This is a genomic window from Pontibacter diazotrophicus, from assembly GCF_003367245.1.
Lineage (GTDB): Bacteria > Bacteroidota > Bacteroidia > Cytophagales > Hymenobacteraceae > Pontibacter > Pontibacter diazotrophicus.
In genome coordinates, this window is sequence record NZ_QRGR01000018.1 from 1 (window position 1) to 115,343 (window position 115,343).

104 protein-coding genes, 1 tRNA gene and 1 rRNA gene (1 of these 106 running past the window's edge) are annotated in these 115,343 nt (G+C 48.0%); 47 read left to right on the forward strand and 59 right to left on the reverse strand.

Annotation, left to right across the window (positions count from 1 at the left end):
• Positions 1 to 218: ribosomal RNA gene (locus tag DXT99_RS15810) — 16S ribosomal RNA — on the reverse strand; the annotation flags it as partial.
• A 294-nt stretch (positions 219 to 512) separates the two neighbouring features.
• Here DXT99_RS15810 and DXT99_RS26850 point away from each other — a divergent pair.
• On the forward strand, positions 513 to 740 hold the full coding sequence (locus DXT99_RS26850; protein WP_147294238.1) for a hypothetical protein: 228 nt from the start codon (positions 513 to 515) through the stop codon (positions 738 to 740).
• Positions 741 to 1,289: 549 nt separating this feature from the next.
• Here DXT99_RS26850 and DXT99_RS15825 read toward each other — a convergent pair.
• The 5 genes from DXT99_RS15825 to rpmH all read right to left on the reverse strand — a co-directional run bounded on the left by DXT99_RS15825 (position 1,290) and on the right by rpmH (position 4,921).
• The gene (locus tag DXT99_RS15825; protein ID WP_115566557.1) at positions 1,290 to 1,802 is read right to left on the reverse strand and encodes a DUF2480 family protein; all 513 of its coding nucleotides are present in this window, start codon (positions 1,800 to 1,802) and stop codon (positions 1,290 to 1,292) included.
• A gap of 9 nt (positions 1,803 to 1,811) precedes the next feature.
• Positions 1,812 to 2,507, reverse strand: coding sequence for a tRNA (adenosine(37)-N6)-threonylcarbamoyltransferase complex dimerization subunit type 1 TsaB (gene tsaB, locus DXT99_RS15830; RefSeq protein WP_115566558.1), 696 nt, complete (start codon positions 2,505 to 2,507; stop codon positions 1,812 to 1,814).
• A gap of 127 nt (positions 2,508 to 2,634) precedes the next feature.
• Entirely contained in the window at positions 2,635 to 4,284 is a 1,650-nt protein-coding gene (locus tag DXT99_RS15835; protein ID WP_115566559.1) for a S41 family peptidase, read from the reverse strand.
• 27 nt (positions 4,285 to 4,311) lie between these two features.
• Positions 4,312 to 4,722: a ribonuclease P protein component gene (locus DXT99_RS15840; protein ID WP_115566560.1), complete on the reverse strand. Its 411-nt coding sequence runs from the start codon at positions 4,720 to 4,722 to the stop codon at positions 4,312 to 4,314.
• Between the two features lie 37 nt (positions 4,723 to 4,759).
• A complete protein-coding gene (gene rpmH / locus DXT99_RS15845; RefSeq protein WP_115566561.1) occupies positions 4,760 to 4,921 on the reverse strand; it encodes a 50S ribosomal protein L34 in 162 nt (53 codons plus the stop codon).
• Positions 4,922 to 5,082: 161 nt separating this feature from the next.
• Between rpmH and DXT99_RS15850 the strand changes: the two genes are divergently transcribed.
• Positions 5,083 to 6,798, forward strand: a complete 1,716-nt coding sequence (locus DXT99_RS15850) for a M61 family metallopeptidase (protein WP_115566562.1) — start codon at positions 5,083 to 5,085, stop codon at positions 6,796 to 6,798.
• A gap of 213 nt (positions 6,799 to 7,011) precedes the next feature.
• Here the strand turns inward: DXT99_RS15850 and DXT99_RS15855 are convergent, their stop codons facing one another.
• The 5 genes from DXT99_RS15855 to DXT99_RS15875 all read right to left on the reverse strand — a co-directional run bounded on the left by DXT99_RS15855 (position 7,012) and on the right by DXT99_RS15875 (position 11,413).
• On the reverse strand, positions 7,012 to 8,250 hold the full coding sequence (locus tag DXT99_RS15855; protein WP_115566679.1) for an NAD(P)/FAD-dependent oxidoreductase: 1,239 nt from the start codon (positions 8,248 to 8,250) through the stop codon (positions 7,012 to 7,014).
• A gap of 135 nt (positions 8,251 to 8,385) precedes the next feature.
• Positions 8,386 to 8,607 (reverse strand): hypothetical protein, encoded by a 222-nt coding sequence (locus tag DXT99_RS15860; protein WP_115566563.1) that lies wholly within the window; start codon positions 8,605 to 8,607, stop codon positions 8,386 to 8,388.
• A 173-nt stretch (positions 8,608 to 8,780) separates the two neighbouring features.
• On the reverse strand, positions 8,781 to 9,704 hold the full coding sequence (locus tag DXT99_RS15865) for a PfkB family carbohydrate kinase (protein ID WP_115566564.1): 924 nt from the start codon (positions 9,702 to 9,704) through the stop codon (positions 8,781 to 8,783).
• Positions 9,705 to 9,846: 142 nt separating this feature from the next.
• Positions 9,847 to 9,923, reverse strand: a tRNA-His gene (locus DXT99_RS15870).
• 155 nt (positions 9,924 to 10,078) lie between these two features.
• Complete coding sequence (locus DXT99_RS15875) at positions 10,079 to 11,413, reverse strand: dihydroorotase (protein ID WP_115566565.1); 1,335 nt, start codon at positions 11,411 to 11,413, stop codon at positions 10,079 to 10,081.
• Positions 11,414 to 11,577: 164 nt separating this feature from the next.
• Between DXT99_RS15875 and DXT99_RS15880 the strand changes: the two genes are divergently transcribed.
• Both DXT99_RS15880 and DXT99_RS15885 read left to right on the forward strand, forming a co-directional pair.
• Positions 11,578 to 12,633: an AI-2E family transporter gene (locus DXT99_RS15880; RefSeq protein WP_115566566.1), complete on the forward strand. Its 1,056-nt coding sequence runs from the start codon at positions 11,578 to 11,580 to the stop codon at positions 12,631 to 12,633.
• A gap of 79 nt (positions 12,634 to 12,712) precedes the next feature.
• Positions 12,713 to 14,068 carry a DEAD/DEAH box helicase gene (locus tag DXT99_RS15885; protein WP_115566567.1) on the forward strand — a complete coding sequence of 452 codons (1,356 nt, stop codon included), beginning with the start codon at positions 12,713 to 12,715 and terminating at the stop codon, positions 14,066 to 14,068.
• Between the two features lie 173 nt (positions 14,069 to 14,241).
• Here DXT99_RS15885 and DXT99_RS15890 read toward each other — a convergent pair whose 3' ends face one another.
• Both DXT99_RS15890 and upp read right to left on the reverse strand, forming a co-directional pair.
• Entirely contained in the window at positions 14,242 to 14,688 is a 447-nt protein-coding gene (locus DXT99_RS15890; protein ID WP_246000767.1) for a hypothetical protein, read from the reverse strand.
• Between the two features lie 178 nt (positions 14,689 to 14,866).
• On the reverse strand, positions 14,867 to 15,523 hold the full coding sequence (gene upp, locus DXT99_RS15895) for a uracil phosphoribosyltransferase (protein ID WP_115566569.1): 657 nt from the start codon (positions 15,521 to 15,523) through the stop codon (positions 14,867 to 14,869).
• Positions 15,524 to 15,789: 266 nt separating this feature from the next.
• Here upp and DXT99_RS15900 point away from each other — a divergent pair, with 266 nt between their 5' ends.
• The 7 genes from DXT99_RS15900 (at position 15,790) to DXT99_RS15930 (ending at position 24,790) form a co-directional block, all read left to right on the forward strand.
• Positions 15,790 to 17,460, forward strand: coding sequence for a hypothetical protein (locus DXT99_RS15900; protein WP_115566680.1), 1,671 nt, complete (start codon positions 15,790 to 15,792; stop codon positions 17,458 to 17,460).
• A gap of 243 nt (positions 17,461 to 17,703) precedes the next feature.
• A complete protein-coding gene (locus tag DXT99_RS15905; protein ID WP_115566570.1) occupies positions 17,704 to 19,542 on the forward strand; it encodes an ABC transporter ATP-binding protein in 1,839 nt (612 codons plus the stop codon).
• Positions 19,543 to 19,712: 170 nt separating this feature from the next.
• Positions 19,713 to 20,288: a D-sedoheptulose 7-phosphate isomerase gene (gene lpcA, locus DXT99_RS15910; protein ID WP_115566571.1), complete on the forward strand. Its 576-nt coding sequence runs from the start codon at positions 19,713 to 19,715 to the stop codon at positions 20,286 to 20,288.
• A gap of 259 nt (positions 20,289 to 20,547) precedes the next feature.
• Positions 20,548 to 22,086, forward strand: a complete 1,539-nt coding sequence (locus DXT99_RS15915) for a YifB family Mg chelatase-like AAA ATPase (protein ID WP_115566572.1) — start codon at positions 20,548 to 20,550, stop codon at positions 22,084 to 22,086.
• 251 nt (positions 22,087 to 22,337) lie between these two features.
• On the forward strand, positions 22,338 to 22,997 hold the full coding sequence (locus tag DXT99_RS15920; protein ID WP_246000768.1) for a porin family protein: 660 nt from the start codon (positions 22,338 to 22,340) through the stop codon (positions 22,995 to 22,997).
• 331 nt (positions 22,998 to 23,328) lie between these two features.
• The gene (locus DXT99_RS15925; RefSeq protein WP_115566682.1) at positions 23,329 to 23,991 is read left to right on the forward strand and encodes a porin family protein; all 663 of its coding nucleotides are present in this window, start codon (positions 23,329 to 23,331) and stop codon (positions 23,989 to 23,991) included.
• 148 nt (positions 23,992 to 24,139) lie between these two features.
• A complete protein-coding gene (locus DXT99_RS15930; RefSeq protein WP_115566683.1) occupies positions 24,140 to 24,790 on the forward strand; it encodes a porin family protein in 651 nt (216 codons plus the stop codon).
• 164 nt (positions 24,791 to 24,954) lie between these two features.
• Here the strand turns inward: DXT99_RS15930 and DXT99_RS15935 are convergent, their stop codons facing one another.
• The 7 genes from DXT99_RS15935 to uvrA all read right to left on the reverse strand — a co-directional run bounded on the left by DXT99_RS15935 (position 24,955) and on the right by uvrA (position 37,482).
• Positions 24,955 to 26,316, reverse strand: a complete 1,362-nt coding sequence (locus DXT99_RS15935; protein ID WP_115566573.1) for a dipeptidase — start codon at positions 26,314 to 26,316, stop codon at positions 24,955 to 24,957.
• Positions 26,317 to 26,418: 102 nt separating this feature from the next.
• Complete coding sequence (plsY, locus tag DXT99_RS15940; protein ID WP_115566574.1) at positions 26,419 to 27,063, reverse strand: glycerol-3-phosphate 1-O-acyltransferase PlsY; 645 nt, start codon at positions 27,061 to 27,063, stop codon at positions 26,419 to 26,421.
• A 185-nt stretch (positions 27,064 to 27,248) separates the two neighbouring features.
• Positions 27,249 to 32,039 carry a hypothetical protein gene (locus DXT99_RS15945; protein WP_115566575.1) on the reverse strand — a complete coding sequence of 1,597 codons (4,791 nt, stop codon included), beginning with the start codon at positions 32,037 to 32,039 and terminating at the stop codon, positions 27,249 to 27,251.
• Between the two features lie 23 nt (positions 32,040 to 32,062).
• Positions 32,063 to 32,893 carry a 50S ribosomal protein L11 methyltransferase gene (gene prmA / locus DXT99_RS15950; protein WP_115566576.1) on the reverse strand — a complete coding sequence of 277 codons (831 nt, stop codon included), beginning with the start codon at positions 32,891 to 32,893 and terminating at the stop codon, positions 32,063 to 32,065.
• A 9-nt stretch (positions 32,894 to 32,902) separates the two neighbouring features.
• The gene (locus tag DXT99_RS15955; protein ID WP_115566577.1) at positions 32,903 to 33,277 is read right to left on the reverse strand and encodes a DUF6150 family protein; all 375 of its coding nucleotides are present in this window, start codon (positions 33,275 to 33,277) and stop codon (positions 32,903 to 32,905) included.
• A 99-nt stretch (positions 33,278 to 33,376) separates the two neighbouring features.
• Positions 33,377 to 34,138, reverse strand: coding sequence for a triose-phosphate isomerase (gene tpiA, locus DXT99_RS15960; protein WP_115566578.1), 762 nt, complete (start codon positions 34,136 to 34,138; stop codon positions 33,377 to 33,379).
• A gap of 539 nt (positions 34,139 to 34,677) precedes the next feature.
• Positions 34,678 to 37,482: an excinuclease ABC subunit UvrA gene (gene uvrA, locus DXT99_RS15965; RefSeq protein WP_115566579.1), complete on the reverse strand. Its 2,805-nt coding sequence runs from the start codon at positions 37,480 to 37,482 to the stop codon at positions 34,678 to 34,680.
• Positions 37,483 to 37,853: 371 nt separating this feature from the next.
• Between uvrA and DXT99_RS15970 the strand changes: the two genes are divergently transcribed.
• Complete coding sequence (locus DXT99_RS15970; RefSeq protein ID WP_115566580.1) at positions 37,854 to 37,985, forward strand: 30S ribosomal protein THX; 132 nt, start codon at positions 37,854 to 37,856, stop codon at positions 37,983 to 37,985.
• An 86-nt stretch (positions 37,986 to 38,071) separates the two neighbouring features.
• Here DXT99_RS15970 and DXT99_RS15975 read toward each other — a convergent pair whose 3' ends face one another.
• Positions 38,072 to 39,346, reverse strand: coding sequence for an MFS transporter (locus tag DXT99_RS15975; protein ID WP_115566684.1), 1,275 nt, complete (start codon positions 39,344 to 39,346; stop codon positions 38,072 to 38,074).
• A gap of 319 nt (positions 39,347 to 39,665) precedes the next feature.
• On the opposite strand from DXT99_RS15975, the gene DXT99_RS15980 reads away from it, so the two are divergent.
• From DXT99_RS15980 to DXT99_RS16015, 8 genes are all read left to right on the forward strand, one after another.
• Positions 39,666 to 40,100 (forward strand): hypothetical protein, encoded by a 435-nt coding sequence (locus DXT99_RS15980; RefSeq protein WP_115566581.1) that lies wholly within the window; start codon positions 39,666 to 39,668, stop codon positions 40,098 to 40,100.
• A gap of 334 nt (positions 40,101 to 40,434) precedes the next feature.
• On the forward strand, positions 40,435 to 40,773 hold the full coding sequence (locus DXT99_RS15985; RefSeq protein WP_115566582.1) for a hypothetical protein: 339 nt from the start codon (positions 40,435 to 40,437) through the stop codon (positions 40,771 to 40,773).
• A 265-nt stretch (positions 40,774 to 41,038) separates the two neighbouring features.
• Complete coding sequence (locus DXT99_RS15990; protein ID WP_115566583.1) at positions 41,039 to 41,413, forward strand: group III truncated hemoglobin; 375 nt, start codon at positions 41,039 to 41,041, stop codon at positions 41,411 to 41,413.
• 290 nt (positions 41,414 to 41,703) lie between these two features.
• The gene (locus DXT99_RS15995; RefSeq protein ID WP_115566584.1) at positions 41,704 to 42,306 is read left to right on the forward strand and encodes an RNA polymerase sigma factor; all 603 of its coding nucleotides are present in this window, start codon (positions 41,704 to 41,706) and stop codon (positions 42,304 to 42,306) included.
• A complete protein-coding gene (locus DXT99_RS16000) occupies positions 42,281 to 42,511 on the forward strand; it encodes a hypothetical protein (RefSeq protein ID WP_115566585.1) in 231 nt (76 codons plus the stop codon). Before DXT99_RS15995 ends, DXT99_RS16000 begins: the two co-directional genes overlap by 26 nt.
• Before the next feature lie 19 nt (positions 42,512 to 42,530).
• Positions 42,531 to 43,211, forward strand: coding sequence for an endonuclease III (gene nth / locus DXT99_RS16005; RefSeq protein WP_115566586.1), 681 nt, complete (start codon positions 42,531 to 42,533; stop codon positions 43,209 to 43,211).
• A gap of 255 nt (positions 43,212 to 43,466) precedes the next feature.
• Complete coding sequence (locus DXT99_RS16010) at positions 43,467 to 44,360, forward strand: M28 family peptidase (RefSeq protein WP_115566587.1); 894 nt, start codon at positions 43,467 to 43,469, stop codon at positions 44,358 to 44,360.
• A gap of 100 nt (positions 44,361 to 44,460) precedes the next feature.
• Complete coding sequence (locus DXT99_RS16015) at positions 44,461 to 45,522, forward strand: oxidoreductase (protein WP_115566588.1); 1,062 nt, start codon at positions 44,461 to 44,463, stop codon at positions 45,520 to 45,522.
• A gap of 104 nt (positions 45,523 to 45,626) precedes the next feature.
• On the opposite strand, the gene DXT99_RS16020 is transcribed toward DXT99_RS16015, so the two are convergent.
• The 3 genes from DXT99_RS16020 to gldB form a co-directional block, all read right to left on the reverse strand.
• Positions 45,627 to 46,124: a DUF4890 domain-containing protein gene (locus DXT99_RS16020; RefSeq protein ID WP_181885148.1), complete on the reverse strand. Its 498-nt coding sequence runs from the start codon at positions 46,122 to 46,124 to the stop codon at positions 45,627 to 45,629.
• A 288-nt stretch (positions 46,125 to 46,412) separates the two neighbouring features.
• Complete coding sequence (locus tag DXT99_RS16025) at positions 46,413 to 47,609, reverse strand: glycosyltransferase family 4 protein (protein WP_115566590.1); 1,197 nt, start codon at positions 47,607 to 47,609, stop codon at positions 46,413 to 46,415.
• Positions 47,610 to 47,738: 129 nt separating this feature from the next.
• Positions 47,739 to 48,743, reverse strand: a complete 1,005-nt coding sequence (gene gldB, locus DXT99_RS16030) for a gliding motility lipoprotein GldB (RefSeq protein WP_115566591.1) — start codon at positions 48,741 to 48,743, stop codon at positions 47,739 to 47,741.
• Positions 48,744 to 48,817: 74 nt separating this feature from the next.
• Between gldB and DXT99_RS16035 the strand changes: the two genes are divergently transcribed.
• A complete protein-coding gene (locus tag DXT99_RS16035; protein WP_115566592.1) occupies positions 48,818 to 49,489 on the forward strand; it encodes a porin family protein in 672 nt (223 codons plus the stop codon).
• Between the two features lie 80 nt (positions 49,490 to 49,569).
• On the opposite strand, the gene DXT99_RS16040 is transcribed toward DXT99_RS16035, so the two are convergent.
• The 3 genes from DXT99_RS16040 to DXT99_RS16050 form a co-directional block, all read right to left on the reverse strand.
• Complete coding sequence (locus DXT99_RS16040; RefSeq protein WP_115566593.1) at positions 49,570 to 51,162, reverse strand: Rne/Rng family ribonuclease; 1,593 nt, start codon at positions 51,160 to 51,162, stop codon at positions 49,570 to 49,572.
• Between the two features lie 213 nt (positions 51,163 to 51,375).
• On the reverse strand, positions 51,376 to 52,242 hold the full coding sequence (locus tag DXT99_RS16045; protein WP_246000770.1) for a tetratricopeptide repeat protein: 867 nt from the start codon (positions 52,240 to 52,242) through the stop codon (positions 51,376 to 51,378).
• Positions 52,243 to 52,304: 62 nt separating this feature from the next.
• Entirely contained in the window at positions 52,305 to 52,610 is a 306-nt protein-coding gene (locus tag DXT99_RS16050) for an HU family DNA-binding protein (protein WP_115566595.1), read from the reverse strand.
• Positions 52,611 to 52,933: 323 nt separating this feature from the next.
• On the opposite strand from DXT99_RS16050, the gene mutY reads away from it, so the two are divergent.
• From mutY to DXT99_RS16080, 6 genes are all read left to right on the forward strand, one after another.
• On the forward strand, positions 52,934 to 54,025 hold the full coding sequence (gene mutY, locus DXT99_RS16055; protein WP_115566596.1) for an A/G-specific adenine glycosylase: 1,092 nt from the start codon (positions 52,934 to 52,936) through the stop codon (positions 54,023 to 54,025).
• A 109-nt stretch (positions 54,026 to 54,134) separates the two neighbouring features.
• Positions 54,135 to 54,623 carry a single-stranded DNA-binding protein gene (locus DXT99_RS16060; protein WP_115566597.1) on the forward strand — a complete coding sequence of 163 codons (489 nt, stop codon included), beginning with the start codon at positions 54,135 to 54,137 and terminating at the stop codon, positions 54,621 to 54,623.
• A 26-nt stretch (positions 54,624 to 54,649) separates the two neighbouring features.
• Positions 54,650 to 56,020 (forward strand): gliding motility-associated protein GldE, encoded by a 1,371-nt coding sequence (gldE, locus tag DXT99_RS16065; protein WP_246000771.1) that lies wholly within the window; start codon positions 54,650 to 54,652, stop codon positions 56,018 to 56,020.
• Positions 56,021 to 56,027: 7 nt separating this feature from the next.
• On the forward strand, positions 56,028 to 56,600 hold the full coding sequence (gene gldD, locus DXT99_RS16070) for a gliding motility lipoprotein GldD (RefSeq protein WP_115566598.1): 573 nt from the start codon (positions 56,028 to 56,030) through the stop codon (positions 56,598 to 56,600).
• A 176-nt stretch (positions 56,601 to 56,776) separates the two neighbouring features.
• Positions 56,777 to 58,876, forward strand: coding sequence for an ATP-dependent DNA helicase RecG (recG, locus tag DXT99_RS16075; RefSeq protein ID WP_115566599.1), 2,100 nt, complete (start codon positions 56,777 to 56,779; stop codon positions 58,874 to 58,876).
• Between the two features lie 222 nt (positions 58,877 to 59,098).
• Positions 59,099 to 60,565, forward strand: coding sequence for a hypothetical protein (locus DXT99_RS16080; protein WP_115566600.1), 1,467 nt, complete (start codon positions 59,099 to 59,101; stop codon positions 60,563 to 60,565).
• On the opposite strand, the gene DXT99_RS16085 is transcribed toward DXT99_RS16080, so the two are convergent.
• The 6 genes from DXT99_RS16085 to DXT99_RS16110 form a co-directional block, all read right to left on the reverse strand.
• Positions 60,553 to 61,311 (reverse strand): glycosyltransferase, encoded by a 759-nt coding sequence (locus DXT99_RS16085; protein WP_115566601.1) that lies wholly within the window; start codon positions 61,309 to 61,311, stop codon positions 60,553 to 60,555. The two genes, DXT99_RS16080 and DXT99_RS16085, sit on opposite strands and share 13 nt — an antisense overlap.
• 173 nt (positions 61,312 to 61,484) lie before the next feature.
• Positions 61,485 to 63,284 (reverse strand): acyl-CoA dehydrogenase family protein, encoded by a 1,800-nt coding sequence (locus DXT99_RS16090; RefSeq protein WP_115566602.1) that lies wholly within the window; start codon positions 63,282 to 63,284, stop codon positions 61,485 to 61,487.
• Positions 63,285 to 63,343: 59 nt separating this feature from the next.
• Positions 63,344 to 64,522, reverse strand: a complete 1,179-nt coding sequence (locus tag DXT99_RS16095) for an acetyl-CoA C-acyltransferase (protein ID WP_115566603.1) — start codon at positions 64,520 to 64,522, stop codon at positions 63,344 to 63,346.
• A gap of 31 nt (positions 64,523 to 64,553) precedes the next feature.
• Entirely contained in the window at positions 64,554 to 66,956 is a 2,403-nt protein-coding gene (locus DXT99_RS16100) for a 3-hydroxyacyl-CoA dehydrogenase/enoyl-CoA hydratase family protein (RefSeq protein ID WP_115566604.1), read from the reverse strand.
• Between the two features lie 24 nt (positions 66,957 to 66,980).
• On the reverse strand, positions 66,981 to 67,415 hold the full coding sequence (locus DXT99_RS16105; RefSeq protein ID WP_115566605.1) for a MarR family winged helix-turn-helix transcriptional regulator: 435 nt from the start codon (positions 67,413 to 67,415) through the stop codon (positions 66,981 to 66,983).
• A 231-nt stretch (positions 67,416 to 67,646) separates the two neighbouring features.
• On the reverse strand, positions 67,647 to 69,407 hold the full coding sequence (locus DXT99_RS16110; protein WP_115566606.1) for an AMP-dependent synthetase/ligase: 1,761 nt from the start codon (positions 69,405 to 69,407) through the stop codon (positions 67,647 to 67,649).
• A 242-nt stretch (positions 69,408 to 69,649) separates the two neighbouring features.
• On the opposite strand from DXT99_RS16110, the gene DXT99_RS16115 reads away from it, so the two are divergent.
• The 4 genes from DXT99_RS16115 (at position 69,650) to murQ (ending at position 72,943) form a co-directional block, all read left to right on the forward strand.
• Entirely contained in the window at positions 69,650 to 70,804 is a 1,155-nt protein-coding gene (locus tag DXT99_RS16115; RefSeq protein WP_115566686.1) for a formimidoylglutamase, read from the forward strand.
• Positions 70,805 to 70,809: 5 nt separating this feature from the next.
• The gene (locus tag DXT99_RS16120) at positions 70,810 to 71,070 is read left to right on the forward strand and encodes a cytochrome b5 domain-containing protein (protein WP_115566607.1); all 261 of its coding nucleotides are present in this window, start codon (positions 70,810 to 70,812) and stop codon (positions 71,068 to 71,070) included.
• A gap of 68 nt (positions 71,071 to 71,138) precedes the next feature.
• Positions 71,139 to 71,996 (forward strand): hypothetical protein, encoded by an 858-nt coding sequence (locus tag DXT99_RS16125; RefSeq protein ID WP_115566608.1) that lies wholly within the window; start codon positions 71,139 to 71,141, stop codon positions 71,994 to 71,996.
• Positions 71,997 to 72,124: 128 nt separating this feature from the next.
• On the forward strand, positions 72,125 to 72,943 hold the full coding sequence (gene murQ / locus DXT99_RS16130; RefSeq protein WP_115566609.1) for an N-acetylmuramic acid 6-phosphate etherase: 819 nt from the start codon (positions 72,125 to 72,127) through the stop codon (positions 72,941 to 72,943).
• 81 nt (positions 72,944 to 73,024) lie between these two features.
• Here the strand turns inward: murQ and DXT99_RS16135 are convergent, their stop codons facing one another.
• A complete protein-coding gene (locus tag DXT99_RS16135; protein ID WP_147294239.1) occupies positions 73,025 to 74,137 on the reverse strand; it encodes a cbb3-type cytochrome oxidase subunit 3 in 1,113 nt (370 codons plus the stop codon).
• 253 nt (positions 74,138 to 74,390) lie between these two features.
• Here DXT99_RS16135 and DXT99_RS16140 point away from each other — a divergent pair, with 253 nt between their 5' ends.
• Positions 74,391 to 74,960 carry a hypothetical protein gene (locus tag DXT99_RS16140; RefSeq protein WP_115566611.1) on the forward strand — a complete coding sequence of 190 codons (570 nt, stop codon included), beginning with the start codon at positions 74,391 to 74,393 and terminating at the stop codon, positions 74,958 to 74,960.
• Positions 74,961 to 75,042: 82 nt separating this feature from the next.
• Here DXT99_RS16140 and DXT99_RS27075 read toward each other — a convergent pair whose 3' ends face one another.
• The 6 genes from DXT99_RS27075 to era all read right to left on the reverse strand — a co-directional run bounded on the left by DXT99_RS27075 (position 75,043) and on the right by era (position 78,782).
• Positions 75,043 to 75,204 carry a hypothetical protein gene (locus tag DXT99_RS27075; RefSeq protein WP_181885149.1) on the reverse strand — a complete coding sequence of 54 codons (162 nt, stop codon included), beginning with the start codon at positions 75,202 to 75,204 and terminating at the stop codon, positions 75,043 to 75,045.
• Between the two features lie 42 nt (positions 75,205 to 75,246).
• Positions 75,247 to 75,480 carry a hypothetical protein gene (locus tag DXT99_RS16145; protein WP_115566612.1) on the reverse strand — a complete coding sequence of 78 codons (234 nt, stop codon included), beginning with the start codon at positions 75,478 to 75,480 and terminating at the stop codon, positions 75,247 to 75,249.
• Positions 75,481 to 75,690: 210 nt separating this feature from the next.
• Positions 75,691 to 75,882, reverse strand: coding sequence for a hypothetical protein (locus DXT99_RS16150; RefSeq protein WP_115566613.1), 192 nt, complete (start codon positions 75,880 to 75,882; stop codon positions 75,691 to 75,693).
• A gap of 71 nt (positions 75,883 to 75,953) precedes the next feature.
• Complete coding sequence (locus DXT99_RS16155) at positions 75,954 to 76,145, reverse strand: hypothetical protein (protein ID WP_115566614.1); 192 nt, start codon at positions 76,143 to 76,145, stop codon at positions 75,954 to 75,956.
• A gap of 334 nt (positions 76,146 to 76,479) precedes the next feature.
• A complete protein-coding gene (der, locus tag DXT99_RS16160) occupies positions 76,480 to 77,793 on the reverse strand; it encodes a ribosome biogenesis GTPase Der (RefSeq protein ID WP_115566615.1) in 1,314 nt (437 codons plus the stop codon).
• A gap of 101 nt (positions 77,794 to 77,894) precedes the next feature.
• Positions 77,895 to 78,782 carry a GTPase Era gene (gene era / locus DXT99_RS16165; protein ID WP_115566616.1) on the reverse strand — a complete coding sequence of 296 codons (888 nt, stop codon included), beginning with the start codon at positions 78,780 to 78,782 and terminating at the stop codon, positions 77,895 to 77,897.
• A gap of 348 nt (positions 78,783 to 79,130) precedes the next feature.
• Between era and hemH the strand changes: the two genes are divergently transcribed.
• Entirely contained in the window at positions 79,131 to 80,159 is a 1,029-nt protein-coding gene (hemH, locus tag DXT99_RS16170; protein WP_115566617.1) for a ferrochelatase, read from the forward strand.
• A gap of 109 nt (positions 80,160 to 80,268) precedes the next feature.
• On the opposite strand, the gene DXT99_RS16175 is transcribed toward hemH, so the two are convergent.
• The 3 genes from DXT99_RS16175 to glmM all read right to left on the reverse strand — a co-directional run bounded on the left by DXT99_RS16175 (position 80,269) and on the right by glmM (position 83,610).
• Entirely contained in the window at positions 80,269 to 80,850 is a 582-nt protein-coding gene (locus DXT99_RS16175) for an LOG family protein (protein WP_115566618.1), read from the reverse strand.
• 86 nt (positions 80,851 to 80,936) lie between these two features.
• The gene (locus DXT99_RS16180; RefSeq protein WP_115566619.1) at positions 80,937 to 82,076 is read right to left on the reverse strand and encodes a cysteine desulfurase family protein; all 1,140 of its coding nucleotides are present in this window, start codon (positions 82,074 to 82,076) and stop codon (positions 80,937 to 80,939) included.
• A gap of 142 nt (positions 82,077 to 82,218) precedes the next feature.
• The gene (gene glmM, locus DXT99_RS16185; protein WP_115566620.1) at positions 82,219 to 83,610 is read right to left on the reverse strand and encodes a phosphoglucosamine mutase; all 1,392 of its coding nucleotides are present in this window, start codon (positions 83,608 to 83,610) and stop codon (positions 82,219 to 82,221) included.
• Positions 83,611 to 83,745: 135 nt separating this feature from the next.
• On the opposite strand from glmM, the gene mazG reads away from it, so the two are divergent.
• The 9 genes from mazG (at position 83,746) to DXT99_RS16230 (ending at position 92,008) form a co-directional block, all read left to right on the forward strand.
• Positions 83,746 to 84,555 carry a nucleoside triphosphate pyrophosphohydrolase gene (gene mazG / locus DXT99_RS16190; protein ID WP_115566621.1) on the forward strand — a complete coding sequence of 270 codons (810 nt, stop codon included), beginning with the start codon at positions 83,746 to 83,748 and terminating at the stop codon, positions 84,553 to 84,555.
• Positions 84,556 to 85,079: 524 nt separating this feature from the next.
• The gene (locus tag DXT99_RS16195) at positions 85,080 to 85,946 is read left to right on the forward strand and encodes a MotA/TolQ/ExbB proton channel family protein (protein WP_115566622.1); all 867 of its coding nucleotides are present in this window, start codon (positions 85,080 to 85,082) and stop codon (positions 85,944 to 85,946) included.
• A 28-nt stretch (positions 85,947 to 85,974) separates the two neighbouring features.
• A complete protein-coding gene (locus tag DXT99_RS16200; protein WP_115566623.1) occupies positions 85,975 to 86,580 on the forward strand; it encodes an ExbD/TolR family protein in 606 nt (201 codons plus the stop codon).
• A gap of 18 nt (positions 86,581 to 86,598) precedes the next feature.
• Entirely contained in the window at positions 86,599 to 87,123 is a 525-nt protein-coding gene (locus DXT99_RS16205) for an ExbD/TolR family protein (protein WP_115566624.1), read from the forward strand.
• A 3-nt stretch (positions 87,124 to 87,126) separates the two neighbouring features.
• Positions 87,127 to 87,954, forward strand: a complete 828-nt coding sequence (locus DXT99_RS16210) for an energy transducer TonB (RefSeq protein WP_115566625.1) — start codon at positions 87,127 to 87,129, stop codon at positions 87,952 to 87,954.
• Positions 87,955 to 88,147: 193 nt separating this feature from the next.
• The gene (locus DXT99_RS16215) at positions 88,148 to 88,990 is read left to right on the forward strand and encodes an energy transducer TonB (RefSeq protein WP_115566626.1); all 843 of its coding nucleotides are present in this window, start codon (positions 88,148 to 88,150) and stop codon (positions 88,988 to 88,990) included.
• 124 nt (positions 88,991 to 89,114) lie between these two features.
• Entirely contained in the window at positions 89,115 to 89,375 is a 261-nt protein-coding gene (locus DXT99_RS16220) for a hypothetical protein (RefSeq protein ID WP_115566627.1), read from the forward strand.
• On the forward strand, positions 89,365 to 90,306 hold the full coding sequence (locus DXT99_RS16225; RefSeq protein WP_115566628.1) for a PstS family phosphate ABC transporter substrate-binding protein: 942 nt from the start codon (positions 89,365 to 89,367) through the stop codon (positions 90,304 to 90,306). The genes DXT99_RS16220 and DXT99_RS16225 overlap by 11 nt, the downstream gene beginning before the upstream one ends.
• 58 nt (positions 90,307 to 90,364) lie before the next feature.
• Positions 90,365 to 92,008: a tetratricopeptide repeat protein gene (locus DXT99_RS16230; protein ID WP_115566629.1), complete on the forward strand. Its 1,644-nt coding sequence runs from the start codon at positions 90,365 to 90,367 to the stop codon at positions 92,006 to 92,008.
• A gap of 617 nt (positions 92,009 to 92,625) precedes the next feature.
• Here the strand turns inward: DXT99_RS16230 and DXT99_RS16235 are convergent.
• From DXT99_RS16235 to DXT99_RS16300, 14 genes are all read right to left on the reverse strand, one after another.
• Complete coding sequence (locus DXT99_RS16235; protein WP_115566687.1) at positions 92,626 to 93,660, reverse strand: RluA family pseudouridine synthase; 1,035 nt, start codon at positions 93,658 to 93,660, stop codon at positions 92,626 to 92,628.
• 88 nt (positions 93,661 to 93,748) lie between these two features.
• Positions 93,749 to 94,345, reverse strand: coding sequence for an OmpH family outer membrane protein (locus DXT99_RS16240; RefSeq protein ID WP_115566630.1), 597 nt, complete (start codon positions 94,343 to 94,345; stop codon positions 93,749 to 93,751).
• 33 nt (positions 94,346 to 94,378) lie between these two features.
• A complete protein-coding gene (locus DXT99_RS16245) occupies positions 94,379 to 95,029 on the reverse strand; it encodes an OmpH family outer membrane protein (protein ID WP_115566631.1) in 651 nt (216 codons plus the stop codon).
• A 15-nt stretch (positions 95,030 to 95,044) separates the two neighbouring features.
• Entirely contained in the window at positions 95,045 to 97,528 is a 2,484-nt protein-coding gene (gene bamA / locus DXT99_RS16250; protein ID WP_115566632.1) for an outer membrane protein assembly factor BamA, read from the reverse strand.
• An 11-nt stretch (positions 97,529 to 97,539) separates the two neighbouring features.
• Complete coding sequence (locus tag DXT99_RS16255) at positions 97,540 to 98,283, reverse strand: isoprenyl transferase (protein ID WP_115566633.1); 744 nt, start codon at positions 98,281 to 98,283, stop codon at positions 97,540 to 97,542.
• A 58-nt stretch (positions 98,284 to 98,341) separates the two neighbouring features.
• On the reverse strand, positions 98,342 to 99,139 hold the full coding sequence (gene porG, locus DXT99_RS16260) for a type IX secretion system protein PorG (protein ID WP_115566634.1): 798 nt from the start codon (positions 99,137 to 99,139) through the stop codon (positions 98,342 to 98,344).
• 49 nt (positions 99,140 to 99,188) lie between these two features.
• Entirely contained in the window at positions 99,189 to 100,187 is a 999-nt protein-coding gene (locus DXT99_RS16265; RefSeq protein ID WP_115566635.1) for a DUF6089 family protein, read from the reverse strand.
• A gap of 128 nt (positions 100,188 to 100,315) precedes the next feature.
• Positions 100,316 to 101,203 (reverse strand): NAD kinase, encoded by an 888-nt coding sequence (locus DXT99_RS16270; protein ID WP_115566636.1) that lies wholly within the window; start codon positions 101,201 to 101,203, stop codon positions 100,316 to 100,318.
• Positions 101,204 to 101,213: 10 nt separating this feature from the next.
• Entirely contained in the window at positions 101,214 to 102,557 is a 1,344-nt protein-coding gene (locus DXT99_RS16275) for a BamA/TamA family outer membrane protein (protein ID WP_246000772.1), read from the reverse strand.
• Between the two features lie 57 nt (positions 102,558 to 102,614).
• Positions 102,615 to 103,283 (reverse strand): CBS domain-containing protein, encoded by a 669-nt coding sequence (locus tag DXT99_RS16280; protein ID WP_115566638.1) that lies wholly within the window; start codon positions 103,281 to 103,283, stop codon positions 102,615 to 102,617.
• The gene (locus DXT99_RS16285; RefSeq protein WP_115566639.1) at positions 103,280 to 104,056 is read right to left on the reverse strand and encodes an alpha/beta fold hydrolase; all 777 of its coding nucleotides are present in this window, start codon (positions 104,054 to 104,056) and stop codon (positions 103,280 to 103,282) included. Before DXT99_RS16285 ends, DXT99_RS16280 begins: the two co-directional genes overlap by 4 nt.
• A 51-nt stretch (positions 104,057 to 104,107) precedes the next feature.
• The gene (locus tag DXT99_RS16290; protein ID WP_115566640.1) at positions 104,108 to 104,677 is read right to left on the reverse strand and encodes an anthranilate synthase component II; all 570 of its coding nucleotides are present in this window, start codon (positions 104,675 to 104,677) and stop codon (positions 104,108 to 104,110) included.
• Between the two features lie 332 nt (positions 104,678 to 105,009).
• Complete coding sequence (locus DXT99_RS16295; RefSeq protein ID WP_115566641.1) at positions 105,010 to 105,528, reverse strand: CvpA family protein; 519 nt, start codon at positions 105,526 to 105,528, stop codon at positions 105,010 to 105,012.
• Between the two features lie 131 nt (positions 105,529 to 105,659).
• The gene (locus DXT99_RS16300; RefSeq protein ID WP_115566642.1) at positions 105,660 to 106,121 is read right to left on the reverse strand and encodes a GatB/YqeY domain-containing protein; all 462 of its coding nucleotides are present in this window, start codon (positions 106,119 to 106,121) and stop codon (positions 105,660 to 105,662) included.
• Between the two features lie 169 nt (positions 106,122 to 106,290).
• Between DXT99_RS16300 and DXT99_RS16305 the strand changes: the two genes are divergently transcribed.
• From DXT99_RS16305 to DXT99_RS16325, 5 genes are all read left to right on the forward strand, one after another.
• Positions 106,291 to 107,004: a pyridoxine 5'-phosphate synthase gene (locus tag DXT99_RS16305; protein WP_115566643.1), complete on the forward strand. Its 714-nt coding sequence runs from the start codon at positions 106,291 to 106,293 to the stop codon at positions 107,002 to 107,004.
• Positions 107,005 to 107,007: 3 nt separating this feature from the next.
• Positions 107,008 to 108,036, forward strand: a complete 1,029-nt coding sequence (mnmH, locus tag DXT99_RS16310) for a tRNA 2-selenouridine(34) synthase MnmH (protein ID WP_115566644.1) — start codon at positions 107,008 to 107,010, stop codon at positions 108,034 to 108,036.
• A gap of 2 nt (positions 108,037 to 108,038) precedes the next feature.
• Positions 108,039 to 109,091: a selenide, water dikinase SelD gene (gene selD, locus DXT99_RS16315; protein WP_115566645.1), complete on the forward strand. Its 1,053-nt coding sequence runs from the start codon at positions 108,039 to 108,041 to the stop codon at positions 109,089 to 109,091.
• A 119-nt stretch (positions 109,092 to 109,210) separates the two neighbouring features.
• The gene (locus DXT99_RS16320) at positions 109,211 to 109,981 is read left to right on the forward strand and encodes an alpha/beta fold hydrolase (RefSeq protein ID WP_115566646.1); all 771 of its coding nucleotides are present in this window, start codon (positions 109,211 to 109,213) and stop codon (positions 109,979 to 109,981) included.
• A gap of 144 nt (positions 109,982 to 110,125) precedes the next feature.
• Positions 110,126 to 110,842, forward strand: coding sequence for an SAM-dependent methyltransferase (locus DXT99_RS16325; RefSeq protein WP_115566647.1), 717 nt, complete (start codon positions 110,126 to 110,128; stop codon positions 110,840 to 110,842).
• A gap of 137 nt (positions 110,843 to 110,979) precedes the next feature.
• Here the strand turns inward: DXT99_RS16325 and DXT99_RS16330 are convergent, their stop codons facing one another.
• Together DXT99_RS16330 and DXT99_RS16335 are read right to left on the reverse strand one after the other, a co-directional pair.
• The gene (locus DXT99_RS16330) at positions 110,980 to 112,431 is read right to left on the reverse strand and encodes a SusD/RagB family nutrient-binding outer membrane lipoprotein (protein ID WP_181885150.1); all 1,452 of its coding nucleotides are present in this window, start codon (positions 112,429 to 112,431) and stop codon (positions 110,980 to 110,982) included.
• Between the two features lie 20 nt (positions 112,432 to 112,451).
• Positions 112,452 to 115,343, reverse strand: partial view of a SusC/RagA family TonB-linked outer membrane protein gene (locus DXT99_RS16335; protein WP_115566649.1) — the 3' portion only. The gene runs 357 nt beyond the window's last position; 2,892 of the gene's 3,249 nt are visible here — the last part of the coding sequence; the start codon falls outside the window, past its right edge; it ends in the stop codon at positions 112,452 to 112,454.

Here is a 115,343-nt window from a genome sequence, read left to right on the forward strand (position 1 = left end):
TCGCCGAAACTTTAACCGTAACATGATGCCATGTCATGGTGTTATGCGGTATTAATCCACCTTTCGGTGGGCTATCCCCCAATAGAAGGTAGGTTGCATACGCGTTACGCACCCGTGCGCCACTAACTGGAAACCCGAAGGTCTCCAGTCCGTTCGACTTGCATGTATTAGGCCTGCCGCTAGCGTTCATCCTGAGCCAGGATCAAACTCTCCATTGTAATAGTTACTTCAGGCAGCCTAAGCTACCCATGTGTTCGTCCGACCCCGGCTTCCCTAATTTTTCTCACTCCCTCAATGAAGAGGAAGGAATTGACGCAGTTGATTTCTCAATCACCCGCGCGGATTACCTTAAATTTCTGTCTCAATCAATCTCTCAAAGAACGTAGTGAAAAGAACATCTTTCTTTTCCTTGTGGCAGTACAACTGCCGGTGTTTTTCTCTTGTTTCCGCAAGGCCTGTCGCCTTGTTTTGAGGAAGCGGATGCAAAGGTAAGAATATTTTCCCAATCCGCAATGGAAAAGAAGATTTATTTCCCTGCCTCTTTTTTTCTTTCAGTCTCCCGGCCTCCTTCCGAAGCGGGTTGCAAAGGTACGAAATTCTTTCTTTTCCGCAATGCCCGAAGAGAAGTTTTTCTTTCTTTTTCTCTGTCCGTAAAACCTGTGTTAGCAGCCTCTACCTTGCCGCCTCCTGCCGAAACGGGATGCAAAGGTAAGAAGCTTTTGCCGCTTTGCAAGCAGTGAGGAAACATTTTTTTTCACTGCCCCTTCACCCTCAATCTCTCTTTCCCGTCCCTGCTGAACGGGGATGCAAAGGTAGGAAATCAATCCGCATCCGCAAGCGTCCCGGGCGCAATTACCTGCTGCCCCTTGCCTGATTCCACGCAAGTAACTGGTACTGCGCGGGAAAGATTTCCGGAAAACTTTGCTCTTTTTTTTGCTGCGGCCTGCCCGAGGCCCCTTTGATTAGCGCAAGAAGGCAGAACTGGTACCCTTTCCTATAGCTTGCGCTGCTTTGCTGTTCCCGGCCCCCTTTCAGTGCCGGTCGCTGGGGATTAACATGCACAAAGTAGCCTGAAGTTCCACCGGGGAAATAAATTTTCTTCAGTCTTCTTACATTTGCTACCTGCGTCTCAGGCACGGGATAATAACAGTATAAAAAGCCTTGGGAGTTCCCATATATCCGAAGTTTTCTAATACCGTTTAGTGTAGGTTCAACTCTTTGACAGCAAGAGGCATAAAAAAAGGCAGGAAGTAATCTCCCTGCCTCTCTTATCCTGTTGAGATTTAACTTTAAGCGTTCTTTGGCTTTTTATACAACGGCACTGTGCTGCACGGCTCTCCATACATGAGGCTACTGGTTACGGGTAGCAGCTTTCTCATTACCTCTACATAAGCATATGTAGGTACTGGTATGCTTCCGCAGCCTTTTATCACCACTTTCGCATCTCTGTATTCCTCCGGGTCAATTTTGGCGATGGCCTCCTGCATCATGGCCTGCTCCAGCGCCTCCAGGTCTCCGAATACATAATAATTGGCGTGGTTCTGCAGCTTAGAAGCCAGCAGCATATATGCCCAGGTTGGAACGATGGCATCTGCACTACATATAATAGCCACGTTTTTCCCGGCATATTGAGACCAGTCATTTTCCTTTACAAATGCCCGGAAATCTTTCTCCTTCAGAATAAGCCCATGGAACAGGTTATCTTTTATATCATAAACCACGCGTTCCCCTGGGTGCAACAGCTCCTCAAGGTTTAATGTTACCAGTGCGCTTTGCGCTACTTTATTTATTAACTCTGACATAGTTCAGTTTTATTTTGTGCCTTTACCTGCACTTGTTATATAAACATCCTTTAGATAGAAGGGTTCATAATACGCCACATCTTCAAATACTTTTTGCTCATACTTCTTTAGCGCCAGCTGCCCTATTGTTTTAGCTGATGGCAGTACGCCATCTATAAATAAAGCATTCCCTGCATCGGTTACCAAATTTTTAAACTTCTGAGCGCCACTTCCTAAGAAGATAATGGGTTGCGCCTTCAGCTTATCCTCAAAAGTATGCTCATCCAGCACCACCGGTTCGATTGGGCTTAGCTCCTGTAGGTCACTGTTCAGCAGACAGGTATAAACTTCCATACGCCGGGCATCCAGCATGGGGCAGAACAGATAACGTTCCGGATCAGGAGTGGCTGCCATTACCTGCGCCGCCAGCCCATAGAGTGTTGACACCTCTAACAGCGGAATATCCAGAGAATAACATAAGCCCTTTGCCGTGGAAGAGCCAATCCGAAGCCCTGTATAAGAGCCAGGACCACCTGATACAGCCACTGCACTTAACTCCTTCAGGGTCGCTCCGCAATTCTCTACGAGTTGCGAAACCATAACGGTGATGTGGGATGAATGCGATTTTTCTATCTGCAATTCTGAAGCGCCTAACAACTGCTGGTCCTTGAACAAGGCAATGGAACATACAGTGGTAGAGGTTTCTAGTGCTAGTAATAGTGGCATGTTTAAAATATTGTTTTGCTGCAAAATTAGCGGAAAGCAACAAGGAACACAAAAGCCCCACTGACCATATATAAAGCAAAAGAGGGTGGCACATAACGAACCACCCTCTTTTGCTTTATAGCTGAGCTTATTTTCCTTTCAGATAGGAGTTGTATTTCTGCTGATCATCCAGCACTTGCTTCGCCATCAGAATATTAGGATCATCGTCGAAAGTTGACTCAATGTATCCTTTTTGCAGGTAGTAACGAGAAGCAATCTCAGCCTCAAGCACCTCCTTTATTTCTGATTTAAAACGCATCAGATCGTTCGCTTTGTTGTGCGATACTTTCTTTTTGATAGCATCCAACTCAGCTTTTATATCATCGTAATGCTTGCCTTCTTTCGCTTCCTTTGCCACGTCTTCCAGTTCGCTTTCGATACCTGTGCGATACGACACGTCTTTATCTGCTAAGTAAGCTACAAAATCCTCGTAATCTTTATCAGTCAGCTTAAACTTAGTAGCGGCCGGAATGGTAGCATGCTCGGCTTTATACTTGTTGGCATACTCAAAATAATGACCTTTAGAAGCAATGGCTTTTGTAATATCAGAAAATGCCTGCTGCTCTACCTCCACATCAGGGCTAACTCCTCCTCCATCATATACCACTCTTCCGTTCGCGGTTTTAAAAGCAACACGTAGCGAATCTGCAATTTTGCCAACGCTGCCGTCTTCGTTGCGATGCGCATAGTCAATTGCCTGTATACAGCGGCCGCTCGGAATATAGTACTTAGCTGTTGTTACCTTCAATTGAGAATTGTAAGAAAGCGGACGTGTAGCCTGCACCAGCCCTTTACCAAAGGTGCGCTCTCCCACCAATACAGCCCGATCGTAATCCTGCATCACGCCTGCCACAATTTCAGAGGCTGAAGCACTTCTGGAAGAGGTCAATATTACAAGCGGCACTTCCTTATCCAACGGCTCATCCAGCGACTTATAGGTCTTGTTCCAATCTGTCACCTTGCCTTTGGTGCTCACAATATCCCGGCCTTTGTCCACAAACACGTTCGAGATGTTTACCGCTTCGTGCAGCAAGCCGCCCGGGTTGTCGCGCAAATCAAAGATAATCTTCTTCGCCCCCTGCTCTTTCAGTTTCTGCACCGCCATTCTCACCTCTTTCGAAGCATCCACGGTGAAGCCAGAGAGTTGGAAGTAGCCTGTTTCCTCGTCGATCATGCCCGCGTACGACACATTCTCCACCATAATGTTAGAGCGGGTAAGTTCCACTGTTCTCCCCTTTGTCTGTCCGTAGCTTCGCACCTCCAGTTTGATAGTGGTGTTTGCCTGCCCCTTCAGCATTTTGCTCACATCACCAGTAGACTTACCTGTTACAGATACGCCATTGATTTTCAGGATTTCATCGCCGATAACCAATCCTGCTTTATGAGCCGGGGAGTTTTCGTAAGGCATTTGCACGACCACTTTTCCATCGCGGCTACCAATAATAGCCCCAATGCCTCCATACTGACCAGTGGTCATAGTGCGGAAATCTTCAATATCGTCTTCGGGAATATAGTTGGTATAGGGGTCCAACGACTTAAGCATCGCGTCTATACCGGTACGCATCATGTGTGCGGGGGGCACATCGTCTACATAGTAGGTATTTACCTCTTTGAACAAGGTAGCAAAGACATCAAGATTTTTGGCGATCTCGAAATAACGGTCAGATTCGGATTTAAAAGAGAACAGACCAAGGCCCAGCGTGCCGATAAGGAGGCCAGTTATATATTTCTTGTACATAATTTCAATGTTAAGGACGTGGAGAGACTACTTAATCAAACAACGTTCCAAACCTGAAATTAGTTTTTTCTGAATAGAATCAAAGGACTTTTTTTCTTTACCAATATAGAGGATACCCAGAAGCTGCGGAGCCTGCTCTGGGTTCTGGTAAAGGATATGCTTGTTCAGGCGGTACGCCTCCCGTATCTGCCGCTTCAGGCGGTTGCGATCGGTAGCGCGCTTGAAGTAGCGTTTAGAAACGGAAATAAGCACCTGCGGCTGGCCCGGAGGCGCATCTTGCGGAGAGTAGTACACAAACCGCAGCGGGTATACATTAAAAGAAGAACCCTTGCTAAACAGCAGCGCGATGAGGCGCTTACTACACAAGCGTTCTTCTTTTGAAAATGTATAGGGAGTTGGCCGCTCTGCTTTATGTTCGCCTGCTGGCTCTATGTGCATCAGCGGAAACGACTAAGCGAAGCTATCCCGTCAGGGATTAAGCCGCCTTATGTCTTTTTTCGTCAGAAACAGAAATTCTCTTTCTGCCTTTGGCTCTTCTGCTGGCCAATACTCTTCTACCGTTTGCGGTTTCCATTCTTGATCTGAAACCGTGCTTGTTTCTTCTTTTTCTCTGAGAAGGCTGGAATGTTCTTTTCATCGTATGCCAATGTTTTTATTATGGCCTGCAAAATTAGGCAACCTTTTGTAAATTAGCAATGTCACTGGCCAACATTCGTTAAAAACTCTATCAAAAAACGCCAAACATGCGCTAAAACAGCAATAGAGGATGTTTTTTTTAATGCACGACTACTTTAAAGTATGATAAACTACCACATTTCGTACACTAATCCGCTCACTCACTTCGTCGACATCACCCTGACCATACCGCAAAACCAGCAGCAGGACCTGTATCTGCAGCTGCCTGCCTGGCGCCCCGGCCGGTATGAGCTACAGCATTTTGCTCAAAAACTACAGGGTATCAGCGCCACCGCCACCGGAGAACCTGTCCCTATCAGTAAAACAACAAAAGACCGCTGGCTGGTAAAAACTTCCGGAGCCGAAACAGTAGAAATAAAGTACAGCTTCTTTGCGCGCCAGATGGACGCCGGCGGCTCGTGGCTGGACGAGGAGCAGCTGTACCTCAACCCTATCAACTGCCTGATGGCGGTGGAGGGGCGCGAGCAGGAGCCTTGCCAGATGCAGCTCAACATACCCGGCGAGTGGCAAATTGCCTGCGGCCTGCAGGAGAAAGAGAAGCATGTGTTAGAAGCAGCTAGCTTCGACGCACTTGTTGACAGCCCCTTTATCGCCAGCGGCAGCCTGCAGAAGGAAACGTTTGAGGTAGATGGCATCCCGTTCCACATCTGGATACAAGGTGATTGCCAGCCGGACTGGAAAAAGATAAAGCAGGACTTTGCCGCCTTCACAAAAGAGCAACTGGAAGTGTTCGGCGATTTTCCGGTGCCAGAATATCATTACCTGAACGAGATAATGCCGTACCGCTTCTACCATGGTGTGGAGCACAGCCACTCCACCGTTATCACGCTGGGCCCGGGTGAGCTATTGATGCAGCCGAGCCTGTACAAAGAGTTTATCGGTGTGAGTTCACATGAGCTGTTTCATACCTGGAACATCAAGAAAATACGTCCGAAAGAAATGCTGCCTTATAACTTTGCGCAGGAGAACTACTTCCGGACTGGCTATGTGGCGGAGGGCATCACCACCTACTACGGCGACTACATGCTGGCGAGGTCGGGGGTATTTACGGCAGCACAGTATTTTGAGGAACTGAACACCACACTGCAGCGCTACTTCGCCGATTACAGCCGCCACAACCTCTCCGTCGCCGACTCCTCCTTCGATCTGTGGCTGGATGGCTATAAACCCGGCATCCCTGACCGCAAGGTGTCCATCTATATAAAAGGCGCCCTCACCGCCCTGCTGCTTGACCTGCAGTTGCGGCAGGTAACAGGCAACACGGCCTCTCTCGACACGGTGATGCGCAAAATGTGGGATAACTTCGGGAAGAGGAACATAGGCTATACAGAAAAGGATTATGCCCAACTAGTAAATGAGGTGGCTGGGCAGTCTCTCCAATCTTACTTTGACAAGTATATAGATGGCACCGAATCGCTTGAGCCTGCTTTAGATGAGGCGCTCCGGTTGGTTGGTTGCACGCTGAAGGAAAAGGAGAACCCGCTGCTGCACGAAGGCAGATACGGCTTTAAAGTTTCATCTGACCAGGAGGTGAAGGTAACTGCCATTGCCCCGGATGCTCCTGCCAGCCAACTGCTTAGTATAGAGGATGAACTGATAGCACTGAACGGTCGCAAACTGGAAAACAACCTGCAGCAACTGCTCTCGCTACAACCCGATGTGGTGGAGCTAACGCTATTCCGGGAGAAGCAGCTACGTACGGTTACACTACAACAAGATGGCAAAAGTTACTTCAGCAAATTCACTATTGAAAAGCGCTCAGACGCCACAGCAGAACAGAAGCAGAACTTTAAGCTATGGCTGAAGCAGGCATTTTAAGAGAGAGCTGGGATACCGGATTATAGAGTGTTCTTTTTGATGTTAAATATAAAGCTGTGACAGGCTATTTTATTCTGTCATTCTGGAAGGATCTTGTGAGTTACTTGCAGGTAATCCACAAGATCCTTCCAGGATGACAGGTACGACAGACCGCCTCCTTATTTCAAAAACCGGTAAGGCGATACAGTATTGAAGTAAAACGTCTCCGTCCAATCAATTAAACAGCAGCTTCAGGTAAAACGATGGTTGCTTGAGGCGCTCGCGCAGGTCCAGATCGTTGAACATGCAGGAGATGGTTTCTGCTAAGGCTTTGTTTTTGGAAGCTTTGGCCGCTACCTGGTTAAAGAGCCAGGGGTAATTTAGCAACTGCTGCATTTTCCGGCTTAGCTTCAGCTCTTTCCAGAGGCGGTTATATACGGCTGCGTCATACCCTTTCATGAAGGCGGCAGAGAAGTTTTGTTCCTGCAGGCATTGTGCCGCCTGCTCAGCTGCCCAGCGCCCGCTGATCATGGCGTTGCTGATGCCCTCGCCTGTAAACGGGTCAATCAAAGCGCCTGCATCACCTATCAGCATATAATTATCGCCGGAGATGCTTCTTTTCTTAGACCCCAGCGGCAGGCCGTATCCTTTGATATCGCCTATAAGTTGGGCATTGGCAAAACGCCTTTGTAGCTCCGGGTGCGTCTCAATCATCCGGAGCATTTCTTTTTTCAGGTTCACTTTCTTCTTACTCACGGCACTGCTCAGCATGCCCACGCCTACGTTAGCGTGTCCGTTTGGCAGCGGGAAAATCCAGAAGTAACCTGGCAGGAAGTCTTTAAAAAAGTGCAGTTCAATAAAATTATCCTTGTCCAGCGCCGCCACATTTTGATAGTAAGCACGCAAACCGGCGCAGTAGTGCTCCGGCTCCTGCTGCAGTTGGGCCACATGCCGCGCAAACCCCGACTGCGCCCCATTGGCAGCAATCAGCAGCTTTGCCTGTACCAGCGGTTGCCCGTCTTTGCCAGAAAGGATAAAGCTGCTATCCTGCTGCCGTTCATATTGCGTCAGTTCCACGCCCTCCCAGAGTTGCACCTCCGGGCGCTGCCTTACCTGCTCTATCAGAAAATTATCGAAATGAATACGTTTGGAGATATAACCTGCAGGAGAGTCCTGCGCCTTATTATAGTTATACTTGAATGGCACGCTCAGTTGCTGCCCCCCCGGTGAGATAAAATGTATTCCCCAGGATGGTAACTGCTCCTGCTGCTGACTGAACAAAGCCGGCAGCTCCGGAGAAATGCGTCGCAGTTCGTTTACTACTTTGCCACTCAGGGCATCGCCGCAGATTTTATCTCGCGGGAAGGTGGCCTTGTCGACCAGTAGAGATGGGATGCCTTTGTTAGCCAGGTGCAGGGCTGCCGTTGCGCCGCCCGGGCCTGCCCCCAGAATACAGATATCGGTTTGGTACATGCAATAAGGTATGAACAAAACGAAAGATAGGGATTTAAGGCCTCAGCTGCACACCCGGAAGCACAAAAAAAGAGGATAACCACTTGGGCCATCCTCCTTCTATATTTTCATAGTTGTTACTTTGCGCTTAATGCCTTACTTTTTATCGTAACGCATGTTGTTACCGCCTTGTGCTAAGTTGCGGTCTGGATTCTGTACTTTAGAATCATCTGTTTGATGAAATCTCTTCGCAGGGTCTACCGATACATCCTCGGTATATCCTTCCTGCTGTCGTTTGTTTTCAATTTTGGAAGTAGCATTTTCTTCTGACTGCTTCTGTAATCTCTCTTTATTGTTATTTTTATCTTTATCGCTCATAGTTCTATCTCCTCGTTAATTTCCGTTCTCCATGTTTGCTTTCTAGTTAGTTTTACCCCTTCTTCCCACATTTTGTTACATTTCAACAAAAACAGATCTGCTCTACCAACCACTGCTAAATGCAAAAAGGGAAGCTTCAGCTTCCCTTTCACTTGATTGTATGTACCGTTAAACTACTGCTCTATTGTGGTGAATTTCACCAGGTTCACAAACTGTTGCACACGGGCATCAATCTCCTCCTGTATCAGGTTTTTCAGGCGCTCTGTACCAAACTTTTCCACACAGAACGAAGCCAGTGCCGAACCATAGATAACAGCCCGCTTCATGTTCTCGAAGCTGGTGTCGTTGGTGCTGGCAATATAACCGATGAAGCCACCTGCAAAGGTATCACCGGCGCCGGTTGGGTCAAACACTTCCTCTAAAGGCAGGGCTGGCGCAAAGAACACTTTGTCCTCGTTGAACAACAGCGCACCGTGCTCCCCTTTTTTGATGATAAGGAACTTCGGCCCCATCGCCATGATTACTTTAGCTGCTTTCACTAAAGAGTACTCTCCGCTTAACTGGCGCGCCTCTTCATCATTGATAGAAAGCACGTCCACCAGTGCTATTGTCTCTTTCAGCGCATCCAGGGCAATGTCCATCCAGAAGTTCATAGTGTCCATCACCACCAGCTTCGGGCGCACGTTCAGTCGCTCGATTACAGTGCGCTGCACCTGCGGCGCCAGGTTGCCCAGCATCAGGTATTCGCAGCCCTGGTAACTCTCCGGAATAATCGGGTCGAAGTCGCCCAGCACGTTCAGCTCTGTCACCAGTGTTTCGCGGCTGTTCATATCATTAAAATAGCGGCCAGACCAGAAGAAAGACTTCTCATTCTCCTTTACCTGCACCCCTTCGGTGCTGATGTTGCGCTGGTGCATCAGTTTGATGTGGTCCTGGTCAAAGTCACCGCCCACTACGGATACCACATTCACGGGCTCCACGAAATAAGAAGCCGACAAAGAGATATACGTGGCCGCACCACCTACAATTTTATCTGTTTTTCCGAAGGGTGTCTCCAGCGCATCAAACGCCATCGAACCGACTACTGTTAAGCTCATATTTTTTAATTGTTGATTTGTTGATTGCCTAATTGTCTAATTGTTGAATGGCTTGTTGATTCATACTTGAAACCAACAATTTAACCATAAAGCAATTTAACCATTAAAATAAAAAAAGCCCTTGAAGCTGGCTTCAAGGGCTTGGGGTGGAAGATGGGGCTCGAACCCACGACCCCCAGAATCACAATCTGGTGCTCTAACCGACTGAGCTACAACCACCGTGTCTCGTTTGAGTGTGCAAATATACAGAGGAAATGACATTATGCAATAATCTGCCGCATTTTTTTACCTCTAAAATCAGCACAAAAAGCTAAGCCACTACAAATCAGAAATATATTTAAAATGAATATTTATCTGCTTACCTGCTCCGATTTCTACCTGTCGAATAACAAACGCTCCCCTCTCCTGCTCTCATCAAAGGCACCGTTGGCAAAGGCCAGGTGCCCTGACACAAAGGTATGGGTAATGGTGCTATGGAAGGTATGGTTCTCGAATGGGGACCAGTTGCACTGATAATGTATGTTGTCTTTGCTAACGGTATAGGGTTTGTTTAAGCCGACAAGCACCAGGTCGGCCCAGTAGCCTTCTCTTATATAACCGCGCTCCCGCACATTAAACAGTATGGCCGGGGCATGGCACATTTTCTCCACTACTTTCTCCAGCGTCAGCTTGCCCTCCCGCACAAACTCCAGCATCATCTGCAGCGAGTGCTGCACCAAAGGCACGCCTGAGGGTGCTTTCTTGTAGGTGCCCTGCTTCTCCTCCCAGGTATGCGGTGCATGGTCTGTGGCAATAATGTCCAGCTTATTGTCCAGCAGCCCCTGGAGCAGCGTTTTTTTGTGCCGTGCCTCTTTTATAGCGGGGTTACATTTTATCTGTGCCCCTAAGGTATCATAGTCTTCTTTGTCGAACCACATGTGGTGCACGCATAGCTCTGCCGTAATGCGCTTCTGCTCCAGCGGAATATCATTGCGGAACAGCTTCAGTTCTTCTTCGGTGGAAATATGCAGGATGTGCAGGCGTGTATTGTGCTTCTCGGCAAGCTTCACGGCCATAAAAGAAGATTTAAAGCAGGCCGCTTCATTTCTGATTTCGGGATGGCACTTTACAGGTATATCGTCCCCATACTTCTCTTCATAAAGCGCCATGTTATCGCGGATGATCTGCTCGTCTTCGCAATGTACCGCTATAGGCAGTTTGGCTTTAGAAAAAATCTGCTCCAGCGTCTCCACATTATCTACCAGCATGTTGCCTGTAGAGGATCCCATAAATATCTTGATGCCGCACACCGTGTTCGGGTTTGTCAGCAGCACCTCAGACAGGTTATCGTTGGTGGCACCCATAAAGAAGGAGTAATTCGCCAGTGAGGTTTCAGCGGCTATGTTGTACTTATCCTCCAGCAGTTCCTGCGTTACGGCATTGGGAACAGTATTGGGCATCTCCATAAACGAGGTAACACCGCCTGCCACAGCCGCTCTTGCCTCAGAGCCTATAGTTGCCTTATGGGTCAGGCCTGGTTCCCGGAAGTGCACCTGATCATCGATAATGCCTGGCAGCAAATGTAGCCCGGTGGCATCAATGGTTTCATCGGCTTCGGCTGTTATGTTCTGGCCTATCTGCGCAATGCGTCCGTCTATAATTAATACATCGGAAGTGATTGTACTTCCCTCGTTTACAAGCTGTGCGTTCTTTATAAGCGTACTTTTCATGAAGCTAAGATACGGGATGCTGCCCTTAATCAACAAAATAAAAGCAAATAAACAGAACGCTAGCTCCACTGGAGGGCTATAACAGCCGCAACCAACATACGCTCCGAAACAGATAAGCCAAAGCTATAGTAAACAAGCGGAAGCTTATTTGTATAAAATCAAAAATGGACCGACACTTTTCCCTCCGGCAATTTAACCAGGTGCTACTGGCGCTGCTACTGTTTTTTGGAATTCTCTACTTAGCCAGGGATTTTATGGTGCCGGTTGCGATAGGTGGATTGTTCGCCATGCTGCTCGCCCCCGCCTGCCGGAAGCTTGAGCAGTGGGGCATTCCCCGTATAGTGGCAGCCATCATCTGCGTGTTGGCCGTAGTTGTCCTGCTCGTCTTGTTGCTAATCGTGCTTATTGACCAATTAACTGCACTGGCATACGACCTGCCACGGCTTGACTACAAGCTCACAGAATTACTCGACGAGGCGCACAGATATATAAAAGAGACCTTTGATGTTTCGCGGGAAAAACAAAACGAATATATACAGCAAAGCTTTAGGAGCACACTGCAGTACGCTGGCGTCTACCTCAGAAGCTTATTTCTTTTTGCAAGTTCCCTGGTGGTAAGCTTTATCATTGTGATGAGTTATACATTGCTGTTTTTGCTTTATAGGGGAAGGTTAAAAAGCTTTATCTCGCGCCTTACCGCCAACTACGATGCAAACGCACGTGAAATTGTAAGTAAAATCACAACTGTCGCCAGCTCCTATATATCGGGGGTTTTCCTTGTCGTTCTCATCCTAACAGCCATCAACACAGCCGGGCTGATGGTGATTGGCATAGACCACGCCCTGCTGTTTGGGCTGGTGGCTGGTCTCCTGAACATCATCCCGTACCTCGGCTCTCTTGTGGGCAGCCTTATACCTGTTCTGTTTGCACTGCTAACCAAAGACTCGCTCTGGACGCCGCTGGTTGTAGCCATTTTCTTTCTGGTAGTGCAGCAAATAGAAAGTTATATTCTCACACCCAACATAACGGGTGCTAAGGTAAAGCTTAACCCGATGGCAACACTCATGGTCCTGCTGCTCGGAAGTGCCATATGGGGTATAGTGGGTATGATTTTGTTTGTCCCTTACCTGGGCATTGCGAAAGTTATTTTTGACAACATAAACCGGCTAAGGCCTTTTGGTTTTGTGCTCGGAAAGGATGAAGAAGAGGAACACAGCTGACCGATTCTGAACCTTCCTTGCCTCTCAGCCATTTAATTACCGTACCTTTGTAGATAAATAGAAAGTAATTAGCACAACCATGGCAGAAGAAGAAGCAGAAAAAGAAATAACCACATTTGAAGATTTTAAGCTAAACAAACAACTGCTGAATGCCATTGAGGATGCTGGTTACGAAAAGCCAACTCCCATACAGCAACAGGCAATTCCGTTTATTATGGCGGGTCAGGATATTCTGGGCATTGCCCAGACAGGCACAGGTAAAACCGCTGCCTACCTCCTGCCCCTCCTCATGAAGGTGAAATATGCGCAGGGTATGAACCCAAGGGCGGTTATTATAGCCCCCACCCGCGAACTTGCCATGCAGATAGAAGAAAGTATCGGGTTACTAGCCAAGTACACTGACCTGCGCTACACTGCCATCTATGGTGGGTTGGGTCCTAAAACGCAGATTGAGATCATCAATCAGGGACTCGACATTGTTGTAGCCACACCAAAGCGCCTGATGGAGCTTTACCTGAGAGGAGAGCTGATTCTGAAAGAGATGAAGACGCTGATACTGGATGAGGCTGACAAAATGATGGACATGGGCTTTATGCCGCAGATCCGCCAGATACTGGAGGTGATCCCGCGCAAGCGCCAGAATCTTTTGTTCTCGGCCACCATGCCAGATAAAGTAGTAGAGCTCTCAGAAGAGTTTCTGGAGTACCCGACACGTGTGGAGGTGACGCCGCAGGCTACCCCGGTAGAAACAGTGACCCAGGTGATGTACCAGGTCCCGAACCTGCGTACTAAAATCGCTTTGCTCGAGCACCTGATTCAGGACACAGAAAAGCTGAACCGCGTCATCATTTTTACCAGGAGTAAGAAGAATGCAGAAAGCGTATCCAGATTTATAGAGCACCGGAACTATGGCGAGGTGCGGGCTATACACGGTAACAAGGGGCAGAACACCCGCATTAACTCCATGGAGGCATTTAAAGGAGGTGATGTACGCTTTTTAGTAGCTACCGATGTGGCAGCCCGGGGCATTGATGTGACCATGGTGAGCCACGTGATTAATTTCGACGTGCCGTTTGTGTACGAGGATTATGTGCACCGCATTGGCCGCACGGGCCGCGCAGAAAATGCAGGCGCCGCGATTACGTTTGCCAACGAAGCAGAGATGTACCACATCCGTAAGATTGAGAAACTGATACGGATGCAGATTCCAGAGCTTCCTGTACCAGAAAAAGTAGAAGTGTTTGAAACGCCTTTTGAAGAGCAGCAGGAAATAGCAAAATCCATTGACCACCTGAAGCGCCAGGAGAACCCTGACTTTAAAGGTGCTTTCCATGAGAAAAAAGGCATTCCGAAGGGCAAGCCTAAACCTAGCAAGGGAGATCCAAAGGCTTCTTTTTGGAAAAAGACGAAGAAGAAAGGGAGTAAGAAGCGGTAATGAGAGTAGCATTAGCTCGCGAACGAAGTGAAGAAAATCCCCCTCCTTGGACAAGGAGGGGCTAGGGGTGGTTGGACCCGGTACATAAAGATTGGGCACGAATTTGCTCCAGACGTCAACAATAAAGGAGGCATAACAGCCTCCTTTTCTTTTTCTAAACTAATTTATCAACATCAAAGATACTCGGCCACCACATCACCGAATTCAAAAACCATCAAAGTTAGCGTGGCACTCCAGAACACAGCGCTCCAGAGCATATGAATGAAAATAAGTTTTCGTGGAGCCCCCAGTAAAGCAGCCACAATGGTCCCGAAAATAGGTGTGAACAGAAGTGGTGTAAGAAAAGCAACGCCAGACACTCCGAAACGCGTCCATACCTGCACAATGCGACGGTTCTTCTTAGTGAAGCGGGGCTTCTGCTTTGCCCGTTGGCGCCTGGAATACCATTCAGACACTGCTTTGCCAACAACAGAGAAAACCACGACACTCGTCATCATACCTGCCACAGTCAATAGCACCGTCTCGAAGTAAGACAGCCCCAGGGATATGCCTGTTAGTGGCCCCCAAAGGAACTTTACCATACTAACCAGGTACACAGAGAGGTATTTTAACAGGTTCACTAACACGTTTTGAAACTAAAATTGTTTTCTGAATTAACGCTCGCTCTACAATATTGTTTACATGCTTTTTACATATAAAATTCGCATACCGATTCTATCGAATTTTTAAGATAATCTCCTAAAGCATAATGTTTTATGCGGGTTATAAATAACAGCTGGGTACTGGCAAAGGTTCAGGTTATATTTTAGGTCCGAAAGCCAGGTCACCCGCATCACCGAGGCCGGGTACGATATAGGAACGTTCGTTCAGGTGATCGTCCAGGGCGCCTAACCAAAGTATGGCCTCCGGCATTTCCTGTTGTACATAAGCCACTCCCTCCGGCGAGGCAATGGCTGCGGCAATATGCACCTGCTTCGGTTTGCCATGGCGTAGCATTCCTTTATAAGCCTTCACCAAAGAACGGCCTGTCGCCAGCATGGGGTCTGCCAGAATCAGGATCTTATCGTGCAGGTTGGTGGAGGCCAGGTACTCCATCATAATCTGCAATTCAGTATTCTCTTCCTCTACACGGTAAGCGCCTACAAATGTACTGTATGCCCTGTCGAAGTAGTTCAGCATGCCGTTATACAGCGGCAGGCCAGCCCGGAGAATTGTAGCCAGCACGGGTTGCTCCGCCAGCAGCATGGTTTGGGTATCCGCCAGCGGTGTGGTAAGCGTTGCAGGTTTATACAGCATCTTTTTGGAGATTTCATAAGCCAGCAACTCTCCTAAACGTTCCAGGTTGCGCCGAAAGCGCATGCTGTCTCCATGCACTTTTACATCGCGCAACTCGGCTATAAAATGATTTGCTAACGAAGGTGTTTGCGTCAGAATATGAATGTTGCTTTCTTCCATAAGAGGTACCGGAGCGTGTGTTGTTTGTTTAAAGATACGGAAGGCACGGGCATTCCACCAATATTGCAGTAAAGTTTCGCTATGCCAGTGCTCTAAACTGGGGCTGCCTCTTTACCTGCGAATGCACAGGAAAAGCAGCACAAGGCAATTCCTGGAGGTGAATATAGTCGCCACGGCATAAAGTCAAGTTGTTATCTAACAAATTAGAGTACAAAACAGTACATTCGCTTTTCATTTAAAAAATTTCCCGAATAAGCTTTATGTTCATGAAACGTGTACTTTGTGCTTTAGGCCTGACACTTGCCGCTGGGTCTGCAGCACAGGCGCAGGATGTGTATGTGCCATATAATCAGGATGTGTACCATTGGATAGACCGTTACCAGATAAAGTACGGCGATCAGGTACCGCAGCTACAAACAGCCGTGCGGCCATACGGTCGCCAGGACGTAGCTGCCCTGGCGGAGGTTAGCGCCCGCAATGCCACCACAGCCGTAGACCAGTTTAACACCCAATACCTGCTGAACGACAACTGGAACTATACGGATCAGGATGACAATGTCAGCAGGCGGCCAATCCTGAAATACTTCTACCAGAACAAAACGGACTTGTACCATTTCCAGAACGAGCATTTTACGGTGCGCGTAAATCCTGTACTGCACCTGGAGGCAGGCCTCGACAACCAAACCGACGGCATGCGCTATATTAACACGCGTGGGGTGCAAATAGAAGGTACTATAGACGAGAAGTTCGGCTTTTACACCTTTATCGGAGAAAACCAGGCCCGCTTCCCCGGCTACGTCATGGACCGTATTCAACGCGACGGCGTAGTGCCGCATGAAGGGTTGTGGAAAAGATTCAAAGGTGATGGGTATGACTTTATTACGGCAAGAGGCTATCTGAACTACGCCCTTTCCAGGCATGTGGAAATACAACTGGGGCACGACCGCCATGTGATAGGAGACGGCTACCGCTCTTTGATATATTCTGACTACGCTCCTCCTGCCTTTTTCCTGAAGCTGAACACTAGTGTATGGAAGCTGCATTATATGAACCTGTTCCAGGAGCTCACGGCAGACTACACCCGTGGGAGAGGAGATATACTTTTTCCTAAAAAATACATGGCACTGCACCGCCTGGGCCTTAACGTAACCGACAATTTTAATGTCGGGCTGTTTGAGCAGGTCATATTTGCACGCGGCAAAGGCAGGTTTGAACTACAGTACCTGAACCCTGTCATCTTTTACAGAAGTGTAGAACAAAGCATCGGAAGCGAGGACAATGCCATGCTCGGTGCCGACTTCCGTTGGAATATCAGAAACCGCGTACAGGTGTACGGCCAGTTAATGCTGGATGAGTTCCTGCTAAGTGAAGTTAGGGCAGGAAATGGCTGGTGGGCGAACAAACAGGCGGGCCAGATTGGCGCTAAATACATTGATGCTTTCGGCCTGAGCAACCTCGACCTGCAGGGAGAGGTAAATATCATCCGCCCCTACACTTATCAGCACATGGACGAGTTCAGGAATTACCAGCATTACAAGCAGCCACTGGCACATCCGATCGGGGCTAACCTTTACGAGCTGATAGGAATTGTACGCTACCAGCCTATTCCGCGCCTGAACCTGACGGGCAAGGCCATTGCCACCCGCTACGGGCAGGATATTGTAACACCCTCTGACACGCTAAACTATGGCGGTAATGTAAACCTGTCTTACCTTGACCGCGTTTCCGGCTTCGGCAATGAGATTGGCCAGGGCATTACGACTGACCAATTGTATCTTGATATGACGGCTACCTATCAGCTAAAGCACAACTTATTTCTGGACCTGAAACAGGTTATCCGCCGCTCTGATGCGGAAGTAGATGCTTTGGACCAGAATACCTTCTTCACCTCGTTCGCTCTCCGTTGGAATATTGCCCAACGGCTGCATGAGTTTTAGGAGCATAGTGATACCTATATACATACAAAAGGCAGAGAGGAGACTTTCTGCCTTTTGTATGTATACTCTTTCTATCTATTAATAAGTATCTTTGCGGCGGCGAGGGAAGCATACGACAGCCTTTTGCCAATGTATAGTTATCTTAAAACCAAAGTTTAACACCAGCAGGTGTTGCTACAGAGGTTGCCCGTCTGCAGGAAAGACATTGCGCAGAAGCCGCGACAGGCAACACCCCATACCAGCATGAAGACTTACCTTCGCATACTTGAGTTCGCCAAACCCTATAGCCGGTTTGTGCCGCTTTACTCTCTTTATACCATTTTAGGCATCATCTTCGGCATCTTCAACTTTGTGCTGATCATCCCCTTGCTGAACGTTTTGTTTGCACAGGTAGGCACTGAAGATGCGGCAACTATGGTGACGCAAAGGCCGGAGTTCAGGTTAGACATCGACTTCTTTTCTGAATTCTTTAACTACTATTTCGGGCAGGTGATTCTGGAGGAAGGGCGCGAGGGGGCCTTGCTGTTCGTGTGTGTGGTGGTCGTGATTTCCATCTTTCTGGCAAACCTGTTCCGCTACCTCGCCTTCCGAATTGTGGGAGCATTGCGGGCACATGTCGTAAGGAAAATGCGCCACGCGATATACCAGCGTGTGACAGAGCTGCACCTTGGTTATTTCTCAAACGAGCGCAAAGGCGACCTGATGACCCGCCTGACGGTGGATATACAGGAAGTGGAAAACTCAGTAGTGAACACCTTAACAGTCGTCATCAGAGAGCCTATCTCTATCATCGCTTACTTTGCCGTGCTCTTTACCATGTCGGTAGAACTAACGCTGTTCACGCTGATTCTGCTGCCTTTGTCAGGTGGCGTGATTGCCGGTATCTCTAAACGGCTGAGGCGGAAAGCACAGGAAGGCCAGAGTTCCCTCAGCTTTATCCTGACCATTATAGACGAAACGCTGAGCGGCATGCGCGTAATAAAAGCCTTCAATGCAGAGCCGTTTATACTGGACAAGTTCCATGACCAGAACAACCGCTATGCCCACATTCAGCGCTCCATCGCTAATAAACGCGACCTTGCTTCGCCGCTTTCTGAGTTCCTGGGTGTAACGGTGGTGGCGGGGCTGTTGTACTATGGCGGAAACCTGGTATTGAACCAGCAATCTGAACTACAGCCGGCAGAGTTTATCACGTACATCATCCTTTTCTCGCAGGTGCTGGTGCCGGCAAAAGCTATGTCAGCGGCATTCAGCAACATACAGCGTGGCCTGGTTTCAGGTGAACGGGTGCTGCAGGTGATAGACACCAAACCGCAAATTGTGAACAAGCCCAATGCAAAGGTACTGCCAGAGTTTGAGCACCAGATTGAGTTTGAACGGGTAAGCTTCGGCTATGGCGACAAGCACGTGCTGCAGGATATTAGCTTCACCATTGAAAAGGGGAAAACAGTGGCGCTGGTAGGTCCTTCAGGTGGCGGCAAGTCAACTCTCGCCGACCTCATACCGCGCTTCTACGACCCCACAGCAGGGGCCATTTACATTGATGGCCACGACATCCGGGACTATACCATGGAATCGGTAAGGGATAAAATCGGGGTAGTCACACAGGAGTCTATTCTCTTTAACGATACCATTTTCAACAACATCGCTTTTAATAAAGTAGATGCCACAGAGGAAGAGGTAATAGCCGCTGCTAAAATTGCCAATGCCCATGAGTTTATCATCAACGCGGAGCATGGTTACAACACTGTGATCGGAGACCGTGGCGGCAAACTTTCAGGCGGGCAGCGGCAGCGCCTGAGCATTGCAAGGGCTATTCTTAAAAACCCGCCTATCCTAATCTTAGATGAGGCTACCTCCGCCCTGGACACTGAATCGGAGAAGCTGGTGCAGGAGGCGCTCACGAACCTGATGCGAAACAGGACCTCCATTGTAATTGCGCACCGCCTGAGCACGATACAGCACGCAGACGAAATACTGGTGCTGCAGCAAGGTCGGATAGTAGAGCGGGGGACTCATAGTGAGCTTCAGCAGCACAGGGGGTTATACTCAAAACTGACACAGATGCAGCTAACAGCGTAAGGTTACCAATCTCCTTCATTAACCAATATGAAAGAGAAACGCCTCCGTGCAATTTTAAAACAACCGCGCTGTGCTCCACCCCTATGAAGGGTGCAAGGAATTCAACACCAACAGGAACAAAAGGTCTGAGGCGAAAAAAAAAGGCTTAACTATAGAACCGATACACGAAAATGACATCCAATACCATACTGGCAGAGTTGACGCAGGCACAGGAAGTGCTCACCGCTTTTCTGGCTGATACCAAAAACATTGCTTCCATTGAACAGGCAGCAAATGTTATGGCCGAAGGCATAAGCAACGGCGGCAAAATACTCAGCTGCGGCAACGGCGGTTCTATGTGCGATGCCATGCACTTTGCTGAGGAACTCACGGGCCGCTACCGCAACGACCGCCGTGCCTTGCCCGCCATCGCCATCGCAGACCAGAGCCACATGAGCTGCGTAAGTAACGACTACGGCTATAATGCTGTGTTCTCCCGCTATCTTGAGGCATTAGGAAACACCGGAGACGTGTTACTGGCTATCAGCACCAGCGGAAACTCCGGCAACATAATTAAGGCAGCAGAGGTAGCCAAAGCAAAAGGTATGAAGGTAGTTGGCCTGACAGGCAAAGACGGCGGTAAGCTAGCACCTCTCTGCGATGTGGAGGTGCGCGTACCGCATTCCGGCTATGCTGATCGGGTGCAGGAAATCCATATTAAAGTGATTCATATCCTGATACTGCTGCTGGAGCAGAAACTGACATAGTTTATACCTGCTCAACAGCTTTATAACTACATACAGTTTTAAGCACCAAAGGCCACAGGCAATTATAGCCGTGGCCTTTTTACATTCCCCTGCATCCTTTATTGTTTGTGCTGTTATATACTATGCTTAAAGTATCTTCTGACTGCGAGAAGGCAGTGTGCTGTTTTCACTCTTTTAAGGCTGATTCGGAATCTATTGAACCTACCTGATGTTCCGCCCCGTAGTATTCATAAAGTTATATACAATAAAGCGGAAATACATGCTCATCAAGACCTTCGGAAGCGCCGTTCAGGGTGTTAATGCCTATACCATCACCATAGAAGTAAATGTTAGCGCCGGCACAAAATATTTTCTGGTAGGGCTACCTGATAACGCAGTAAAAGAAGGCGAGCAACGTATTGAGTCCGCGCTCAAGCAGTTTAACTATAAAATTCCCCGGCAGAAGGTGGTGATTAACATGGCCCCTGCTGATATCCGCAAAGAAGGCGCTGCCTATGACCTGACCATTGCCATGGGCATGATGGCTGCCTCCGGTCAGATATCCTCCGAAAAAGTATCGCAGTACATGATCATGGGAGAGCTTTCGTTGGATGGTTCGCTGCGCCCGATCAAGGGCGTACTGCCTATTGCCATACAAGCCCGGAAAGAAGGCTTCAAAGGCATCATACTCCCGGCCCAGAACACCACAGAAGCCGCTATTGTCAATAATCTTGATGTCATCGGGGTGAATAACATACAAGAGGCTGTTGAATTCCTGGATGGGAAACGTGAGATAACTCCGGTGGTCATCAACACAAGAGATATTTTCCAAAGTGTTGCAGACCAATACGCTGCTGATTTTGCCGATGTGCAGGGGCAGGAGAATATTAAGCGCGCGCTGGAGATTGCCGCAGCGGGCGGCCATAACGTGATTATGATCGGTCCGCCGGGTGCCGGTAAGACGATGCTGGCCAAGCGCCTGCCCTCTATCCTACCGCCCCTCTCGATGCACGAGGCGCTGGAGACAACAAAGATACATTCTGTCGCGGGCAAGCTGGGCGAGGCAGCTTCTTTACTGACAACACGCCCTTACCGTTCGCCGCACCATACCATATCGGATGTAGCCCTGGTGGGCGGAGGCAGTAATCCGCAGCCCGGAGAAATATCGCTGGCACATAATGGCGTACTTTTTCTGGATGAGCTGCCCGAGTTCAAGCGCACGGTGCTGGAAGTAATGCGCCAGCCATTGGAGGAGCGCCGTGTTACCATTGCACGGGCTAAAACTTCCCTGGATTTCCCAGCTAACTTTATGCTGGTGGCCAGCATGAATCCTTGCCCCTGTGGCTATTACAATCACCCTGACAAAGAATGTGTGTGCGGACCAGGTGTAGTGCAGCGCTACCTGAACAAGGTAAGTGGCCCGCTCTTAGACCGTATCGACCTGCACGTGGAGGTAACACCCGTAACCTTCGACGAGATGACGGCCACACGTAAAGCAGAGGACAGCGCCTCTGTGCGGGAGCGGGTAGAGCAGGCACGTAAACTGCAGATTGAGCGCTTCAAAGATATGCCGCAGGTGCACTCCAATTCCATGATGCCCTCCCAAATGGTGAAGGAAGTATGCCAGATAAACGAGGCAGGCCGCACCTTGCTCAAAACAGCCATGGAGCGCCTTGGTCTCTCCGCCCGCGCCTATGACCGCATCCTGAAAGTGAGCAGGACCATCGCAGACCTCGCCGGAACCGACAACATTAAAATTGAACATTTGGCGGAGGCAATCCAGTACCGCAGCCTCGACCGGGAAGGCTGGGCTGGCTAGGTTATACACCTTCCACACTTCCAGAATAGCACTGAACAGGAGCGACAGGTTACTACGTACCCGCGCTTTTTGTTCACTAAAGCTTTCCTAAGGTTACCTTGTTTTCAATTGTATATCACCAAAAATAGAGGTGAGGTTCAGACTTTTATAAACTTGCTGCGTAATAGCTTTACATCAGGCAAGAGCTTTAGTACTCTGGCAGGATTTTTTGTTTTTAGTGTTTTTCACGAACGAGTTAAACGAGTAAGTGAATGAAGAAGATTATTACATTTTTTGCTTTTATGGTAATCACGGTGATTGCTGCACAGGCGCAGGCACCGCGATTTGGATTCCGGGGAGGACTTAACTACGCTGGTATTTCAGGTAGTAACGTTGATAACCTGGATAGAACATATGGATTTCACGCAGGCCTTACATCGCGGTTTATTGTTACGCCAGACAGCTTCCTGACGATACACCCGGAAATACTTTATTCTCAAAAAGGAGCCGAGTATGAAGAAACAGGCTTTGAGCTAAAACTGGATTACATTGATGTACCTGTTTTAGCCCGCATAGATGCTGGTCCTATTTACTTTGAGGGTGGCCCGCAGGTATCTGTCAGAATAAATGACACAGTGAATTCCGATAAAGATGATCCTGTACACCTCTACAACCCTGACCAACTACTAAGGCGCGCTAGTTTTAGCTACGTTGCCGGTGTAGGCCTTGCAGCTACCAGGCTCGGGTTGGATATAGGTGTTCGGTATAACGGTGAAGTTTCCAACATAAACAACAGCGACGACATACCTAATATCCGTAGTAACGTATTCATGCTGACAGTAAGCTACCTGTTCCCGGCCAAAAAACGACCACCAGTCGAAACAGAATACGAGACAGAAACAGAATACGAAACGGAAACAGAAATAGAATAAGACTTGCCTTAGTACAACATGAAACTATGAAATCGAAAGCCCGCCTTACCGCGGGCTTTTTTCATTCTTACTCTTAACGGCTGTTTACCCTCTTAAATAGCCCTCCTACATATTCTTCATCAATATATATACTCAGACTATACTCTGGCCTGTTTGTTGTAATGTTCCCGTTAGCATGCATGCGAGGGCCTGCAGGCAATAACCAGAGGTGTTCATCTATGATGTAACTTCAGCAGTTGTGGCCTGTTTGGTAAGTATTTCACAAAAACTACTTTTTTTATTAACCCGTATATTGCTCGCATTGAGCGTATATAACTAACCAATTATGATTATGAAAAAGCTATTATCCCTTTTTGTTTTTGCGCTGGTGTCACTTACGGCAGCTCAGGCTCAATCTGGTTTTGGTATCAGAGGTGGAGCAAACCTTTCTAACCTTGAAGGCGATTTAAGAAACGAATCACTTTACGAGAATAAATTCGGCTTTCATGCAGGTGTTACGTTGAACATTCCTGTACTTGACAACTTTTTCTCGATTCAGCCGGAGCTCCTTTATTCTAACAAAGGATTTAAGAACAGCGATGAGGAGTATACAAACAACTTAAACCAAACACTCCGCCGGACAGGAAAAGTGAATTATGACTATATCGACTTGCCAATATTCGCTAAGATTAAGGCAGGCCCCATTTACTTTGAGGCTGGACCGCAGGCATCTTACCTGCTAAGTGTAAAAGATGAAACCAGCTTATACATCGACAATGAACTTGCCTCTTCTAACACTACTGTAATAGACAGAGACAACATGAGAAAGTTTGAGCTAGGGTATGCTGCAGGTGTTGGGCTGGCAGCAGGCAAACGTTTCACCATTGGCCTGCGTTACAATGGCAGCTTTAACGATTTTGTAGACGATACTCCTGCTAATTATTTTGACGAAGATATCAGGAACGCCCGTAATTCAGTGATCATGCTGACTGTCGGCCTCTCGTTAACCAGATAACTGCAGCATACCTTTTCTGCTGTATTTCGCCAGCCTCACCTATTGGGTGAGGCTGGCTTTTTTTATGGTATCTTCTGTCCTTATAAACCCTTTTCTATCAGCCATAGTAAACAAGCTTAAGCTATACCCAAACTTTACAGGCCCTAACATGAAAAAATTAATCCTTCTTATATGTATCACCCTTGTTCCTATTTTGATGGCGCAGGCTCAGTATGTCCGCTATGGCGGAAAGGCGGGCGGCGGCTTTACACGAGCCTATGGCGACGACGGCTCAAATGATTACATGAACTATTTTACCGGTTTCCATGCGGGTCCGGTTGTAAGCTATGAGTTTGTGTCGCGGCTGGCCGTGCAGGCAGAGTTGCTTTACGACCAGAAAGGATTTACTTATGATGCCTATACCGTTAACCCCAGCGTAACGGCGAACGGAGATTTGCGGCTGCATTACGTAAAACTCCCCCTGCTGCTCAAGATCCAGAAAGGAGGCTTATTTGCAGAGGCCGGACCATACGCAGGTTACCTGGTGGCCACCAGTTCTGACATTAACTTCAGTACAACAGGCGTAAACCCTGACGTGGGGCAGCCTATTACGTATAATTCAGACAACATAAACCGCTTCGACTATGGTTATACAGCTGGCATAGGCATTATGCTGGATAACGGGTTTTTCATGAGCTTCCGGAACACAGGCGGCTTACGGTCCTTCTCCAAAGATTTAGACCAGAAGAACTTCGGTTTTAACCTTAGCTTCGGCTACCTGATACAACCACCCAGCGCCGTAGAAATGATGCGGCGTTAGCAAAAGAGGCCCGGCTGCAAAACAGCCGGGCCTCTTTATATATATACGAAAAAGAACGTAAGACAAAGGACTTTCACACAGAGCCAACATGCAGCCAACTGCTTTCGGCTGACTTTTACAGAAGGCTTCCTTAGTCTCTTATCCAACATCCCGCATTATGTTTTTTACTTCTTCAACTCCGCAAAGTGTTTGTAGAACAGCGGAATTGTTTCGATGCCTTTCATAAAGTTAAACACGCCGAAGTGCTCGTTCGGGGAGTGAATGGCATCTGTGTCAAGGCCAAAACCCATCAACACAGAATCCAAACCCAGTTCGGATTTAAACATTGCCACGATCGGAATAGAACCACCGCTGCGTACCGGAATCGGCTTCACGCCAAACGTCTCTTCGTAGGCTCTTGAAGCAGCCTGATACGCAACAGAGTCTGTTGGTGTCACTACTGGTTCTCCGCCATGGTGCGGCTTCACCACCACTTTTATACTCTTAGGAGCGATGCTTTCGAAATGCCTCTTAAACTTCTCCGTAATTTCCTCAGATGACTGGTTGGGCACGAGGCGCATTGATATTTTGGCATAGGCTTTAGAGGCAATTACTGTTTTAGCGCCCTCACCGGTATAGCCACCCCAAATACCATTCACATCCAGGGCGGGGCGAATGGAGTTACGCTCCATGGTCACGTATCCTGCCTCACCGTGAATATCGCTAAGTTCCAACGCCTGCTTATACTTCTCCAGGCTAAAGGGAGCACGCGCCATTTCTGCACGTTCCTCCTGGCTCAGCTCCTGCACATTATCATAAAAGCCCGGTATGGTGATGTGGTTGTTCTCGTCGTGCAGCGAAGCTATCATCTGGCACAGGATATTGATGGGATTTGCTACCGCCCCGCCATAAAGGCCAGAGTGCAGGTCGCGGTTAGGGCCTGTTACCTCTACCTCTACATAGCTCAGGCCCCGCAGGCCGGTGGTAATGGAAGGCGTGTCGTTACCCAGCATGCCTGTGTCCGAAATAAGAATGACATCCCCCGTTAGTCTGTCTTTGTTCTCTTTCACAAAGGTGGCCAGGTTGGTGGAGCCTACTTCTTCTTCGCCTTCAATCATGAACTTCACGTTGCAGGCCAAGTTACCAGTTTGCACCATTGTCTCAAAGGCTTTCACGTGCATGTACATCTGCCCTTTATCGTCGCAGGCGCCACGGGCGTAGATCTTTCCGTCTTTTATGACTGGTTCAAAGGGCGGAGAACTCCACAACTCATAAGGGTCTGCCGGCTGCACATCATAATGGCCATATACTACTACTGTTGGCAGGTTCGGGTCCACTATTTTCTCGCCATACACAACCGGGTTACCGGCAGTTTCATATAGTTCCACATGATCCGCGCCGGCTTCTGTCAGGCGCTGTTTTACAAACTCTGCCGTGCGCAGCACATCCTCTTTAAACTTCGGGTCGGCACTTACCGATGGGATCCGCAGCATGTCCAGCAGTTCGTTTACAAAGCGGTCTTTGTTGTCGTTGATGTATTTGTTCATAGTTTATAAGGTACTTTGATTTGATTCAAGTTGCAAAAAAGCCATCCGTGCGAGGCAGGATGGCTTTTGTTTTATTTATTTTCTGATAGCTAACAGCTCTGTTTAGCGCTTGCGTCCCAGTTTGATGTTTGCCTTACTCTCCTCCCCTGCAATCAGGCGATTGATATTTTTACGGTGCGTGAGCGCCACAACGGCAAACAATATGAACCCGAACACAATAAGGATTGGATTTTCGGGGTGAAACCGTGGTAAGAGCAGCAATATCGGAAAAGCCAGTGCCGCGATCATAGATCCAAGGGAAACATACTTAGAGGTGAACAGCACGATAACGAAGATAGCGATACACATCAGCGCTACTATAGGCTCTATCGCCAGCATCATACCCAACAAGGTAGCTACGCCCTTACCGCCTTTAAAGCGTTCGTAGATCGGGAAAATATGCCCAACTACACCCAGGGCTCCCATAATGAGCTGATAGATCACCAGGTTCTCTGGTGCCACAACATCATAAATAATCAGGAAGCCGGCGAGCGAGGTGGCGGTCCACCCTTTGAAAATATCAATCAGCATGACAATGGCACCCGGCTTCTTGCCCAGCACCCGGAAAGTGTTCGTGGCTCCTGAATTGCCACTGCCGTGCTTCCGGATATCGATGCCATAGTAAGCTTTACCGATCCAGACTGCTGATGAGATGGAGCCAATCAGGTATGCAGCTACAAACAGTCCAGCTATTAAAAGTATATCCATGAATTATCTGTTTTGTCCCAGGACTTGCTCTTACAGGATACCAGCCTGCCTGAGGCACCAGCCTGCCTGAGGCAAAAGCACGGTAAAATAAGAGCGAAAAGAGGCCCAAATATAGGCAAATCTTGTTCTACAGTCCAAAATTTAAGTTTCCCTCTAACTCTATACGGTAGGCTTATAGTTCCTGGTTATTGCATGTCTATTTCTGGCTCTTCCTCGCTCGGGTCGTTTCGGTTCTTTTTCTTACTCTTTTTGGGCTCTTCCTCCAGGTAGTCAAAGTTCCCGGTTGGTTCTATTATCACTTGCTCTGTGGCCACTTTAAAACCTTCCTCCCCGTTCAGGTAGTTGTCGCGGAAGTATTGTACAAACTCATTCTTCTCGATAGGAGCGCCAGCATATATGCCATAGCTACTGGTAGATCCCCGGCTACCTCTTGCCTTAGACTCTACAGCCTTGTTGAACTTATCATCAGAAGAAGCCATGGTCATGCCGTTTTCAAAAAAGCTGAAGTAGTACCAGGTGTAAGGGTCCGACTGAAGGTATAAGTTTACAGCCGGCAAACCGTTCATGTCTTCACGCATTTCTATGTAGCCGTTCATGCGCGTGTTCACATCCTCTTTCAGGATGCTGGCCAGGCCAATGCTGCCTGCGCTGTACCATGCCCTGTGGTCGTTCGACCACTGTAGCTTTACATCGCTTAGTATCAGGCTGCGCATTAATTTTTTCGACAACTTCGGCAGTGGCACATGGGAAGTGGCGCTTTGCTGCACATAACGGCGAACTTCTTTATCACCAACAAATTCTCCTAACTTATACAGTAAAGCATCGCTGTTTTCTATTGCTGGTGCGGCGCCGGCAGCACCAGCCCGCAGGTTAGCAGCCATTGCAGCAAGTGCTTTTTCCGGCACGTCCATATCGAATACAAGGAACGCATCCAGATCATATTCACTACTGTCCATTCGGGCATTGCCGCTACCGGATGCTTCTACAGCAAAATTCTTTACTGGCTTCAGCAGGTTCAACTTACCTTCGAAGTGCACCGCGTTGGCCTCTTCATTATAAATCAGCATACTACCTTCATAAGCATCGCCATAAGCACGCTTCTCATGCCCGATCTTAAACTCCTTCCGGTCGTTGTTGTAAGAGAGCAGTCCATCTACTGTAAACAGATCAAGGTCATCCTCCGCCTGCTTTCTGGATACAAATGTGTTATAGATCTTACCTGATCCGGCTCCTATGTGCAATCCGGTATGCAGCATTGTACCATCGGCAGCTTTCGGCTCAATAATGGGTATGCGCACATTCATAGGGTCCAGGCTGTCTTTCTTGTAAGGGAACCACTCCGAGTCATCCGGGTTGCCGGTAAAATTCATTTTCAGTTCGCCATCAAAATCCAGGTGTTGGATTGGGGCACGCATCATTACCTTGCCGCGGTAAAGGATGCGTGGGAAAACGTAAAAAGGTTTATCCTCCTCCATACTCGCCGAAGCAAACGTGTAGGCTATCTTCTCTTTTTTCGCCTTTTTCCCTTCCACGTTCTCCGTCGGGTCGCCATATACAAAGTCAGAGAACTGCAGCTGAAATGAGTCGGCGGCAGCATTGTAGTAGTCAAGCACTGCACTTCCCCTCAAAGCTGTGCGCGAGAGCACATCAATGTTCCCTTTGTAGAACCGGTGGTATTGCTGGGTAGAGTCAGCCAGCACAAGTGCATTGCGCAGTGTCTGTATAGTAGCATCGGCGGCCACAGCCACTCTGCCACTGTCTGGTACCATATGGGCATCGCCAACGGCAATGTAAGGCACACCGCCCGCTAATAAATTATTGCTCTTCAAATCATACTCTCCGCTGGCAGCTATAAAACGCAATCCCTCCTGGGCAGGATGCAGCGAATAGAACCAGTTTTTACCACCGTTCTCATCGGCTTTTAAGGCTACCTTCTGCTCCTTCATATCCCAGCGGGCACTGCTCATCGATGTTTTGTACTGCGCTTTCGGGAACTCCATATTGGCAACGCCCTTCTGCTCACTTGCAAAATCAACTACCCCCCCAACCATATCGTAAGCAAAGGCAACATCCTGCGCCTTTACCGCCGGTCTTCCCTCTACATCAGATTTAACGAGCATCTGGGCATGGTTGCCGCTGAAGCTACGCTGCTTAAAGGTCAGTTCCTGAGAGGTAACGTTGGCTACCGGGTTATCTACCACTCCACTGCCTTGTAACCCTCCGGGCGTAAGCTTGGCTACTCCTGTAAGAGCGAAGCCCTCTTCGTAGAGCTTCATCGGTTCATTCACCGTCTGCAGGTACATGGTGTCGGCCTGTGTTTGCCAATTCATGCTGAAGCCCTGAAGAGTTGCTACCGGGTATTCTGCCCCATTGTGCTGGCCTTCTGTCATGGTTACGGATGTTCCTCCTTCTGCTGTAACTCCGTTTTTATAATATGTGTATGCCGGAGCCTCCAGCGTAGCGTTCAGGTAAGTTAGCGTTCCTTTACTCTGGATACCGCCTGAGTTCATCATAATAGTGTCATACACCATCCCTTTGCCACCGTAAGCCGGTAAACCTTTCTCCCCCGGCTGATAATAGAAGCCAAGGGTTTCGTCCGGCATCATCACCATCTTTGTTTTGATAGGCGGGAAAATACCCCCTGAATTGAATGTGCCATCAAACCCAATCGCATTTTTGGTTGAGCTCAGACTATCTAATTTAAAAGGCGGCATCTCGAAGTATATGGTGCTGTCATAAGCACCGCCCGCCACATCTGGTCTGGCAAAAGCAACCCTCGCCCCCGACACAGCATCAAACTTAGGGTACTCTGCGAAATACTGCTTACCTGATTTGTTGCCGGGTTTGTTGATATACAGCGTACCCGACATACCTCCTTTGTTACTCGTTAGCACCTGGTCGGTGACGTTGCCGTTACGACCGCGCCGCTTACCTGTAACCAGTGCCACGGTGTCTATATTGGCAAGCTCTATTGTAAAGTCTTTGTAGTTGAATTTAAAGTCAGATCCTTTAATAGCAAGGCTGCTGGCGTATACCTGGCCGTTGAATTCAATATCGCGGTTTTGCAGGATGCGTATTTCGTTTCCGCGCGGCAGCATGTATACGCTGGCCGTGTCGTTGTTGAAGACGATCCGATCCACTCCCCGAACTGTCAGTTTGTTATCGTCCAGGTTAAGGGTGGCATTACGGCCTGAGGGCACCACAGACTTGATGATGATATGGTCATAGTCTTTTGCATCGCGGGAGGAACCCACATAATGCAAGGCTTTGGGTTTTAGCTCAATGTAACCTGAAGCCGGATCGTAACTTACATAATCCTGGTACGACATGGCTTGGGCAGCCTCTTTTATAGCTGCTTCACCTATTTTTGTTGTTTTCGCTACATCGGAGGCATAAAATGTCTTTGTTTTAGCCTTTAGCCCGTAACCAACCAATATCTGCAAGGGGTGAAACTGCGCGACCCCCACCAGCCGCTGGTAACGGCTATTGGAAAAGTATTCCATAGACTCCAGTTGCACCGGCACCAGTGTCTTCGAATTTAAAACTGAAAACTCGACATTGGGCTCATTCAGTTTCCATTGCAGGCGCTCGGCCATAATTTCCATTTGATGAAAATTATCGATGAAAGGCGCATCAGCATAAGCCCCTTTATCCTTTGTTAGCGTCAGCTCCTGATTTACGCGGGAATAGCGCAGTTGCATGGCAGGGTGCACAAGCGAGTCCTTCTGCTGGTAGATAGCAACAGCCGCACGGTTCGCCAGCAACAGTGAATCCTCAAAAGAATAGCTTCTGGCTAAGGAACGGAATTTGCGCTCTCCATTATGTGACACTACGATTTCGGAAGGGCTGCCATCCATTGGTTTGCTCCCGATAGCGTTACCTACCAACGAGAAACCGCCTTTGTAGGCAACTTGAGGGCCTAAGTTGTTTATTTTCGCATCGCTGGTGAAGGAATTAAATTTAGGATAAGGATAGCTACTGGTTTTGCGCTTGCTGCTAATCCACTCAAAGGCACCATCGACAGGCGCAGCCAACACAGCCGGGTAAGCTACCGTAACATCCGGCGCCTTGAAACCGGCAAAGGATATATTGAAGTTATACTTGCGAATTTCCGCCGAAGCAGGCTCCTCTTTTAGCTTCCACTCGAACTTACCGCCTTCCCCTACAAAAAGGTTGTTTACCAGCATCAACTGTCCTTGCGTGTTGTTGATAGAAGCAGAATCCCAGGGGGTGACAAAGGTGAGGTCTGTCTTCTCTAACTTCAGCACCGGGCCTGACACTTTGGGCTGCGCAGGTAAAAACTGTCGCTTCAGGCTCTCTTTGCGTGCCTGGGCTGTTTTTTTCTTGTCCTCTTTTTTAGGAGTGGCCGTTACAATACCCCAGTCATCATCCTCCACTGCCTCTTCCTGTGTTTTCCCCTCATCGTCCCAGGACACACTGTCCCAGCCATTGCTCTCTTCAGCTTCTTCGGGTGTTGCTTTGCTGGCGCCCTCATAGGCAAAGCTGAAACTGCCGCCTGAGGAAAGCAACTTATAATAGGAATTCTGATAAAGGAGGTTATTGCTCAGGTATGAACTGGAAGTAGTCAGGAACTGACCCAGGCGCTTTGCATCCTCCTGCTGTACGGCTTTTTCGGTTACCTCCAGCATTTTGTCTACCTGGTCGGCGCGCATACTCTTGTTATTGACACCTGCCGTAACCATGGTATAGAACTGCCCAAACTGTGCGCTGCCTATGCGTTTGCGGTACATGAGTTGGCTGATGTCCATAATCTGCTGCTGCTGTTTGGAGGAAAGCTTTCCGCTGTTCCATACCCCTTCCATGTCAGCAGAGAGCTTTTCAGCATCAGCCACCTTCCCCGCTGTTAACAGGGTTTTTACATCTCCTATAAAATCAGCAGGCTTGTTAGAGAGCTTTGTCTGCGCCTGCGCCGTAAAAGCTACCAATAGAAAAATAAGGGGTAAAAGTCGTTTCATAAGGGTACGGCTTAGGGTATAGGTTATTTAGCTTTGAACAGGGCGGATACCCAGTTATTCTTTTCCCGGTGCGATTTATACTGCAGCCCCAGCTCCTCAGTTCGCTGCTGGAGCACGGGTAGGTCCTCGGTGTAAAAGCCGCTCAGGAGCAGCCAGCCTTCCGGCTTCAGCACGGCCTTGTAGGCCGGCATGTCTTCCAGTAAAACGTTGCGGTTTATGTTGGCCAGTATAACATCGAAAGGTTTCTCCCCTTCAATTGTTTCGGCACCACCTAAACGCACATCAATGTGGCCGTAGTTGTTGAGTTCCGCATTCTCCCGGGCATTCTCTACGGTCCAGTCTTCAATTTCCACCGCCACAATCTCTGAAGCGCCCAGTTCTCCGGCCATAATGGCCAGTATACCTGTGCCGCAGCCCATGTCCAGTACACGCTTGCCCTGGTGGTCCAGCGTTAGCTGGTTCTCAATCATGAGCGTGGTGGTTTCATGGTGGCCCGTGCCAAACGACATCTTCGGGTTAATGACGATATCGTACTTTGCCTGCTCCGGCTTTGGGTGGAAAGAAGCCCGGACAGACACCAGCCCGCCAATGAACAGGGGCTCGAAATTACGCTCCCACTCCTCGTTCCAGTTCTGGCGTTCAATTTTTTGTACGTTATACGTAACTACCACAAATTCAGCGTAATGCTGCAGCGTTTCCTGCAGTGCCTCTTCGCTGAATTGGTCTTCTTCTATGTAGGCGTTAAAGCCATCTTCTGTCTCCACAAAAGCATCAAAGCCGAGCTCCCCGAGCTCGGCAGTTAGTATGTCCGCGAAATCCGCGTTCACTTTTAAAGCAACTTCTATAAAATCCATCTTTAAATATTAATCACGACAAGTGGCAGAAGAACGCATGTCGGTAAAATACACAGTAAAATCAGCCTGGTGGCGTTGTTCCGTCACGTAAAGGATGTGATTGGCAAACGCCTTGCTGGGAGTAATAAACCAGATGCCTGTGCCATCGGCAAAGAGCTTGTTATTCTCGCGGTACACCACCAGGTTTGCAAAAGCCTCTTCCTCATTTAGATAAACGATTTTGGACGCATCATTCTTGTATCTTGGGTCCCGCTCCAGGTATACTGCTCCGTAAATGTCACAATAATCCCTTTCAACAATTGCTTCCCTGGCTGGTGCAGGAGCTGTTGCCGGCGAATTAAAAAGGGGCAGCAAGGCCATCCAGAAAATAAAATATATCCGCATTGTAATATATGAATATTTGCTCAAATATAACTATTAGTTACACAAAAAAGGCTGCCGATTGATTCAATCGGCAGCCTTTTTTGCACTTTATTTTACAATTTAGAAGGATTTGATGATGTCGGTAAAGTCCCTGGACTTCAGAGAGGCTCCTCCTATCAGGCCACCATCTATGTCTTCCTGCGCAAACAGTTCTTGTGCGTTGCCTGGGTTGCAGCTGCCACCGTACAAAATAGTGCAATTAAAAGCAGCCTCCGCATCGAACATGCGCGACAACTGCTCGCGGATATAGGCGTGCATTTCCTGCGCCTGCTGTGAGCTGGCTGTTTTACCGGTGCCTATCGCCCAAATCGGCTCGTAGGCCACCACAATCTGGTTGAATTCCTCGTTGCTCAGATAAGAAACGCTGTCCTTTAGCTGCTGGCCCACATACTCGAAGTGGCGGTCTGCGTCACGCTCTTCCAGCGGCTCACCGCAGCAGAAAATCGGCTTCAGGCCCTGGGCAATGGCCAGTTTCATTTTCTTGTAAAGCGTTTGGGCATCTTCGTGGTGGTATAGGCGGCGTTCGCTGTGGCCTATAATCACATACTCCACGCCCACAGACTTCAGCATGCTCGCCGACACCTCACCGGTATAGGCACCGCTTTCGTACTCGCTTACGTTCTGTGCTGCCAAGTGCATCTTATCGTTGCCCTGCACCAGCTTGCCTACGCTCTGCAGGTAAGGGAAAGGTGGCGTCACGATCACGGTCACATCGCCGTTCACTTCGTCTTTCACCATATTATCGATTTCCGATACCAGCGAAAGCGCCTCCTCATAGGTTTTATTCATTTTCCAGTTACCTGCAACAATTTTCTTTCTCATGTTCTATCTGTTTGTTGATGATGTTCTTATATACTTGTGTATACTCCTTTTTGGAATTTTAGCTTCCAATGTGGCAATTTAACAATTTCTGGTTTAACCCCACCCCAGCCCTCCCCTAAAAACAGGGGAGGGAGTTTGCCTGATGAGCAGAATTGACACTGTTAGACCGGAGTGGAAGTTGAAGTAGTTATATTTAAAGGCAGACGTATCTAACCACCCCTGCCCCTCCTTGTCTAAGGAGGGGAGTTTGCAGCCTCTAACGGTATTGATGCTAGGTTGGCAGTTTAAATGGTGCCACTGCAAAGGAAGTTATGTAAGTAAGGATTTAGGAAACCCATGTGCAGAGTTGCCTAACTTTGATAGTTAAGAAAATATTAAGCAGACAAAAGAGATATCGGAAGCTCTAAGTTAAGCTGTCAAACTCCCCTCCTTGGACAAGGAGGGGTAGGGGTGGTTTGACCCGGTTCTGCCATTCAGAAAAACAAAAGCCGCAGACACTACTGTCTCTGCGGCTTCACTAAATCTATATTTCAAACCCTCTACACCTTCCCCTTCAAGAATCTCGCTGTATCATTATCCTCCAGTTTCACCATTTCTTCCGGAGTACCTTCAAACAGCAAATGTCCACCGTTAGTACCACCCTCCGGACCTAAATCTATGATCCAATCAGCGCACTTGATGATGTCCATGTTGTGCTCGATGATAACGACGGTGTTGCCGTTTTCGATGAGCGCGTTCATGGAGGTAAGCAGCTTGCTGATGTCGTGGAAGTGCAGGCCAGTGCTGGGCTCATCGAAGATAAACAGGATGTTCTCGTGGTGCGAGGTTGCGCCTTTGGTTAAAAAGGATGCCAGTTTCACGCGTTGCGCCTCGCCACCTGATAAGGTGTTGCTCGACTGTCCCAGGCGGATATAACCCAAGCCCACATCATCCAGCGGTTTCAGGCGCTCAGAAATCTTAACCTGATCAGCAAAGAAATCAATGCTGTCGGCAAGCGTCATGTTCAGCACTTCTGATATGCTTTTCTCTTTGTACTTGATATCGAGCACATCCTGCTTAAAGCGATGGCCGTGGCAGCTCTCGCAGGTCAGGTAGATGTCGGCCATAAACTGCATCTCAATCTTCACCTGCCCTTCGCCCTGGCATACCTCACAGCGGCCGCCCTCAATGTTAAATGAGAAGTGCGACGGCTTAAATCCACGCGACTTCGCCAATGGCTGATCCGCATACAAGGTTCGGATAGCATCGTAAGCCTTTACATAAGTAACCGGGTTAGAGCGCGACGATTTGCCGATCGGGTTCTGATCCACAAACTCCACATGGTCAATTTTGCCATAATCGCCGCCCAGCTTGTCAAATTTACCGGTTGCCTCGGCGGTGGAGCCGTGCAGCTTCTGCATGGCCGGGTACAGTATCTTCTTAATCAGCGTTGATTTACCGGAGCCACTCACGCCTGTTATCACCGTCATCACGCCCAGCGGGAACTTCACGTTCAGGTTTTTCAGGTTGTTCTCGCGGGCGCCCGTTATCTCAATGGCATTGCGCCACTTGCGGCGCTGCAACGGCACAGGTACCTCCATTCTGCCGCTCAGGTATTTGGCAGTATAGGTATCTGTACTCCTGGTCATTTCCTCGAAAGTACCCTGGAACATCAGATTACCGCCACCGGAGCCAGCCTCAGGCCCGATGTCTATGAGCTGATCTGCAGCCTTCATCATCTCCTCCTCGTGCTCTACTACAATCACGGTGTTGCCCAACTGCTGCAGCGTGCGCAACACCCCAATCAATTGCTCTGAGTCTTTTGGGTGCAGACCAATGCTGGGCTCATCCAAGATATACATAGACCCCACCAAGGCACTGCCCAACGAAGTAGCTAAGTTAATGCGCTGGCTCTCGCCACCCGACAGGGTATTGGAAAGACGGTTGAGGGTAAGGTAGCCGAGCCCCACCCGCTCCAGATAACTCAGGCGGTTAGCAACTTCCGTCACCAGTCGTTCGGCCACATTGCGCTCGTGCTGCGTTAACTCTATGTTCCTAAAGAATGGCAGCACCTGCGTCAGTGGCATCAGTACCAGGTCGGTAATGCTTTTGCCATTCACTTTCACGTAGCTGGCGTCTTTGCGCAGGCGCGAGCCGCGGCACTCCGGGCAAGTGGTGCGGCCACGGTAGCGCGACAGCATTACGCGGTACTGTATCTTGTGCGTCTGCCCCTGTATGTGTTTAAAGAAGTCGTTGAGGCCTTCGAAAAATTTATTGCCCGTCCAGAGCAACTCCTGCTCTGCCTCTGTCAGCTCGTTGTAAGGCCGGTGAATCGGGAAGTCAAAGCGGATACCGTTTTTCACCAACGGCTGCAGCCACTCATTCATCTTGTCGGAACGCCAGGGCGCTATGGCTCCCTCGTACACTGTCAGGCTCTTGTCCGGTATTACTAGGTCAGGGTCTATGCCTAACACGCTGCCAAAGCCCTCGCAGGTCTGGCAGGCACCATAGGGGTTGTTAAAGCTGAAGAAGTTAACAGACGGCTCTTCAAACACAACACCATCCAGTTCAAAGCGGTCAGAGAACACGCGCTCCTCTTCGCCAAAGATGACACGGCACTCCCCATGGCCTTCGAAGAAAGCTGTCTGTATGGAGTCTGCTATACGAAACTGAAGGTCCTCATCTGATTTATAAATCACTGCCCGGTCCACCAGAATATACACCTCCTTGCCCAGCTTCGGCTTTTTCTCCTCCAGCAGCTCCTCAATAAAGTACACCTGGCCATTGGCGTAGATGCGGGAATACCCTTTCTGCAGCAGCAGGTCCAGCTCTTTTGCCAGGGAACGATCCGTGTGCTGGTGCAACGGCGCCAGAATCATCACGCGCGCCTCGTCCTCCAGGGAAAAGATAAAATCCACCACATCGGCCACTGAATCTTTCTGCACCACCTCCCCGGACACCGGCGAGTAGGTCTTGCCAATGCGGGCATAGAGCAGCTTCAGGTAATCATATATTTCGGTGCTGGTGCCCACGGTGGAGCGGTTGTTCTTGATGCTTACCTTCTGCTCAATGGCAATGGCCGGGCTGATGCCCTTGATATAGTCTACATCAGGTTTATCCATACGGCCCAGAAACTGGCGTGCGTAAGAACTCAAACTCTCCACATACATGCGCTGCCCTTCGGCATACAAGGTATCAAAAGCGAGTGAAGACTTGCCAGAGCCGGACAAGCCCGTGATAACGATAAACTGATTGCGGGGCAGCGCGACGCTCAGGTTCTTGAGGTTATGCACTCTGGCCCCTTTGATGATAATGTTCTGGCGGGCGTCAAGCTCGTCGATATTATAGTCAGGTATGTTTGCCATATAAAAAGCGGCCAGAAAAAAGGTTTAGCAAATCTTTGCAAACCTTTTAGAAGCCATTTTCTCTTAAAAAGTTAATTTGTAAAGATACGAATAGATAACCTCAATCTGAAGGGCTTTGTTACACCACTCTCAGCAGGTAAATCCGTGGTGTATAACAATCGCCGCGGCCTTTTAGTTACCTACTTCAGCAGCACAATTAGTTTTGCGTCGCCGCCTCTTTGCTTTCGCTGTTGTTCATTAAAATAGCCAGGGACTCCGGGCACAGCGGCTTATGTTAACAACTTTACCGGATTAATGAACAAACCTGAACCTGTGGTGGCGTGCTACTCGTATGCAGAAGGTATCAACTATTATCTAAACAAATCTATTTTATGGGAAAAGGAGATAAAAAATCAAGAAAAGGGAAAATAACAAAAGGAACGTATGGCAACAGACGTCCTCGAAAAGCCAACAAAACCACCGGCCAGTCTGCGCCTAAAGAAACTGCTGCTGCTTCTAAGTAGAAAACAGCTTAAACCCAAAAACAAAAAAGCACCGCTATCCTTTTAAAGAGGAGGGCGGTGCTTTCTTATTTTAGGAGAGTTCCTGCTCAGGCAGGCTCCATCTCCGGTTCAGGGCTGAGATCAAGTGTGCGTAGCTTATCCGCTTTTAAACCGGTAACACCCACTACCACCAGCGTCATGATACCGCCAAACAACACAGCAGGTACCACCCCCATCAGCTTCGCCGTAAAACCAGACTCAAAAGCTCCAATTTCGTTAGAAGAACCCACAAAAATATTATTCACCGACGATACCCGGCCCTTCATATATTCGGGCGTAAGGGTATGGATGAGCGTGGAGCGGATAATAACGCTGATGCTATCGAAGGCACCACTCAGAGCCAGCAGCACAAGAGAGAACCAGAAGCTGGTAGAAAGGCCAAAAAGGATAATACACATACCAAAACCCGCCACGGACCACAGCATCTTTTTACCGGCATCCGCCCTGATAGGGTAATAGGCCATCAGCACCGCCATCAGCACAGAGCCTACGGCCGGAGCAGCCCGCAGGAAGCCAAGCCCCTGCGGCCCCGTTTCCAGAATATCAGACGCAAAGATGGGCAGCAGGGCCACCGCTCCGCCAAACAGCACCGCAAACAAATCCAGCGAAATGGCGCTCAGAATCACCTGGTTCCCGAATACGAACTTAATGCCGGAGCGCAGGCTGTCTTTCAAATTCTGCGGGTTGATGTTCTCCGGCAATGGCTTGGCACCAATAAAAGCAAAAGCTAACAGGGAGAGCAGCACCAGGGCCGCATCAGTTGTATAGGCGGCCGTAATACCGGCAAAGCCATAGATAAGGCCACCGGCAGCCGGCCCTGCCAGCGATGCTGCCTGCCAGGTAGTGCTACTCCAGGTAATGGCATTGCCGTACAGCTGCTTGTTTGCTACCAACTGCGGCATGAAAGAGAATATCGCCGGCCCCATAAATCCGCGGGCAATGCCACTGATAAAAATAACAAGGTAGATGGGCAGCGTACCGTACTGCGCCAGCACGTTGCTTATGTCCAGCGTAAAATACAGCAGTGCCGCAGAGCAAAACAGCAGCGCCGTTACCACCACCATAATAATTTTTTTGCGCGATACCGTGTCTGCTATGTAGCCCGCATACAACGACACCACAATAGACGGAATAGCCTCTGCCAGCCCAATCAGCCCCAGCGAGAGCGGGTCCTGGGCAATATCATAGATCTGCCAGCCCACTATCACCGCCTGAATCTGCATGGCCAGCGTAATACACAAGCGAGCTACAATGTACAAACGAAACTCCGGTAGGCGGAGCACAGCATACGGATCATGCTTGCTGCGTGCCTCTTCTTTCATGCTGCCTTTCATTATAAAAGACAAAACTACAGCAAAGGCTCCACAAAACAGCAAACGAATTAATTATAAAATATCTGGTTAATTTTCTATAAATTATTATACCATGTTGTTTTTATGACGTATACTATAGTTAGGCGTAAGTTGCATATAACCTGTTCGTTAAGGCTGTTCTAAAGCTTTGAATCCTTCGGCTTGAGGAAGCTGAAAAAGTGAGTTCTATTTTTTATAGCATATTTTCATGCGTTATAGACGGTTCTGTTTACACGTAAGAACTCCCGCATTATTACGCAATGCTTAACGACGCTAAAAATGTCAGCATATGGCCTTTATTGAGAAATCAGAGCTCCCTTTCCTGCACCTGAGTTATCAGCAGGATATGCGAGTACTTTTCTGCAGGTGGCGTATGCCTGTGGAGTTACCTCAGTTCTCAGAGGGTTATATGGCTGCCCTGCAGTTTGCCGCTCAACAGGATGCTCATTTCTGGCTCCACGACCTGCGTCTGCGCAATAGATCCACCGAAGAGGAGCAGGACTGGTTTACCCATGTTTTTGTGCCTGCCGCAAATGAGCAATTAGGCGGCAGCAATTTTATAGCATACCTGATGACGCCTTTACAGCGTGAGAGCCTGGTGCAAATAACAGTGCCTGCAGCGGAACTTGTGAGGCACTCACTTTTTCTGACAGTACGCTATTTTACAAATGAACACGACGCACTGGAGTGGTTGAATGACTGCCGCGTTCGGGTAGTGGCTTAGAAGAGCGCCTCATGCCTTTTTGCCGTCCGGGCACTTTTACCTTCCGCATCGGGTTAAAAGAGAGCGGATTAATAAAAAGCTCATTACCGTAACATAACGGCTAAAACAGAAGTATAAAAATTCCCCGATAATGGCGCCCCAGGAAAAGGTGCCGCAGAGGCTTCTGCCCGCTTTGAATTAAGAGAATATAACCTATATTATATCTTAAAGTTATGAAAAAGGCTCCTGCATGCTCTCTCTGTAAACAATACTTTTCCAAGGGAACTCACATGTTTCCGATGCGTACCTTTATCGGACACAGTAATTAATTTTTTAACATAAATGATTTGACTACATGGAAGTACTTGACATTCGAAACCTGTTGGAGAACATCGAAAGAAAGGTGTCTCAACAGGAGATTACAACTGACGTAGCTGTAACAAAACTTATCAATACGGAAATCGCAAAGGCTATTAATCTTAAGTATAAAAAGGAGAATAAGCCGGAGGAAGATGTTTACAAGAACATTTCCTGCTCTACTGTGGAGTGCTACTTAGAGCACCTGAAAAACGTAGAGGCTAAACTTCAAAAGCCGACGCACATTTCAGCCCAGTGCTCACTTGTAGAGGAGCGTGACATTAACCGTCGCCTGTTGTTGATTCTAAACCGCATTAAAGGTTACAGCAGAAGATAAAAAACTATTCATTATTTTTTTCAACCATCCTTCGGCAAGATTCCTCAGCTCTTTCGAAGGATTTTTTATGCCCCTCCAGTTCCTTTCATCGGTCGCATGAAGTACAGGGCTTCTCTTCTCTTTCGCCTAATCTCCTTTTGCTGTTACACAACTTCTTCACTGATTTGCCTAAGGTGATGCATGTCATTTTTTTAAAGCACAGATGTGAGTAAAATTGCACTTTAAAGTCCTGAACCCATGACACATAATAAGCAGAGGATCTGAGATGAAGCGAGACATAGAAACCGAGGCAGACATCATACTGCTGGTAGACACATTTTACGATAAAGTAAACCAGGACGAGCTTCTGTCGCCTGTGTTCAACAACTTTGCCCAGGTGAACTGGCAAACCCACCTGCCTGTAATGTATAACTTCTGGAACACTGTACTGCTGGGGAAAATGGCTTACAGAGGGCAGCCTTTCCCAAAGCACCTGCGCCTCCCTATAGAAGTAAAGCACTTCGACCGCTGGATTAGCCTCTTTAGCCATACTATAGATACTCTTTTTGAAGGTGACAAGGCGATCGAAGCCAAACAAAAAGCCACCAGCATCGCAAGAGTTTTCCAGATAAAGATGAAGCTTTTCAATGCAGTAGCATAGCAATTATATTCCGTTCAGTAGTCCTTCCATACAGCGCCAATAAAAGGTTTAACTTTTGTTGGCGCTGTTTTTGTTGCAAGTACAAGTATAGGTACAGGCATTCGGCACAACGACAGGAGCACAGGTGACTGTATAATTTTCCGATTTTTTTTTCATAATAGCAGTACAAGCTATTGCACATGAAAAACGCATTATCTATATTTGATCTACACTTCAGAATAAAATTTGTTCTAACTAGTAAACGCAACAATATGATATAAAGCTTTACGTTAACCTAATGTAGCTTTAAGATGAATACAAATACCCAGCTGAGTGATTCTGCTTTGATTTCGCTCTATATCGCAGGTAAGGAGAGTGCGTTTGAACAACTAGTTAACAGGCACAAGAACAAAGTATACACAACAATTTATTTAATAGTAAAAGACTCTTATACAGCCGAAGATCTGCTTCAGGATGCTTTTATCAAAGCGATCCATACCATGAAAAGCGGCCGTTATAACGAAGAAGGTAAATTTTCTTCCTGGATTTGCCGCATTGCCCATAACCTGGCAATCGACCATTTCCGTAAAGAGAAAAGGAGCCCGATGATCACGCTGGAAGATGGCAGCAATGTGTTCAACAATATGTCTTTTTCGGAGGATTCTGCGGAGTCTCTCCAGATAAAAGAGGACACGCATGCCCGCTTGCGCGAGCTTATCCAAACGTTGCCCCAAACGCAACGGGAGGTGCTTATGATGCGGCATTACGCAGAAATGAGTTTCCAGGAGATAGCAGACGCTACCGGTGTGAGCATCAACACTGCCTTGGGTCGTATGCGCTATGCGCTCATCAACCTGAGGAAGAAGATGCTAAACAACAACATAGCGTATGATAAAAACCTCTACTCAGAATGAGCTAATCCAGTATGTGTATAACGAGTTGGCAGACGATGCCTGCGAGCAGCTGGAGTTAGCCTTAACGCAAGACTTAGAGCTAGCTGAGAGCTGCTCCGATTTGCTGATGATGCAACAGCTGTTAGATGGTGCTGCCAAAGCACCCCATCAGCGTGCCATTGATAACATATTAAATTACTCAAAAAGCTTAAGTTTGCAGTCTTAACTGATTGCAAACTTTTTTTATGCAGAAAAAGGAACGCTACAAGCTCCTGATAGAATATTTCACGCAGCATTTCCCGGAGCCGGAAACAGAGCTGGCTTATAACAACCCTTATGAGCTGATTCTGGCTGTGGTGCTGAGCGCCCAGTGCACAGACAAGCGTGTGAACATGGTAACGCCTGCGCTTTTCGAGGCTTATCCTACACCGGAACATCTGGCCACCGCCACTCCTGAAGAGGTGCTGCCGTACATCAAGAGCATTTCTTACCCCAACAACAAAGCCAAGCACCTGGCAGGGCTGGGCAAAATGCTGGTAGAGCAGTTTAACTCAGAAGTACCCAGCACGGTGGAAGAACTGGTGAAGCTGCCGGGTGTAGGCCGTAAAACAGCCAACGTTATTGTTTCCGTTATCTGGAACCAGCCTGCCATGGCTGTGGATACACACGTGTTCCGTGTAAGTAAGCGCCTGGGCCTGGTAACAAAAGCTTCAAAAACGCCTGTGGAAGTAGAGAAGCAATTAGTGGCTAACCTGCCCCGGGAACTTGTTTCCAAGGCGCATCACTGGCTTATCCTGCATGGCCGCTACATCTGTGTTGCCCGCAGGCCTAAATGCGAGGAATGCCCCCTCACCCACTTCTGTGCCTTCTTCCTGAAAAACTTCCCCAATATTCCGGACGACCCGGAGAACAAACTGGGAGGATAGATTTATTGTATGACGATAAGCAGCCTGTTTTGGAATAAAATCCACAACAGGCTGTTTGTTTTTATAACAGCTTGAAGTATTAAATCCTGAAGGAGGGCTGATACTCCTGCTACTTCACTCTGATTATGCTTTCTTCCTGCTCCTGATGCTTGCATCTGACAACGAAACAGCAAAAATAAAAGCAGAATCAGACAGTGCGGCCAAATTAACCGTAGTTTCTATAGGCACCCATCCATCTATAAGCGAAGAACTACTATGACCCTACAAGCAGACAAACAGAGACTTTATCAGGATGTGGAATTTTTAACCTCCCTCCAGCCAGCCCGAAACTACCGGAACAAGCAATCCTTAGAAGCCGCTTCGCGCTATATATATGACGAATTGCACAAGCTATCCTTCGACAAAACAGAGTACCAGGAGTTCATTGTGGGGAGTGGGGAAAAGTACAGAAATGTGTCTGCCCTCTATAAAGGTGTGCGTGAAGAACGCATCATCATAGGAGCGCATTACGACGTGAGCGGAGACCAACCCGGAGCAGACGACAATGCAAGCGCTGTGGCCGGTATGCTGGAAACGGCAAGGCTCATAGATGCATACCAACAAAAAGAAAAGCTGAACTACACACTGGAGTTTGTTGGCTATTGCCTGGAGGAGCCGCCTTTTTTCGGAACAGATGAAATGGGAAGCGCGGTGCATGCACGCCAGATGTTAAGCGAAAAGGTGCCGGTTAAATACATGATTGCGTACGAGATGATTGGCTACTTCAGCGATGCCCCCAACTCTCAGAATTTTCCTGACCCTTCTCTGAAGAGCATGTTTCCCAACACCGGCAACTTCATTGTGATAGCAGGTCACAGCTCACAGAAAGAAGTAGCTGAAACCCTGGCCAGCCGGATGCAGAAGCATTGTACCATACCCGTATACCCTGTCGCCTTTCCGGTGACAAATGGCCTGGCAAACTTATCAGATCATCGCAGTTACATCAAGCATGGCTACAATGCGGTGATGGTAAATGATACCTCCTTCCTGAGAAATCCGCATTATCATATGCCGACAGACACCATTGACACTTTGGATTTTGAAAGAATGGGAGACGTGGTAAACGGCGTTACAGGTATGCTTATCTCCATGAACGAAGAAATTAAATAGAATTTTTTTTAGAACCGGAATTCTGCATTAATATAAATTTCTGCTTAACTTAACAGCCGCATACTTCTCTACAACCTATTCGTTACACCCTATTCGTATTATGAGCAAACTTGTTAATGTAGGCCTTATCGGCTTTGGCATGGCTGGCAGCGTGTTCCATGCACCCTTCATCACCAATGTACCGGGGCTTCACCTCTCCAAAATCAGGGAAACCCGCCCGGAAAACATCGCAGTAGCGAATAAAAGGTACCCAGAAGCTACGATTGTAGGTAGTGCAAAAGCTATTTTTGAAGATGCTGCCATTGACCTGGTAGTGCTGGCCACCCCCAACAGTTCGCATCTAAGCCTGGCGAAAGAAGCTTTGCAGGCAGGAAAGCACGTGGTGGTGGAAAAGCCCTTTACCGTTACCTCTGCAGAAGCCGACGAATTAATTGCGCTGGCTGAGAGTAAGGGCAAACTTTTAACCGTATTCCAGAACCGACGCTGGGACAGCGACTTCAAAACTATCCTGAAGATAGTATCAGAAAACCTGCTGGGAGAGGTGGTGGAGTATGAAGCGCATTTCGACAGGTTCCGTAATTTTCTAAAACCCGATACCTGGAAGGAAGAAGACGCTCCCGGATCAGGCTTGTTATATGACCTCGGTTCGCACCTGATAGACCAGGCGCTGTGCCTCTTTGGTTTACCTTCTGAGGTTTCTGCAGATCTCCGCACACAGCGGGAAGACAGCCAGATAGTAGACAACTTCCACCTGATGCTCTACTACCCTAACCTGCGGGTAATTCTGAGAGCCGGCATGCTGGTTCGGGAGCAGGGCCCCCGCTACAAAATATACGGAGACAGAGGTTCCTTCCTGAAATATGGTTTAGATGTGCAGGAAGCTGCCTTAAAAGAAGGCCAGTCTCCGAAGGGCAATGCCGATTGGGGTATAGAACCGGAGGCAATCTGGGGAAAGCTGAACACAGATTTTGAAGGCCTGCACATCATTGGCAAAATAGAAAGCGAAGCTGGTGATTATAGTGCATTCTATCAAAATGTGTACAGCGCTATTTTAGGTGATGAGGAACTTGAGGTAAAGCCGGATCAGGCACGTGACACCATCAGAGTGATAGAGCTAGCCATGCAAAGCCACAAAGAAAAAAGGACTATAGCATTTTCATAAATTTCTTCCGCCGTATTCAAATACCACATTCACCAAAAACAAAGCGAGCAGGTAAACCATAAGAGGCTTGCCTGCTCGCTAACTCTTGAGGTATATTATTTATATTAACTTCTCTGCGAATGGTGGCGGTTAGTTCTGTCCTTGTACCCGTCACGGTTTCTTTCTTTGTGCTGGGCGCGCATTTCTTCACGCTGCTCCTGGTACTGGGCATATTGCTTTTTGGTGAGGATGTCTTTCAACTCAGCATCCCATTTTTCTCTGGAAGCTTGCATCTTCTCTCTGGATGCTTTCATCTCCTCCCTATTCTGATTTTTGTTGCGCTTGCCTGTATGCTTGTACTGCGCGCGCATCTCTTTAAGTTCATTTGCCTGCTTCAGATGGAGCGCCTGCAGCTTTTTAGTCTGGGATTTGTTAAGCCCCAGTTCCTCGCTCATTTTCGCTGTTCTGAGGGCAGCACGCTCTTCCGGGCTCTTACGCTCTCTCTTATCTTTTCCGTCACGTTGCTCTGTGCGGTTATTTCTTTCCTTTTGCGGTGCCTGCTGTGCAATAGAACTACCAGCAACCAACACACCTAACGATAACATCAGAATTACCTTCTTCATCTTCTTTGCATTTAAAACTGTGGGTGATAGAGTATACAGTGCAAAGGACCCGGGCCCGGAGATTTGCTTTGTCTTTAGCATATATCCAAAGCCTGTGCCAGAAATATTAAAGAAGATGAAGTGAGTGTGAAATTATTTTCTTCGCACCGGCCTCCACAGGCTTTAGTTGCTCTATGTCAGAACTGTAAGATGAAACTTTTTTATAGACTCAGGAAATGAGTAAAGCCCTTGCTAAAGAAACATAGCAGGTGCAGTTCTCTATAGATATCAAGAATGCTAAAATAAAAATTACCTGGCTACCTGCTCCAGCACCTTTTCTACCTGCCGTACCAGTTGTTGCCGATCAAATAATTTTCTGGCGATGGCTGCACCACGTGTACCTGCTGCCTCTAGCTCCTGCGGCTGCGCTAACAGCTCCTTTATCTTCTGCGCTATAGCCGCGGGCTGTTCCGCTGGTGCAAACCAGCCACAGCTATGCTCTTCAAGAAACGTTTTTGTCCAGCCGGGATTTGTTACCAGCACCGGGGTAGCACTGGCCAGGCTATCGTACATTTTAGCCGGAGAGTTGGTAGCCAACACCGGCAGATCATTGAAGGAAACGACAGAAAGGTCGGACAGTTTAAATAGTTTGAATATTTCAGTGCGGGGCTGTGGTGGTAAAAGCAACAAATTAGGCACCCGCTTCGCCAGTTCCTGCAATTGCGGCTCGTAGTAGCCGGCACCAGCAAACACAAAACGAATTTGCTGCTCCCCGGCTAAGCTTTCTATAACCTGTAGCATGGTGGGCATGTCATTTGCCCGGCCGTATGTGCCGGCGTACAACACCACCTGCTTGTCCTGTAGCTGATACTTCTGGCGCAATGCCTCCACGTCCTCCGGCTGCACAGCTTCCACCATTTCCAAGTTCGTGCCGTTGTAGTTGGTGGTAATCTTCTCCCGGCTAATGCCCAGCCCAACCACATACTCTGTCATGTCCGGGGAGAGCGTAATAATATGGCTGGCACTGCGATAGAGGCTTTTCTCCAGCTTGTACAACCTCCGTTGCATCCATTTATTTTTTACAGCGCCCATCGCAATCGGGAAGCTGGGCCAAAGGTCCTGCACCTCAAATACCCAGGGCACCCCGCGTAATCTTGCCACCTGCGCTGCTACCCAGGGTGTAGTGAGTGGCGTAGAAACAGCCCAGATGACATCAGGCTTCTGCAGCTGCATCGTCATTTTAAACGCACTGCCGGCAAAACCAACAAAAGACTTTAGGCGCTGCGTGATACCCATCTTATTTTCATAAGGCACATGGCTCTCATGTAGCTCCACTCCCGCTGGCACCCAGGTATGATTTTCTGCAATACATGTTCTCCGCCACGCGTCACTTGCCACCAGGCTAACCCGATGCTTTTGGGCCAGGTACTCTAAATAGGTATAATGGCGGGCGGTAGCGGGGCAATCAGGGGTGTTGTGGTGCTGGTTTAGTACGGCAATGTGCATTATAAATTGTTGTATTGCTTAATTGTTATATTGTTGTTCTGATGCATTTTTGAGCTAAAATCTTATTTCTACATAACCCAACTATTTAACAATTCAACAATTAAGCTATTTAGCAATCAAGAACCAAGCTTATCGCCGTCTCTCCGGCTTATACCTCGATTGATTGAATATTTTACGATAGTCAGTATCGGCCATTAATTCTGGCAGCGTTACTTCCGGGTTTCGCTCCATGTATTTGCGCACAATCTGCCAGCCCACCCATGCCCCGATACGCCCCGGAGCAGTTGGATCTATTTCAGGCGTGTTAGGGCGCTCCCCAATGTACTTATTCACCACGAAAGGGCTCTTCTCATACAGCAGGCCCTTTTCAATGAAGTGCGCCCAGATGCGGCCTTCGTTGCGGTTCACGTCTGCTATCTGCTGACTTGTATAGCTGATGATAGCTGAATCAGCCGTACAGGGTAATACCGTTTCTACAAAATAATATGCCTTTCCGATGTTCAGCATTTCAGCGAGGAGTGTTCTGTCAGAGGCATCTGTTCTGTTGTAGCGGTCCGAGAGCAGGAGCATCGCCGCCGGCACCATTTTTTCCCGCTCGTAGCGGCTCAGAATATAGTCATATACCTGCGGGCGGTAGCTGGCAGATTTACCGATAAAATAGTCCAATCCAAAAACCAGCAGGCTATCCGACACAAATAAATCGTTGCCCATGGTACCAAGCCCTGTTACAAAGGTCTTTACCTGCGGCACATAAAACTCCGGGTAATGGTATTTCACCACTTTAAATGCTCTTTCCAGTTGCTGCTGTTCCTCCTCCATATCCCCGAAGCGCTGGGAAGCCTGTTGGGCCAGGGAGTCGAGGGCCGGGTTCGTGGCCATATCGTACAAGGAAGTGAGCAACGGGGAATCAGGTGGCTGATTGCCTGCCTGTAAATACTTATCGGCAAACATCGGGTTGGCTTGCAAAAAAGCTGCAACGTCCTGCGGGGAATTTGCGTCGAAAAATGACTTCTCCAGCCGCTCAATTTGCACCGTTACAGGCACACTGGCTATTTCATCAGGTAGTTCACAGCCTTCGTCTTTGCAGCCAAAAGCAAGCAGAAGTGTTGCTAATAATAGAAATCTGTAATACATTGTTGCGTATCTTTGTACAAAAATAGGGTGTTCCTTCGTATTAGAGTAACACATAGAATAATTTAACTACACTTATGAAAAAACTTACACTCCTCATGCTGTTTTTCATCGCAGGCTTTTCAGCGATGGCACAGATTGAGATAGGCTTACAGGTATCGCCAACTATAGCTGGCAACCGTTTTATTGCAGAAGACAGGTACAATTTTGAAAAGGAAAGCAATAGCTTACGGCTTGGTGTAGGTGTAATAGCGGACTACTTCTTCGCTCAGAACTATGCCTTCAGCACCGGACTGATGTACCGCAGCAAAGGCGCTGAGATCTCTTACAACTATACCCGACAAGACGCGGGCGGCGCAACTGTTACCACCTCGGGTACAGACGACATTACGCTGCAATATATTGAATTACCGGTTTCCCTGAAGCTATTTACTAACGAAGTAGCACCCGGTACTATTGCTTATTTCCAGGTTGGTGGCTCGCTTAACACCAAAGTAGCTGCCCAGGTAAATGACCAGAAAGTTATCAACGGAGAGAGAGCGACAAAGCGGTTCAATATTTTTGAAGCGGACGTCTTACTTGGTGGAGGTGCCGAATTCCAGATTGGCCAAAGCACAAAGCTTTTCGGCGGTATTACCTATCACCGCGGGCTTACTGACATCGACGACTATTATGAAGACCTGCTTGGTGACCGAAACGTGTCGGTTAAGAACAATGGCGTTTCCATCGATTTTGGGGTAAAGTTCTAAGCAGCTACACCACTTTACTAAAAGAAGAAGCCGCTCCGATAGCTATCGGAGCGGCTTCTTCTTTTAACTGTATATCTATTTTATACTTCATCTGCTACCACACTCACTTCTGCCAGTGCAGCCCGCAGTTCAATCTCCTCGCCCCGGTCGTCCATCACTTTAAAATCCATGATGCCCAGCGAGGTGTCTTTTACCAGTGTTACCCACTTAAAGTACTTAAAGAACCACTTCATCTGCCGTGACATCAGTCCTTTTGTATAGTAGGTATACAGGAAAGGATGCAGGTACAGCGTCAGGCTTTTGTGGTTGTGGCTGGTCAGCAGGTCGTCTACCGCTGCCTCAATTTCATCTGTCACCAGTATGCTGGCTGTTATTTTACCGGTGCCGTTGCAGGTAGGGCAAACTTCCCCGGTTACAATGTTTTGTTCAGGCCTTACACGCTGTCTTGTAATCTGCATCAGGCCGAATTTAGAGATGGGGAGTACAGTAGACCTGGATCGATCTTTCTTCATTTCCTCCTTCACCACCTCATATACTTTCTGGCGGTTTTCCGGTGACTTCATGTCAATGAAGTCAACTACAATGATACCACCTATATCCCGGAGGCGCATCTGGCGGGCCACTTCTTTGGCTGCCGTCATGTTCACGTTCAGTGCGGTTGCCTCCTGATCGGTTTCGGTATTGGATTTGTTCCCACTATTCACATCGACTACATGCAGTGCTTCGGTGTGCTCTATCACCAGGTATCCGCCGCCTGGTATCGTCACTGTTTTGCCGAAAGCAGACTTTAGCTGTTTCTCAATGTTAAAGTGTTCAAAGGTCTTGGTTTTACCAGTATAATGCTTCAGGATGTTTAATTTATCCGGGGCAATGCTACTGATGTATGCTTTGATGTCGTCATAGAGCGTCGTATCGTCTACTACTATGCTGTCAAAGCTCTCGTTTAATAAATCCCTCAAGATGGATGAAGAACGGTTCAGCTCACCAATAATTTTATCATTTGGTTTTGCTATCCGAAGCGTTTTAAAGCCTTCCTCCCAGTTTGCCACCATGTTGCGCAGGTCTCTGTCGAGTTCTGCCACATCACGTCCTTCTGCCACTGTCCTGATTATTACGCCAAAATTCTCTGGCTTAATAGAGGTGATCAGTCGCTTCAGGCGCGTGCGCTCTTCCTTGCTGACGATTTTCTTGGACACACTTACCGTATTTGAAAACGGCACGAGTACCAGGTATCGGCCAGCCAGCGATATCTCGCAGGAAAGGCGTGGGCCTTTGGTTGAAATTGGCTCTTTTACGATTTGCACCAAAAGCTGCTGCCCTTTTTTCAGGACATCAGATATCTTTCCGAGTTTGTCTATCTCGGGCTCAAACTTTATCTGGTTGAGCTTTGGTGATGCGTTCTTCTGTGTTTGCGCTGCTTTAACATATTTGTTCAGTGTTCTCACATTCGCTCCCAGATCATGGTAATGCAGGAATGCATCCTTCTGGTAGCCAATGTCAATAAAAGCAGCGTTTAGGCCAGGCATTACTTTTTTTACAGTACCCAGAAAAATATCACCAACCGTATAGTCTGTGTCTTTCGACTCGAAGTGATACTCTACCAGGCGTTTGTCCTGTAAAAGCGCAATACGTTCCCCATCTTGAGTAGAATTGATAATCAGTTCGTTACTCAATTTTTCTCAAATGGTTATTTAGGATGTATAAGACCAAAGCCCACATTTGCAAAGCAAAGTGGGCCTTAAAACACTAGAAGAAATTACTTCTTCTTATGTCTGTTCTTTCTTAAGCGCTTCTTTCTCTTGTGAGTAGCTATTTTATGTCTTTTTCTTTTTTTTCCGCAAGGCATAGTCTTGTAGTTTTCGTTATATAAATATTTTTTAAATTCTTTAATTCAGTTTTGCCAGGTACTCATCCACGGAGGCTGCCAGTGCCGGGTCAGTGCTCATGCTCTTTACTTTGTTAAACAAGGCCTTGGCTTCTTCGTTTTCCCCTGTCTCTGCCAACGACACGGCCAGATAGAAGGTTCCCTCTAAGTGTGACGGGTTAACAGACACAAGTTTCCGGAAGCGTTCTACAGCCCTGTCGTACTGCCGGGACTGGATAGACAGAATGCCCAGGTTAAACAGCGCCTTCTCGTTATTAGGGTCTGATGCAAGTACCTCCCGCAGCAGCGTAATTCCCTGCATAGGGTTGGTGCTCGCAATATACGTCATCGCCACGTTTGTTTTTGCATCAAGCTCCGAAGGGTTATTCTTCAGCACCTGCTCATACATTTCGCGTGCTTTGGCGCCCAACTGATTGGCACGGTCCTGCGTTGCTGCAAAAGTAAATGCCTCATAGTACGCGTCACCGGCTTTCTTGTAGCTTTTCTCGCCTCCGCGAGCTTCTGCTGCAACTTCATAGTAATATCCGGCACTGTCGTACTTGTTAGCAGTAGCATAAGCCTCGGCCAACTCTGCAGCTATTCGCATACGTGCCTGTGCGTCGGTAGTCTTGTTAAACCTGGCACGTGCTGTAGCCAGTTCCATCAGTTGTTCCGGAGAAGCGGCTACGTGTACATCTGCTGTACCTCCCTCCGCTGTTCCGTGGTCATGGCCATCATCTTCTGAGTGGCCTTCCGGTACTGCTGCCGCGGTTTCGCCTGTGGCAAAGTTACCTTTGTCTTCTTCGTTTACAACTACTTTAGGCAAAAAGAACATAACCGCCACCAACACAATGGCTGCAACAACTATTAATATTTGTGACCGTGACATTCTTTTTACCTAAAGGTTGTATGCTGATGTAAAGTGTTTTAGATCAGCAAAGATACGAAAAATTAAGAATGAGCTAACTCCTGGATTTTCTTGCTGTTTTTGATCTTCTGGATGAAGGTCTTCGATGGCTTGAAGCTTGGGATAAAATGCTCGTCGATGATGATAGATGTGTTTTTAGAAATGTTACGAGCTACTTTTTTCGCACGCTTCTTGTTCACAAAGCTACCAAAACCTCGCACATAGATGTTGTTACCATCAGCCATAGAGTCTTTGATTACTTTGAAAAAAGCCTCTACTGTAGCCTGTACATCTGCCTTATCAATCCCTGTTTTATCAGCAACCTCTGATATTACTTCTGCTTTAGTCACTTTCTTAGATTTATATAATTAATAATAAGTTAACTTTCAATACTTTAGTGTCAGCGAGATAGCTCGCTTCGTCGTTTTCGGGGCACAAAGGTAAATTTACTTTTCGACAAGTAAAAGCATTCCCTATAAATTATTAGGCCCTCATACGCACGGCTTTAGCTTTCTAAAACTCCTTCTTCAGCCTTTCGCACCACCCTTTAACGTGGAGTAAAGGTTTATATTTCAGCCTCAGGCAACATAAATCAGTGTTGCACCATGGGTAAACATTCCCGTCCTTTGGCCTGTTTCACCAACTTAAAACCTTTGTATTTATACCTTTAACCATGGCTACTCCCGACCAGGCATATTTTGCCAATACTCTCCTTCGCTGGTATGGGCAGCACAAGCGCCCGCTGCCGTGGCGCGACACCACCAACCCTTATTATATCTGGTTATCAGAAGTTATCCTGCAACAAACGCGCGTGGCACAGGGCCTGCCTTACTACCTGAAATTTGCGGAAGCCTACCCTACCGTGCAGCAACTGGCCGCAGCCCCCGAAGACGAGGTACTGCGCCTGTGGCAGGGCCTCGGTTACTATTCCAGGGCTCGCAACATGCACCACACTGCCAAAATTGTGACAGATGAGCTTAACGGCCAGTTTCCGGGTAACTATGCGGCACTGCTCAAGCTAAAGGGCATCGGGAGTTATACTGCCGCAGCTATTGCAGCCTTTGCTTTTAAGGAACAGGTGGCCGTGCTGGACGGGAACGTGTTCCGGGTGCTGGCCCGGGTATTCGGCATCTCCGATGACATTGCAGTACCGGCCTCGCGAAAAGTCTTTCAAAAGCTGGCAGATGAACTGGTACCTGCCGATGCACCGGACGCCTACAACCAGGCCATTATGGAGTTTGGGGCCATACAGTGTACGCCTGTTATGCCTGACTGCCTGTTCTGCCCGCTGCAGCAAAGCTGCTTCGCCTTTAACAACGGCATGGTGCAGGAGCTACCTGTAAAGAAGAAGGCAAAGGCCGCGCGGCCCCGCTATTTTCATTACATTGTGCTGGAGCATGAAGGGGAATTTTACCTGCGCAAGCGGCTGGAGGGCGACATCTGGCAGGGCCTCTACGACTTCTACCTGTATGAGAGCCCTGATAAAACCCTGCCCATCGAGACCTTAGTGCAGGTGCTGCAACAGGCTGGCCTAGAGGTGGATTTGGCGCACCTGCAGCCACCCCAGAAAGACTACAAACACATCCTGAGCCATCAAAAAATTACGGCACGTTTTTACCGGATAAGGCTTATTTCACGTTTAAAAGAGGAGGTACTGAAAGAAACAAGAATAGCCCCTTTCAACGTTGAAGAAATAGAGGCACTGCCTAAGCCAATATTGATAAACAGCTATTTGAAAGATGCTAAGATTTTAGTATATTTATAGACTGAAACTTTTTGTATAGGCAAAAGCATTATCAGTTTTAGTAAGCCATATTGCCTCCAGCTTGGTTGCTGGAGTAGCCCATTTAACTAAAATATTATCGTAAAAAGACATGGCAAGTGTTAACAAAGTGATTTTGATTGGAAACCTGGGCAAAGACCCGGAAGTACGTCACTTAGAAGGCGGTGTAGCTGTCGCCCGTTTCCCAATGGCTACTTCTGAAAGCTTTAAAGACAAAAGCGGCCAGAAGCAGGAAAGAACAGAATGGCACAATATTGTGGTTTGGAGAGGACTGGCCGAAGTGGCCGAGAAGTACCTGAAAAAAGGAAATTCTGTCTATATTGAAGGCAGACTCAGAACAAACAATTACCAGGACAAAGAAGGCATTCAGCGCTACAGCACCGAGATTGTCGCTGATAACATGACTATGCTGGGCGGCCGCAGCGACAATGGCAGTGGCGGCGGAGGTAATTATCAAGAGTCCGCCTCGACTTCGTCTGCTGCCTCCTCTTCCGGCAGCAATTACGGCGGTGGCGCAGCAGCCACCAGCGGTGGAGCATCGGCTTTCCAGAACGACGAGCCGGATGACCTGCCGTTCTAACCTATGTTTCATTAAATGAATTAATCTTGGACAGTATAGATTCCGGAGACCCCCTGAGTTATAGTTTACTTCAGTTATTACAAAGTTCGCTTACACAACTCAGATATGAATACATAGCCGCCATACTGGCCGGCTTGATATTACTGCTGCTCTCTGCCCTCATCTCGGGGGCAGAGGCCGCATTCTTCTCACTCTCAGAGCAGGAGCTGGAGCAGTGCAAAAACAGCAAGCAACCTGCAAAGCAGCGCGTGTACCAACTCTTACAGACCCCGCGTAAGCTCCTTACCACTATCCTTATTCTTAACAACGGCATCAATGTCAGCATCATTACGCTTTTTGCGTATGTCGCCTGGCAGGTGTTTGGCACTATGGCCCTGCCCGCAGGTGTAATGGTTGCCTGTATGCTGTTTGCCACTTTTTTCATTGTGTTTTGTGGTGAGGTGCTTCCGAAGGTATATGCCCAGAAAAGGCGGCTGAATATTTTAACCAGAACTGCTTCTATCCTGTACCGCCTCGAAACTCCTGTTAAACCATTCTCATCGCTGCTAATGTCTATTAGTGGCTACCTTGATAAACATTATATGGTAAATGGCTATAACCAGACCATCGAGAACCTGCACCAAAGCCTGGATTTAGCTTTAACCAACGAGGAAACATCACCGGAAGAGCGACGGATTCTGCGGGGCGTCGTAAACTTCGGCTCTATTACGGTAAAGCAGGTAATGCGCCCCCGGGTAGATGTAAATGCCTTTAGCAGCTGTATGACGCTGCCTGAAATGCTGCCTTTGATTGTGCAGTGGGGCTATTCCAGAATTCCAGTCTACACGACAAGCAATGATAGGATTGAGGGCATCCTTTATGTAAAGGATTTGCTTCCTCACCTGAACAAAGGCGCAGACTTTAACTGGCAGCAACTAGTGCGGCCACCTTTCTTTGTGCCGGAAAACAAGCGCATTTCTGCCCTGTTCCAGGAGTTTAAGACAAAGCACGTGCACATGGCCATTGTGGTGAATGAATATGGTGCCACCTCTGGTCTGTTAACTTTAGAAGACATTGTGGAGGAGATTGTCGGCGAGATCAACGATGAATATGACGACGACGATGACATTATCTATTCTCAACTCGACGAAAATACTTTTATCTTTGATGGAAAGACATCGCTGCACGACTTTTGTAAGATAGCAGAAGTACCGTTTGATGCTTTTGACGAGGTAAAAGAGGAGAATGAAACAGTGGCCGGACTGATGCTGGCGCTGTTCTCCCGCATCCCGCGCGTAGGCGAGGAAGTTTCTTACGGTCAGTTTCATTTCACCGTAGAGTCGGCGGACTATAAGCGTGTAAAACGAGTTAAGATAAATGTCGCAAGTAAAAAAGAGCACTACCAGAAAGTCAGCTAATCTACAGATGTTTTTGTGGGCCTGCCTGGCAACGGCTATGGCAGCCTGCGGAACAGCAGAGTATACTCCAAAACCAAAAGGCTACAACCGCATAGACCTTCCACAAACAGCTTATCAGCCGCTTCAGGAAGCGCACCCCTATACCTTTGAGTTTTCAGAGCACGCCAAAATACGCCCTGATTCATCTGGTATAGCGCAACCGCACTGGATAAACATCATATATCCAAGCCTGGGAGCCAATGTGCAGCTAACGTACAAGGGCATTAACAGCGACAAGATGCTGAATGACTTAATGGAGGACTCTCGTAAGCTGACGGCAAAGCACCAGATAAAGGCGTACGCGATTGAAGAAAGCCAGGTGAAGACGCCTACAGGAGACATTGCCTCTGTTTTTGAGCTGGAGGGTGAAGTGCCTAGCCAGTTCCAGTTCTACGTGACTGACTCCACAGACCACTTCCTGCGCGGCGCTTTATATTTCCGTACCGCCACTCAGAATGATTCACTGGCTCCTATTATCGAGTATGTAAAGAAAGACATCGTGCACCTGCTGAACACGCTGGAGTGGAAGGAGAAGCAGTAATTGTTAGTTGTTGATTGTTTTTCGCCGTTGTTGGTGAAAAACACCAACAACGGCAATCACAGTACATAGGCAAAGGACAAGAGACTTTAGAGGTTATACTTCAAGGTCTTTTGTCCTTTGTCTTTTATCTTTGTATCATAGCCATTGTACGATAGTCAAACCACCAGCCAGCGGCATTGAACAACTTCTTCCATACTAAAATTGAATTCCTGAAGGGCGTGGGGCCGATGCGGGCGGAACTGCTGCAGAAAGAGCTGCAGATTTTCACTTACGGAGACCTGATCCAGCACTACCCTTTCCGTTACCTCGACCGCACGCAATTTTACAAGATTGCGGAGCTGGACGAGAGCCTGCCTTATGTGCAGGTGCGCGGCCGCGTACGCGGCAAGGAACTATTGGGCGAAGGAAGAAAGCAGCGTCTGGCAGCAACGTTGGTGGACGAGAACGGCGACCAGATGGAGCTGGTATGGTTTAAGGGCGTGAAGTGGATGCAGAAAACACTGAAGAATCACACTGACTATATTGTATTCGGCAAGCCAACCGAGTTTAACGGCAGGTTTAACATGGCGCACCCGGAACTTGAGGAACTAAGCGAAGAAAAGCAAACCACTTCCTTTCTGCAACCTGTTTACAATACCACCGAGAAGCTGAAGGCCCACCGCATCGACAGCAAAGTCATTGGTAAAATGATGGAGATGCTGCTGAAGGTGGCCCTGCCAAACGTACAGGAATCACTGTCGCCGGACCTGATTGACCATTACCGGCTGATGGACAAGCGCAATGCGCTCCTCAATATCCATTTTCCTGAATCGGCGGAGAAGTATAAGGCGGCGACTTTCAGGCTCAAATTCGAGGAGCTTTTTTACATACAGCTGCGCCTGTTCCGGCACAAGCTCGTACGAAAATCCGAACTGAAGGGGCAGGTGTTCAACCAGGTACCTACGCTCACCGAGTTCTACAAAAACCACCTTACCTTCGACCTGACCAACGCCCAGAAGCGGGTGGTGAAAGAGATATACAAAGACCTGACCGCTGGCAAACAGATGAACCGACTGCTGCAGGGGGATGTGGGCTCAGGAAAAACCATTGTAGCCTTCATCACTATGCTGATTGCGGCAGACAACGGCGCGCAATCAGTGCTGATGGCGCCCACCGAGATTCTGGCAGACCAGCACTATGTGGGCCTGAAGGCTTTTGCCGACAGCCTGGGAATTAACTTAGGAAAACTGACAGGTTCTTCAAAAGCAAAGGAACGGAAGGTGCTGCACGAGCAGCTGCGATCCGGCGACATGAAAATGATTGTGGGCACCCATGCCCTGCTGGAGGATGTAGTGCAGTTTCAGAACCTTGGCCTCTGCATCGTGGATGAGCAGCACCGTTTTGGCGTGGAGCAGCGCTCCAAGCTGTGGCGCAAGAACCCCCGCATTATACCGCACGTGCTCGTGATGACGGCCACTCCGATTCCGCGCACCCTGGCCATGACCTTATATGGTGACCTGGATGTGTCGGTGATTGATGAGTTGCCGGCAGGCAGGAAAGAGATTGTAACCGTCCACCGCTTCGATTCGCACCGGCTGCGCGTGTTCCAGTTTATCCGCGACCAGATTAAGCTGGGCAGGCAGATTTACATCGTGTACCCGCTCATAGAAGAGTCGGAGCAGATGGAGAACTATAAAGACCTGATGGATGGCTACGAGAGCGTAAAGCGTGCTTTTCCCGAATATAAGGTGAGCATGGTACACGGTAAGATGAAGGCGCAGGACAAAGATTACGAGATGCAGCAGTTCGTAAAGCACGAAACGCACATTATGGTAGCGACCACCGTGATTGAGGTAGGTGTAAACGTGCCCAATGCCTCCGTGATGGTGATTGAGAGTGCCGAGCGCTTTGGCTTATCGCAGTTGCACCAGTTACGAGGCCGTGTAGGCCGTGGTGCCGAGCAGAGCTATTGCATCCTCATGACGGGCTACAAGCTCAGTAAAGACAGCAAAACGCGCCTTGAGACCATGGTGCGTACCAATAACGGCTTTGAGATTGCAGACATCGACCTGAAGCTGCGCGGCCCCGGCGACCTGATGGGGACACAGCAAAGTGGTGTGCTGGACCTGCTGATTTCAGATTTAGCCAAGGATGCGCCTATTCTGCAGGAGGCGCGGGCAGCGGCGCAACGCGTGCTGGAGGCAGACCCGCTGCTGGAACAGCCACAGAATCATAATATCCGGCAGCACATACAATCGCTGAGTGCAAACACCGTTAACTGGAGTCGCATCAGTTAAGCTTTACCAGGAACACGAGCAGGCAATGATGATTTTTATAAGCCTAGCGATCTGCACTCCTTAAACAACAAAGCGCAGAACTATGATTTCGTTTATACCTATATTTAGGCCCAGGGCGTTATAGAAGCGCACAAACCATATCGTTCCACGAGAAACAATAGGTCTTGTGGTATATTTGCAGCTGTTCTTTATTCAGAATTAAACTCACCCCTTATTTTACCTGTGAAAAAGATTTTCATACTTCCGCTTTTGCTCCTTAGCCTGCTCTGGCAACCTGCGGCAACATATGCCCAGTTTAACAGAAAAGCATCTGTCGCCTTTTCCTATATGCCTGACGAGAGTAAGGAGCGCTACAGCCAACGCGTACCTCACAAAACCATACCTGTCGGCAGTGATGAGTTTATTATTCTGAGCCGAAGCGCGGCAGATGCCTACACAGTAGAGAAATACAGTGCTAAACTGAAAAAAGAGTGGACTGCGGAGGTAAAGCTGACAGGCACAGAGACACTGGAAGCCTTTGCAGCGAACCAGGAGGCTGCCACCGTGGTAACACACCGTGCAGACAATGGGCAGGGGCAGCAACAACTCTACGCCCACCGCATTGACCTGCGCACAGGCAAAAAGCAGGAAAGCGTCCTGTTGCTGGAGGCACCGGCCAAAAGCCGCCGGGCTAGCGTCGCCACCTCAGAGGATGGCACAAAGCTGCTGGCCTACCGCTACCATACCAACAGCAGCCATCAGATACAGGATATCAGTGGTACACTCTATGATGGCAAACTGCAGAAAATCGAAGATACCAATTATAACCTGCAGGACATATTCAACATACTCTCAGCAGACGTGCAGGTAAGCAACAGCGGAGAGCAATACATCAGCCTTATTTCTGATAACATGAAACGCCTGACCTCGCGGCTGTATAGCCCGGGCAGCGATGAAGTGCGCGTGATGTCTGTACTGGTGGGCGGTGTTTTCAGCGGAACAACAGTTTACATCCTGGACTCTAAGTTTAAGCTGATGCACAATGGTACGCTGTACGGTGCCGTGATGACGGCTGAGGAACCCAGTGGCCGGTACTATAGCCTGAAAACAGTGAAGTTTGATTTTGAGGCGGAGGACATGGTGTTTGCAGAGGAGTTCAGGTTCACCCCGGATTATGTCTCCCAGGTAAATTCTCTGGACAAGAGCAGCGACAGCAAGACAACCCGTCTCCAGGATATATACCTATCGGACCTGTTCCTGACACCTGAGCAGCAGCTTATCATAATGGCAGAAAAGAAGTACACAGAGGGAGGAAAAGACGCTCCTTACTTTGCCAAAGAACTGCACCTGTTCACGTACGACGAGTACATGAACAAGGACTGGAATTCTGTATTGATGAAGCACCAGCAAGCGCCTGCCGATGAAGCTTTCTCAAGCATCTCGTACAATGCTTACCTCAGTGGCAATACGCTGCACTTACTCACACTGGAAGAACTACGCGGGAAAAATGACCTTTACCTCCGACAGGTTGATGCTAACTCAGGAGAAGCAAGTGCGCCGAAAGCTGTTGGCTTAAACATAGCCAATGACAAAGATCTGGCTTATGTTAAAGACTTCACCGCCTGGCTCAGCGATAATAATGTTGTAGCAGTAGCGCGGCCAAGCCGAAGGGCAGATGAGTTAAGACTGAGCAAAATTCAGCTAAAGTAGGTCTTTACGTCCCGGAAGTCTGGCTCATAAGGCGATTGAGATTCAACTGAACTTTTCACATGCTGCTTTTGGTGAACCTTTTTAGTGAAAGAAGCCAACTGCAGCATCATGTGTGAGAACCCTACAAAAGAAACAATTTCCACGTACATCTTAAATTCCTTTTTAGAGCCATCCAGCACACCCAGTTTGTCCACTTTATAGGTATTCATGGCGGACCAAGGCATCCAGCGCACCACTTTCTTGTGGTGCAGCATGTAGCGATTTATGCCTACCTCTAATTGGTACCGGTGCACCTGCAGTTTCATCACTTGCCCTAAATCAGACTTTCTGATGAGGCGCTCACCAGACAGCAGGATATCGCTGCGGTACCACCGCACAAACCAAGGGGAGTTGATGCGGCGCAGTATGATCATATCGATAGCCGGTTGTTGCGTGTGGTAGGCCTCAATGGCAGCCTCAATCTCTTCTATCCGCAGTTCCTGGAGGTCTGCATCCATCATCAGAATCAGCTCATGCTTCACAAACTTTAAAGCATACTTTATAGCGGCAGCCTTGCCTTGGTTCTGCTGCAGCTGCACCACCTGTACCTGTGGCCAGTTAGCTTTGATATAAGCTGCTGTCCCATCCGTTGACCCATCATCTACACACAGAACCTGCCCAATCTGGCGAATTTGCGTGATTACTTTCAGCACATGCGCAATGCGCTCCCTCTCGTTATAAAAGGGAATTAAACATGTTACATTCATAGCTTTTTTTCAATGCTCAGGGTGCTTATCCACTCAGTACGGGAGTTAGGCTTCCAGATCCCAAATATCAGGAAAATATTTTGTGCTTTTATAGCAAAACACTCTAATTATACCATAAAAAATAAAAAGGCTACCACCAGCGGTGATAGCTTTTCCAGTTATAAATGGTCAGATTAATAAACAAACTCGTTTGCTTCTATCATAGCGGCAGCTATGCGGCGGCGGGCTTCTTTGGTGTTATAAAGGTCTCTCTTAGTGAAACGCTTCAATCCCATGAACAGCAGGCGCTGCTCATCTCCTTCTGCCATAGCGGCGATAGCTTCTTTACCTGCTCTAAAAGTAGTGTCAACGGCATCGTTTACTACCACACGCACGATATCCATTTCATTGGCAGCAGCTTCTTCTCCTTTCTGGCTCACCAGTTTCTCCACGCGCAGCAGCGTTGATTCTGCCACATACGTTTTGATGGCCATATCCGCAATATTCATCAGCACTTCCTGCTCTTTTGCCAGCGAGTTCATGTACTTCTGCACTGCTGTACCTGCTGTTAGCAAAATTGCTTTTTTGAGGTTGCGGATAGCTTTATGCTCTGCGGTGAACAGGCCTTCCTCTTCTTCCGCACCAAAATCCGGTATTGCCATCAGTTCCTGCTGCACTGCCTGGGCAGGGCCCATTAAATCCAGCTCGCCTTTCATGGCTTTCTTCAGGATCATATCTACAGTGAGCATACGGTTGATTTCGTTCGTGCCCTCAAAGATGCGGTTGATGCGGGAGTCGCGGTACGCGCGATCCATTGGGTAGTCAGCTGAGAAGCCGTAGCCACCGTATATCTGCACGCCTTCGTCTACCACATAATCCAGCACTTCAGAGCCTTCCACTTTCAGCATGGCACACTCCACGGCGAACTCACGGGCAGCTCCCAACAGCGCCTCGTTCTCGTCTGCACCACCGGCCATCAGCTCCTGCTCTTTGCGGTAGATATCCATACCACAACGGTAAAGAGCTGATTCCACGGCATAGATGCGAATAGCCTGCTCGGCTAATTTATACTTTATGGCACCGAATTTAGAGATTGGCAGCTTAAACTGATGGCGTTCATTCGCGTATTTCACCGACAGGTCCGCCACATGCTTTGAAGCACCAAGTGTAGCAGCGCATAGCTTGATACGGCCTATGTTGAGGATGTTGAAAGCTATCAGGTGGCCTTTGCCTATTTCGCCCAGCACATTCTCTTTGGGAACCTCGCAGTCCTCGAAAAACACCTGGCGTGTAGAAGAACCTTTAATGCCCATCTTGTGCTCCTCGTTGCCTAAGCTCACGCCTTTATAACCTCGCTCCACAATAAAGCCGGTAAACTTATCACCGTCTATCTGGGCAAACACCACAAACACATCGGCAAAGCCAGCGTTGGTGATCCACATTTTCTGACCGTTCAGGATATAATGCGTGCCGGCCTCGTTCAGTACAGCCTTGGTTTTAGCCGCCAGCGCGTCAGAACCAGAACCTGGCTCTGTCAGGCAGTAAGCTGATGTCCATTCGCCGCTTACCAGTTTCGGAATATAGTTCTGCTTCTGCTCTTCTGTGCCGAAGTACAAAATGGGCAACATACCGATACCCGTATGTGCCGCGAAAGCCACCGGAAACGAATGGCCACCTCCTACAGACTCTGTTACCAGCAGCGCTGTATTGAAGTCCATGTTCAGGCCACCATACTGCTCCGGGATAGATACTGCGAACAGCCCCAGTTCCCCTGCCTTTTTCATCAGGTTCTCCATCAGGCCTTCTTCGTGGTTATCAAGTCGCTCGAGCAGCGGCCACACCTCCTCGCGCACAAAGTCGCGGCAGGTCTGCGCCATCATTTGCTGCTCTTCATTAAACTCAGCAGGAATGAACACATCCTGCGGATTGGTTTCCTTTATCAGGAACTCGCCGCCCTGTAGGACAGCGGTTTTGTTTTCTGTTGTATTTGCCATTTTCTTGTCTTTTATCTTTTCATACTAAATAGCACGTTTCTCGTAGCACGGCTTTATAGTTACTTCAGCAGCTCATAAACCCCCGCAACACCCTGGCCGCCGCCCACGCAGGCGGTGACGAGGCCGTACTTCTTGCCTAAGCGGCGAAGCTCTGAGAACTGCTGCACGCTGAGTTTGGCACCGGAGCAGCCCAGCGGATGGCCGAGGGCGATGGCACCTCCGCTTATATTCAACTTGTCCGGGTCGAAGTCCAGGTGACGCATCACGGCGATGGACTGAGCGGCAAAGGCCTCGTTCATTTCTATCAGGTCGATGTCGTTCAGGGTCATGCCTGCCTGCTTCAGCGCTTTTGGTACGGCGGCAATCGGGCCCATACCCATAATGCGTGGATCAACGCCACCTGTGGCATAGCTCACGAGGCGCGCGATAGGCTCCAGGTTCAGTTCCTTGACCATGCGCTCGCTCATTACAATCACAAAGGCAGCGCCGTCTGATGTTTGTGATGAATTACCGGCTGTTACTGTACCACCTGCCGCGAAAACCGGCTTCAGCCTGGCCAGCGCCTCCAGGGAGGTGTCGGCACGAGGGCCTTCGTCTGTGTCTACCACATAAGTGCGGGTTTTCTTCTTGCCGTTCTCATCCAGGTAAGTCTCTTCTACCGTTATCGGCACGATCTGATCGTTGAAGTAGCCTTTCTCAATCGCGTTCAGTGCCTTCTGGTGCGACTTTAAAGCAAATTCATCCTGGTCTTCACGTGAAACATTGTAATCACTGGCCACAGCTTCTGCTGTTAGGCCCATGCTCAGGTACCAGTCCGGGTTTTTGCTGGCGATTTTGTAGTTCGGCACTGTTTTCCAGCCAGCCGTTGGCACCATCGACATTGATTCGGTACCACCCGCTATAGTACAGTCGGCCATGCCCGCTTGTATTCTGTTAGCAGCAATAGCGATTGTTTCGAGGCCGGAGCCGCAGTAGCGGTTCACAGTCATACCACTCACCGACATTGGCAGCGACAGCAGCGAAATCATACGTCCAATCTGCAGGCCCTGCTCCGCCTCCGGCACGGCGTTCCCCACAATCAGATCGTCTATGCGCTCCGGGTCCAGGGCAGGTACCGTACTCATTAAGTGCTTGATGACATCAGCAGCCAGGTCATCGGGTCTGGTAAACCGGAAAACACCACGGGGCGCTTTGCCCACCGCGCTACGAAATCCGGCTACGATATATGCATTGTTCATTTTGATGCTCTTTTATAGTTTATACTAAACCTTAATTTCTCAGCGGCTTACCTGTGGTCAGGATGCTCTGGATACGCTCCAGCGTTTTGCGCTCGCCTGTCAGCGACAGGAAGGCCTCACGCTCCAGGTCCAGCAGGTACCGCTCGCTCACCTCGGTTGGGGCAGACAAATCACCACCGCACATGACGTATGCCAGCTTTTGCGAAATTTTCAGGTCATGTTCTGACATGTAGCGCCCCGTGTACATGGCATTGGCTCCTGTCAGGAACATCCCCAACGCGCCCCTGCCCTGTACTTTGATGTTGGTGCGCTGCACCGGCTGGGTATACCCGGCCTCCGCCAGCAGGATAGCCTGCGCTTTGGCATCGGCAATCAGGCGGTTGCTGTTAATCGTGATGGCGTCGCTCTTGCGCATATAACCCAAATCGATGGCTTCTTTCGCTGAAGTAGACACTTTGGCCATACCTATGGTGAGGAACACATTCTTCAGGTCGTTGTACTCGATGTCGCCCTCGGCATACATATCGGCAGCGCGCATCGTCATCTCTTTTGTACCGCCACCGCCTGGTATCAGGCCAACGCCAAATTCCACTAAGCCCATGTAGGTTTCAGCGGCAGCCTGTACGTGGTCGCAATGCAGATTCAGTTCGCAGCCACCGCCCAGCGTAAGGCCGTGCGGTGCGCCTACTACCGGTATTGCCGAGTAGCGCATGCGCATCATCGTATCCTGGAACTGCTTTATCATGAAGTTGATTTCATCGTACTCCTGCTCTAGGGCATACATGTAAATCAGCGCCACGTTAGCTCCCGCAGAGAAGTTGGCGGCATCGTTTCCGACTACCATCCCTCTGAACTCTTTCTCCGCAATATCTACCCCTTTGTTCAGGCCAGCCACTACGTCGCCGCCAATGGTGTTCATCTTGGTGTGGAACTCGACGTTCAGGATACCATCGCCTATATCGATTAGGGTTACGCCGCTGTTTTTCCAGACTGTGTTGCTGCCGCGCAGGTTATTCAGTATGATAAAGTTCTCGGCTCCAGGTATGGCTTTATATTCTTTGGTATCGATGTCGTAGTAGCGGCGGGTGCCGTTCTCCACGATGTAGAAAGATTCCTTCTGCTGGTTCAGCATCTCCTCTACCCAAGGCGCTGGTTTGTAACCTGCCTCTATCATGCGCTGCACACCTTCGCGGGCACCGATGGCATCCCAGTATTCGAATGGCCCAAGTTCCCAGCCAAAGCCGGCACGCAGGGCGTCGTCTATACGGTATAGCTCGTCAGAGATTTCCGGTATACGGTTACTCACGTACTGGAACAAGCCAAACAGCGTCTCGTTGAAGAACTGGGCAGCTTTATCTGTTTGCCCCGAGAATGCCTTGATGCGCTTCCTTAGGTCATCAATCGGCTTCAGCGCCTCCAGGCTCTGGAATTTCACTTTCTGCTTTGGACCGTACTCCATGGTGTTCAGGTCCAGCGTGAGGATCTCAGTTTTGCCTTTGGCGTCTTTCGTCTTTTTGTAGAAGCCCTGTCCGGTTTTGTCTCCCAGCCATTTGTTCTCCACCATTTTCTGCACATAGTCCGGAATCTTAAACAGATCTCTGGACTCATCCTTCTCCCCTGCCTGGTACAGGCCATTGGCTACGTTCACGGTAGTGTCCAGGCCAACAACATCCAATGTGCGGAAAGTAGCTGACTTTGGTCGCCCAACGATCGGTCCGGTGATTTTATCTACCTCATCTATCGTCAGACCAGTTTTCTCCATGGCCTTCAGCGTTTGCATGATGCCGTAGATACCCACGCGGTTCGCGATAAAGGCAGGTGTATCTTTTGCCAGTACCGTTGTCTTGCCTAAGTACAGGTCGCCGTAGTGCATCAGGAAGTCAACGACCTCTCTGTCTGTTTCCGGCGTCGGGATAACTTCGAGCAATTTGAGGTAGCGGGGTGGATTAAAGAAGTGGGAGCCGCAGAAATGCTTCTTAAAGTCATCGGAGCGGCCTTCCAGCATCAGGTGGATCGGAATGCCGGATGTGTTGGAGGTGATGAGCGTACCCGGCTTGCGGTGCTGCTCCACCTGGTCGTACACAATTTTCTTTATCTTCAGGTTCTCCACCACCACTTCAATGGTCCAGTCGGCAGTGGCGATGTCCTTCATGTTGTCTTCAAAGTTGCCCGTTTGAATTAGTTTTGCATCTGACTTACGGTACAACGGCGACGGGTTGGAGTTGACGGCCGCCTGCAGTGAACTGTTCACGATGCGGTTGCGCACGTTCTTGTTCTCCAGTGTCAGTCCTTTTTTCTCCTCGTCCGGCGTCAGCTCTTTAGGAACGATGTCGAGCAGCAGCACCTTCACGCCAATGTTGGCGAAGTGGCAGGCAATCCGGGAACCCATCACGCCGGAGCCAAGCACCGCTACTTTTTTAATTATTCTTTTCATAGAATGGCTATTGTTGTCTATGGATTAAAAAATCTTTTTATTTTCTATTATACTCTGTACCTGGGCGCATACCTTAAAGAATACATCTAACTCTTCCTGCGGCACTTCCTCGCGCACCTTATAGTTGAATTGCTTTACCGTCTGGCGCGATATTTCTTTTTTCTCCAGTCCTTTCTCTGTCAGGAAAATGCGTACCAGTCGCTTATCACGCGCATCCGATACTTTATAGATCAGATCATCATCCTCCATGCTCTTGAGAATGCGGGTAAGGCTGCGGGCTTCCAACCCAAGTAGCGGGGCAATTTTAGTGGCGGGCGTACCTTGTTGCTGGTCTATGTTGAGCAACACAAACCCAATGGATGTGGTGATTCCGCTTTTAGCAGCCTCGGTGTTATACATGCGCGAGATAGCATGCCAACACACCTTAAAGTTATAATCTACAGTTTCTTCCGGCTTCATGTAATATCAATGGTATATACCAAATATAAGAAAATATGTTATGCTTGCATACTACTTTTGTGAAAACTTTAGCTGCATGCATAAAATTTAATACGGAAGTTTTGATGATATGCTTAAAGCAGGTCGGAATATATAGGCAAGCGCTCCAAAATACGAGGCAACAAAAAAATCCCTGCCGTGGTGGCAGGGATTTACAGTTGATTGGGCACGGTTATGCTTCCATCAAAAGCGCTAAAACATGCTATCGATCAGGTTTTGGTGGTTTTCGGTAATTGCCTTCCGCTTCACTTTCAGCGTTGGCGTCAGTTCACCGCTTTCCACCGTCCACATTTTAGGAACCAGCTTAAATTTCTTGATGGTTTCGAACTGCGCCAACGATTCATTGGTCTTCTCTACCTCCCGCTTATACTTCTCCAGCACTTCAGGGTGAGAAACCATTTCCTCATCGGAACTATACTTGATGCCCTTGTGCGAGCACCAATCCTGCAGCCCTAAGAATGCCGGTACAATAAGCGCGGCAGCGTACTTCTGCCCGGAGCCTACCACCATCGCCTGCTCAATTACCACCGACTCCTTCAGCTTATTCTCGATTGGCTGCGGCGCTACATACTTACCACCTGATGTTTTGAATATCTCCTTCTTACGGTCTGTGATCTTAAGGTATTTACCGTCTACCAGCGTACCAATATCACCGGTGTGGAACCAGCCGTCCTTGTCTATCACTTCGCTTGTCAGATCCGGCTTATTGTAGTAGCCTTTCATTACGTGCGGGCCGCGCGTCAGCACCTCGCCGTCTTCTACAGCTATCTTCACCTCCACGCCATCAATGGCAGGCCCTACTGTGCCTATAACGTTATTTTCAGGTTCGAACCTGTTCACAGCTATTACCGGAGAGGTCTCTGTCAGGCCATAGCCTTCCATTATCCGCATGTTGGCAGCCCAGAACACCCGTGCCAGGCGCGGCTGCAGGGCAGCACCACCCGAAACAATAGCGATGATATTGCCTCCCAGCGCTTCACGCCATTTGCTGAAGATAAGTTTATTGGCCAACGCCAGTTGCTGGTTATACAACCAGCCCTGGTCTTTCTGTGTATCGTACTTCAGGCCAAGTTCCAGCGCCCAAAAGAACAGCCTGCGCTTAACCCCTGTTAACTCCATACCTGTGGCCACAATCCTGTCATATACCTTTTCGAGCAGGCGTGGCACCGTGGTAAAGATGTGTGGCTTCACCTCTTTCAGGTTATCCGCTACTTTCTCGATGCTTTCGGCATAGTAAATAGAAACGCCTATTCTAAAGTACAGGTACAACAGCATGCGCTCGAAAACGTGGCAAAGCGGCAGGAAGCTTAGCGCCCGGTGCGTATGGTTTACAGGCACAATAGGGAAAATACTCGTTACGTTGCTCACAAGGTTGCTGTGCGTCAGCATTACTCCTTTCGGATTGCCGGTGGTGCCGGAAGTATAGATGATAGTGAGTATATCGTCTGGTTGCACAGCGGCCTTCAGTGGCTCCAGTTGCTGCACATCGCTGCCGGTGCCCATGTCCAGCACCTCCGTCCAGGGTCTTGCTCCCTTCACATCATCAAACGTATAAATTTCTTTTATACCTTCCATTCCCTCTGTAGCTGCAACTACTCTGTTATAGAGCGAATTGTCAGCAACAAAAATCGCCTTCACTTCGGCATCATTCAGAATAAAGCGATAGTCTTCTGTGGTGATGGTTGGGTAGAGCGGCACGCTAATCGCGCCTATTTGCTGTATACCAAAATCAACCAGCACCCACTCTGGGCGGTTAAACGAGATAATAGCGACCTTATCACCTTTCCCTAAGCCCATTTTAAGCAACCCAAGGCTTACTTTATTGGCATAATCCTGCACATCCTGCGTGCTGTACTTCTGCCAGGTGCCGTTCACTTTGGCAGCAAGACAGTCGGGCTGCGGAAAATTCTGCAATTGGTGAGGAAGAAGGTCTAGTGCTCGGGTAATATCCATAGTGTGTATATTAGTCAGGTCTTTTTTGTATAAACTTACGCGTCAGGCAACAGAAAGTATGTAATCACCTCTCTTGTTGTTCCTCTATGCATTTTAACTATTTTTTCTAAATCTGCCACTGTCAGAGACAGAATATTTATGATAACTTATATTTACAACTCATAATTCAGCCTTCTATTGCAGGTAAAGTCACCTGTTGAAAACCAAATTTTAAGTATTTTTGACTTTTCCAGATGAATCCTATGAACCTGTCAATCTTTTTTGAGCCGCTGAACGAGGATGTGTACGCCACGCTTAATAAGCCCCGCACGTTAGGCGCCTACATCAGCCGCTTCGTGAGCAAATCCCCGGACTGGCGGAGTGCTGACATTGCCATACTCGGTGTAAACGAAAGCAGAGGCCGTAACGAGGACACGCCTGCAACTGCCAATGCGCCTGCACGCGCCGTACGGCAGCGGCTTTATAACCTGAACAAGGGAACAGGCCGTTGCCGGGTAGTGGACCTCGGCAACCTGCGCCCCGGCATTACTTTAGAAGACACTTATTTACGGCTTAAGGAAATAGTAGAGGTGCTGATTTCGCACAACACCATCCCTGTCATCATCGGCGGCTCGCATGACCTGGAGTATGGCCAGTACCTGGGTTACGAGCATCTGGAGCGCGTGGTGAACATGGTAACCGTAGACAGCAGTGTTGACATGACGGAGGAAATTGCCGCCACACCCAATAAAAAGCAACTGCGCCAGATTCTGATGCACGAGCCGAACTACCTCTTTAGCCTGGGGCAGATAGGCTATCAGTCGTACCTGGTGGAGCCGGAGGTGATGGCAACAATGGAGAAACTACACTTTGAGGCGTACCGGGTAGGCGAAGTACACCGTGGAGTGCAGGAGATGGAACCTGTGGTACGCCTGGCTGATCTCCTCACATTCGATATTTCCGCTATCCGCCACCAGGATGCCCCCGGTTATGAGCCGGCTAACCCGTTTGGGCTTACAGGCGAGGAGGCTTGCCAACTCTGCTGGTATGCCGGCCTGAACGACAATTTAACCTCACTCGGTATCTACGAGTACGATCCCGCCCAAGACGACCGGGACCTGACCGCCATGACCATTGCTACCATGATCTGGTACTTTATAGAGGGCTTTTACCATCGCAAAAACGAGCTTGACTTTACCAGCAAACAATTTACCAGGTATGCCGTTGCCTTTAACAGCGACCCGGACCGCATGATTTTTTACAAGAGCAGGAGCGGTGAGAAATGGTGGCTGGAGGTAGAACCGCTCAGCAGCGAAAAAAGCAGCCGTATTGTGCCCTGCAGCTACGAAGACTACCTACAGGCCATTGAGGGCGAAGTTCCTAACCGCTGGGTGCTGACGCAGGCACGGATTGGGTAAATTTTATGACTCTACCAGAATACACGCTGCAGCAGCTGGCCTCGCGTAACGGGCAGGACCGGGACGAAATATGGGTGGCGTATAAAGGTGTGATTTATGATGTCCGGAAGTCGAGGATGTGGCGCGACGGCAAACACTATGAGCACTGGGCCGGGCAGGATCTGACAGAAGAACTGAAAGATGCACCGCATAATGCCAACGTCTTTGATAAATTTGAGGTAGTAGGCCTCGTAAAGCACACAATTCGCAGAATAGAGGAGCAATAGAAAGGCCCGTAATAAAAAATTATTAAATTGGGAGGAAGTCCTCATAAACCAAAAAATCCTAAGACAGCATGATATTAATAGCTGATAGCGGCTCGACCAAAACAGACTGGCGCATGATAGATGCCACAGGTGTTCATGAACATATACTTACAGCAGGTATCAACCCTCAGTACATAGAGTCCGCTCAGATTTACAACATATTTGAAGCAGAACTGCTTCCGCATTTGAAAGAGAAGAACCCGAGTACAATTTATTATTATGGCGCAGGCTGCAGCTCTCCGGACCGGAACCTGCGTGTGGAGCAGGCTTTGAAAAAAATTTTTCCTAACAGTGAGGCCGTTGTAGACCACGACTTACTTGCAGCAGCCCGTGCCCTTTGCGGCCAAAAGCCAGGTGTGGCCTGTATCCTAGGGACCGGCTCAAACTCCTGCCTGTACGATGGTGAAAACATTATCGACAATGTTCCCTCCCTGGGTTTCCTGATAGGTGATGAAGGCAGTGGTGCCTACTTAGGTAAGATGCTCATCAGAGCGTACATGTACCGGGAGCTGCCAGAGGAACTGGCTACTTCGCTGAGGAACCGTTACAACCTCACAAAAGAAAGCATCCTGGACGGCGTATATCTCTCTGACATGCCCAGTACGTATCTGGCCACTTTTGCCAAATTCATGCATGAAAAGCGCAAAGACCCGGTGATACATGCTATGATCTATCAGAATTTCGATGAGTTTTTTGAACGCCATGTCTGTAAGTACAAGGGCTATACAGAAGTACCTGTAAACTTTATCGGTTCTGTGGCCTATCACTTCTCTGACACACTGCACCAGGTAGCTAAAAAATATGGCGTGCATATCGGCACCATCATTACAAGCCCAAGCGAAGGGTTGATTGCCTACCATCAGGAGCTGCTGTCGCAGAACGTATAGCTATTCAGACAAAGGGTTAGGGACGAAAGATAAAAGACTCGCCGTGATACAGGCATTGTACTCTTTCTTTCCCTGCTTTTCTTCTGCCCGTTCAGAATTCATCATTTAAAACTTAAAATTCCAAGAAATTGTCTACTACCGAATCAGCCTCTAATTACGACAGCCTCGAGCAGATGAGCGTGCGGGAACTGTTAGAGAACATTAACCGCGAAGACCAGACGGTGCCGCAGGCGGTAGCAAAAGCAATCCCGCAGCTGGAGGCACTGGTACAGGCCACTGTAGAGCGGCTGCAAAAAGGCGGCAGGCTCTTCTACATTGGGGCCGGCACCAGCGGCCGCCTGGGTATTGTGGACGCCTCTGAATGCCCTCCTACTTATGGAGTGCCGCATGGCATGGTAGTAGGCCTCATAGCGGGAGGAGACAGCGCCATACGCAAGGCAGTAGAGTTTGCCGAAGATGATCAGGAGCAGGCATGGAAAGACCTGCAGGCCTACAACATCAGCCAGGAAGACATAGTAGTGGGCATTGCTGCCTCTGGCACGACACCTTACGTTATCGGAGGGCTTGATACCTGCCGCAGGCACGGCATTGCCACAGGTTGCATTGTTTGCAATGCCAATAGTCCTGTTGCCGCTAAGGCAGACTATCCGGTAGAAGTCGTTACTGGTCCTGAGATTGTAACTGGCAGCACGCGCATGAAAGCCGGCACAGCGCAGAAACTGGTGCTTAACATGCTTACCACTACTACCATGGTAAAACTTGGCCGCGTGCAAGGCAATAAGATGGTAGACATGCAGCTTTCTAACCACAAGCTCGTGGACAGGGGTATCCGGATGCTAATGGAGGAGCTTAACCTCAAAAACACAGAGGCTGGCGCTCTGCTTAAAAAGTATGGCAGTGTACGCGCCGCCATGGAGGCTTTCCGGGGCAGCGACAATCCGGCATAGTAAATCAAATCATAAAAGCTATACAACAGAAAAGCGGCTGCAGGAAAAATCTCCTGGCAGCCGCTTTTCTGTTGTATGGGTTTACTCTTCTGCTACGGTTAAGCGTTCTAACAGTACATCGGCAGCCTCGCTGCTTGGTACAACATAATTCTTAACAGACCAATCATAGTTGAGCTTAAACTGCGCATCTTCTGCATTGTGCAATACCTTCTTCCTGTAATCCTGCAGTGGCTCCAGGCCTAACTCTTCCCTTCTTTTATTAATTTGTGCCAACTCCTCGTCACTCATACTTTCCAGCAACAAGCTCTGTATCTTCTCATAATTCTTGTCATTATCTTTGCATCTTCTGCACCTGATTTTAGCAAAAGCCCTGGAACCATACATGATCTTCCCGGCCTGCTGGTCCAGCAAATAAGCCACAGGTTGCGGTGCCATCCGCCCTTCTTTTACAGCTTTTGACAGAATGCCTTTAAAATCATAACCGTTTCTGGCTGTGGTCTGCCGCTCAATCACAATGCTAAAGCGGGGCAACTCCTCTAAGGTGTCAGCCACCCCAATCAATGCCTCACCGGGGTAGCCGTAATCGTTAATCCAGTTCAGCAGGTTTGTTACATTGTCAGCCTCTATCTGCCGTATGGTATCGCCATGCACACGCAAACCTCCTTCCGCCTGCCGGAAGTACTGGTCGCGGGCATAAAGCTCATCCAGGTCGTCGCGCAGTATGAGGTTGGCAGCCTCTTCATACCTTTCCCGTCGCTTGGGGTATTGCTTTTTAAATTTCTTCCACTGCCGTGATGTCTGCAATGTATCGAACACCTGCTGCCGCTCCAGGTAAGGTAGGCTTACCCCTTTCAGCACTAATTGCTCCAGGTAATCGAAGGCCTGCTTCTCATCCCCCAACTTTACTGCGCTTACGGCAGCGTTATAATAATCACGGGCAAAGGGAACAGGCACAGCGGCAAAGGCCTGCTGGTAGGCAGCCAGCGCCTCCTCGTAATTTCCTTCTACAATTTCCAACTCTGCTACATTTATAACAGGGTGGTACACCTCAGTATAATCCGGCACCTCTGCCTGCTCCGGCACTCCGGATGTAGCACATGCCTGCAGGCAAAACACCAGCAACAGAAAGGTGGCACAACGGTAAAAAGTCGCAGGTAGCAGAAGAATCTTTTTTAGGGGTGAACACTGGTACATAGAACGAAATATCAATTAATGGAACTACAACGATAGCGTTTATACTTTTTAATAGTGCACGCTATTCCAAAACAGTTCCTGCATCAGAAAATTACATTATCTTAAATAATAATGAAAGCTTTTTTAGTTGATCCTTTGTTTCGAGGCAACTGGGCTGCAAAAGAGCAGGAAAAGCCTCAACTTTGCAGCAGCCTTGCCAGTACACGAAGCAACAGGTTCGATATACAGGCCCTACTATTACGCTTGAATTTTTATGCATACCATAGAACCATTTTATAACTGGATTGATAAGTACTCTGCTGCCGAAGATCCGCGCTCACCGCTGTTCGGCACCGAGAGCAACCTCCTGCAGTACACCAATACCATTTACGGATATTATATACATCCGCAATGGGATGATATGGAGTCTGAAACGCTCTTCCTGAAAATACTCTATACCGACTACGACTTAGGCTTTACCATCATCGAGTTTATCGGGGAGTGGAACGACACGCTGCACAACGACATCATGCAGCTGAAGCGAAACATTATTGACCCGCTGGTAAACGAGGGCATTCACCGGTTCATTATTATCGGGGAGAATGTGTTCAATTTCCACGGCTCCGACGATGCATATTATGAGGAGTGGTTTGAGGATATTGAAGATGGATGGATTGCTGCGCTTGGCTTTCAGGAATTTGTAATGAGCGAGATGAAAAACTATAACTTAGACTACTACATTAACTATGGAGGCAGCCTTGATAATATTCCTTGGCGCACTTTTACCCCCAAACGCTTATTTGCCCTTGTGAACGGTATGATTCAAAAACGGCTGGGGCCATAAGCTATCAATTTCAAACAAAAAGGGACCTATGTTTATGGTCCCTTTTTGTTTGAAATTGATTTAAAAAAAATCTAACTACTAGTTAACGGTCTATCTCGTCTTCTACTTCCTCAGCAGCATCCTCAATCTCTTCAGCAGCTTCTTCAGTTTCCTCTTCTATTTCTTCTGCAGCACTCTCAGAAGAAGCGCAAGAACCAAAGGTTAACAGGCCTGTGGCCATGAGCATATACATTATCTTTTTCATAGTTCCTTTCAATTTAATTCACCCTTACTCTTTAATTCATCCTTACTGTATTATGATAGTAGTATCCGCTTCTTCGGCCACTGCTTCGTTATATTCTTCCATTTCCTCTTTCAGTTCCCGTCTTTCTTCAACTATATCCTCCCTATCACCCTCTTCCCGCGCTTCTGTTAAATCTTCAGACTCCTCTATTACATCCTCTCTTTCTTCTGCAGGTGAGTTACAGGAACCAAAGGTTAAAAAGCCTCCTGCCATCAGCAGGTATAATACCTTCCTCATATTCACTTCTTTATTGGTTTCTATAATAAAAAGTAGCTATTCACTTATGTTATACGGATGCAATTTTAAATAGCTGTACGTGTACGGCTTCACACACAATTGCCAAACAGGCCGTGCCTGCTTCATACAACTCCACTCAGACCGCAGCAAAAAAAGCAAAAGGGACCTGCTGTACAGGTCCCTTTTGCTTTAATATACTATGCTCTATTACTACTGCTGTTCAACTTCATCCTCCACTCTCTCGGCGCCTTCTTCAATCTCATCTCCCACTTCGTCTGCACCTTCTTCTATATCATCTCCTACTTCATCAACTCGTTCTTCTGTTCTGCTTTCTGAGGTAGACTCGCAGGAAGCAAAGGTAAATAATCCAGCTGCCAGCAGCATAAAAATTGGCTTTTTCATATGTATATGCGTTTTAAATTAAACTCTGTTTGTAATTCTATCTATTTAAGGGGCTGTTCTGCTGTCTCCACCTATTCAATAACGGCAGAAGTATCCTCCTTCTCTTCTGCTAACTCTTCCATTTCATCGGCTCTTTCCTCAGCCCTGTCTTCCATTTCCTCTACTCTTTCATCTCTATTCTCCACTCTCCCTTCTGATGGTGAGTCGCAAGAGCTAAAGCCGAAAAGGCCGGTTAACGCAAATGCAAAAAAAATCTTCTTCATATGTTAATCAGTCTTGATGATGATCAATCCTTTAACCAGGCAGTTTAGCAAATGTATAGCCTTACCTGTTATACGAGTGATATCAAAACGAATACGGCAGCACCTGAATATAGTTTATGAAAAATATTGAAAGATGAGACACTCTCTGCCCAAATACCGTGCAACTCGCTGGGAACGCACAGTCTAAACTTATTTCCTGATTAGGAGCAATAACAATTCAGATAGCACCTTTACCTGCATTGTAGCAGGACGTGGCGGAGCAGGCAGCAGCGGATGTGCCAAAAAGCAAAAAGGCGCAAACATAATATGCCTGCGCCTTTAGCTCTTGCGGAAATTACTTCTTCCGGAACACTAAATTAATCGGAACACCTTCAAACCCGAAGTGCTTCCGAATACAGTTCTCCAGGTAACGCTTGTAAGGGTCTTTGATGTACTGCGGCAGATTGCAGAAGAACGCGAACGTAGGGTTGTGCGTCGGCAGCTGCGTTACGTATTTAATTTTCACAAACTTGCCTTTGATGGCAGGCGGCGAGTTACGGTCAATGTCTGGCAGCAGCAGGTCGTTAAGCTTAGACGTAGGTACTTTCTGCGTTTTGTTCTCGTACACGTCCATCGCCTTCTCCACCGCCTTCAGAATACGCTGCTTTGTAACTACCGAGGTAAAGATGACAGGCACATACTTGATTGGCGCAATCCGCTTCAGTATCTCTTCCTCAAACTGCTTTGTAGAGTGCGTGTCTTTCTCGACCAGGTCCCACTTGTTCACCAGTATTACAATACCTTTGCGGTTCTTCTCAGCCAGCGTGATAATGTTCACGTCCTGCGATTCGATTCCGCGCGTGGCGTCCAGCATGACAATACACACGTCAGCATCCTCTAAAGCACGCACGGAGCGCATTACAGAGTAAAACTCAATGTCTTCACTTACCTTGCTCTTGCGGCGAAGGCCGGCAGTGTCTACAATGATAAATTCCTTGCCAAAGGCGTTATAGCGCGAATGTATGGCATCGCGGGTAGTGCCTGCCTCGGCTGTTACAATGTTTCTTTCCTCGCCCAGCAGCAGGTTCACAAACGAAGACTTCCCCGCGTTCGGACGGCCCAATACGGCCAGTTTCGGAATACCGGCATCCGGATCCTCCACGCCTTCGTCCTGGAAATGCTTTACCACCGCATCCAGCAGTTCACCTGTGCCGGAGCCGTTCTGCGAAGAGACAGGGTAAATTTCCTCGCCTACACCCAACGAATAAAACTCGCTCATCTGGTGGGCACGCGCAGTAGTGTCCGCTTTGTTAGCCACGATGTAAACAGGCTTATCGGAGCGGCGTAATACGTTGGCGAACTCCTCATCCAGGCCCGTTAAACCAGCATCCACATCCACCATAAACAGGATCACGTCGGCTTCTTTAATAGCCAGCTCCACCTGCTTGTTTATCTCTTCCTCGAAAATATCGTCAGAGCCATGCACATAGCCACCGGTATCGATTACGGTAAAATACTTGCCAATCCACTGGCCATGGCCGTAGCTTCTGTCTCTTGTAACACCGCTCTCATTGTCCATGATGGCTTTGCGATGGCCAATCAGGCGGTTAAAAAGGGTAGACTTGCCCACGTTGGGGCGGCCTACAATTGCAATGATGTTTGATGACATCGTAAAAAAAAATAAAAATTTTAAAGTGCCCCCGGAGCACCGTGCCCCGAAGCTTTAGAGCATGACTAAATTTTAATCATACTCTTATATTATGCGCCTACTTACTCGCTGTAACCGAAGCGCCGAAGCAGCTTTTGGTCGGTTCGCCAGTTTTCGTTCACGCGCACATACAAATCAAGAAAAATCTTTTTCTGAAAGAAGGTCTCCATGTCGATGCGGGCCTGTGTACCCACTTTCTTCAGTGCCTCGCCTTTGTTTCCTATCACAATGCCTTTCTGGCTGCGGCGTTCCACACTAATTTCGGCCCGGATGCGGATAATGTCCTCTTCTTCCTTAAACTCCTCTACCACCACCTCGCAGCTGTAGGGAATTTCCTTTTTGTAGTTGAGGAAGATTTTCTCCCGGATCATCTCCGACACAAAGAAACGCTCCGGCTTGTCCGTCAGTTCATCTTTCGGAAAATAAGGCGGGTGCTCCGGCAGGTAATGTAGCAGGCGCGAGAACAAATGCTCCAGCCCAAACCCATGAAGCGCCGAGATAGGCAGTATTTCCGTTGGCTGCATCTTCTCCTCCCAATAAGCCACCTTCTCATGCAGCTCCTCTTCTGTGGTTTGGTCAATCTTATTAACCAGTAACAGGATGGGCACTTCCGCATGCTGTAATCGCTTGATCACATCATCCTCGTCGTGCTTTTCATAGATGTCCGTTACAAATAGGATCACGTCAGCATCTTCGAGCGAGGTACGCACAAAACTCATCATGGACTCATGCAAGGCGTACTGCGGCTTAATGATGCCCGGCGTGTCAGAGTATACAATCTGAAAGTCATCGCCGTTCAGGATGCCCATGATGCGGTGCCGTGTGGTCTGCGCTTTAGACGTGATGATGGAGAGCTTTTCCCCCACCAGCGCGTTCATCAACGTGGATTTACCCACGTTCGGCTTGCCCACGATACTTACAAAACCAGCTTTATGTGATGTTTCGGCCATACGCTAAAATTTGAGGTTGCAAAAGTACTTCTTTATTACGGATAAATAGCGATGCCTGAATAATTGATACCCAGATTGATAGAATAATTGTGAACCTGAGGGAGAAAAATTAAGACTCGGGACCCGCAGCGTGCGCAACTCTACCAGACACTCGCAGGAGCTGCGCACGCTGCGAGGTTACAACATGCGCAGAAGTGTATGAAATGCTAAACTTTCTATAACAACTGAACAATTCCGGCTCCTGTTACTTTAACAGGAATAAGATTGCCTCTATGAGCCATAGAAGCTTTAGATAAAAACAAACAAATTATACTTCGTATCTTTGTATTTGAAAAGCATTGAAGATAAATGAGTAAGAAAGCTACTGGTAAAATAGGCGTTCTGCTGGTAAACCTTGGTACTCCAGACAGCCCTAGCACCCCTGACGTAAGAAAATACCTGCGCGAGTTCCTGCTGGACAAACGCGTGATTGATATAAATGCCGTTGCGCGTTACGCCCTCATCAACGGTGTTATCGCCCCATTCAGAGCGCCAAAGTCAGCAAAGATTTACAAGGAGCTCTGGACCGAGAGAGGTTCTCCGTTGCTTTACCATGGCCTGGACCTTCAGAAAAAGCTGCAGGCCAGTCTCGGAGACCGTTATCATGTAGCCTTCGGGATGCGCTACCAAAGCCCGAGCATCAAGGCCGCACTGGAGGAATTGCGCGAGCAGAGCGTAGACCGCATCATTGTATTGCCGCTGTTCCCTCAGTATGCCTCTGCCTCTACAGGCTCTGTGCAGGATAAGGTTATGGAGATTGTAAAGGACTGGTGGGTGATTCCGAACATCAGCTTTATCTCCAGCTTCTGCGACGACCCAGGCTTTATCAAGTCTTTTGCCGAACTGGGCAAGCAGCATATGGCCAAGGACGACTACGACTTTGTAGTGTTCAGCTACCACGGTGTGCCGGAGCGGCATGTGCTGAAGGGCAGCGACAAGGGCTATTGTCAGCTAGGCGCCTGCTGCAACACCTATAACAAGCGGAACAAGTATTGCTACCGCGCCTCCTGCTACGCCACGTCCAGGTTGCTGGCAGCAGAACTGGGCCTGCGTGAGGACCAATACATGGTGGCATTCCAGTCTCGCCTGGGCAAAGACCCGTGGCTGACGCCTTACACTGATTTCATACTGAAAGACCTACCTGCCAAAGGCATCAAGAAAGTGCTGGCCTATAGCCCTGCCTTCGTAGCGGACTGCCTGGAGACGACCATAGAAGTGGGCGAGGAATTTAAGGAGATGTTTTTAGAAGCCGGCGGCGAGAAATGGCAACTGGTAGAAAGCCTTAACTCCGAACCGATGTGGGTGGAGGCTGTAAAAGAGATGGTACTGCAGCATTAGTTGTTGATTGTTTAATTGTTAAATGGCTGATATTGACTTTTACTTTTCTAAATCAACCATTTAACAATTAAACCACACAATTTTTCAGCAATCAACAATTAGCAATTACTTATATCCGCTTAAAATCAACTCCAGATTCTGAGGCAGCATCGGCATAACTTACCACCTTCCGGAGCAAAGCCGCTGCATCTTCCTCCACAATCAGGCTATCGCGGTAAGCAGGTTTAATAAAACCTTCGGCTACGCCATGGTCTATCATCTCCATGAACTTATTAAAGTAGCCATTCACGTTGTAAAAGGCAACAGGCTTACGGATGATGCCTAGCTGGTTCCACGTGATGATTTCGTTCACCTCGTCCAGCGTACCGAAACCGCCTGGCATGGCGATAAAAGCATCTGAACGCGCTGCCATCAAGGCTTTTCGCTCGTGCATGGTTTGCACCACATGTAACTCTGACAAACCTGTATGCGCTACTTCCCTGTCCACGAGGCTTTGCGGTATTACCCCGATGGCCTGACCACCACCCGCTAAAATAGCATCGGCTATTGTGCCCATCAGACCTACCTTGCCGCCCCCAAATACAAGGGCAATCTGTTGCGCTGCCATCAAGCTGCCTAATTTTGCAGCAGCTTTTTGATATACCTCTCCCTGCCCATGGTTGGCTCCGCAGAAAACACCTATACTTTTCATATTATCGTTGTTTATTGGAAACTGAAGTCAAAAAGGCTCCAGCATCGCTGCTAAAGCCTTTGTCTTTGATGCGACAGCCTGTAATGCTAAGCCGGCGTTTTTTTAAACATTTTCGCCAATGTCCCGGCGGCATAATCAATTTCCTCCGGGGTGTTAAACTTGCTGAAGGAGAAACGGACAGAGCCGCGTTCCGGATCACAATTCAGGGCACGCAGCACATGGGAGCCGGTGTTGGCACCACTACTGCAGGCACTGCCTCCGGAAACAGATATTTTGTTGATGTCAAGGCTAAAAAGCAGCATCTCGTTGATATCGGAAGCGGGCAAACTTACGTTCAGCACTGTATACAAGCTCTTGTCGCTGTATTCCGACATGCCGTTGAAGCTCACACCCTCCATCTGCTCTTTTAGTTTATGAATCATCCTGTCCTTCAGCCCCTGTATGTGGCGCTGGTGCTCCTCCATATCGCGGCAGGCAATTTCCAGCGCTTTCGCCAGGCCGATAATGCCATACACGTTCTCGGTGCCACCCCGCATGTTGCGCTCCTGCGCCCCACCCTGAATGAGCGGCTGAATCTTAACCCCAGCATCCGCATATAGAAAGCCTACTCCTTTGGGGCCATGGAATTTATGCGCAGAGCCAACAATAAAGTTTGCACCCAGCTTCTGCAGGTCGTGCCTGTAATGGCCTATGGTCTGCACTGTGTCGGAGTGGAAGATGGCATTATGCGTTTTGCAGATACGGCCGATTTCCTCCACATTGTTCAGGTTTCCGATTTCGTTGTTAGCGTGCATCACCGACACCAGCGTCTGCGGCTGGCTTGTCAATAGTGCCTCCAGGTGCTCCAGGTCTAAGTTGCCGCGCTCATCGTGGCGCAGGTAGCTTACCAATACCCCCTCCTTCTCCAGCAGCTCCATAGTATGCAGCACGGCGTGGTGCTCCAGCCTTGTGGAAATGGCATGCTTTAAACCCAACGTGCGAACGGTGCTGAGGATGGCCATATTGTCGGCCTCCGTGCCTCCTGATGTGAAGAAAACTTCCGCGGGGGAAGTATTCAGTAAAGTGGCCACTGTTCTTCGTGCTTTCTCGATGGCCGACCTCACCTCACGCCCATGTGAGTGAATAGAAGATGGATTGCCGAAATGCTCCAGCATATAGGGAGCCATGGCATCAAAAACCTCTTTATCCAGTGGAGTGGTGGCTGCATTATCTAAATATACACGCATATAAATAGGCTTAAAATTCTGATTCTGTTCTTTCTGAACTGTACAAGTATAAAAAAATTTGCGCCAGCAGAAGGAATTACCTGTCTCCGCTGGCGCAAATTTATTTCTTAGGCATTACAAAAACGACAACAACACATCTGCATTACGCTTTCTCAGAGATGATTTCTTTGATATCGGCAATGATCTTATTTGCCAGGTGCTCTGCTGTGGCGTTGCTGTCTGACTCTGCATAAATACGGATAATAGGCTCGGTGTTAGACTTGCGCAGGTGCACCCACTCTTTGTCAAACTCTATCTTCACGCCATCGATAGTGTTAACAGGTTGCTTGGCATAGCGCTCCTGCATCTGGTGCAGCACTTTATCCACATCCACGTCCGGCGTCAGTTCAATTTTATTTTTCGAGATATAGTAGTTTGGGTAAGATGCCCGCAGGCGCGTCATGCTGGTGCCTGCCTTTGCCAAATGGGTCAGGAACAGCGCGATTCCAACAAGGGCATCGCGGCCATAGTGCAGTTCAGGGTAAATGATACCTCCATTGCCTTCGCCACCGATGATAGCGTTCTGCTCTTTCATCATGTTCACCACGTTCACCTCTCCTACGGCAGCGGCATAGTATTCGCCACCGGCTTTCTCGGTTACATCGCGCAGCGCACGGGTAGAGGACAGGTTAGATACGGTATTGCCTTTTTGGTTCTTCAGCACATAGTCAGCCACAGCCACCAGCGTATACTCCTCACCAAACATGCTGCCGTCTTCGTTTACAAGCGCGAGGCGGTCTACATCAGGGTCTACCACAATGCCCAAGTCAAACTTCCCTTTTTCGATTATCTTCGAGATTTCGCGCAGGTTCTCTGGCAGCGGCTCCGGGTTATGGGCAAAGTTACCATCCGGCTCACAATACAGCTTCTCTATCTTTCTTACACCTAAAGCCTCCAGCAGCATAGGCACGGCGATTCCTCCGCTTGAGTTCACGGCGTCAACCACTATACTGAAGTTCTTGGCTTTTATAGCTTCCACATCTACCAGCGGCAGCTCTAGAATTGCCTTAATGTGCTTTTTTAGAGCTGTATCGGTTTGCTTGTACTTACCCAGATCATTTACCTGCGCAAAAGTAAAAGACTCCTTCTCTGCAATCTCCAATACCAGTTTGCCTTCCACATCAGAAATAAACTCCCCGTTCTGATTCAGCAGCTTCAGTGCATTCCACTGCTTTGGGTTATGGCTGGCAGTAAGTATGATGCCGCCTCCGGCTTTTTTCTCCGGCACCACCATTTCTACGGTAGGTGTTGTGGAAAGCCCCACGTCTACCACATCTATGCCAAGCCCCTGCAGCGTAGCGCAGACCAGCTTGTTTACCATTTCGCCGGAAAGGCGGGCATCGCGGCCAACTATGATCTTGTTGATGCCGGTTGTCTGAAGCACCCATGTACCGAAAGCAGCAGCGAATTTTACAACATCTACAGGCGTAAGTCCTTCACCTGCCTGCCCGCCTATCGTTCCACGTATTCCTGAAATTGATTTTATTAAAGCCACTTGTCCATTTTTTTTACGTAGGCAAAAGTAGTAATTAAGTTATACTTTCAGAAGCTTTCGCCGGTTAATACTCCACCAACTTGCCTCCTGTAGCTCTTCAGGCGGCTTGCCATTGTTTTTATTATATTTGCCCTTATGAATAAGACTAATTTTGACGATAGCCCCCGGGGCAAACAGTTACAGGCTTTTGACCGCCTGCTCGATGTGATGGACGACCTCCGGGAGAAGTGCCCCTGGGACAGGAAACAAACGATTGAAAGCCTGCGCCACCTTACTATAGAGGAAACCTATGAGCTTTCCGATGCTATCTTAAGAGCAGATATGCAGGAAATAAAGAAAGAATTGGGCGATGTGATGCTGCACCTGATTTTTTATGCAAAGATTGCCTCCGAGCACAATGCTTTCGATATAGCCGACGTTCTCAACGCACAGTGCGACAAACTCATATTCAGGCATCCGCACATCTATGGCGACACAAAAGCCGACACAGAGGAGGAGGTAAAGCAGAACTGGGAAAAACTCAAGCTTAAAGAAGGGAACAAATCGGTGCTTGGTGGCGTACCCTCTTCGTTGCCCGCACTCGTGAAAGCCATGCGCATACAGGAGAAAGCCCGCGGCGCTGGTTTCGACTGGGACGATAAGTCGCAGGTGTGGGAGAAGGTGCAGGAGGAACTAAAAGAGTTCGAAGCAGAGTTCAACATAGCAGACACAGCTGCAATAGATCAGGAGAAGGCAAATGCAGAGTTCGGAGACCTGCTGTTTTCACTTATAAACTTTGCCCGCTTTGCCGGCATAAATCCTGAGGAAGCATTGGAGCGCACGAACATCAAGTTCATCGACCGTTTCCAGTTTATGGAAACAGAGGCGGCGAAAGATGGGAAAAAGCTTCAGGACATGAACCTGACGGAGATGGATTTTTACTGGAACAAGGCAAAAAAGCGCTAGCCTTACATGCATTTATCAGAAACTTTTATTTGATATAATTCACTTTTTTAAGTGTAAAAGCTACAAATCAAAACAATTTTGCTTAAGTTAGTCACTGCAGATGCAACCATTTTCTGATAAAGTATTGTTACCCTAAAACCATAACTACCATACCAACAACAGTTTAACACGTTTCAAACACCAGGTTTTTGCTGCCTGCACACAGCAACTCAGCAGCAAAAACAGCAGGTAACACGTTTTACAATATTGATGTTTATACTTTGACAGTGGATGATCAGGTTATTTTTTTCAGACAGAAGAGCAGCTAAGATTTGGAATTTAAAAATAGAAAAGCTTAAATTAGTGTGCTAAAGAGGCAGAAGCTGATACTTTTCATAAAATATAAGCGCTCTGATAGTTTGAAAATTTGAGAAAAAGCAGAAATTGCGATTTCATTAAAGAACTAAAAGCAATTGATTTACATTTCACACTTACACAAACAATTAATCACAACACAAACAGCTAAACTTTAAACTTTTAAAAAAATGGAAAAAAAGACTGCAGTAGGGAGCAAGAATGCTAATGTAGAAAAAAAGGCAAGCCCAGTAGGCGGTATATTTGCAACAATTGTTATTCCGATATCTATTATAGTATGTGTGCTTATCTACATGTTTATATTAGGTAACCCTGCTAACTTCGAAGGTGGAGATCCGGAAAGCCATCCACTTCCTGGTAACTACTTAGGAATTGTTTACAAAGGTGGTTGGGTAGTACCTATCCTGATGTCGCTTGTACTGATGGTATTTATTTTCGCAATTGAGCGAGCACTTACTATCAGCAAAGCAAAAGGAAACAAGAGCGTTGCCGGTTTCGTGAGAACTATTTCTGCTAAGCTGAACCAGCGTGACATCAACGGCGCAATTGCTGCCTGCGACGCACAAAAAGGTTCTGTTGCAAACGTGGTAAAATCAGGTTTGTTGAAGTACAAAGAAATGCTGAACGAGCCTGAGTTGCTGAAAGCTGAGAAAATTGCCGCTATTCAGAAGGAAATTGAGGAGTCAACTTCACTTGAACTTCCAATGCTTGAGAAAAACCTGGTAATTATCTCCACAATCGCCTCTATCTCTACACTGGTAGGTTTGATTGGTACGGTACTTGGTATGATTAAGGCATTCGCGGCCCTTGCACAAGGTGGAGCTCCAGATGCGGTTGGTCTTGCAAACGGTATCTCTGAGGCCTTGATCAACACAGCCCTTGGTATTACAGGTTCTGCTCTTGCCATTATTGCTTATAACTACTTTACAAGCAAAATTGATGAGTTGACGTACAGCATTGATGAAGCAGGTTTCAGCATCATCTCTACTTTCGCAGCGCAGCATGACACAGCTCCAGTAAAAACTCAAACTGTATAGTTTAGTTAACAGTATCAAAAAATAAATTATGCCTAAAGTAAAAGTAAAAAGAACCAAACCCTCATTGGACATGACGCCAATGGTGGACTTAGCCTTCTTGCTGGTTACTTTCTTTATGCTAACAACTAAGTTTGCCCCGGAGGAGTCGGTAGTGGTAGATACCCCTACTTCTGTTTCGGAAATCAAACTGCCTGAATCTAACGTAATAACACTAACAATAGGTGGTAATAACCGGGTGTTTTTCGGAGTGGATGGCCAGCAAACAAAGGAAGAGCTTTTAAATAAGATGGCAGGTAAATACGGAGTCGGTTTCACAGAAGAAGAGATAAGAACCTTTACTCTGTTGACGAACTTTGGTGTTCCGATAAACCAGCTGAAGTCTTATTTGGCAATGGAGCCTAATGCACGTAAAGAAGTAGAGCAACAAGGTATTCCAATTGACTCGACAAATAATGAACTTGGTGACTGGGTGCATAATACACGTTTAACGAATCCTAAGGTAGTTATCGCTATCAAAGGAGACGTAGACGCAGAGTATGCAACAGTTCAGCGGGTTATCGACATCCTGCAAGACAGGAAGGTAAACAGGTTTAACCTGATTACTGACATGGAAGCAAGGCCAAGCAACTTATAATTTAAAAGGAGATAAGATATGGCAGAAATTCAAGAAAAAGCTGACTCCGGTAAAGGGGGGAAGAAAAGAGCCAAAAAAATGTCCGTTCATTTGGATATGACACCAATGGTGGACCTTGCCTTCCTTTTACTTACGTTCTTCATGCTTACAACAACCTTCAGTAAGCCACAGACCATGGAAATCAACATGCCTGTGGAACCAGACAATCCGGAAGAACAGATTGCGCTGAAGGCAAGTAACGCTTTGACAATCATACTGGGTGAGGATGATGAAGTATATTATTACTTCGGCCTTGCGGCAGACGGTCCAGATGTGCTTGAAGCTGATTACTCAGCAAACGGTATCAGAAAAGTATTAGTATCACCTCAGGTGAAGTCTAATGACAAAATGACCGTGATGATCAAGCCAATGGAGACATCGCGTTACAAGAATGTTGTAGACATGCTGGACGAGTTGAAAATCACAGATACCAGAAAGTTTGCACTTGTAGAATATTCGGATGCAGACGCAGAATTATTAGCGCAACAAAATATAGGACAATAAGATATGGACAGTAACTTAGCAGCTAAAGCATCGCTTGACGACATCGTCTTTGAGGGACGAAACAAAGCATACGGTGCCTATCTACTTCGCAAACTGTACAACAATCATATCACAAAAGCCGCTATCATTGCCACAGTTCTATTCCTTCTTTTTATCAGTATCCCACTGATAGCAAAGATGATAGAAGGCGAAGAAGAGGAAGTTGTGGTTGAGCGTATAGTTACAGAAGTAGACCTGGCTCCACCGCCACCAATTGATGAGGCCACGCCGCCGCCGCCACCACCGCCGCCACCAGATCTTCCACCACCCCCACCACCAGTGCGTGCTACTGTTAAGTATACACCACCGGTAGTGAAGCGTGATGAAGAAGTGCAGCAAGAAGAGGAAATTCCGGATGTTGAGGTACTGGAAGAAGTAGATGCCGGTATCGAAACTGTAGAAGGAGACCCGGATGCTCCGATGGACCTTGGCGAAATTGATGGTACCAGTGATGTGGTAGCAGAGGTTGTAGAGGAGAAGCCTTACACGTATGTTGAGCAGATGCCAGAATTCCCTGGAGGAGAGACAGAAATGCTCAGATACTTAGGTAAGAATATCCGATATCCTGCAGCTGCTCAGCGTGCCGGTATTGAAGGTATCGTTGTACTTTCTTTCGTGATAAGCAGAACAGGTGAAATATCTGAAATAGAAGTCATCAAGAATTTAGGTGGCGGTACCGACGAAGAAGCTGTACGTGTTGTAAAGTCAATGCCAAAGTGGACTCCTGGTAAGCAGAACGGTAGAACAGTACCTGTTCGCTATACGCTCCCGGTTCGTTACACAATTAAATAAGCACATCAAAGCTTAATAAAAAAGCCCAGTCAGAAATGACTGGGCTTTTTTTATGTGTCGTGATAAAAAGATACTCAGCATGCATACTATTAAAAATTAAAAGCGTATATTATCTAACCACTATAAAGAGACTTATTGAAAACTAACAAACCCATTACAAAAAAATGATTTTATAAACCTAAAACCAAAGCCCATGAAAAAGAGCTATTTTTTAAGCATGACGTTCAACAATGTTGTGTTCAAAGGTCGAAATCAAGCGTACGGCGCGTATGTCCTTCGCAGAGTTTACAACAAGCACTTAACGCTTGCAGCCATCATAGCAACAGCAATCTTTTCAGGGGCATTGGTCGGACCGTTAGTAGAAAATATCTTTTTTGCAGATCAGGTGAAATATGTAAAGCCTGTGTATAAAATTAATGAACCGTTCATTCTGGAACAGCCAAACCTGCCCAAATTACCTGAGCCGCCAAAGAAGGAGGTTATACCTGTAGCACCGAAGCAGGAGAAAAAGGTAAAAACCGAGAAATTTGTCACCGCTAAAGTAGTAGCTGACAACGAGAAGGTGGAAACAGCAACACTGCCGGATCAGGACCTGCTGAGTAAAGTGAGCATCGGCAAGAATACTATAGAAGGCGATATTCCGGAGGTGCCAGGGGTAACATTAGATGAAGCACCCGTGGCAGGAATAGGAACAGCTACTGGAGAGGCGGAAGAGGCGCCTGCCGAATTCATTCATGTACAAGAAATGCCGGAGTTTGTGGGAGGAGACAAAGCTTTGTTTGCATACTTGAGCAAACAAATGCGCTATCCTGCCGAGGCACAGCGCGCCGGTGTGGAAGGAATTGTAGTGGTAACGTTTGTTGTGGCAATGGATGGCGCCATTACCAAGGCTGAAATAGTGAAGGGCTTAGGCTCTGGAACCGATGAAGAGGCGCTGCGTGTTATAAACAAGATGCCTCGCTGGAAGCCCGGAAAACAAAACGGCAGGAACGTACCCGTTAGGTATACACTGCCCATCAAGTTTAATATACAATAAGCTTAGATAAAGTAAAGAAAGCAGAGGCAACAAACACAGTTTTGTTAGCTTCTGCTTTCTTTTTATGAGCAATTGGTTTATTTTTATGGGTTAAACAATAAGCACGACTACATAAACGTATAACATGCTGAGACCGGAAAGAGACGACAAAAAACCAACAGTAAGCGCATATAATAAATTTGCCCGCATATTTGGCTTAGTGATGACATTAGTTTATGTAGCGCTGGGCTTATTTATTATGTTTGCAGGGGATAACCTGAACCTAAGTGTCGGCGTTGAGGTTAGATACTTTCTAGGTGGAGTTTTAATATTATACGGAATTGTTAGATTTATAAGAGTTTACCAAACCTCCAAACGCAATAGAAACAACAGAGATGAAGATTAAAGCACACAGTATAGTGTTGGCAGCAAGTATGCTTGTTTTATATGCCTGCGGTAATGAATCAGATACTCCTCTGAGCACACCTACCTCAGGAAACACTAATATAAGTGTGGATGAGTCATACCAACCTATAATAGAATCACAGGTAAATACTTTTGAGGGGATTTATGAGCGAGCAGATATAGATGCATCCTATAAGCCAGAAGGGGAAGTTATAAAGGACCTCCTGAACGACAGCACCAGAATAGCCATCATTTCAAGAGAACTGACAGCTGATGAAGTAGCAATTATAAAACAGAACCAACGTATCCCACGCAGTACAAAAATTGCCATAGATGCCATTGCACTCATCACCAACCCCAATAACCCGGACTCACTGCTAACACTGGATGAAGTAAAAAACATCTTTAACGGGAGAGTAAAAGACTGGAGTGAACTGGAGAGAAGTACAGGATCAGGAGAAATCACCATCGTTTTTGACAACAACAACTCAAGCACAGCGCGTTATGTGCGGGATTCTCTAACAACAGATCAAAAGCTTCCACAAAACACTTTTGCCGCTAAATCGCATCAGGCACTTATTGATTATGTGGCAGAGAATGAAAATGCACTTGGGGTAATAGGCGTAAATTGGATCAGCGACCTGGATGACACAACGGCTATGAGTTTTCTCAACAGAATAAAAGTGGTAGGCATAAGTGAAGATCCAGCGCCTTTAACAACCGGAAGCTTTTATCAGCCATACCAGGCTTATATAGCACAACAGGTTTATCCCCTTAGACGTAACCTGTATGTTATTAGTACAGAAGGACGTACAGGTCTTGGCACAGGTTTTGCATCTTTCCTTGGTGGAGACCAGGGACAACGAATGATACTGAAATCAGGACTTGTGCCAGCCACTATGCCAGTACGGGTTATCGGATTGCGAAACTAGTAGAAGCGGCATAAAAATTGATTATAACTCAGCAACAAACAACTAAACTTTAATACTAATGACAAGAAACTGGAAGTATATTGCCCTTATGGCTGCTGCTTTTCCTGCTACAGCAGCTGTAGCCCAAACAGGAGATGCTGGTAGAAGAGCAGTTGACCTGGAGCGCTACGAAGAAGCAAAATCGATTTATAAAGGACAACTCGGAAACAAGAATTCAGCTGACAACGCTTATTTCGCTCTTGGTGATATTTATCTGAAAACCGACAATACGGACTCAGCTGCATATTACTTTAACCAAGGTATTGCCAACAACAAAAGGTCTTATATAAACCATGTGGGCCTTGGTAAGCTTGCCTTAGAGCAGGGAAACAGAGCAAAAGCCGAGCAGGCCTTCGGTGATGCATTGAGCGGAAGAGGTAAAAGAGATCCATATGTGCTCGCTATGGTTGGTGATGCTTATGTGAATGCACCGAATGCTACCGAGGCTGATATCAACAAAGGTATTGAGTACTTGAAGCAGGCATTGGAGCGCGATAGCAATAATGCTTTAGCAAACGTTGTGTTAGGTGACGCTTACCTGCAATTAAAAAGAGGTGGTGAGGCCATGAGTAGCTACGACAGAGCTATTCAGTTAGATGAAAATTATGCTACTGCTTACATGAGAAGAGGCCAGTTGTATACTAGCTCACGTAACTACAACGAAGCAGAAGAAGCATTTAAAAAGGCAATCGAAATTGACCCTAACTTCGCTCCTGCTTACAGCGACCTGGGTGAACTTTACTATTTTGCAGGTCAGTATGACAAAGCGCTGTCTACATTCCAGAAGTTTGTAGACATGGCAGAGGATACTCCTGAAACCAGTGCAAAATATGCTTCTTTCCTGTTCCTGACGAAGAACTACGACAAAGCCTTGCAAGAAGCGGAGGAAGTACTACAGGAGCAGCCAGACAACACGGTTATGAACCGTTTGAGAGCTTACTCTTACATGGAGTTAGGTCAGCCGGATAAAGCGCTGGAAGCTATTGAGGGATATATGCAGAAGGTAGACCAAAGCAAACTAATTGCCGAGGACTATGAGTACTATGGCCGTATCCTGAACAAGAACAATCAGTCTGAGAAAGCTATCGAGAATCTTGAGAAAGCGCTGCAGATGAACAATGCAAACGTAGAGTTGTATGCAGAACTGGCTAGCGCTTACGCAAAGAATAACCAGTACGATCAAGCTATCGAGGTATACGAGAGAAAGCGTACTAACGTAGAGCCGAGCAACGCTGACTATTACTACATGGGTAACATCTATATGATGGCCGGTGAAGAAAAAGCAGCAGCTAATGATAGAGAAGCAGCTGATCAATTCTTTCAGCAAGCTGACTCTACATATGGTAAAGTAACAGAAGCCAACCCTACGTATGCTTACGGCCACTTATGGAGAGCGCGGGCACAAGCCAGCCAGGATCCTGAAACTGAGGAAGGATTAGCAAGACCTCACTATGAGGAATTCATCAAAATTGCTGGTGCAGATTCAGATAAGTACAAGAGAGACCTGATTGAGGCAAACTCTTACCTGGGTTACTACTATTACCTGAAAGGGGAAAGAGACAATGCAATGAAGTATTGGCAGGAAGTAAAAGTTTTAGACCCTGCTAACCCTCAGGCAGAAGCCGCTCTTAACGAAATAGGAAAAAGCGCGAAGCAAAAGTAAGCGCTGACATAAAACAAAAAGGCCTGCTCAATTTGAGCAGGCCTTTTTGTTTTAGCAGTATTTCGCCTGCGACAGCATTTTTTGATGCTGCGGGATTATATATGATTTGATTCTATTTAGCTCTATATTATCGTATCCAAAGAACAGGCCCTTCTTAAGATTGATAGCCTTTCTTGCTCTATGTTTTCACCAGCAAAGAAGGCTACCAGCAACATCATCAAAATTTATATGACTCTTCTCAATAGTAAGAATGAGGTGCTAGAGGGGCTTCAGTTAGTAAATACAGCACATAAAGGGTATTGTACGCAGCATGCGTATAATAAAAAAGGTATACTATAATGAGTGGGATGAAATGCCTTGATTGAACTGACTTTAGTCTCTGCTGAGCATTAAAGAGGAAGGGCTGCGCTATTCCGCCTTCAACAAACTACCGATAGGAGCGAAAAAAGCTTGCGGAATAGCTACAGCAGAGGCTTATAAGAACTCTTCCAGCTATCAAAACTTCAAAGGCAGCATCAATTAACTGCGATAGCAGGATAATAGAGGACTATAATATACTGCTGAGGTTCTTCTCTCTATCAACGGTAGATAAGAGACACCTATGGGAATTGACTCTCTTACTGCCCCTCATACAGCTCCCATTTAGCTAGCACAGCGGCAAAGTCTTCTGGTAGTTCCGTCTCAAACTGCATTATTTGCTTGGTGGTAGGGTGTTTAAAACCTAACGACTTGGCATGTAGCGCCTGCCTTGGCATTACCTTGAATGCATTTTCAACAAATGATTTATAAGAACCGGTTGGTGAGCCGCTCAGTATCTTATCGCCACCATACATTGCATCAGAGAAAAGTGGATGGCCAATGTGTTTCATGTGCGCCCGTATCTGATGGGTTCGGCCCGTTTCAAGGTTACATTGGATAAGCGACACATACTTAAAGTTGCGGAGTACCTTATAATGTGTTACAGCGTGCTTGCCATAGTCTCCTTCAGGATAAACAACCATTACCCTTCTGTCTTTAGCACTGCGCCCTACGTGGCCTGTAATTGTGCCTTTTTCTTCTTTAGGCACCCCCCATACCAAAGCGTAGTAGGTGCGCTCTATGGAATGGTCAAAAAACTGCTTCGCCAGGTAAGCCATACTGTAATCTGTCTTGGCAATTACTAATAAACCGGAGGTGTCTTTATCTATACGATGCACTAGGCCTGGCCTGCCCTCTCCATTTCGCGAGGTTGGCAGGTTCTGGAGGTAATAGGTGAGTGCGTTCACAAGTGTGCCATTCCAGTTGTTATAGGCAGGGTGCACCACCATGCCCGCAGGCTTGTTCACTAAAAGCAGTTCCTCATCCTCATACATAATATCCAGCGGGATATTTTCCGGCACTACGTCTGTATCACGTGGCGGCTCTGCCAGCGTAATGGTAATAATATCGTGAGGCTTTACTTTGTAGCTTACCTTTACCGGCTTTTGGTTTACCTGTACCGATTCTGAGCGTATAGCACTTTGCAGCTTATTGCGGGTCACATTTGGCAAACGGTCCATCAGGAACTTATCTACGCGCAGCAGTGCCTGCCTCTTGTCCACTACAATGCGGTGATGCTCGTAAAGCTCATCGGAATCTTCTGCGCTTTCTTCTGTTTCAGTATAGTCTATCACGTGAATCAGGGATACGAAAGGGTATAACAAAAAAAGAAAGCCGAAGTATACACATCGGCTTTCCTGTACTTATACAAAGAAGTTTGGCTTATTTGTTTTTCTTTTTAGCTGTAGGCGTAGCGGCAGCTGGTTTAGCAGCAGCTGGCTCTGGTGTTTGCTGTGCTTTGGCTGGGTCAACACCTAATTTCTTCAAAACTATTGGAGAAATATCGCCGTCTTCCGGACCAGCAAGCAGTGCCTGGTTGCTGATAACATAGGTATAGCCATTCTCTTTTGCTACATCTTTAATAGCCTTGTCAATTTTAGCAATAACAGGGTCTACCAGAGACTTTTCTTTTTGCTGTAAAGAGGCCTGCGCACTACGCTGAAACTCCTGAATAGAGTTGTTCATGTTCATCAACTCTTTTTCTTTGTCATCGCGCACTACTTTGTCCATTGTAGCAGCACTTTTTTCGTAAGCCTGTAGCTTCGTCTCGTACTCAGCATATTTATTTTTCAGCTGGCTTTCCAGCTGAGTGCTGTGTGTTTTCAGTTCAGATTCGATTTGCTTGCTCTCAGGCATTTGCAGCAGAATGTACTCTACATTTGTATAACCAATTTTAAGCGGCTGGTCGCTGGTTTGTGCGAAAGACGCAAAGCTAATCAGTAAGAACGCTGCTACTAATGTTTTAATCTTGTTCATCATTGGTTGGGAAATTAGTAAATATGTTAGTTTTAGTTAGTTGTTAGGCTTCTTTTTATTTGCTTTTACAGCTGGCTGACTCTCCTGTTGCTCCTCAGCACCTACATCCGGTAAGTTAGCTGGGTCATCTACAATACTATCTGCTGGTGTCTGGCCAGGTTGATTTTTTTTATCCGATGCTAAACCCAGCTCTTCCAATACATACTCTGTATAATCGTGCACCGGGTTTGTATAAATCATGACTAAGTCTCCTGACTTATCAAACATCATTTGTACGCCTTTAGACTTTGATACTTTCTCAACGGCTTCGAATACTTCATCCTGCACCGGTCGCATCAACTCCTGCCGACGCTTAAACATCATGCCTTCATAACCAAAAACCTTTCGCTGGTAATCACGCAGCTCATTATCTTTTTTAGTTATTTCAGCCTGTCTTTTCTTCTTCATCTGCTCAGTTAGCAGCACTTCTTCAGCTTTGTAATCCTGCTTCAGCTTGTCTGATTCCTGCTGCAAAGTCTCCACTTCTTTTTGCCATCCAGCAGCATATTTGTCCATTTCCTGCTGCACTTTATTGAAAGCCGGCATTTTGCTCAGGATAAAGTTTGAGTCAATATAGCCAATCTTCTGTGCATGCGAAACAGACGTCAGTAAAAACCCTGCTATTAGGACGAACAAAAACTTTCTCATACTAATTCCTTTGCATTAACGGATTTGCTGTCCAATTATAAAGTGGAACATGCCTCGCTTGCTAGCATCTCCAGCAACACCTGGTGGTAAATCATCCAGTCTCCAGGCATAGTCAAATCCAAGCAGACCAAACGCAGACATAAATATTCTGGCTCCTACACCCGCAGAGCGGTAAAGTTTAAACGGGTTGTATTCTGCATAAGACCCAAAGTTGTTACCTGCCTCCAAAAACGCCAAACCATAAATTGTGGCGGCTGGGTTAGGTGAAATCAACTGGCGTGCCTCGAACACAAATTTGTTGTAAGCGATACCACCGGCATTAAGCAAAGACTGGTCTGTTGAGTTTACAACTCTTTCGTCTTCATAACCGCGTAAACCGATATACTCCGTTCCCACAAAAATATTACCACCACCTAAACCGGCACCACCTAGCTTAAATCGCTCAAATGGCCCAAGCGTATTATCCTGGCTATAGGTTCCTAAGAATCCAAAATGCGCTCGCGTATTCAATACCAAATTCCCTGCCAAGTTTATGAAGTAAGAGGCATCAAACATCCATTTATGGAATTCAATGTACTCCAGCGGGTCCATATTTTCAGAAATCAGCGAGTAAGGTGGTGTCATGTTAACGCTCAGCGTAAATGAAGAACCTCTTCTAGGGAAGGTTGGGTTGTCGATACTGGAGCGCCCTAAGGTGTTTGTAAGGGAAATACTGTTGGATAAACCATTGGTAAGACCACCAATATTGTAATTACTTACATCATAGCGGTTGAATGACAACGAGTGATTCATGTAGAAAAAGTTATCTGGCCAGTTCAACCTTCTACCGAGGCTTACTGCTGCTCCATCTACATTCAGGCGGCTTTCTGCCCCTTCACCACCAGGGAACCTTCTGATAGTTTTAAACAAACTAACAGTTAAAGAGTTCGCCTTGCGGCCTCCCAACCACGGCTCTGTAAAGGAAAGGGAGTATGACTGGTAATATTTACCGTTCGCTTGCACATTCAGCGATAGTCGCTGTCCGTCGCCTGTTGGCACCGGTCTCCACTCAGACAGGTTAAACATCTTTCGGGTAGAGAAGTTGTTCAGGGTAAGGCCTACGGTACCTACGGCACCAATCGGACCGCCCCAACCACCTGATAAGCTTATCTGGTCATTCGGCCGCTCTACCACACTATAGTTAATATCTACGGTACCTTCCACAGGGTTTGGCACCGGGTTCAGGCCAATTGTTTCAGGGTCGAAGTAACCTAAGGCAGCCAGTTCGTTACGCGTTCTAATCAGGTCGTCGCGGCTATACTTCTGGCCTGGCAGTGTGCGTATCTCGCGCAGAATTACATGGTCGCTGGTTTTGTCGTTACCCGTGATGGTGATCTTGTTGATGGTTGCCTGCGGCCCTTCTGTTACACGCATCTCAAGGTCAATAGAATCCCCCTCCACACGCACCTCTACCGGGTCAATGTTAAAGAACAGATAACCGTCGTTCTGGTACAAAGCAGACACATCTATACCTGCAGGGTTGTAATTCAGGCGCTTATCCAGCTCCTGCTTATTGTATATATCTCCTTTCGCAATGCCCAGCACCCGTGAGAGGTAAGCATCGTCATAAATATAGTTGCCGTTCCAGGTAATATTGCGGTAGTAGTACTGCTGGCCTTCATCTACTGTAATTCGGATGCCAAGCCTGTCATCGCTGATGCGGTACACACTGTCTGAAACAATGGTTGCATCACGATAACCTTCTGTGCTATAGAAGTCCAGCAATAACTGTTTGTCGTTCTCGTATTCAGTCCGGTTATATTTGGAAGAGGTGAAGATTTTGTACCACTTTTTCTCTTTCGTTTTCTTAAGTTGCCGACGCAGCCTTTTATCGGCGAATGCCTCGTTGCCCACAAACTCTATTTTTTCGATTTTGACTTTATTGCCTTTATCAACATGAATATTCAGTATCACGCTGTTCGGCAACGTAGGGTCAGGGCGCTGCGTAATGTTTATCTTAGCATTCAGGAAGCTTTTTTCGAGATAGTAGTTTCGGATAGCATTTCGGGTACTGTTGAGCACCGCATCTGTCACAATTTTGCCCCGCTGCAACGGCACCTTGTCGCGGAGCGCCTCTGACTGCGTTTTGTTTATGCCTGAAAAACGATACTCCGACAAGCGGGGACGTTCTTTCAGATCGAAAGTAAGGTAAATCAGGTCTCCCTCTGTGCGGGCGAACACTTCCACATCGCCCAAAATTCCCTGTTGCCACAGTTTCTGGATGGCACGGCTAATGTCTTCCCCTGGCACAGTGATTTCATCTCCCTCCTTCAGGCCTATAACAGAAATAAGCGCCACAGGCTCCAGAAATTTGGCACCTGTTATCTCAACTCCCCCAATGCGGTACTGCTTTGGTTCGGCATAATCGATAGGAGACGTTTGAACAGGGTTGTTTAATACTTGAGAAGAGGCCGTACCTGCTAAAAGCATAAATACGAGCATCCAGATAAATCTTGTCATCAGTGTTTGTATCACTTTATAATTTGTTCACTTGTCTTACCAAATCGTCGCTCACGGTTCTGATAAGATATTATTGCTTCATAAAGTTGCTCTCTCCTGAAATCAGGCCAAAGCAACTCTGTGATGTATAATTCAGTATAAGCTAATTGCCACAACAGGAAATTGCTGATGCGTTGTTCCCCACTGGTGCGAATAAGTAGCTCCGGGTCAGGCATGCCCGCCGTAGAAAGGTACTTCGCCACAGTAGTTTCATTCACATCAGCAGACTGCAACTGGCCCTGCTCCACTTGCAGAGCAACTTTCTGCATCGCCTGTGTAATATCCCACCGGCCACTGTAGCTGAGGGCAAGCACCAGCGTCATGCGTGTATTCTGCTTTGTTAGCTCTATAGCCTCCAGCAGTTCGCGCTGGCAAGCCTGCGGCAAACTGGCTGTGTCGCCTATAGATTGCAGACGAATATTATTTTTATTAAGCGTGGCGGTTTCTTTGCGTATGGTAGATACCAGAAGCGTCATCAGCGCAGTAACTTCTGCCCTGGGTCGCGACCAGTTCTCTGTGGAGAAAGCATAAAGGGTGAGATACTCCACCCCCAGTTCAGCTGCGCCTTCCACAGTGTCGCGCACAGCCTTAATAGCATTCTGATGGCCAAATATCCGCAGCCCCCCTCTTTGCTTTGCCCAACGCCCGTTACCGTCCATGATAACGGCTATATGCCTTGGTAAATTGCCTAAGTTTACGTTGTCCTTAAGATTCATTCAAATCAATTTCCCCGCAAGTTACAAAAAGCATCATAAATTTATGAAACATTGCAACTTAATCTAAGAGGCCAGGATTTTTCTTGTACACCGGAGGGCAGTTATTGCGGTAGAAAGTGTAGGAAATGCTGATGCCGTTGTAGTAGTACCAATCGTTGTCGTAAGGGTCTGCCAGGTAGGTAGGATCCTCCTCTGAAAGGGCATCGAATTTATCAGTGAAAAGTTTGCGCGCACCAAACTCCAGGCCCAGGTTCCAGTGTTTGCTCAGGGCGTACTTTATACCGACACCGAAAGGAACGGAAACCAGGACTTTGGTATTAAACTCTTTGTTAAGGCTATTGCCTGTATCGCTAAGGTTTGGCGTATGCTCGTCTGAATACAGTTTTACATTATATACCAAACCGGCAACCCCTATAAAAAGATAGGGAGATATGCGCGGGCTCTGCTTCATATCGTAGTAATCCAGGAAATTATACTCCATTACCCCTGATAGCTCTAAAAGACTAAGGCGGAGTTCTGTCTGGCGGTAGGCATGGTAGGGGCGGTCGTCGGCATAGGAATGATCCGTAAAAGTGTTGCTATCCACAATGCGATGGCTACCCATGAGCCCGCCACGAAGGGTGATCGCATCAGACATATCACGGCGGTAAAACACAGTGAGTGCAGGCTGGTTGTTAAGCACACGATAGTTAGGCGAGATCTCACCTTTATAGTTTGCTCCCCCAATGCCTACACCCAGTTCTGAAGTAGTAACAGGTGCTTTGCTCTGTGCATAAGAAGCGTAACCAAAAAAAGCACTCCCTATTTGCAGTAAAAAACAAACAAGGAGTGCGTCTTTAAAATTCTGTAAAGCCATGTAGTTAGTATGCGGAGTTTAGTTGAGCAACGATGTGTTGCCAAATATATTATCTAAACTTCGGACTTCTGATACGGGGTGTTAAAATATAATTCAGCGTAATACCTGTGGTGATATACCAATCGTCGTCAGAGGCGTTACCTCGTTTATTGTTGGCTGCTGTACCAAAACCAGGTACAATGCTATAAGGTGTACCATTGGGGTCCGGAACAGTGGCAAAGCCTGACTCGCCGCTTCTGTCGTGAAGAATAGTTGCCGCAACGGGGTTTTCGCTACCGCTGTTATTATTGAGAAGATCAGCTTTATTGGCAAAAGAACCACTGGCATCATCCAGGTAATCGGTGAAAGTCTTTCTCCAGCCAATCTCAATATTTAAATCCCAGTTTCTGTCGAGTTTATAACGCACACCTAAACCGAATGGGATGGCTATCTGCACGCGGCTGTATGGATCGGGATAGTTTCCGCCATCCACATACTGCCCTTCGGTACCTAGCGGCTGCAATTCGTACCAGCCAGTCGGGATGTCGTTAGCCGGAGACAGGCCCTCACGGACACCATTTTCATAATACGCTTTTGGGTTATGATGGAAAACAGCTATTCCAAAAAAGCCATAAGGCACAAAATCCGGTCGACGCTGATACGTCTGACGGTTCTCAAATAAGTCAATGATGGCTACGGCACTTAACTCCTTGATGTCATTTCTAAAGGAGAGATTCCGCATATAACGACCGGCGTTCTCGCCTTCATCTAAGGAAGCACTCAACCTGTCGTCACCCATGATGCGCCCCCAATTAAAGGCCCCTCTGAACGAAACACGCGGAAAATACCGGTAAGTATAGCTGAGGCCAACGTTCGGGCGCGTAGACTTAAAGCGGAAGCTTGTAAAGTCCGGCTCCGGCACAATATCACCGAAATAATTTGTGGCGCCTAACGTTAAACCAATAGAGCCGTAGCGTTTACGTTGCGTAAAACGCTGCGCTTCGGCATCAATAGCAACAAGGGTAAGCGTGAAAACAAACAAGAGCACAAGAGTACATAATCTCTTCATAGTAATCGAAATCTAAAGTATGGTATCAGCTTTATCACTCTGACTCAAGTTAATAGTCATTACCTTGAGCTGTAACAAAAATAAGGATAATACTGAATTAAATAAATTTATATTAAGCATATTTAATATTACGTTATAATATTGTTCCTCTTATCCAGACCCCAGTTAAGTTTACTGCGCAGTGTTTTCAGAAAATTGACATGGTGGAGCTTTACAAGTCTGGCAGCGAAATTCTCACGCCGTACCGCCAACTGCACATTCATGTCAACAGCAGTAGAGCGTGAATCAAGCGAAGCGAGGTAAGCACTGCTGCGTCCTTCCACTTCAAAGGATATCACACTCCTGTCTGACACAATCATGGGCCGAACATTAAGGTTATGAGGACATACGGGTGAGATCACAAAATTGTTAGTTTGGGGCAGCACTAAAGGCCCTCCACAACTAAGCGAATATCCTGTAGATCCTGTTGGTGTTGCTACCACTAAACCATCGGCCCAGTAGGAGTTCAGATACTCTCCATCTATGTACGTGTGTACCACTATCATAGATGAGGTGTCGCGTTTTAGCACGCTGAACTCATTTAGTCCAAAGTTGATACCGCCAAAGATTTCCTGGTCAGAATCAACTCTTATCAGAGCCCTGTTGTCTAAAGTATAATGCCCTTTATAAAGCGCATCCAGCGCAACATTAATGCTGTCGTAAGGCACAGTAGCCAAAAACCCTAACCTCCCGGTGTTAATTCCCAGTATCGGAATCTGCTGCTCTCCCACATAGGTCACTGTATCCAGCAGTGTGCCGTCGCCGCCGATGCTGAGCACCACATCCACGCCCTCCAACTTGTCGCCCCTGCTAAAGGTTTGTATGTTGGCAGGCAGGTTAAGCGTGTTTTTAAGGAACAGGTGGAAGTGCTCCACCAGAAACAAATCTGCCTTCCGCCGCTGTAGCTCGTCGAAGAGTGTCTGAATGAAAGGTGCGATGGTGTCACTAAAAGGTTTGCCAAGAATAGCTATTCTCATAGTTGTTAAATTAAAATGGGAATCCGGTACTGAAGTATACCCCTCTGCCTCCTTCCCTGTTAACGGTATACTCCAGCCGCAAGACGATGTCGTAAAATGTAACCAAATGCACGCCCAGCCCCCCGCCTAGCAGCAGGCGGTTTGTGAGTGGGTTTCTTTCCTGGAAAACATTATCCACCACATAGCCTGCATCTGTAAAAGCATTTAGATATACGGACAAAGGTATATTATTAAACTTAGGGTTTTGGATAAAATTAAGTGTTATACTTTTAATATGCAGCAGCTCCCGTGTTAAGCCTTGTTTAAAAACACCATAGTGCTGCCCCCCCACCACATAAAGCTCATAGCCTCTTACAAGAGACCTGAAGCCAAGCGCAAGGTTATCTGCAAAGGCATACTCTTTTGATAGCCGCAACTGCCCTTCCGCCCCCACCATGTACCCATACTTCTCTGAGAGCTTGCTGTAGTTTGCATACTTCGTTCGGAGAGTGGTGAAGGGTGTTCCTGAGTGCTTCAGAAAGAAGCTCTGTGCCACACCGGCCTCAAAATAGCTCCCGGAAAGCGGGTAGGCAAAATTGTTCCGTAGGTTAACTACTTTAAATAACTCCAGCCGCAGGTATTGCCGCTCGTCGAGTGCATTGTGGTAGTACTCTGGGTTCAGGTGAACCACCGAGTCAGAGATTCCTTCCTGCAGGTACGATAACCGCACTCCCTCCTGCCGCTGCACACTCCGCCGGTGGATCAACCCTACAGACAGTGACGTGCGTTGGATAGGCAGCCCCTCCTCCTCTTCATAAAAATACTGCCTGTTGTTCCGGTTAGTATAGCTGATGGTGCGGCTTCGGTAATCTGCTACACTAACCTCAGCCCCTATATTATGTTTGCGGCTAATGTAAGGCATCCGGTAAGAAAACTCCAGCCGCTTATTAAATCCCCTTTGCACCCGCACCCGCACATCCTCGTTTCGCCCCCTGAAGTTCCGGCGCACCAGCGTAGCACCGTAATCTATGCGGCTCCAGTCCTTTTTCTCCAGCCAGGCATTGAAATTACGGTCTGCAAAATCGAAAATCAGAACAGGGTACAGATAAAAGCGCTCCTGCACCTGGTACTGCACCTCTATAAACCCCTCGTTGCAGGTATAGGCGTAGTTTACATGATGGAAAAGGCGCAGGTTAAACAGGCGTTTACGGTTCTGCTCCAGTAGTTGGTCCAGTTCGTCGGAGCGTACGGTATCGCCGGTGGCAAAAGTCAGCTCCTGCAGCATTACCTGCTTTCTGGTAACCTCATTGCCTGCCATCTTAACGTCTGCAATTACCAGTTGAGGCGCCTCACAGCCTTGAGCCCGTGTAGCCAAACTTATCCACAGAAAAATAAAGAAGAGAGACGCACGCAGCTGCATCACTGCGTAAATTTAAATATCGAGGTACTTGAGCAGCATGTCTAACCGGTCGCGGCCCACATCATTGTCGGTGCTGGTATCGTTGAACTGAGCCGTAATGCGGTACTCAAAGCGTTCTAAAGTGGCAATGATACGGGAAAGATCAGTAGCATTCAGCTTTAGAGTAAGCTTTATCTGGTAAGGGTCCATCTCATCAGGGGAGACGTAGGCACTCAGTATCTTTGTGTTTTCCTCTTCAATCAGGCGGCTAATCTGGCTGAGCGAATAGTCGCGCTCCGGCATAGAAAGCACCAGAATACTTCCCTGCCCCTGCAGTGCCGACATCTGACCAAAAGCCGCCAAGGTATCGTTTATGGTGATAATGCCCATATATTCCTGGTCATCGTCGAGCACAGGCACCACCTGTATCTTATTCTTGATAGCCGCCTCCATCACATCATAAAAGTGCTGGTGCTGCATTACGTGCACCTCCTGATGCTCCAGTTCCAGCTCTTTTAAAGCCTGGCTGCGGTTGTTCAGTTCTATCAGGCTCAGCTCAGAGGCCAGGCCCACGTACTTGCGGTTACTTACCACAGGCAGTTCATTCACGCGGAACTCATCCATCCAACGCAAAGCTTTATCCACGGTGTCGTAGAGCTTCAACGGTGGTATCATTTGATTGATGAGTTCTTCTGCAATCATGTAGCTGTCGCGGTTATAGGTGTGTTTACTAAATACTTTTCTAAGATACTGTTAAACTTCTCAGGATGTTCCATCATTGGAGCATGTCCGCACTTATCAATGAAATAAAGTTCTGAATTCTCGATAAGCCTGTTGAATTCATGCCCTACCAGCGGCGGGGTAATCGTATCGTTCAGTCCCCAGATTAACAACGTGGGCACCTTAATGTTTGTGATATCTTTGGCCATGTTATGTCGCTGCGCCGATTTGGCGATAGCAATAATACGCAGGCATTTGGCATTGCTGTTGGTGATGGAGAAAACTTCATCCACCAGTTCTTTTGTAGCTGTTTTCGGATCGTAGAACGTATAGCCCACTCGCTCCTGCACATATTGGTAGTTGCCACGCTTGGGAAATGAACCACCCATGGAGTCCTCAAACAGGCCGGAGCTGCCGGTTAGCACAAGCCGCTGCACCATATCGGCGTTTTTCAAAGTATACGCCAGGCCAACATGGCCCCCAAGGGAGTTTCCGAGCACCGTCAGGTCTTTAAGCTTCTTCAACTTTACAAAGTCCTCTACAAACGACGTAAGGCCGGGCACCCCCGCCTTGTGCAACGCCATTTCATATATGGGCATAAGCGGAATCACCACACGGTAGTTCTTGGAAAAATGGTCTACAACGCCATTCCAGTTGCTCAGCGCACCAAACAATCCATGCAACAGCAACAGTACTTCTCCTTCTCCTTCGTCAATGTATTGAAAATCGCCTTCTTGCCTGATTTGTAAATTCATGTAGCTTAGAAACTTTTAAAAGAAACGTATTTCTAGAGGTATACGATCAATTTAATGTGCAATATTAGCAATAGTAAGCCAATTTCGGAGCATGTGCAAGCCATAAGTAGTTAAAGCTGCCTCCGGGTGAAACTGCAATGCATACAGTGGCAGTTCCCGGTGCCGGAAGGCCATCAACTCCCCTTCCTGTGTATGTGCCAGCGGAACAAGGCATTCCGGGGTATGGCGCAATACGAGGGAGTGATACCGTACTACCGGCATTCTCTGTGGCAGCCCTTCAAAAATAGGATCCAATTCGCAGATGATTTCAGAAAGCTTCCCGTGCATCGGCCGGATGCCTTTCTCTAGGGTAGCCCCGAAAAACTCGCCCAAGGCCTGATGCCCCAGACAGATGCCCAGCATCGGCACCTGCTCGTGATAATAGCGCACCACCTCCGATAAACTGCCAGCCGCCTGCGGTGCGCCTGGCCCCGGCGAAAGCACGACGGCCTCTACGGGTAATTGCTGTATCTCCTCCAGCGGTACGTCATTCCGCACCACCTTTGCCTTTACCCCCAACTGCCCGAAATAATCTACGAGATTGTAGGTGAATGAGTCAAAGTTGTCAAGCAGGAGAAGCATGGGGAGAGTTAGAGAGTTAGAGAGTTAGAGAGTTAGAGAGTTAGAGAGTTAGAGAGTTAGAGAGTTAAGGTATACTGCTTTCGCCTGAAGGGGTGTTACAACTATTCTTTGACTCGCGCAGAAATCTTCCTCGTGTCCCACAATGGGTAAGAACTTCCAGACTTGCTGGTGCAATACTGTTAGTGGCAGTTTAGTCTGGTGAAAAAATAAATTCAAAAGTTGAAATGATGAGTAAAGTAAAACTTTGCGCCAGACAACTTAGATTAAGAGACTCAACCAAAAAGGGAGAAAACCACCCTAATAACTTTCTAACTCCTAAAACTTTCTAACTCCTAAAAATGATGTTTCAGAGAGCTGATGAGTGCTTTCACAAACGGAAGTACGTAACTCAGGATATCGAGCGCGTAGGGTGTTGTTTTGAGCACTACCGGGTATACCATAGAGGTTGTCGCTGTGTCAGCAGAAACGCTGATGCCGGCCATGTCGGATACGTAAAGCAGCAGGCTTAGCGCCACACACCACTTTAGTGCGCCCAGAATGGCACCCAGAAAATTATCGAAGAACCCGAATGGTGTAAAGTCGATGACCTTTTTCAGCAGCAAACCGCCCAAGTGTATCAGCAGGATAATTCCCACAAACACAATCAGGAAAGTGACATACGGCAGCAGGCCATGGGCATCGCCCACAACTCCTTCCATCATGGGCAGTGCTGTATCCAACAGCTTTAGGCCTCCCAATATAGCCAGCACCAGCGCCACCAACGACACCAGTTCTAATAACAGGCCTTTCCGGAACCCCTGAAAAGCGCCGTAGGCAATGGGAATTGCCAGAAAAAAATCGAATGTACTCATGTTAAGAAACAAGATATAAAATGAAGGACACAAGACATTGCCTCCACACTTGTAATTATTACACCTTAAATGCTTTATAGCTCTTTCAGCCGACGCTCCCCAAGAGCAGCTTCGGCTGAAAGAGCTATAATTTAAAAATCAGTGTTATTCAGCAGGTCACCAACTGCACTTGAAATGGCGCGTCCGTCTGCCTGCCCGGCCAGCTCTTTTGAAGCCACGCCCATTACCCTGCCCATGTCTGATGGCCCGGTGGCACCCACACGGTAAATGATTTCTAAAAGGCGTGTGCGCAGATCGCCTTCATCCAACTGTTGTGGCAGGTATTGCTCTATCACAGCTAGCTCCGCTAACTCTACTTCTTCTAAATCGGTGCGGCCTTGTTTGGCATATAGCTCCGCCGATTCGCGACGCTGCTTGGCAGCCTTTGTGAGCAACTTCAATTCTGTGTCGTTTGAGATACCTTCCGTGCCGCCTTTATCAGTTTCTGCCAGCAGTATCTGTGACTTAATACTTCTCAGCGCCTGCAAACGGGATTTATCTTTCGCCAGCATGGCTTGTTTGATGTCAGCGTCGATGCGTTCTTTTAGTGTCATAGTTCTTTTATTGATGTTTTTATCTTTTAGTCAGAGCGGATTATACCGCCAATGCTTCGTTATACGCCACGATGCCCGGAGCCACTTAAAGCATCTTAAACAAAATTCCTTTAATTTAGTCATTTGAAAAGGAGAGCGTAAAAGCTCCGGCAGATATAACAGCGTACCCATGACCAAACTGAGTGTAAATATAAACAAAATAGCCACTTTACGGAATGCCCGTGGTGGCGACAGGCCAAATGTTGTGCAGGCAGCTAAAGATTGTGAGCGATTCGGAGCACAAGGTATCACCGTGCACCCCCGCCCCGATGAGCGCCACATCCGCTACCGCGATGTGTATGACCTGAAAGAAGTGGTAACCACAGAATTTAACATAGAGGGTAACCCAACACCCGATTTTCTGAAGCTGGTAAAGGAAGTGAAGCCGGACCAGGTGACACTTGTACCCGACGCGCCCGATGCGATTACTTCCAACGCTGGCTGGGACACCATCAGGCACAAGGATTTCCTGACGCAAACTATTCTTGAGCTGAAAGAGTACGGCATGCGCGTCTCTATTTTTGTGAACCCTGATGTGGGCATGGTAGAAGGCGCTGCACTGGTAGGCACTGACCGGATTGAGCTTTACACAGAAGCCTACGCTACAGGTTACCGCAATAGCCCTGAGCAGGCCATCGCACCTTATGCAAATGCAGCACAAAGAGCGCAACAGCTTGGTCTTGGCATCAACGCGGGCCACGACCTAGACCTGGACAACCTTAAATACCTGAAAAACAACCTGCCGGAGCTGGCAGAAGTGAGTATTGGCCACGCCCTTATCTGCGATGCGCTTTATTATGGGCTGGAGAATACCATCCAGCTGTACCTGCGCCAACTTAAGTAGCCGATGCTGAATACCATAACTATAGAAGAATTTATTCAGAAGGCAAAAGCTTTGCCCGTGCTGGACGTACGTGCACCAAAAGAATACGCGGTGGGGCATATTCCACAGGCGCATTCTTTTCCTATTTTTGATGATGAGCAGCGTGCTGTCATTGGCACAGCCTATAAACAGCAGGGCCACGATCCGGCAGTGCTCATTGGTTTGGACCTGTTTGGCCCAAAGATGTCTGCTTTCGTGAAGGCCGCGGGCAAGCTGGCGCAGGACAAAGAACTGCTGGTGCATTGCTGGCGCGGCGGCATGCGCAGCGGGGCCATGGCCTGGCTGCTCAACTTCTCCGGCTATAAGGTACACCTGCTGCAGGGCGGCTACAAAGCTTACCGGCACCTGATGCAGGAACAATTCCAGAAGACGCGCCCCTTGCTGGTAATTGGCGGCCTGACTGGCAGCGGCAAAACAGACATCCTCCCCCACTTGCAGCAGCAAGGCCAGCAAACCGTGGATTTAGAAGGACTGGCCAGCCACAAAGGCTCCGCTTTTGGGAGCATCGGTATGCCGCCGCAGCCCAGTACGGAGCATTTTGAAAACCTGCTGGGCATGGAGCTGTTGAAGTTAAACGAGCAGCAAACACTGTGGCTGGAAGACGAGAGCGTTACCATTGGCCGTGTGGTGATGCCTAAACCGCTCTTCGACCGAATGCAGGAATCGCCGACCATTGTGCTGGAACTGCCGAAGCAACTGCGTGTGCAGAAGCTGGCCGAAGAATACTGCCGCACCGATAAAGCCTTACTGGAGGCTTCTATCCTGAAGATAAAAAAACGATTGGGTGGCCTCGCAACAAAAGAAGCACTGGAAGCCATTGCCGCAGGAGACATGGAGAAAATGGTGGATATAGCCCTCTCCTATTACGACAAGGCGTATACCTATCAACTGGCTAATAAGCAGCAGGTACTGCCATTAGCCTTAATCAGCATGGACCCAGCGGAAAATGCACAGCGGATACTGGAGTTTGCCAGCCGCCAAAAATTAGTTTAATTATGGAAGAAACCTCAGAAAAAGAAATACGCTTGACCCAGTACAGCCATGGTGCTGGCTGCGGCTGCAAAATATCTCCTAAAGTACTCGATACTATCCTGCACACGGATATCAGCTATCCCGAGAACAAGAACCTGCTGGTAGGCAACAGCTCCCGCGACGATGCCGCCGTGTATGACATCGGGAATGGCCGCGCCACCATCAGCACCACCGACTTCTTTATGCCGATTGTGGACGATGCCTACGACTTCGGCCGTATTGCCTCTGCCAACGCTATTTCGGATGTATATGCCATGGGCGGCACGCCCATGATGGCGATTGCCGTACTAGGCTGGCCGATAGACAAACTGGCACCGGAAGTAGCCAAACGCGTGATCGAGGGTAGCCGCAGCATTTGCCACGAAGCGGGCATACCACTGGCAGGCGGCCACAGCATCGACAGCCCCGAGCCTATTTTTGGGTTGGCGGTAACCGGCATGGTCGACATTGTGAACCTGAAGCAAAACGACACCGCCACCGCCGGCTGCGAACTATACCTGACCAAGCCATTAGGAGTAGGCATGCTGACCACCGCGCAGAAAAAAGGCATCCTGAAGCCGGAACATGCGCAACTGGCACCGCAGCAGATGATGCAACTGAACAAAATAGGGGCAACACTGGGGCTGCTACAGGCAGTAAAAGCCATGACCGACGTAACTGGTTTCGGTTTGTTAGGGCATCTGTCTGAGATGTGCGAAGGCAGCAATGTAGCGGCTGAAGTCTATTTCGAAAAAGTGCCGGTGCTGCCGGAAGCGCTGGAGTATATGGCACAGAAAGCCATACCTGGTGGCACCCACCGCAACTTCGACAGCTACGGCCACAAAATAGCCGAACTCACGCCAGACCAGAAACACCTCCTCTGCGACCCCCAAACCAGCGGCGGCTTGTTGGTAGCCGTAGACCCGGCGGGCAAAGAAGAAGTGCTGCAGGTTTTTGAGGAGTTTGGACTGCAACTACAGCCGTTCGGTGTGCTGAAAGAGCGTGGAACGGAGGAGAAGCTGATAAAGGTGGTTTAAGAATCGGAAGATTTGTGGATGTGGAATTCCGAGGATGTGGCACCCGCACTTGTTTCATCAAATCCACATTACATCCGTAAGCTGAAAAAGCTGTTAATTGTTAACTGATAATTGAAGAAATGAAACTACACTATAAAGAAATGGGCCATGGGCAGCCGCTGCTTATACTGCACGGCTTGTTCGGCACATTAGATAACTGGGCAACACTGGCGAAGCGTTTAGCGGAGCACTACAATGTATTTCTGGTAGACCTGCGCAACCATGGCCGCTCACCGCACAACGAGGAGCATAACTATGATGTGATGGCGGATGATGTGCTGCGCCTTGTGGATGAACTGCAGATTCCAACGCCTGCCATCATGGGCCATTCTATGGGCGGTAAGGTAGCCATGAAATATGCGCTGAAGTATCCGACCCGGATTACAAAACTGATTGTAGTGGACATTGCCCCAAAGGCTTACCCACCGCACCACGATGAGATTATCGACGCCTTACAATCAGTAAACTTAGAGGGCGTTACCAGCCGCAGTGAGGTGGACGAACAACTGGCTAAGCATATAAAGGAAGAGTATGTACGCCTGTTCCTGATGAAGAACCTCCACCGCCAGGAAGACAACACCCTGGCCTGGCGCATGAACCTGGATGCTATTGAGAAGAACTATGAACATATAGCCGCTGGCATTACAGCTGATGTTCCTTTCAAAAAAAGCACGCTTTTCATTAAGGGCGGCAGATCGAGCTATATACAGCCTGAAGACATATATGGTAGCATTGAGCACCTGTTTACGCTGGTAGAGGTAGAAACTATACCAGAGGCCGGCCACTGGGTGCACGCCCAGGCTCCTGATGAAGTATACGACCTGGTTACTACCTTCCTGAGCACAGATTAATTGACTTCAGCCTCGCCGGACTTTAACCTGAGAGCACCTCGGGGACATGATGTAAAGCTTGTCTGATATAGCAAAAGCTGCCACTGCAAAAAGCCGTGGCAGCTTTTTTGTTTCCGGCACCGTTATACTTTATACTTTTGCACTATGAAAAAGACCGGCACACTCTACTTAATTCCGACCATACTCGCTGAAGACACGGCCGACCAGGTGATATCGCCGCAGGTAAAGGAAACAGTACAGCACCTGCAGTATTTTATTGTGGAGAACCTGCGCACGGCCCGGCGTTATGTAAAGAGCATTTGCCCGGAGCTGGTGATAGAGCAGCTTACTTTTGTGCAGGTAGACAAAGACACCACTCCGGCCCAGGTACAGGCATCGCTGAAGCCGCTGTTAGACGAAGGGAAAGATGCCGGCATTATTTCAGAGGCAGGTTGCCCCGGTGTGGCAGACCCAGGCGCAGAGGTAGTGAAATACGCGCACCAGAAAAACATCAAAGTAGTGCCCTTTGCCGGCCCGTCAGCTATCCTGCTGAGCCTGATGGGCAGTGGCTTTAACGGACAGCAGTTCGCTTTCCACGGCTACCTGCCTATCGAAAAGCGGGACAGGCTACAGGCTTTACGCCAACTGGAAAAGGAGATGCAGCAGCGGAACCAGACTCAGATTTTCATGGAAACGCCTTACCGCAACAACAAGCTATTGGAGGACCTCCTGCAGACGCTGCACCCGGAAACCCGGCTGTGCATTGCCGCGAACATCACCTCGCCGGAGCATGAGTTTATCCAGACGAAAACGATACAGCAGTGGAACGGGAAGCTACCTGATATTCACAAACAGCCGGCGGTATTTTTAATTTACAAGTAAACTGTTGTGGCTTAGCTTACCGTTTCAATTTGTTTCGATAAAACAGAAAAGGCTCCCGGTTTCCGGGAGCCTTTTCTACTGGCAAAAAGTATTGTCAGATATTCTGATTCTAAAATTCAGGCTTCAGCCTTAATAGATTATTGCACATCCCACCATACTCGGGTGAAGTTGTCGTCTGCACCCTGTCGGGCAACTGCAGCCTCATACCCAGTTGCATTTAAGGCCTTTGCATTTGATGGATATCCCATGCGGCGCGGAATGCCTCCTGTTTGTGTGGCATCTTCTGCAGGCGTCAGTTCCGGGTAACCGGTTCTTCTCCAGTCTGTCCAGGCCTCAAAGCCGTTCAGGTATTGGTGCACCCACTTCTGCTTCATAATTTGCTGTAACCCGTTGGCATCTGAATAAGCCACCCCGGCATCAGCTATAAAGTTGTTAAAGGCAGTTTCATCATACACCCCCCAGAATTTCCAGGAAGCCTCAATTGCATCATTGTACAGTTCTGCCGGGCTACCGCTGATTAGCTCACGCTCTGCGGCCTCCGCCTGCGCAAACAGCACCTGCGCATAAGTGAAGACAGGCACATTGGTGTTGTCAGCACGCAGTTGATCTCCAATCCGGCTGAATGAACCGGGAATTTGTCTTGCCTGATTGCTTCCGTAAGACAACGGTCTTACCTGGCCACTCAGGTTCTCAGCGTAAACCCACACGCGTGGATCTTCCGTTTCAATCATATAGTCGGCCAACGTGTTGCTGATAGCATAGTCGTTACGGTTATCGTTGGAGTAGTTCTCGTACCACGGGTTCCAGTGATTAGGATCTCCACCAAGGAACTGGTACGTGATATCTTCTCCTTCCTCTAACACACCAGCACTTAAAGCGGCTGTCATTTCAGCCTCTGCTCTGGCCGGGTCTCTCTCCATCAAACGCAGCGCCATAAACAGGCGTGTTGTGTTGGCAAACTTCTTCCACATACCCATGTCACCATGCAGTAATATGTCGCCTGTAACGCCTGCCTCACTCTCGTTGATCATCGCCTGAGCTTCTGTCAGCTCTTTGAACAGATCATCGTAGATTTCTTCCTGCGGGTCATATGACGGCTGCAGCACTTCGTTTCCTTGCAGCGCCTCGGAATAAGGAAGATCACCATAGATATCTGTCAGGAACCAGAAGTAGTAGGCTTTCAGGATACGGGCTACCGCTACCTGATTATTTTTAGAGCCATTTCCGATGCTTGCTAACGGGCTGTCATCATTGTTTAGGTTGATGATGGTCTGCAGGTTGTAAAGCGGACCTCTATACCAGTCTGCCCAGTCCAGGTTTCGCGTTGAATACAGGGAGCTAGCCGGGTAAGGTCCTTCCGACAAATACTGGGCATAGAAATCCAAGTAGTTTGTTGAAAAACCTGCTTCGTTACGGCCTGGTGCATTAAAAGTGGTATAAGGCAGTTTCGTTAAAGAGTACGTTAACAGTGTTGCCGTAGGAGTTTCAGTTACCTGCCTCGGGTCAACGTTTAAGTCATCAAATTCGCTCGGGTCGCACGCAACCACTGCAAACATGACTCCAATGAACAATAAAAACTTATTTTTCATGATTATATGCTTTTTCATATTTACAATCTCACTCTCAGGTTAGCACCAATCGTACGTGTAGCTGGCAGCTGACCACCCTCATACCAGGTGTTCTCTAGCTCAGATGGATCTATACCGAATTCTTGAGCAGGGGCATAAATCAACCATGCATTTCCTACGATAACACCTAAGTTAGCTCCCTTCACGCCTACACCACTAAACAGTGACGATGGCAATTCGTATCCCAAACGCACTTCGCGCAGCTTCACATAAGACTTATCCAGCACCATGGTATTGATGTTGTCGCGCTGCTGTGCTGCATAGAAGTAGCTACGGGCGGGGATGTATGTCGTATTTGGCTGTCCGCTTACATCTACATCGTTGATTTTAGTGTTCGGTGCATACACGCCAGGAATCAAAATGCCGCCACCGCTACTAGGGAAGTTTCGCCAATCATTACCCAAATCGTTCACACCAACTGTGCTCTCGTGCAGACCAGCTCCTAAGCCATACATTTTAGTCAGGGAGTGGAACAGACCACCTTTCTGGAAGTCAACAGAGAAGGACAGGCTAAGGCCTTTATAAGTCAGGTTATTGAATAAACCACCTGTATAATCAGGTTGAATAGTACCACGCTCCTGGTTGATGTCGTAGAGCGGTAAACCGTTAGAGCCTACTACCACACGGCCCTCCTCATCGCGCCGCCACATACGGCCAACCAGCATACCCCACTCTGCACCCACACGGTGCTCTAAGCGGGTATCGTTACGCTGTGTACTTACCAGGTAATTATCCAGCCCTTCTGTCAGTTCCTCCACCACAGAGCGGTTTCTGCCGAAGTTCACCACCACATCCCAGGCAAAGTCTCCGCTACGGAACGGTGTTGCACTCAGGCTTGCCTCAAAGCCTTTGCGCTGGATTTTACCAGCGTTAATCTGGTAGCTGCTGAATCCTGTTGTTGGGTCTATGTCCAGGTTAAGGATTCTTCTTTCGTTGTTATCCACATAATAAGTAAACTCCAGACCTAAGCTGTTAAACAGGCGCAAGTCTGTTCCAACCTCCCACGAAGTAGTTACCGAAGGCTCAATCGCACCGGTTCTGAACACGTTGCCTATAGAGGCCGAGGCTGTTCCGTTGTATAGCGGCTCATTAATGTTAGCTATGTTCACCTGGAACGGGCTAGGGTCATCCCCTACCTGTGCCCATGATGCTCTTAGTTTACCGGAGCTTAGCACGTTGGTAATGCCGCTGCCCTGGAGCAGTTCAGAGAACACGAAGCTTCCCCCTACTGAAGGGTAGAAGAAAGAATTGTTATTTTCCGGCAAAGTAGAAGACCAGTCATTTCGTCCGGTTACATCCACAAACAACAGGCTCTTGAAGCCAAAGGATGCTCTACCGTACAAGCTTCTTACTGTTTGTGGGGCAAAGTCTCCTACATTATACTCACGCTCAATAAGTGGGCGGGCCACTGAAGCAGAAATGTCAAAGAAATTAGGGAAGCTCAAGCCACCCTGCGTTCTTGCTTCCACCCCATTGTATCGGTTACGGCGAATGTTACCGCCTGCTAATGCATCTACAGAGAAATCACCGAACACCTGCTTATAGGTGAAGTTCGACTCGTAGTTCATCTCATTTGTCACGTCCTGGAAAGTAGCATACTCATCTGTATTGATACCGCCGGTGGCAATACGGGAGTCGCCGCGCCTGTTTCTGTAGCTCATGCGCGCATAACTCTGCCAGCCAAAATGGTCGTTGAACTTATAGTTAAAGCCCAGGTTACCAACCAGAATGTTGTTATTGCCAGTGCTGTAGTTCTCGTTGATTACAAAGTATGGGGAATCCCAGTAGGCAGGCGCCAGGTAAATAGAAGGGTCACCAGTTGCGTTCGGGTCGCCTATGTTCCAGGAGTTCAGGCTGCCATCAGGGTTTCTGTATTTCTTTAACCGCTCAAAGTCCAGCTGCCGCTGAAACCACTGATTAAAGTTCTGCGTCACGTTCGACCCGTCCAGCGCGTATCCTTCTCCTGGCTGACCTTTGGTGTTGTTGTAGGTATAGGAGAAGTCAGCTGTTACGGTTAACTTTTTAGTTACATCCAAAGCGGAGTTTAAGCCTACCTGGTGCTGATCACGGTTGGCATTCGGCGTGATCAGTGAGCGGTTCTGATTTGCGTATGTAACTCTGTAAAGATAGTTATCAGCTCCACCACTTACAGCAATACTATTATTAAAGTATGTGCCTGTGCGGTAGAAATCCCTTATGTTGTTCGGCTGTGCAACCAAAGAAGACAGCTGTCCGAATTCTTCCCCGGGGTACCAGGAGTAGTATGGACGGTACTGCTGGCCATTCATACGTGGCCCCCAGCTTTCATCAGCACCATACTCTAATATATTCTGACCGTCAAAAGCAGCCCAACTTGCTGGGTGTGTCTCCTCGTCGTAGCGGAACACGTAGAAGCCGTCGTCGCTGTATCCGTTTCTTGCTGTTGGCGCCGCGGCGGCCGAAGTATATCCACCCGCATATTCATTCTGGTAAGGCATCATAACAGATGGGCGCTCGAAAGAAGCCGAAAGGTTCAGCTCTACAGTTGGCGTGCCCTTAGCGCCTTTCTTGCTGGTAATGATAACGACACCGTTACCGGCTCTGTTACCGTACAGTGCTGTAGCAGCAGCTCCTTTCAAAACAGAGATACTTGCCACGTTGTCCATGATTACACTGTTCTGATCTGTTATTGTACCGTCTACGATGTATAGCGGAGGCTGTGAAGTACTCAAGCCGTTTGCACCACGAATCACAATGTTTGCATTGTCAAATGTTGAGCTTGGTGAACCCTGTACCTGCACACCAGACACTTTACCGATCAGAGCTGTACTCACATCGTTTGATTTGGCGTATGTCAGGTTCTCTTCACCTACAGCACCCACTGAATAAGGCAG

What these genes read in the sequence shown, in the direction of transcription:
- DXT99_RS26850 (WP_147294238.1), top strand. Translation starts at nt 513, where the DNA reads ATGGAAAAGAAGATTTATTTCCCTGCCTCTTTTTTTCTTTCAGTCTCC.
- DXT99_RS15825 (WP_115566557.1), bottom strand. Translation starts at nt 1,802, where the DNA reads ATGTCAGAGTTAATAAATAAAGTAGCGCAAAGCGCACTGGTAACATTA.
- tsaB (WP_115566558.1), bottom strand. Translation starts at nt 2,507, where the DNA reads ATGCCACTATTACTAGCACTAGAAACCTCTACCACTGTATGTTCCATT.
- DXT99_RS15835 (WP_115566559.1), bottom strand. Translation starts at nt 4,284, where the DNA reads ATGTACAAGAAATATATAACTGGCCTCCTTATCGGCACGCTGGGCCTT.
- DXT99_RS15840 (WP_115566560.1), bottom strand. Translation starts at nt 4,722, where the DNA reads ATGCACATAGAGCCAGCAGGCGAACATAAAGCAGAGCGGCCAACTCCC.
- rpmH (WP_115566561.1), bottom strand. Translation starts at nt 4,921, where the DNA reads ATGAAAAGAACATTCCAGCCTTCTCAGAGAAAAAGAAGAAACAAGCAC.
- DXT99_RS15850 (WP_115566562.1), top strand. Translation starts at nt 5,083, where the DNA reads ATGATAAACTACCACATTTCGTACACTAATCCGCTCACTCACTTCGTC.
- DXT99_RS15855 (WP_115566679.1), bottom strand. Translation starts at nt 8,250, where the DNA reads ATGTACCAAACCGATATCTGTATTCTGGGGGCAGGCCCGGGCGGCGCA.
- DXT99_RS15860 (WP_115566563.1), bottom strand. Translation starts at nt 8,607, where the DNA reads ATGAGCGATAAAGATAAAAATAACAATAAAGAGAGATTACAGAAGCAG.
- DXT99_RS15865 (WP_115566564.1), bottom strand. Translation starts at nt 9,704, where the DNA reads ATGAGCTTAACAGTAGTCGGTTCGATGGCGTTTGATGCGCTGGAGACA.
- DXT99_RS15875 (WP_115566565.1), bottom strand. Translation starts at nt 11,413, where the DNA reads ATGAAAAGTACGCTTATAAAGAACGCACAGCTTGTAAACGAGGGAAGT.
- DXT99_RS15880 (WP_115566566.1), top strand. Translation starts at nt 11,578, where the DNA reads ATGGACCGACACTTTTCCCTCCGGCAATTTAACCAGGTGCTACTGGCG.
- DXT99_RS15885 (WP_115566567.1), top strand. Translation starts at nt 12,713, where the DNA reads ATGGCAGAAGAAGAAGCAGAAAAAGAAATAACCACATTTGAAGATTTT.
- upp (WP_115566569.1), bottom strand. Translation starts at nt 15,523, where the DNA reads ATGGAAGAAAGCAACATTCATATTCTGACGCAAACACCTTCGTTAGCA.
- DXT99_RS15900 (WP_115566680.1), top strand. Translation starts at nt 15,790, where the DNA reads ATGAAACGTGTACTTTGTGCTTTAGGCCTGACACTTGCCGCTGGGTCT.
- DXT99_RS15905 (WP_115566570.1), top strand. Translation starts at nt 17,704, where the DNA reads ATGAAGACTTACCTTCGCATACTTGAGTTCGCCAAACCCTATAGCCGG.
- lpcA (WP_115566571.1), top strand. Translation starts at nt 19,713, where the DNA reads ATGACATCCAATACCATACTGGCAGAGTTGACGCAGGCACAGGAAGTG.
- DXT99_RS15915 (WP_115566572.1), top strand. Translation starts at nt 20,548, where the DNA reads ATGCTCATCAAGACCTTCGGAAGCGCCGTTCAGGGTGTTAATGCCTAT.
- DXT99_RS15920 (WP_246000768.1), top strand. Translation starts at nt 22,338, where the DNA reads ATGAAGAAGATTATTACATTTTTTGCTTTTATGGTAATCACGGTGATT.
- DXT99_RS15925 (WP_115566682.1), top strand. Translation starts at nt 23,329, where the DNA reads ATGAAAAAGCTATTATCCCTTTTTGTTTTTGCGCTGGTGTCACTTACG.
- DXT99_RS15930 (WP_115566683.1), top strand. Translation starts at nt 24,140, where the DNA reads ATGAAAAAATTAATCCTTCTTATATGTATCACCCTTGTTCCTATTTTG.
- DXT99_RS15935 (WP_115566573.1), bottom strand. Translation starts at nt 26,316, where the DNA reads ATGAACAAATACATCAACGACAACAAAGACCGCTTTGTAAACGAACTG.
- plsY (WP_115566574.1), bottom strand. Translation starts at nt 27,063, where the DNA reads ATGGATATACTTTTAATAGCTGGACTGTTTGTAGCTGCATACCTGATT.
- DXT99_RS15945 (WP_115566575.1), bottom strand. Translation starts at nt 32,039, where the DNA reads ATGAAACGACTTTTACCCCTTATTTTTCTATTGGTAGCTTTTACGGCG.
- prmA (WP_115566576.1), bottom strand. Translation starts at nt 32,893, where the DNA reads ATGGATTTTATAGAAGTTGCTTTAAAAGTGAACGCGGATTTCGCGGAC.
- DXT99_RS15955 (WP_115566577.1), bottom strand. Translation starts at nt 33,277, where the DNA reads ATGCGGATATATTTTATTTTCTGGATGGCCTTGCTGCCCCTTTTTAAT.
- tpiA (WP_115566578.1), bottom strand. Translation starts at nt 34,138, where the DNA reads ATGAGAAAGAAAATTGTTGCAGGTAACTGGAAAATGAATAAAACCTAT.
- uvrA (WP_115566579.1), bottom strand. Translation starts at nt 37,482, where the DNA reads ATGGCAAACATACCTGACTATAATATCGACGAGCTTGACGCCCGCCAG.
- DXT99_RS15970 (WP_115566580.1), top strand. Translation starts at nt 37,854, where the DNA reads ATGGGAAAAGGAGATAAAAAATCAAGAAAAGGGAAAATAACAAAAGGA.
- DXT99_RS15975 (WP_115566684.1), bottom strand. Translation starts at nt 39,346, where the DNA reads ATGAAAGAAGAGGCACGCAGCAAGCATGATCCGTATGCTGTGCTCCGC.
- DXT99_RS15980 (WP_115566581.1), top strand. Translation starts at nt 39,666, where the DNA reads ATGGCCTTTATTGAGAAATCAGAGCTCCCTTTCCTGCACCTGAGTTAT.
- DXT99_RS15985 (WP_115566582.1), top strand. Translation starts at nt 40,435, where the DNA reads ATGGAAGTACTTGACATTCGAAACCTGTTGGAGAACATCGAAAGAAAG.
- DXT99_RS15990 (WP_115566583.1), top strand. Translation starts at nt 41,039, where the DNA reads ATGAAGCGAGACATAGAAACCGAGGCAGACATCATACTGCTGGTAGAC.
- DXT99_RS15995 (WP_115566584.1), top strand. Translation starts at nt 41,704, where the DNA reads ATGAATACAAATACCCAGCTGAGTGATTCTGCTTTGATTTCGCTCTAT.
- DXT99_RS16000 (WP_115566585.1), top strand. Translation starts at nt 42,281, where the DNA reads ATGATAAAAACCTCTACTCAGAATGAGCTAATCCAGTATGTGTATAAC.
- nth (WP_115566586.1), top strand. Translation starts at nt 42,531, where the DNA reads ATGCAGAAAAAGGAACGCTACAAGCTCCTGATAGAATATTTCACGCAG.
- DXT99_RS16010 (WP_115566587.1), top strand. Translation starts at nt 43,467, where the DNA reads ATGACCCTACAAGCAGACAAACAGAGACTTTATCAGGATGTGGAATTT.
- DXT99_RS16015 (WP_115566588.1), top strand. Translation starts at nt 44,461, where the DNA reads ATGAGCAAACTTGTTAATGTAGGCCTTATCGGCTTTGGCATGGCTGGC.
- DXT99_RS16020 (WP_181885148.1), bottom strand. Translation starts at nt 46,124, where the DNA reads ATGAAGAAGGTAATTCTGATGTTATCGTTAGGTGTGTTGGTTGCTGGT.
- DXT99_RS16025 (WP_115566590.1), bottom strand. Translation starts at nt 47,609, where the DNA reads ATGCACATTGCCGTACTAAACCAGCACCACAACACCCCTGATTGCCCC.
- gldB (WP_115566591.1), bottom strand. Translation starts at nt 48,743, where the DNA reads ATGTATTACAGATTTCTATTATTAGCAACACTTCTGCTTGCTTTTGGC.
- DXT99_RS16035 (WP_115566592.1), top strand. Translation starts at nt 48,818, where the DNA reads ATGAAAAAACTTACACTCCTCATGCTGTTTTTCATCGCAGGCTTTTCA.
- DXT99_RS16045 (WP_246000770.1), bottom strand. Translation starts at nt 52,242, where the DNA reads ATGTCACGGTCACAAATATTAATAGTTGTTGCAGCCATTGTGTTGGTG.
- mutY (WP_115566596.1), top strand. Translation starts at nt 52,934, where the DNA reads ATGGCTACTCCCGACCAGGCATATTTTGCCAATACTCTCCTTCGCTGG.
- DXT99_RS16060 (WP_115566597.1), top strand. Translation starts at nt 54,135, where the DNA reads ATGGCAAGTGTTAACAAAGTGATTTTGATTGGAAACCTGGGCAAAGAC.
- gldD (WP_115566598.1), top strand. Translation starts at nt 56,028, where the DNA reads ATGTTTTTGTGGGCCTGCCTGGCAACGGCTATGGCAGCCTGCGGAACA.
- DXT99_RS16085 (WP_115566601.1), bottom strand. Translation starts at nt 61,311, where the DNA reads ATGAATGTAACATGTTTAATTCCCTTTTATAACGAGAGGGAGCGCATT.
- DXT99_RS16090 (WP_115566602.1), bottom strand. Translation starts at nt 63,284, where the DNA reads ATGGCAAATACAACAGAAAACAAAACCGCTGTCCTACAGGGCGGCGAG.
- DXT99_RS16095 (WP_115566603.1), bottom strand. Translation starts at nt 64,522, where the DNA reads ATGAACAATGCATATATCGTAGCCGGATTTCGTAGCGCGGTGGGCAAA.
- DXT99_RS16100 (WP_115566604.1), bottom strand. Translation starts at nt 66,956, where the DNA reads ATGAAAAGAATAATTAAAAAAGTAGCGGTGCTTGGCTCCGGCGTGATG.
- DXT99_RS16105 (WP_115566605.1), bottom strand. Translation starts at nt 67,415, where the DNA reads ATGAAGCCGGAAGAAACTGTAGATTATAACTTTAAGGTGTGTTGGCAT.
- DXT99_RS16110 (WP_115566606.1), bottom strand. Translation starts at nt 69,407, where the DNA reads ATGGATATTACCCGAGCACTAGACCTTCTTCCTCACCAATTGCAGAAT.
- DXT99_RS16115 (WP_115566686.1), top strand. Translation starts at nt 69,650, where the DNA reads ATGAACCTGTCAATCTTTTTTGAGCCGCTGAACGAGGATGTGTACGCC.
- DXT99_RS16120 (WP_115566607.1), top strand. Translation starts at nt 70,810, where the DNA reads ATGACTCTACCAGAATACACGCTGCAGCAGCTGGCCTCGCGTAACGGG.
- DXT99_RS16125 (WP_115566608.1), top strand. Translation starts at nt 71,139, where the DNA reads ATGATATTAATAGCTGATAGCGGCTCGACCAAAACAGACTGGCGCATG.
- DXT99_RS16135 (WP_147294239.1), bottom strand. Translation starts at nt 74,137, where the DNA reads ATGTACCAGTGTTCACCCCTAAAAAAGATTCTTCTGCTACCTGCGACT.
- DXT99_RS16140 (WP_115566611.1), top strand. Translation starts at nt 74,391, where the DNA reads ATGCATACCATAGAACCATTTTATAACTGGATTGATAAGTACTCTGCT.
- DXT99_RS27075 (WP_181885149.1), bottom strand. Translation starts at nt 75,204, where the DNA reads ATGAAAAAGATAATGTATATGCTCATGGCCACAGGCCTGTTAACCTTT.
- DXT99_RS16145 (WP_115566612.1), bottom strand. Translation starts at nt 75,480, where the DNA reads ATGAGGAAGGTATTATACCTGCTGATGGCAGGAGGCTTTTTAACCTTT.
- DXT99_RS16150 (WP_115566613.1), bottom strand. Translation starts at nt 75,882, where the DNA reads ATGAAAAAGCCAATTTTTATGCTGCTGGCAGCTGGATTATTTACCTTT.
- DXT99_RS16155 (WP_115566614.1), bottom strand. Translation starts at nt 76,145, where the DNA reads ATGAAGAAGATTTTTTTTGCATTTGCGTTAACCGGCCTTTTCGGCTTT.
- der (WP_115566615.1), bottom strand. Translation starts at nt 77,793, where the DNA reads ATGTCATCAAACATCATTGCAATTGTAGGCCGCCCCAACGTGGGCAAG.
- era (WP_115566616.1), bottom strand. Translation starts at nt 78,782, where the DNA reads ATGGCCGAAACATCACATAAAGCTGGTTTTGTAAGTATCGTGGGCAAG.
- hemH (WP_115566617.1), top strand. Translation starts at nt 79,131, where the DNA reads ATGAGTAAGAAAGCTACTGGTAAAATAGGCGTTCTGCTGGTAAACCTT.
- DXT99_RS16175 (WP_115566618.1), bottom strand. Translation starts at nt 80,850, where the DNA reads ATGAAAAGTATAGGTGTTTTCTGCGGAGCCAACCATGGGCAGGGAGAG.
- DXT99_RS16180 (WP_115566619.1), bottom strand. Translation starts at nt 82,076, where the DNA reads ATGCGTGTATATTTAGATAATGCAGCCACCACTCCACTGGATAAAGAG.
- mazG (WP_115566621.1), top strand. Translation starts at nt 83,746, where the DNA reads ATGAATAAGACTAATTTTGACGATAGCCCCCGGGGCAAACAGTTACAG.
- DXT99_RS16195 (WP_115566622.1), top strand. Translation starts at nt 85,080, where the DNA reads ATGGAAAAAAAGACTGCAGTAGGGAGCAAGAATGCTAATGTAGAAAAA.
- DXT99_RS16200 (WP_115566623.1), top strand. Translation starts at nt 85,975, where the DNA reads ATGCCTAAAGTAAAAGTAAAAAGAACCAAACCCTCATTGGACATGACG.
- DXT99_RS16205 (WP_115566624.1), top strand. Translation starts at nt 86,599, where the DNA reads ATGGCAGAAATTCAAGAAAAAGCTGACTCCGGTAAAGGGGGGAAGAAA.
- DXT99_RS16210 (WP_115566625.1), top strand. Translation starts at nt 87,127, where the DNA reads ATGGACAGTAACTTAGCAGCTAAAGCATCGCTTGACGACATCGTCTTT.
- DXT99_RS16215 (WP_115566626.1), top strand. Translation starts at nt 88,148, where the DNA reads ATGAAAAAGAGCTATTTTTTAAGCATGACGTTCAACAATGTTGTGTTC.
- DXT99_RS16220 (WP_115566627.1), top strand. Translation starts at nt 89,115, where the DNA reads ATGCTGAGACCGGAAAGAGACGACAAAAAACCAACAGTAAGCGCATAT.
- DXT99_RS16225 (WP_115566628.1), top strand. Translation starts at nt 89,365, where the DNA reads ATGAAGATTAAAGCACACAGTATAGTGTTGGCAGCAAGTATGCTTGTT.
- DXT99_RS16230 (WP_115566629.1), top strand. Translation starts at nt 90,365, where the DNA reads ATGACAAGAAACTGGAAGTATATTGCCCTTATGGCTGCTGCTTTTCCT.
- DXT99_RS16240 (WP_115566630.1), bottom strand. Translation starts at nt 94,345, where the DNA reads ATGATGAACAAGATTAAAACATTAGTAGCAGCGTTCTTACTGATTAGC.
- DXT99_RS16245 (WP_115566631.1), bottom strand. Translation starts at nt 95,029, where the DNA reads ATGAGAAAGTTTTTGTTCGTCCTAATAGCAGGGTTTTTACTGACGTCT.
- bamA (WP_115566632.1), bottom strand. Translation starts at nt 97,528, where the DNA reads ATGACAAGATTTATCTGGATGCTCGTATTTATGCTTTTAGCAGGTACG.
- DXT99_RS16255 (WP_115566633.1), bottom strand. Translation starts at nt 98,283, where the DNA reads ATGAATCTTAAGGACAACGTAAACTTAGGCAATTTACCAAGGCATATA.
- porG (WP_115566634.1), bottom strand. Translation starts at nt 99,139, where the DNA reads ATGGCTTTACAGAATTTTAAAGACGCACTCCTTGTTTGTTTTTTACTG.
- DXT99_RS16265 (WP_115566635.1), bottom strand. Translation starts at nt 100,187, where the DNA reads ATGAAGAGATTATGTACTCTTGTGCTCTTGTTTGTTTTCACGCTTACC.
- DXT99_RS16270 (WP_115566636.1), bottom strand. Translation starts at nt 101,203, where the DNA reads ATGAGAATAGCTATTCTTGGCAAACCTTTTAGTGACACCATCGCACCT.
- DXT99_RS16280 (WP_115566638.1), bottom strand. Translation starts at nt 103,283, where the DNA reads ATGATTGCAGAAGAACTCATCAATCAAATGATACCACCGTTGAAGCTC.
- DXT99_RS16285 (WP_115566639.1), bottom strand. Translation starts at nt 104,056, where the DNA reads ATGAATTTACAAATCAGGCAAGAAGGCGATTTTCAATACATTGACGAA.
- DXT99_RS16290 (WP_115566640.1), bottom strand. Translation starts at nt 104,677, where the DNA reads ATGCTTCTCCTGCTTGACAACTTTGACTCATTCACCTACAATCTCGTA.
- DXT99_RS16295 (WP_115566641.1), bottom strand. Translation starts at nt 105,528, where the DNA reads ATGAGTACATTCGATTTTTTTCTGGCAATTCCCATTGCCTACGGCGCT.
- DXT99_RS16300 (WP_115566642.1), bottom strand. Translation starts at nt 106,121, where the DNA reads ATGACACTAAAAGAACGCATCGACGCTGACATCAAACAAGCCATGCTG.
- DXT99_RS16305 (WP_115566643.1), top strand. Translation starts at nt 106,291, where the DNA reads ATGACCAAACTGAGTGTAAATATAAACAAAATAGCCACTTTACGGAAT.
- mnmH (WP_115566644.1), top strand. Translation starts at nt 107,008, where the DNA reads ATGCTGAATACCATAACTATAGAAGAATTTATTCAGAAGGCAAAAGCT.
- selD (WP_115566645.1), top strand. Translation starts at nt 108,039, where the DNA reads ATGGAAGAAACCTCAGAAAAAGAAATACGCTTGACCCAGTACAGCCAT.
- DXT99_RS16320 (WP_115566646.1), top strand. Translation starts at nt 109,211, where the DNA reads ATGAAACTACACTATAAAGAAATGGGCCATGGGCAGCCGCTGCTTATA.
- DXT99_RS16325 (WP_115566647.1), top strand. Translation starts at nt 110,126, where the DNA reads ATGAAAAAGACCGGCACACTCTACTTAATTCCGACCATACTCGCTGAA.
- DXT99_RS16330 (WP_181885150.1), bottom strand. Translation starts at nt 112,431, where the DNA reads ATGAAAAATAAGTTTTTATTGTTCATTGGAGTCATGTTTGCAGTGGTT.